The organism is Nocardioides silvaticus (genome assembly GCF_003160695.1).
GTDB lineage: Bacteria > Actinomycetota > Actinomycetes > Propionibacteriales > Nocardioidaceae > Nocardioides > Nocardioides silvaticus.
In genome coordinates this window covers 169,546-263,029 of the sequence record NZ_QGDD01000008.1, presented here as the reverse complement: position 1 = coordinate 263,029, position 93,484 = coordinate 169,546, and the positions used below count along the sequence as shown (strand labels likewise).

Annotated in this window: 87 protein-coding genes, 2 tRNA genes and 2 pseudogenes (1 of these 91 cut by a window edge); 67 read left to right on the top strand and 24 right to left on the bottom strand. The window is 71.4% G+C overall.

The window, feature by feature from the left end; all coding sequences use genetic code 11:
• Window positions 1-964: HNH endonuclease signature motif containing protein (locus DJ010_RS17545; protein WP_146207383.1), on the top strand; the 964-nt coding region annotated here is incomplete at its 5' end.
• A gap of 3 nt (window positions 965-967) precedes the next feature.
• Here DJ010_RS17545 and DJ010_RS17540 read toward each other — a convergent pair.
• Complete coding sequence (locus tag DJ010_RS17540) at window positions 968-2,470, bottom strand: flavin-containing monooxygenase (RefSeq protein WP_109696131.1); 1,503 nt, start codon at window positions 2,468-2,470, stop codon at window positions 968-970.
• A gap of 149 nt (window positions 2,471-2,619) precedes the next feature.
• On the opposite strand from DJ010_RS17540, the gene DJ010_RS17535 reads away from it, so the two are divergent.
• The 5 genes from DJ010_RS17535 to DJ010_RS17515 are packed head-to-tail and all read left to right on the top strand — an operon-like array spanning window position 2,620 to window position 7,218.
• Complete coding sequence (locus DJ010_RS17535; RefSeq protein WP_109696129.1) at window positions 2,620-3,639, top strand: methionine ABC transporter ATP-binding protein; 1,020 nt, start codon at window positions 2,620-2,622, stop codon at window positions 3,637-3,639.
• The gene (locus tag DJ010_RS17530; protein ID WP_109696127.1) at window positions 3,636-4,307 is read left to right on the top strand and encodes a methionine ABC transporter permease; all 672 of its coding nucleotides are present in this window, start codon (window positions 3,636-3,638) and stop codon (window positions 4,305-4,307) included. The genes DJ010_RS17535 and DJ010_RS17530 overlap by 4 nt, the downstream gene beginning before the upstream one ends.
• A gap of 50 nt (window positions 4,308-4,357) precedes the next feature.
• Window positions 4,358-5,299 carry a MetQ/NlpA family ABC transporter substrate-binding protein gene (locus DJ010_RS17525; protein WP_109696125.1) on the top strand — a complete coding sequence of 314 codons (942 nt, stop codon included), beginning with the start codon at window positions 4,358-4,360 and terminating at the stop codon, window positions 5,297-5,299.
• A gap of 43 nt (window positions 5,300-5,342) precedes the next feature.
• Window positions 5,343-6,569, top strand: a complete 1,227-nt coding sequence (locus tag DJ010_RS17520) for an acyl-CoA dehydrogenase family protein (RefSeq protein ID WP_109696123.1) — start codon at window positions 5,343-5,345, stop codon at window positions 6,567-6,569.
• Window positions 6,570-6,579: 10 nt separating this feature from the next.
• On the top strand, window positions 6,580-7,218 hold the full coding sequence (locus DJ010_RS17515; protein ID WP_109696121.1) for an AmiS/UreI family transporter: 639 nt from the start codon (window positions 6,580-6,582) through the stop codon (window positions 7,216-7,218).
• Between the two features lie 36 nt (window positions 7,219-7,254).
• Here the strand turns inward: DJ010_RS17515 and DJ010_RS17510 are convergent, their stop codons facing one another.
• Entirely contained in the window at window positions 7,255-8,151 is an 897-nt protein-coding gene (locus DJ010_RS17510; protein WP_109696119.1) for a 3-methyladenine DNA glycosylase, read from the bottom strand.
• Window positions 8,152-8,365: 214 nt separating this feature from the next.
• Here DJ010_RS17510 and DJ010_RS17505 point away from each other — a divergent pair, with 214 nt between their 5' ends.
• The 6 genes from DJ010_RS17505 (at window position 8,366) to DJ010_RS17480 (ending at window position 14,295) form a co-directional block, all read left to right on the top strand.
• Window positions 8,366-10,732, top strand: a complete 2,367-nt coding sequence (locus tag DJ010_RS17505) for a CARDB domain-containing protein (protein WP_158283050.1) — start codon at window positions 8,366-8,368, stop codon at window positions 10,730-10,732.
• A gap of 50 nt (window positions 10,733-10,782) precedes the next feature.
• Window positions 10,783-11,601 (top strand): fumarylacetoacetate hydrolase family protein, encoded by an 819-nt coding sequence (locus DJ010_RS17500; RefSeq protein WP_109696115.1) that lies wholly within the window; start codon window positions 10,783-10,785, stop codon window positions 11,599-11,601.
• A complete protein-coding gene (gene gltX, locus DJ010_RS17495; protein ID WP_109696113.1) occupies window positions 11,598-13,070 on the top strand; it encodes a glutamate--tRNA ligase in 1,473 nt (490 codons plus the stop codon). Before DJ010_RS17500 ends, gltX begins: the two co-directional genes overlap by 4 nt.
• A complete protein-coding gene (locus tag DJ010_RS17490; RefSeq protein ID WP_109696111.1) occupies window positions 13,057-13,989 on the top strand; it encodes a CPBP family intramembrane glutamic endopeptidase in 933 nt (310 codons plus the stop codon). Before gltX ends, DJ010_RS17490 begins: the two co-directional genes overlap by 14 nt.
• Window positions 13,990-14,046: 57 nt before the next feature.
• Window positions 14,047-14,118: transfer RNA gene (locus tag DJ010_RS17485), tRNA-Gln, on the top strand.
• 104 nt (window positions 14,119-14,222) lie between these two features.
• Window positions 14,223-14,295: transfer RNA gene (locus DJ010_RS17480), tRNA-Glu, on the top strand.
• Between the two features lie 67 nt (window positions 14,296-14,362).
• Here DJ010_RS17480 and DJ010_RS17475 read toward each other — a convergent pair.
• Window positions 14,363-16,012: a matrixin family metalloprotease gene (locus DJ010_RS17475; RefSeq protein WP_146207382.1), complete on the bottom strand. Its 1,650-nt coding sequence runs from the start codon at window positions 16,010-16,012 to the stop codon at window positions 14,363-14,365.
• Window positions 16,013-16,135: 123 nt separating this feature from the next.
• Here DJ010_RS17475 and DJ010_RS17470 point away from each other — a divergent pair, with 123 nt between their 5' ends.
• From DJ010_RS17470 to DJ010_RS17455, 4 genes are read left to right on the top strand one after another with little or no spacing between them, the layout of a single operon-like run.
• The gene (locus DJ010_RS17470) at window positions 16,136-16,624 is read left to right on the top strand and encodes an FBP domain-containing protein (protein ID WP_109696107.1); all 489 of its coding nucleotides are present in this window, start codon (window positions 16,136-16,138) and stop codon (window positions 16,622-16,624) included.
• Window positions 16,621-17,226: a TetR/AcrR family transcriptional regulator gene (locus DJ010_RS17465; protein ID WP_211318854.1), complete on the top strand. Its 606-nt coding sequence runs from the start codon at window positions 16,621-16,623 to the stop codon at window positions 17,224-17,226. The genes DJ010_RS17470 and DJ010_RS17465 overlap by 4 nt, the downstream gene beginning before the upstream one ends.
• 60 nt (window positions 17,227-17,286) lie before the next feature.
• Window positions 17,287-18,768: an AlkA N-terminal domain-containing protein gene (locus tag DJ010_RS17460; protein WP_109696105.1), complete on the top strand. Its 1,482-nt coding sequence runs from the start codon at window positions 17,287-17,289 to the stop codon at window positions 18,766-18,768.
• A complete protein-coding gene (locus tag DJ010_RS17455; protein ID WP_109696103.1) occupies window positions 18,765-19,253 on the top strand; it encodes a methylated-DNA--[protein]-cysteine S-methyltransferase in 489 nt (162 codons plus the stop codon). The genes DJ010_RS17460 and DJ010_RS17455 overlap by 4 nt, the downstream gene beginning before the upstream one ends.
• Before the next feature lie 151 nt (window positions 19,254-19,404).
• Here the strand turns inward: DJ010_RS17455 and DJ010_RS17450 are convergent, their stop codons facing one another.
• Window positions 19,405-20,127, bottom strand: a complete 723-nt coding sequence (locus tag DJ010_RS17450; RefSeq protein ID WP_109696101.1) for an IclR family transcriptional regulator — start codon at window positions 20,125-20,127, stop codon at window positions 19,405-19,407.
• Window positions 20,128-20,254: 127 nt separating this feature from the next.
• Here DJ010_RS17450 and leuC point away from each other — a divergent pair, with 127 nt between their 5' ends.
• Together leuC and leuD are read left to right on the top strand one after the other, a co-directional pair.
• Complete coding sequence (leuC, locus tag DJ010_RS17445; protein WP_109696099.1) at window positions 20,255-21,673, top strand: 3-isopropylmalate dehydratase large subunit; 1,419 nt, start codon at window positions 20,255-20,257, stop codon at window positions 21,671-21,673.
• Window positions 21,674-21,708: 35 nt separating this feature from the next.
• Complete coding sequence (gene leuD, locus DJ010_RS17440) at window positions 21,709-22,308, top strand: 3-isopropylmalate dehydratase small subunit (protein WP_109696096.1); 600 nt, start codon at window positions 21,709-21,711, stop codon at window positions 22,306-22,308.
• 12 nt (window positions 22,309-22,320) lie between these two features.
• Here the strand turns inward: leuD and DJ010_RS17435 are convergent, their stop codons facing one another.
• Genes DJ010_RS17435 through sfnG form a run of 5 tightly spaced genes read right to left on the bottom strand, consistent with a single transcriptional unit; the run spans window position 22,321 to window position 26,914 of the window.
• Window positions 22,321-22,848: a flavin reductase family protein gene (locus DJ010_RS17435; protein WP_211318853.1), complete on the bottom strand. Its 528-nt coding sequence runs from the start codon at window positions 22,846-22,848 to the stop codon at window positions 22,321-22,323.
• Window positions 22,845-23,378 carry an NADPH-dependent FMN reductase gene (locus tag DJ010_RS17430; protein WP_109696094.1) on the bottom strand — a complete coding sequence of 178 codons (534 nt, stop codon included), beginning with the start codon at window positions 23,376-23,378 and terminating at the stop codon, window positions 22,845-22,847. Before DJ010_RS17430 ends, DJ010_RS17435 begins: the two co-directional genes overlap by 4 nt.
• On the bottom strand, window positions 23,375-24,538 hold the full coding sequence (locus DJ010_RS17425) for an LLM class flavin-dependent oxidoreductase (protein ID WP_109696092.1): 1,164 nt from the start codon (window positions 24,536-24,538) through the stop codon (window positions 23,375-23,377). Before DJ010_RS17425 ends, DJ010_RS17430 begins: the two co-directional genes overlap by 4 nt.
• 7 nt (window positions 24,539-24,545) lie before the next feature.
• Entirely contained in the window at window positions 24,546-25,784 is a 1,239-nt protein-coding gene (locus DJ010_RS17420; protein ID WP_109696090.1) for an SfnB family sulfur acquisition oxidoreductase, read from the bottom strand.
• Window positions 25,784-26,914 (bottom strand): dimethylsulfone monooxygenase SfnG, encoded by a 1,131-nt coding sequence (sfnG, locus tag DJ010_RS17415; RefSeq protein WP_109696088.1) that lies wholly within the window; start codon window positions 26,912-26,914, stop codon window positions 25,784-25,786. Before sfnG ends, DJ010_RS17420 begins: the two co-directional genes overlap by 1 nt.
• A 152-nt stretch (window positions 26,915-27,066) precedes the next feature.
• On the opposite strand from sfnG, the gene DJ010_RS17410 reads away from it, so the two are divergent.
• Window positions 27,067-27,981, top strand: a complete 915-nt coding sequence (locus DJ010_RS17410) for a LysR family transcriptional regulator (protein ID WP_109696086.1) — start codon at window positions 27,067-27,069, stop codon at window positions 27,979-27,981.
• A gap of 12 nt (window positions 27,982-27,993) precedes the next feature.
• Here DJ010_RS17410 and DJ010_RS17405 read toward each other — a convergent pair whose 3' ends face one another.
• Window positions 27,994-29,418, bottom strand: coding sequence for a TolB-like translocation protein (locus DJ010_RS17405; protein ID WP_146207381.1), 1,425 nt, complete (start codon window positions 29,416-29,418; stop codon window positions 27,994-27,996).
• A 310-nt stretch (window positions 29,419-29,728) separates the two neighbouring features.
• Between DJ010_RS17405 and DJ010_RS17400 the strand changes: the two genes are divergently transcribed.
• Window positions 29,729-31,714, top strand: a complete 1,986-nt coding sequence (locus tag DJ010_RS17400) for an LTA synthase family protein (RefSeq protein ID WP_109696082.1) — start codon at window positions 29,729-29,731, stop codon at window positions 31,712-31,714.
• A gap of 207 nt (window positions 31,715-31,921) precedes the next feature.
• A complete protein-coding gene (locus DJ010_RS17395; protein WP_109696080.1) occupies window positions 31,922-32,548 on the top strand; it encodes an HU family DNA-binding protein in 627 nt (208 codons plus the stop codon).
• A gap of 31 nt (window positions 32,549-32,579) precedes the next feature.
• Here the strand turns inward: DJ010_RS17395 and cofC are convergent, their stop codons facing one another.
• Complete coding sequence (gene cofC / locus DJ010_RS17390) at window positions 32,580-33,233, bottom strand: 2-phospho-L-lactate guanylyltransferase (protein ID WP_109696078.1); 654 nt, start codon at window positions 33,231-33,233, stop codon at window positions 32,580-32,582.
• Between the two features lie 85 nt (window positions 33,234-33,318).
• Here cofC and DJ010_RS17385 point away from each other — a divergent pair, with 85 nt between their 5' ends.
• Genes DJ010_RS17385 through DJ010_RS17375 form a run of 3 tightly spaced genes read left to right on the top strand, consistent with a single transcriptional unit; the run spans window position 33,319 to window position 36,412 of the window.
• A complete protein-coding gene (locus DJ010_RS17385) occupies window positions 33,319-34,071 on the top strand; it encodes a lysophospholipid acyltransferase family protein (protein WP_109696076.1) in 753 nt (250 codons plus the stop codon).
• Entirely contained in the window at window positions 34,068-35,069 is a 1,002-nt protein-coding gene (locus tag DJ010_RS17380; protein ID WP_109696075.1) for an NAD(P)H-dependent glycerol-3-phosphate dehydrogenase, read from the top strand. Before DJ010_RS17385 ends, DJ010_RS17380 begins: the two co-directional genes overlap by 4 nt.
• 2 nt (window positions 35,070-35,071) lie before the next feature.
• The gene (locus DJ010_RS17375; protein WP_109696073.1) at window positions 35,072-36,412 is read left to right on the top strand and encodes an adenylate/guanylate cyclase domain-containing protein; all 1,341 of its coding nucleotides are present in this window, start codon (window positions 35,072-35,074) and stop codon (window positions 36,410-36,412) included.
• Here DJ010_RS17375 and DJ010_RS17370 read toward each other — a convergent pair.
• On the bottom strand, window positions 36,409-37,524 hold the full coding sequence (locus DJ010_RS17370) for a trans-sulfuration enzyme family protein (RefSeq protein WP_109696071.1): 1,116 nt from the start codon (window positions 37,522-37,524) through the stop codon (window positions 36,409-36,411). The genes DJ010_RS17375 and DJ010_RS17370 overlap by 4 nt on opposite strands.
• A 24-nt stretch (window positions 37,525-37,548) precedes the next feature.
• Between DJ010_RS17370 and DJ010_RS17365 the strand changes: the two genes are divergently transcribed.
• On the top strand, window positions 37,549-38,619 hold the full coding sequence (locus DJ010_RS17365; RefSeq protein WP_109696069.1) for a D-alanine--D-alanine ligase family protein: 1,071 nt from the start codon (window positions 37,549-37,551) through the stop codon (window positions 38,617-38,619).
• A 4-nt stretch (window positions 38,620-38,623) separates the two neighbouring features.
• On the opposite strand, the gene DJ010_RS17360 is transcribed toward DJ010_RS17365, so the two are convergent.
• Both DJ010_RS17360 and DJ010_RS17355 read right to left on the bottom strand, forming a co-directional pair.
• A complete protein-coding gene (locus tag DJ010_RS17360; RefSeq protein ID WP_158283049.1) occupies window positions 38,624-39,058 on the bottom strand; it encodes a DUF3515 family protein in 435 nt (144 codons plus the stop codon).
• A gap of 38 nt (window positions 39,059-39,096) precedes the next feature.
• Window positions 39,097-39,333 (bottom strand): Lrp/AsnC family transcriptional regulator, encoded by a 237-nt coding sequence (locus DJ010_RS17355; RefSeq protein WP_109696065.1) that lies wholly within the window; start codon window positions 39,331-39,333, stop codon window positions 39,097-39,099.
• A gap of 127 nt (window positions 39,334-39,460) precedes the next feature.
• On the opposite strand from DJ010_RS17355, the gene DJ010_RS17350 reads away from it, so the two are divergent.
• A complete protein-coding gene (locus DJ010_RS17350) occupies window positions 39,461-40,441 on the top strand; it encodes a thiamine-phosphate kinase (protein WP_211318852.1) in 981 nt (326 codons plus the stop codon).
• Window positions 40,442-40,581: 140 nt separating this feature from the next.
• Here the strand turns inward: DJ010_RS17350 and rpmB are convergent, their stop codons facing one another.
• Window positions 40,582-40,767: a 50S ribosomal protein L28 gene (gene rpmB / locus DJ010_RS17345; protein WP_109696063.1), complete on the bottom strand. Its 186-nt coding sequence runs from the start codon at window positions 40,765-40,767 to the stop codon at window positions 40,582-40,584.
• Window positions 40,768-40,893: 126 nt separating this feature from the next.
• On the opposite strand from rpmB, the gene DJ010_RS17340 reads away from it, so the two are divergent.
• From DJ010_RS17340 to DJ010_RS17285, 12 genes are all read left to right on the top strand, one after another.
• On the top strand, window positions 40,894-42,555 hold the full coding sequence (locus DJ010_RS17340; RefSeq protein ID WP_109696061.1) for a DAK2 domain-containing protein: 1,662 nt from the start codon (window positions 40,894-40,896) through the stop codon (window positions 42,553-42,555).
• Between the two features lie 10 nt (window positions 42,556-42,565).
• Window positions 42,566-44,794, top strand: a complete 2,229-nt coding sequence (locus DJ010_RS17335) for an ATP-dependent DNA helicase RecG (RefSeq protein ID WP_109696059.1) — start codon at window positions 42,566-42,568, stop codon at window positions 44,792-44,794.
• A 7-nt stretch (window positions 44,795-44,801) separates the two neighbouring features.
• Complete coding sequence (gene rsmD, locus DJ010_RS17330; RefSeq protein WP_109696057.1) at window positions 44,802-45,392, top strand: 16S rRNA (guanine(966)-N(2))-methyltransferase RsmD; 591 nt, start codon at window positions 44,802-44,804, stop codon at window positions 45,390-45,392.
• 18 nt (window positions 45,393-45,410) lie between these two features.
• On the top strand, window positions 45,411-45,914 hold the full coding sequence (gene coaD, locus DJ010_RS17325) for a pantetheine-phosphate adenylyltransferase (RefSeq protein ID WP_109696055.1): 504 nt from the start codon (window positions 45,411-45,413) through the stop codon (window positions 45,912-45,914).
• A 95-nt stretch (window positions 45,915-46,009) separates the two neighbouring features.
• On the top strand, window positions 46,010-46,573 hold the full coding sequence (locus DJ010_RS17320) for a YceD family protein (protein ID WP_109696053.1): 564 nt from the start codon (window positions 46,010-46,012) through the stop codon (window positions 46,571-46,573).
• A gap of 74 nt (window positions 46,574-46,647) precedes the next feature.
• Window positions 46,648-46,833, top strand: coding sequence for a 50S ribosomal protein L32 (gene rpmF, locus DJ010_RS17315; protein WP_056924925.1), 186 nt, complete (start codon window positions 46,648-46,650; stop codon window positions 46,831-46,833).
• A 23-nt stretch (window positions 46,834-46,856) separates the two neighbouring features.
• Entirely contained in the window at window positions 46,857-47,618 is a 762-nt protein-coding gene (gene rnc / locus DJ010_RS17310) for a ribonuclease III (protein WP_109696051.1), read from the top strand.
• A 13-nt stretch (window positions 47,619-47,631) separates the two neighbouring features.
• Window positions 47,632-48,486 (top strand): bifunctional DNA-formamidopyrimidine glycosylase/DNA-(apurinic or apyrimidinic site) lyase, encoded by an 855-nt coding sequence (gene mutM, locus DJ010_RS17305; RefSeq protein WP_109696049.1) that lies wholly within the window; start codon window positions 47,632-47,634, stop codon window positions 48,484-48,486.
• An 80-nt stretch (window positions 48,487-48,566) separates the two neighbouring features.
• The gene (locus DJ010_RS17300) at window positions 48,567-48,764 is read left to right on the top strand and encodes a hypothetical protein (RefSeq protein WP_109696047.1); all 198 of its coding nucleotides are present in this window, start codon (window positions 48,567-48,569) and stop codon (window positions 48,762-48,764) included.
• Between the two features lie 77 nt (window positions 48,765-48,841).
• Window positions 48,842-50,101 (top strand): MFS transporter, encoded by a 1,260-nt coding sequence (locus DJ010_RS17295; protein ID WP_109696045.1) that lies wholly within the window; start codon window positions 48,842-48,844, stop codon window positions 50,099-50,101.
• 102 nt (window positions 50,102-50,203) lie between these two features.
• On the top strand, window positions 50,204-53,800 hold the full coding sequence (gene smc / locus DJ010_RS17290; RefSeq protein WP_109696043.1) for a chromosome segregation protein SMC: 3,597 nt from the start codon (window positions 50,204-50,206) through the stop codon (window positions 53,798-53,800).
• Window positions 53,801-53,805: 5 nt separating this feature from the next.
• On the top strand, window positions 53,806-54,261 hold the full coding sequence (locus tag DJ010_RS17285; protein ID WP_245927651.1) for an acyl-CoA thioesterase: 456 nt from the start codon (window positions 53,806-53,808) through the stop codon (window positions 54,259-54,261).
• Here DJ010_RS17285 and DJ010_RS17280 read toward each other — a convergent pair.
• From DJ010_RS17280 to DJ010_RS22510, 3 genes are read right to left on the bottom strand one after another with little or no spacing between them, the layout of a single operon-like run.
• Window positions 54,255-54,956, bottom strand: coding sequence for a sulfotransferase family protein (locus tag DJ010_RS17280; protein WP_109696042.1), 702 nt, complete (start codon window positions 54,954-54,956; stop codon window positions 54,255-54,257). The two genes, DJ010_RS17285 and DJ010_RS17280, sit on opposite strands and share 7 nt — an antisense overlap.
• A 31-nt stretch (window positions 54,957-54,987) precedes the next feature.
• Window positions 54,988-56,037: a hypothetical protein gene (locus tag DJ010_RS17275; protein ID WP_109696040.1), complete on the bottom strand. Its 1,050-nt coding sequence runs from the start codon at window positions 56,035-56,037 to the stop codon at window positions 54,988-54,990.
• On the bottom strand, window positions 56,037-58,013 hold the full coding sequence (locus DJ010_RS22510; RefSeq protein WP_109696039.1) for a phosphoadenylyl-sulfate reductase: 1,977 nt from the start codon (window positions 58,011-58,013) through the stop codon (window positions 56,037-56,039). The genes DJ010_RS17275 and DJ010_RS22510 overlap by 1 nt, the downstream gene beginning before the upstream one ends.
• Before the next feature lie 57 nt (window positions 58,014-58,070).
• Between DJ010_RS22510 and DJ010_RS17265 the strand changes: the two genes are divergently transcribed.
• The 7 genes from DJ010_RS17265 to DJ010_RS17235 all read left to right on the top strand — a co-directional run bounded on the left by DJ010_RS17265 (window position 58,071) and on the right by DJ010_RS17235 (window position 65,501).
• Window positions 58,071-59,375, top strand: a complete 1,305-nt coding sequence (locus tag DJ010_RS17265; RefSeq protein ID WP_109696037.1) for a hypothetical protein — start codon at window positions 58,071-58,073, stop codon at window positions 59,373-59,375.
• Entirely contained in the window at window positions 59,363-60,085 is a 723-nt protein-coding gene (locus tag DJ010_RS17260; RefSeq protein ID WP_109696035.1) for a glycosyltransferase family A protein, read from the top strand. The genes DJ010_RS17265 and DJ010_RS17260 overlap by 13 nt, the downstream gene beginning before the upstream one ends.
• Before the next feature lie 45 nt (window positions 60,086-60,130).
• Entirely contained in the window at window positions 60,131-60,319 is a 189-nt protein-coding gene (locus DJ010_RS17255) for a hypothetical protein (protein ID WP_109696033.1), read from the top strand.
• Between the two features lie 10 nt (window positions 60,320-60,329).
• Window positions 60,330-61,472 carry a signal recognition particle-docking protein FtsY gene (ftsY, locus tag DJ010_RS17250; protein WP_211318851.1) on the top strand — a complete coding sequence of 381 codons (1,143 nt, stop codon included), beginning with the start codon at window positions 60,330-60,332 and terminating at the stop codon, window positions 61,470-61,472.
• A gap of 88 nt (window positions 61,473-61,560) precedes the next feature.
• Window positions 61,561-62,907 carry an ammonium transporter gene (locus DJ010_RS17245; protein WP_211318850.1) on the top strand — a complete coding sequence of 449 codons (1,347 nt, stop codon included), beginning with the start codon at window positions 61,561-61,563 and terminating at the stop codon, window positions 62,905-62,907.
• Window positions 62,904-63,242, top strand: a complete 339-nt coding sequence (locus DJ010_RS17240) for a P-II family nitrogen regulator (protein ID WP_109696029.1) — start codon at window positions 62,904-62,906, stop codon at window positions 63,240-63,242. Before DJ010_RS17245 ends, DJ010_RS17240 begins: the two co-directional genes overlap by 4 nt.
• A gap of 21 nt (window positions 63,243-63,263) precedes the next feature.
• Window positions 63,264-65,501, top strand: coding sequence for a [protein-PII] uridylyltransferase (locus DJ010_RS17235; RefSeq protein ID WP_109696027.1), 2,238 nt, complete (start codon window positions 63,264-63,266; stop codon window positions 65,499-65,501).
• Here the strand turns inward: DJ010_RS17235 and DJ010_RS17230 are convergent.
• On the bottom strand, window positions 65,473-65,766 hold the full coding sequence (locus DJ010_RS17230) for a hypothetical protein (protein WP_109696025.1): 294 nt from the start codon (window positions 65,764-65,766) through the stop codon (window positions 65,473-65,475). The genes DJ010_RS17235 and DJ010_RS17230 overlap by 29 nt on opposite strands.
• Window positions 65,767-65,859: 93 nt before the next feature.
• Here DJ010_RS17230 and ffh point away from each other — a divergent pair, with 93 nt between their 5' ends.
• Window positions 65,860-67,467: a signal recognition particle protein gene (gene ffh, locus DJ010_RS17225; RefSeq protein WP_109696023.1), complete on the top strand. Its 1,608-nt coding sequence runs from the start codon at window positions 65,860-65,862 to the stop codon at window positions 67,465-67,467.
• A complete protein-coding gene (locus DJ010_RS17220) occupies window positions 67,467-67,835 on the top strand; it encodes an NYN domain-containing protein (protein WP_109696021.1) in 369 nt (122 codons plus the stop codon). The genes ffh and DJ010_RS17220 overlap by 1 nt, the downstream gene beginning before the upstream one ends.
• Before the next feature lie 6 nt (window positions 67,836-67,841).
• Here DJ010_RS17220 and DJ010_RS17215 read toward each other — a convergent pair whose 3' ends face one another.
• Window positions 67,842-69,011 (bottom strand): ROK family transcriptional regulator, encoded by a 1,170-nt coding sequence (locus DJ010_RS17215; RefSeq protein ID WP_109696019.1) that lies wholly within the window; start codon window positions 69,009-69,011, stop codon window positions 67,842-67,844.
• A 163-nt stretch (window positions 69,012-69,174) separates the two neighbouring features.
• On the opposite strand from DJ010_RS17215, the gene DJ010_RS17210 reads away from it, so the two are divergent.
• A complete protein-coding gene (locus tag DJ010_RS17210) occupies window positions 69,175-71,235 on the top strand; it encodes a glycoside hydrolase family 3 protein (RefSeq protein WP_109696017.1) in 2,061 nt (686 codons plus the stop codon).
• Between the two features lie 651 nt (window positions 71,236-71,886).
• Window positions 71,887-73,125: an HNH endonuclease signature motif containing protein gene (locus DJ010_RS17205; protein WP_109696014.1), complete on the top strand. Its 1,239-nt coding sequence runs from the start codon at window positions 71,887-71,889 to the stop codon at window positions 73,123-73,125.
• Between the two features lie 12 nt (window positions 73,126-73,137).
• Here the strand turns inward: DJ010_RS17205 and DJ010_RS22775 are convergent.
• Window positions 73,138-74,505 (bottom strand): annotated as a pseudogene (locus tag DJ010_RS22775) (GntP family permease).
• A 102-nt stretch (window positions 74,506-74,607) separates the two neighbouring features.
• Between DJ010_RS22775 and DJ010_RS17195 the strand changes: the two are divergent.
• Entirely contained in the window at window positions 74,608-75,684 is a 1,077-nt protein-coding gene (locus DJ010_RS17195) for an amidohydrolase family protein (RefSeq protein WP_109696012.1), read from the top strand.
• 27 nt (window positions 75,685-75,711) lie between these two features.
• Here the strand turns inward: DJ010_RS17195 and DJ010_RS17190 are convergent, their stop codons facing one another.
• Window positions 75,712-75,996: a hypothetical protein gene (locus tag DJ010_RS17190; protein WP_109696010.1), complete on the bottom strand. Its 285-nt coding sequence runs from the start codon at window positions 75,994-75,996 to the stop codon at window positions 75,712-75,714.
• Between the two features lie 126 nt (window positions 75,997-76,122).
• Window positions 76,123-76,995, bottom strand: coding sequence for a VanW family protein (locus DJ010_RS17185; protein WP_109696173.1), 873 nt, complete (start codon window positions 76,993-76,995; stop codon window positions 76,123-76,125).
• Window positions 76,996-77,237: 242 nt separating this feature from the next.
• Here DJ010_RS17185 and rpsP point away from each other — a divergent pair, with 242 nt between their 5' ends.
• From rpsP to DJ010_RS17160, 6 genes and pseudogenes are all read left to right on the top strand, one after another.
• Window positions 77,238-77,759, top strand: a complete 522-nt coding sequence (gene rpsP / locus DJ010_RS17180) for a 30S ribosomal protein S16 (protein ID WP_109696008.1) — start codon at window positions 77,238-77,240, stop codon at window positions 77,757-77,759.
• Between the two features lie 4 nt (window positions 77,760-77,763).
• A complete protein-coding gene (locus tag DJ010_RS17175) occupies window positions 77,764-78,012 on the top strand; it encodes an RNA-binding protein (RefSeq protein WP_109696006.1) in 249 nt (82 codons plus the stop codon).
• Between the two features lie 4 nt (window positions 78,013-78,016).
• The gene (rimM, locus tag DJ010_RS17170) at window positions 78,017-78,592 is read left to right on the top strand and encodes a ribosome maturation factor RimM (RefSeq protein WP_211318847.1); all 576 of its coding nucleotides are present in this window, start codon (window positions 78,017-78,019) and stop codon (window positions 78,590-78,592) included.
• Window positions 78,589-79,281 (top strand): annotated as a pseudogene (gene trmD / locus DJ010_RS22770) (tRNA (guanosine(37)-N1)-methyltransferase TrmD); the annotation flags it as partial. The gene rimM and the pseudogene trmD, both read left to right, overlap by 4 nt.
• Before the next feature lie 120 nt (window positions 79,282-79,401).
• Complete coding sequence (locus tag DJ010_RS22765; RefSeq protein WP_245927653.1) at window positions 79,402-79,779, top strand: GNAT family N-acetyltransferase; 378 nt, start codon at window positions 79,402-79,404, stop codon at window positions 79,777-79,779.
• 140 nt (window positions 79,780-79,919) lie between these two features.
• Complete coding sequence (locus DJ010_RS17160) at window positions 79,920-81,134, top strand: ammonium transporter (protein WP_109696002.1); 1,215 nt, start codon at window positions 79,920-79,922, stop codon at window positions 81,132-81,134.
• A 76-nt stretch (window positions 81,135-81,210) separates the two neighbouring features.
• Here the strand turns inward: DJ010_RS17160 and DJ010_RS17155 are convergent, their stop codons facing one another.
• Window positions 81,211-82,437: a Fic family protein gene (locus DJ010_RS17155; RefSeq protein WP_109695999.1), complete on the bottom strand. Its 1,227-nt coding sequence runs from the start codon at window positions 82,435-82,437 to the stop codon at window positions 81,211-81,213.
• Between the two features lie 185 nt (window positions 82,438-82,622).
• Here DJ010_RS17155 and rplS point away from each other — a divergent pair, with 185 nt between their 5' ends.
• From rplS to dprA, 11 genes are all read left to right on the top strand, one after another.
• Entirely contained in the window at window positions 82,623-82,985 is a 363-nt protein-coding gene (rplS, locus tag DJ010_RS17150) for a 50S ribosomal protein L19 (RefSeq protein WP_109695997.1), read from the top strand.
• Window positions 82,986-83,012: 27 nt separating this feature from the next.
• A complete protein-coding gene (gene lepB, locus DJ010_RS17145; RefSeq protein WP_245927649.1) occupies window positions 83,013-83,840 on the top strand; it encodes a signal peptidase I in 828 nt (275 codons plus the stop codon).
• Between the two features lie 18 nt (window positions 83,841-83,858).
• On the top strand, window positions 83,859-84,572 hold the full coding sequence (locus DJ010_RS17140; protein WP_109695994.1) for a ribonuclease HII: 714 nt from the start codon (window positions 83,859-83,861) through the stop codon (window positions 84,570-84,572).
• Between the two features lie 48 nt (window positions 84,573-84,620).
• On the top strand, window positions 84,621-86,771 hold the full coding sequence (locus tag DJ010_RS17135; RefSeq protein ID WP_109695991.1) for a glycoside hydrolase family 15 protein: 2,151 nt from the start codon (window positions 84,621-84,623) through the stop codon (window positions 86,769-86,771).
• Window positions 86,772-86,801: 30 nt separating this feature from the next.
• Window positions 86,802-87,110, top strand: a complete 309-nt coding sequence (locus DJ010_RS17130; protein ID WP_109695990.1) for a DUF2469 domain-containing protein — start codon at window positions 86,802-86,804, stop codon at window positions 87,108-87,110.
• A 234-nt stretch (window positions 87,111-87,344) separates the two neighbouring features.
• The gene (locus DJ010_RS17125; RefSeq protein WP_158283048.1) at window positions 87,345-89,039 is read left to right on the top strand and encodes a pilus assembly protein TadG-related protein; all 1,695 of its coding nucleotides are present in this window, start codon (window positions 87,345-87,347) and stop codon (window positions 89,037-89,039) included.
• A 179-nt stretch (window positions 89,040-89,218) separates the two neighbouring features.
• The gene (locus DJ010_RS17120) at window positions 89,219-89,641 is read left to right on the top strand and encodes a TadE/TadG family type IV pilus assembly protein (RefSeq protein WP_109695986.1); all 423 of its coding nucleotides are present in this window, start codon (window positions 89,219-89,221) and stop codon (window positions 89,639-89,641) included.
• A gap of 1 nt (window position 89,642) precedes the next feature.
• A complete protein-coding gene (locus tag DJ010_RS17115; RefSeq protein WP_109695985.1) occupies window positions 89,643-91,370 on the top strand; it encodes a pilus assembly protein TadG-related protein in 1,728 nt (575 codons plus the stop codon).
• Between the two features lie 99 nt (window positions 91,371-91,469).
• The gene (locus tag DJ010_RS17110; protein ID WP_109695983.1) at window positions 91,470-91,874 is read left to right on the top strand and encodes a YraN family protein; all 405 of its coding nucleotides are present in this window, start codon (window positions 91,470-91,472) and stop codon (window positions 91,872-91,874) included.
• Window positions 91,874-93,481 carry a YifB family Mg chelatase-like AAA ATPase gene (locus DJ010_RS17105; RefSeq protein WP_109695981.1) on the top strand — a complete coding sequence of 536 codons (1,608 nt, stop codon included), beginning with the start codon at window positions 91,874-91,876 and terminating at the stop codon, window positions 93,479-93,481. The genes DJ010_RS17110 and DJ010_RS17105 overlap by 1 nt, the downstream gene beginning before the upstream one ends.
• Window positions 93,478-93,484, top strand: partial view of a DNA-processing protein DprA gene (gene dprA, locus DJ010_RS17100; RefSeq protein ID WP_109695979.1) — the start only. Its footprint extends 1,190 nt past the window's final position; only the first 7 of its 1,197 coding nucleotides appear in the window; its start codon is at window positions 93,478-93,480; its stop codon lies beyond the right edge, outside the window. Before DJ010_RS17105 ends, dprA begins: the two co-directional genes overlap by 4 nt.

Below are 93,484 nucleotides of genomic sequence, written 5' to 3'. Positions count from 1 at the left end.
CTACGACGCCACCGACCTCGACCACGCCTTCCCCACCGTGGTCCGCGAGCTCGACCCCGACGGCACCCTGCTGGCAGCCGACCTGGACAAGGACCGTGCCGAACGCGGCGCCCACCACGCCCGGTTCTTGTCCTTCACCCCCGACACCCTCGGTGGGGTCCGGGTCAAGGGCTACTCCACCATCGAGGAAGCCGAGCTCGTGAAGTCAGTGCTCATGCCGCTCTCAGCACCCGTGGTCACCGAACCCGGTGCCTGCGGCGGGGAACCCCGCCGCCCCGGGCAGGGCTTCGAGCTCGACGACAACGGTCACCTGGTCGGGAAACGCTGCCCCGACCCCGAATGCGCGCACACCGGTGCCGACCCCAGGGAGCACGGCACCCGGATGTGGGACGCCCTCATCGAGGCCTGCCGCCGCCTCCAGACCACCGATGTCCTCCCGCATGCGCACGGCACCACCGCCCGGATCACCATCACCATCCCCCTCGCCAACCTGCTCGAGCAGACCGACGGGCACCTGGCCGACGGCGGTCTCCTCCCCACCGGCGATCGCTTGTCGGCCGCTGCCGTGCGCCGGCTGGCGTGTGATGCCGAGATCATCCCCGCGGTCCTCGGTAGTCAGGGTCAGGTCCTCGACGTGGGCCGCACCCAACGCCTGGTCACCACCGGCATCTGGAACGCCCTGGTCCTGCGCGACCACCACTGCGCCTTCCCCGGCTGCACCCGCCTCCCCCTCGCCTGCGACGCCCACCACATCACCCACTGGGCCGACGGCGGCACCACCTCCCTGGACAACCTCATCCTGCTCTGCCGCAAGCACCACACCCTCACCCACGGAACACCCTGGCAAGTGCGGATCAACCCCCACACCCGCCGACCCGAATGGACCCCACCCCCACCCGTCGACGTGCGCGACCGCATCAGCTACTACATCCCCCCACGACCACGACCACCCCTCGTGGCGTAGGCCCTACGCCACGGGCACCTTCGACGTGCGGAACTCGTAGTCGTCGATCGGGAAGCGCACCGCCTCGCGGTGGGCGCTGATCGTCGAGGTCGGGCGCAGCAGCACGGCCTCGCCGTGCTGGTTGAAGTAGTAGCTCCGGGCGGTCGCGCAGCTGCCGGCGTTGAAGACGGAGTTGCCGAGCAGGTCGGTCATCCGGTCGAGGAAGGCGTCGTTGGCCTCCTCCCGCACCTCGAACACGTCCGCGTCCCGGTCCCGCATCGCGCCGAGCAGGCGCTCCATGTGGGCCATCTGGGTCTCGATCGTCGTGAAGTAGGAGAGGCCGGAGTACGAGTAGGGGCTGTTGAGCGAGAGGAAGTTCGGGAGCTTCGGCACCGTGATGCCCTCGTAGGCGCAGAACCGGTTGTCGCGCCACCAACGGCCGAGGTCGCGTCCGTCGCGGCCGACGATGCGGAACGCCGGGAAGTTCTCGTCCCACAGGTTGAAGCCGGTCGCCAGCACGAGCACGTCGAGGTCGGCGCGGCGACCGTCGGTGGTGACGATGCCGGCCTCGTCGACGTGGTCGATCGTGGTCGTCTCGAGGTCGACGTGCGGCCGGGTGAGGGTGGGGTAGTAGGTGTTGGAGAAGGTGGGGCGCTTGCAGCCGAAGTCGTAGTCGGGCGTCAGCTTCGCCCGCAGCTCGGGGTCCTTGACCTGGCGCTTGAGGTGGCGCTCGCACGCGGCCTTTCCGATCGCGTTGGCCCACGGCAGGTTCCGGAAGTGCAGCACCCCGGCGACCATCATCACCTCGAGGATCGCCGTGCCGGTCAGGCGGGCGGCCCGCTGCGTCAGCGGGACCTTCGCGAAGGCGCCGCGCACCGCGCCCGGGACCTTCCCGTCGATCTTCGGGGAGACGTAGATCGGCGTGCGCTGGTAGACGGTCAGGTGGCGCGCCACCCGGCCCAGCTCGGGGATCAGCTGGACGGCCGTCGCGCCGGTGCCGATGATGCCGATCCGCCGTCCCTCGAGCTCGACGTCGTCGTCCCACCGGGTGGTGTGCACGACGTCGCCGGCGAAGTCCTCGATGCCGGGGATGTCGGGCATCCGCGGCTGTGACAGGAACCCGGTCGCGGTCACCAGGAACCGACCGCGCTCGACCGAGCCGTCGGCGAGGCGGACCTCCCAGCAGGAGCGCGCCTCGTCCCACTCCGCGCCCTCGACCACGGCGCCGAACCGCATGTGGTGGCGCAGGTCGTACTTCTCCGCGACGTGGGTGGCATAGGCCTTCAGCTCCGCGCCCGGTGCGAACAGCCGCGACCAGTGGGGGTTGGGCTCGAAGGAGTAGGAGTACGTCGCCGAAGGGATGTCGACGGCGAGGCCGGGGTAGCGGTTGACGTGCCAGGTGCCGCCGAGGTCGTCCTCGCGCTCGAGGACCAGCAGGTCGTCGTACCCCATCCGGCGCAGCTGGATCGCCGCCCCCATCCCGCCGAAGCCGGCGCCGACGATCACCGCGTCGTGGATCTGGCTCATGGGGTGACTCTAGAGCGGGCGGACCGATGGCGTGATCGGCCGAACCTTTCGCGGATGTGACGTGTAGCTCTGGCTTCGGTGGTCAAAGTCTATAAAGTCAGTCGAGTTAAGCGACCAGGCTTGCCTGGCTGACCCGAGGACACACCTGCATGATCGAGATCTCCGGCCTTACCAAGACCTACGGCCCCACGCCGGTCCTGGACGGCATCGACCTCACGGTGGGCGACGCGCAGATCGCCGCCGTCGTCGGCCCCAGCGGCGCCGGCAAGAGCACGCTGGCCCGCTGCATCAACCTGCTCGAGCGGCCGACCAGCGGCAGCATCACGGTGGCCGGGCAGGACCTCGCCGGGCTGTCCGGCGGCTCGCTGCGCCGGGCGCGCCGCCAGATCGGCACCGTCTTCCAGTCCGCCAACCTGCTGCGCCGGCTGACGGCCGCGCAGAACATCGCGTTGCCGATGCGTCACCAGGGCCTCCGCGACGCCGAGGTGAGGAGTCGGGTGGCCGACCTGCTGGAGCGGGTGGGGATGCTCCATCGGGCCAACCACTACCCCTCCCAGCTCTCGGGCGGGCAGCGGCAGCGGATCGGGATCGCCCGGAGCCTGGCGTTGCAGCCGTCGGTGCTGCTCTCGGACGAGGCCACCTCCGGCCTCGACCCCGACGCCACCCGGGCGATCCTCGACCTGCTGACCGGCCTCCGCGACGATCTCGGAGTCACGATCCTGGTCATCACGCACGAGATGGACGTCGTCCGCGGGATCGCCGACGTCGTCGCCCAGCTCGACCACGGCCGCATCGTCGAGCAGGGCTCCGTCGCCGACGTCGTACGACGCTCCGACTCCCCGCTCTCGCGGGCGCTGCTGCCCATGCCGGCCGCACCCGTGGCCGGCGACCTGCGGACCTGGGAGCTGCGCTACACCGAGGACGAGGTCTCCCCGGCCTGGCTGAGCCGGGTGAGCCGGGAGCTCGGTGACGTGGCCGTCCTCGCTGCGCTGGTGGAGGAGTCGGGAGGAGTGCCCGTCGGTCGGCTCACCGTCGGCCTCGATCCGCTGCTCGACGAGCGTCGGGTGACGCAGGTGCTCGCGGCGGTCGGTCTCGCCGCCGAGCCGGGTCCGGCGCGGGTCGACGACGCGCGCCCCGCCACCGCCGGGCGAACCGAGTCGGCGGCATGACCTCCCTCCTGGCCACGCCCTGGGCCGACGTCGACGACCTGCTGGTGCCCGCCCTCGGCGAGACGGTGCGGATGGTCGGCATCGTGATGGCGATCGTGGTGCTCCTCGGCGGCCCGCTCGGCCTGCTGATCTTCAACACCTCGCCGCTCGGACTCACGCCCCACCGGGCGGTGCACGTCTCCATCAGCTGGGTCGCCAACCTGGGACGCTCGCTGCCGTTCCTCGTCCTGATGGCCGCGATCATCCCGGTGACCAAGCTCGTGTTCGGCACGACGATCGGGTTCAAGGCGGCGATCATCCCGATGTCGGTGGCCGGCATCGCGTTCTTCGCGCGGCTCACCGAGAACGCCGTGCGCGAGGTGCCGCGGGAGCTGGTCGACGTGGGCCTGGCGACCGGCGCGACGCGCTGGCAGATCATGCGGGGAATTCAGTTGCGCGAGGCCCTCCCCGGCCTGGTCGCCGGCTTCACCCTCAACCTCGTCGCGATGATCGAGTACTCCGCCATCGCCGGCGCGATCGGGTCCGGTGGCGTCGGCTACCTCGCCGTCAACTACGGCTACCGGCGCTTCGACGACCACATCATGATCGCCTGCATCGTGGTGCTGATCGCGATGGTCCAGGCGATCCAGTTCAGCGGTGACCGCGCGGTCCGCGCCCTCACCCACTGAGCCCTCCTTCTCCCTCCCTCTCTGCTCCATCCCTCGAAAGGTCCACCACCATGTCCACCACCCACCAGCCCGACCAGCAGACCGGCGGACCGAACGACGCCCGCGACACCATCGTCCTCGGCGGCGGCAGCCGCGGCTGGCTGATCCCCTTGATCGTCGGCGCGGTCGTCATCGCCGTCGCGGCCGGGCTCTTCCTGAAGCTCGGCGGCGGTGACGACGAGAAGGCCGTCCAGGGCAGCCACTTCAGCAACAACTTCCAGATCGCCTACCAGGCGAGCAGCGCCAGCGAGCTGGCCTTCCTCGAGTACCTCGACCGCGAGATCGCCCCCGACCACGGCATCACGATCGAGCCGGTCGGCATCGAGGACGGCAACCAGCTCGACCAGGCGACCGCCGACGGCGAGTACATCGCGAACATCTACCAGCACAAGCACTGGCTGAAGCAGGTCATCGACGCCACCGGCATGGAGCTCACCGCTCTCGGCCCGGTGTTCCAGTGGTCCTACTCGATGTACTCCTCGAAGCACGACTCGATCGACGACCTCCCCGAGGGCGCCGAGATCGCCCTGCTGAACGACCCCGCCAACACCGCGCAGGCGCTCTGGATCCTCGAGCGCGCCGGGAAGATCACGTTCCAGGACGGTGTCGACCCGTGGGCCGCGACGGAGAACGACATCGAGGACAACATCGGTGGCTACGAGTTCACCTACATGGAGTACGGCGCGGGCCCGCGCACGCTCGACTCGGTCGACGCGGTCATCGACTACAACATGTCGTTCGTCGACGCCGGCACCCCCGACGAGTACCGCATCTACGAGCCCGACGCCCCGCGCGAGTTCGCCGGCCAGCTCGTGATCGGCACCGAGTACGTCGACGACCCGCAGGTCGAGAAGCTCGAGGAGATCTTCTTCGACGTCCGCGTCCAGGAGTACCTCGCGACCAACGACGACCCCAACCTGTCCGGCCAGCTCGCGCCGGTCTCGGCCGAGTAGCGGCCACCACCACCCCGACCCTCGACGAGGAGAACCGAAAGACATGAGCATCAACACCGAGGCCACCACCGACGTCGTCCGGCCGGGCACGCCGGCCTGGACGGCGCTGCTCGAGCGCATCGCCGCCGGCGCCAACGAGCGCGAGCGCGACAAGGTCGCGCCGCACGAGGTGATCGGCTGGATCAAGGAGGCCGGGCTCGGCCGGCTGCGGCTCCCGGTCGAGGAGGGTGGCGCCGGACTGACCCTGCCGGAGTTCTTCGCTGCCCTGATCGACCTCGCGGAGGCCGACTCCAACGCCGCGCACATCCTCCGCACCCACTACTGGTTCGTCGAGCAGCACCTCCAGAGCAGCAACGACCCGGCCTTCCGTGCCCGGCTCGCGCTCGCCCGCGACAACAAGCTGGTCGGCAACGGCTTCAGCGAGCAGAGCAAGCTGCCCGTCGGCCTCTACTTCGAGACCGCGTTCACGCCCGACCCCAGCGGTGACGGCGGCTACCGCCTCAACGGCACGAAGTACTACTCGACCGGCAGCATCTACTCCGACTACACCCAGATCTGGGCGTCAGCACCCGACGGCCGGATCGCCGGTGCGGTCATCCCGGTCGACCGGCCGGGCGTCTCGATCCTCGACGACTGGGACGGGTTCGGGCAGCGCCTCACCGGCACCGGCACCACCCAGCTCGACGACGTGCGGGTGGAGGCCGAGGAGTTCTTCGACCTCGGCGAGCCCGACGGCGAGCCGGTGCCCGGCTACCAGGGCGCGTTCCTCCAGCTCTACCTGCAGGCCGTCACGGCGGGGGTGCTGAGGAGCGCTCGCAACGATGCCATCGCGCTGGTGAAGCGGCGGGCGCGCAACTACAGCCACGCCAACGCCCCGAAGAGCCCGGCGGAGGACCCGCAGGTGCTGCAGGTGGTCGGCGAGATCTCGGCCGACGTGTTCGCCGCCGAGGCGCTGGTGCTGCGGGCGGCCGAGGCGCTCCAGGCCGCAGCCGACTCCGTCGTCGACGGCGTCCCGACCGCCGAGGCGGCCGAGGCGGCACAGCTCGCCGCGGCCCAGGCGAAGGTCGCCGTCGACCGGTTCTCCTACGCCACGGCGGCCAAGCTGTTCGACGTGGGCGGCACGTCCGCCACCCAGGCAGCGTTCAACCACGACCGGCACTGGCGCAACGTGCGGACGATCTCGACCCACAACCCGACCTTCCTCAAGGCGACGGCGATCGGAGCGAACGTCGTCCACGGCACCGCGTTCCCCGCGAACGCCTACTTCTGAGGGGGCTGACATGTCGACTGTCGGACTGCTCTTCGTCGGGGCCGTGCTGTTCGTCAACGGCCTCCTGTTCCTCGGCAAGGTCGACCCCAAGAGCGCCGGGGTCTTCAACCTCTTCGTCGGCGGCCTCCAGACGGCGATCCCGTTCTGGCTGATCAGCCACGCCGAGACACCGGACGAGATCCTCGGCGCGGCCGGGATCTTCCTGTTCGGGTTCACCTACCTCTACGTCGGCATCGGCAACCTCAAGGGGTACGCCGCCGACGGGCTGGGCTGGTACTCCCTCTGGGTCGCGGTCGTCGCGGCCGGCTTCGGTGTCACCAACATCGTCCGCTTCGACGACACCACGACCGGGCTGCTGTGGCTGCAGTGGACGGGGCTGTGGACCGTCTTCTGGCTCGTGCTCGCCCTGGGCGTCACCCGGCTCACCGCCGCCGCCGGCTGGCTCACCCTCATCCAGGCGTTCACCACCTGCACGGTTCCGGGGTTCGTCATCCTGCTCGGAGAGTGGGACCGGGTGACCCCCGGCCACGTCTACGCGACCATCGCCGCGTCGGTCGTGGTGTTCGCGGCGGTCGCGCTCCGCACGCCGACGCCCGAGCCCGCGGTGTCCGCACCGGCGCCGGACGTGCGGGTGCCGGTCTCGGCCTGACGGACTGGTCGCACGGCCGGCTGGCTGCGCGGCGGCTCATCCGAGGAGGCGTTCGCACTCCTCGATGAGCCGCCGCCGCAGCGGCGCGCCGCGGTCGGCGAAGGCGCGCTGGGCGGCGACGTACTCCGCCTTGCCCTCAGCGGTCTCGATCCGGACCGGGGCGAAGCCGAGCTCGGCGAGGTCGTAGGGCGCCGCACGCATGTCCATCACCCGGACGTCCCAGGCCAGCTCGAAGCAGTCGGCGACGAGGTCCGAGGAGACCATCGGCGAGAGCCGGAACGCGTGCTTGTAGAGGTCCATGCCGGCGTGCAGGCAGGCCGGCTGCTCGTACGCCGGACGGTCGTCGCGGCCGGGGGAGAGGGTGTTGAGCCGACGGGCCGGGTCGGTGAAGAACCGGTAGGCGTCGAAGTGGGAGCAGGCGATCCGGTGCTGCTCGACCACCTCGTCGGTGCCGGCCGGGCCGAGGCGCAGCGGCCAGTCCGCGTGCCGGGTCTCGTCCTCCGCCAGCCGGTAGACCATCGCCCACTCGTGCAGGCCGAAGCAGCCGAAGCTCCCCGGCCGCCGCGCGGTCGCCGACAACAGCCGGTGCAGTGCCTCGACCAGCGGGCGCTGGGACTCGACGTAGCTCCCGGTCGTCGAGCAGGCCGAGCCGCTGGGCGAGGCCGTATCGAGACGCCCATAACCCTTGAGCCCCGCGTACTCCTCCGCCTCGGCCAGCGCCACGCCGTACCCCGGGTGCCAGCGGCGCAGCTGGGCCGGCCGGTAGGAGTAGTAGGTGAAGAGGAAGTCGAAGACCGGGTGCTTGACCCGCGCATCGCGGCGCTCGAGGTGCGGCGCGAGGTAGCGGTCGACGCGCGCAGCATGGGCCGCGGCGCGTTCCCGCCAATCCTCGGCGGGCAGCACCTCGGGTGCCGGTACTGCTACGACCTCCACGGCGGTCCAGCCTAGGCAACGCGGGATCAAGTCGGCCTCAAGCGGGGCTCAAGCGGCGACTGCGAGGGTCATCCCCAGGAACGAAAACCACTGGCCACCACCGCTCAGGACCCCGGGTTCCCGGGTGCGAGCGGGGGTCCGGAACTGGTTCCCTCACTCCTCGTGCCCGACTCGGCGGCGGGCACGCGATTCCACCACCACCCCTGGAGAGATGATGAATCCCCGCCCCGGACGACCGCGCCACCGCGCGGCCCTCGCCGCCGGCCTGGTCACCGCCGTCGCCGGCTCCCTGCTCGCCCTCACCCCGCCCCCGGCCGCCGCGGTCGCACCGAAGGCCGACCTCCGTGTCACCAAGGCGACCGTCAGCACCACCTCGGTCGTCGAGGGCGACGAGGTCACTGTCACCCACACGGTCGCGAACGTCGGCCGCCGCAACGCTCCGGCGACCTCGACCCGCGTCTACCTGACCACCGACGTCGCCGCCAGCCTGGCCGAGCGGCGAACCAGCCGCACCAACCCGAGATCGGCACTCTTCGACCTGCGTCTCGACGGTGAGGCCGCGGTCAAGGCCCTCAAGGCCGGCGCGAAGCAGAACGTGCGCGCAGTGAAGTTCCTGGTGCCGGCGGGCATCCCGGCCGGGGACTACCGCGTGCTCGTCTGCGCGGACGACCTCGGCAAGGTCGGCGAGGCGGAGGAGGCGGACAACTGCCGTGCCGCGACGAAGACCGTCCAGGTCGAGGAGCAGGTCGGCACCGAGGGCGACCTGACGGTCCAGACGTTCAGCGACACCTACCGCTGGCCTGACGACGAGGCCGACGCCCTGCAGTTCGTGAAGATCTTCTGCACGAGCACGTACCCGGTGAAGAAGTACACCCTCGGCTCCGCGCTGACGAGCGTGCGCGACTACCTCGACGAGAAGGCCCCGGGAGGCATCGCCGAGCTGAAGGCGACCGGCGAGGTCAGCACTCCCGACGCCGCTCAGAAGACCGCTGCGGCGGCCCTGGCCGCCGGCTCGCCCGGCATCGCGCTGGCGGCGCTGCTCGAGGCCCACCGCCTCCAGCCCCAGCGCGGTTCCCACCTCGTCAACGCGGCGGCACTCGCTACCTCGGTCGGTCTACCGAACCAGGCGATCGCGTTGCTCGACGCCGCGGTCGGCCGGGAGTTCCTGCGGACGCCGCTCGGCATCCCGCCGCAGGCGACTGCCGCGGTGATCCGCGGCCAGGCCTTGGTGATGACCGGTCGGTCCGACGCGGCGGAGCGCCTGTTCGCCAGCGCGAAGCAGCTCGCCCCGCTGCTCTCCGAGGCCGACGCGGGGCTCGCGACCGTCGCGGCCTGCAAGGGCCAGGACGCGCTCGCCATGCGCTACATCCGGCGCAGCCGGATCCGTTCCGACGAGGAGGTGCCGAAAACTCCGCCGACGGAGGAGCCCGAGCAGCCCACGCCTGACCTCGACATCACCCGCGGGGAGGCGGTGCCGCTGCGGCAGCTGCCGATCGCTCAAACTCCCTCGCAGGCGGTGACGATGCGGCCGGTCTACAAGGAGATCTCGGACGGCTTCCAGGCCGAGATCCAGGCCAACATCGACGAGGCCAACCGCATCGAGCAGCACCTGCGCGACACCGACGAGGCCCGCACCCGGGCCGAGATCGACCGCCGCGACTCGATCTTCGTGCTGGTCTACCGCACCCACCTCGACGCCGAGGTCGAGGCGGCGCAGGACGCCTTCTACGAGGAGATCGACAAGCTGACCGAGATCAAGGAGGAGTTCTGGGGCGGGGGAACCGGCGAGGTGCAGTCGACCTACGGCCGGCTCAACGACGAGGCCTGGGCGGCCTGCGCCGGCTCGAACATCCCGAACTGCTTCGAGAAGGAGATCAACAGCACCTGCCGGCCTGCCCTGGTGACCGCGCACGGCGAGTGGCGTTCGACCATCCAGGACGCCCAGACCCGCGCCAACCACTACTTCTCGGTGTGGTCGAAGCTGATGACCGGTCTGGCCGCCAACCTCGTCGACGAGGAGGCGCACCAGCTCATGCTCAACCACATCGACGGGCTGGAGCGGGACGTCTACGCCCATCTCGTCCAGCAGGCGGGCTTCTGGACCCACCTGGTGAACCTCTACCGCGACCACTGCGTCGACCCGCTGCCGGCGGAGGTGCTGGACCCGCCGGCGAACGAGGACGTCGCGTCCCCGGGCAACTGCGAGAAGGGGCTGAAGAACCTGTCCCTGAGGGCGTCGCTGGGTCCCACCTCGCTGAAGGTCAGCTGCGAGCGCATCGAGCAGTCGTTCTCCGCCGAGATCATTCCGCTGCTGCACGTGTTTGTCGACGTGAAGTTCGACTTCCGCACGGGCAACGTCTCCTTCTGGGCAGGCGCCAAGGGCGGCGGCAAGGTCGGGAACGTCGTCGACGCCGGCTTCAAGTCGGGCATCTACGTGAAGGTCGACCAGCAGGGCGAGCTCGTCGACACCGGGTGGCGGGTCGGTCCGAGCGCCAAGGTGGTCGGCGGCAACGCCGAGTTCACGGCCTACAAGGACGAGATCGACCTGTCGTTCACGTCCAGCCTGACCCCCGGGTACTGATCCGCAGAGCCAGGACGCGCACCCGTCGAGCCGAACGTTAGGCTCGGCGGGTGCGCATCGCTCGATTCACGACAGGGGACGAACCGTCGTACGGCGTGGTGACCGGTGACCTCGACCAGTTCGGCCAACCGGCCGAGGACGCGATGGTGGTGGAGCTGGCCGGTGACCCGATGTACGTCGGCCTGCGGCTGCTCGAGAAGGAGCACCGGCTCAGGGACGTGAAGCTGCTCGCGCCGGTGCTGCCGCGCAGCAAGGTGGTCGGTGTCGGCAAGAACTACGCCAAGCACGCGGCCGAGATGGGCGGCGACCAGCCGGCCGAGCCGCTGCTTTTCCTCAAGCCCAACACCAGCGTGATCGGGCCGGACGACGCGATCCTCTACCCGTCCCAGACCTCGCACCTCAGCTACGAGGGCGAGGTCGCGGTCGTGATCGGACGGATCTGCCGCGACGTGCCGCCCGAGCAGGCGACCGACGTCATCTTCGGCTACACGATCGCCAACGACGTGACCGCGCGGGACCTGCAGAAGACCGACAACCAGTGGGCGCGCGCCAAGGGCATGGACACCTTCTGCCCGCTCGGGCCGTGGATCGAGAACGACCTCGACCCGCAGGCCTTCATCGACGGTCGCCGGGTGCAGACGTTCCTCAACGGCGACGTCGTGCAGGACGGCACCACGAGCGACATGAGCTGGAACATTCCCGACCTGGTCGCCTACATCTCCTCGGCGATGACCCTCCTGCCCGGCGACGTCATCCTCACCGGCACCCCCGAAGGCGTCGGCCCGATGGAGCCCGGCGACGAGGTCGAGGTGTTCGTGGAGGGTCTGGGAGCACTGACGAACACCGTGGCGAGGAGGGAGCGAGCATGAGCGACAACAACGGGGTCCGGGTGCGGATGGCGCCGTCGCCGACCGGAAGCCCGCACGTGGGCCTGGTGCGTACGGCGCTCTACAACTGGGCGTTCGCGCGCCACCACGGCGGCACCTTCGTCTTCCGCATCGAGGACACCGACGCCGCGCGCAACACCGAGGAGTCCTACAACTCGATCATCGAGCTGATGCGCTGGCTCGGGCTCGACTGGGACGAGGGGCCGGAGGTCGGCGGGCCGCACGCGCCGTACCGGCAGAGCGAGCGGGCCGACCTCTACGCCGACGCCCTCGCCCGGCTGCGCGCGTCGTCCCACACCTACGAGTGCTACTGCACGACCGCGGAGGTCGACGCGCGGCGCAAGGCGTCCGGCTCCAAGGTGATGGGGTACGACGGCTTCTGCCGTGAGCTCACCAGCGAGCAGGTCGCGGCGTTCGAGGCTGAGGGCCGGCGGCCGATCGTGCGGTTCCGGATGCCGGAGGGCACGATCACCTGGGACGACCTGGTGCGAGGTGAGATCAGCTTCGAGACCCAGTTCGTGCCCGACTACGCGTTGTGCCGGGCGAACGGTGAGCCCCTCTACACGCTGGTGAACCCGGTCGACGACGCCCTGATGGAGATCACCCACGTGCTGCGCGGGGAGGACCTGCTGTCCTCGACGCCCCGCCAGATCGCCCTGTACGACGCCCTCATCGAGATCGGGCTCACCGACTCCACCCCGCGGTTCGGGCACCTGCCCTACGTCATGGGCGAGGGCAACAAGAAGCTCTCGAAGCGCGATCCCGAGGCGCACGCACTGGCCTACCGCGACAACGGCTTCCTGCCGGAGGGTCTGCTCAACTACCTGGCGCTGCTCGGCTGGGCGATCGCGGCCGACCGCGACATCTTCACGCTCGAGGAGATGGTCGAGGCGTTCGACATCGGCGACGTCAACCCCAACCCGGCCCGGTTCGACATGAAGAAGGCGGAGGCGATCAACGCTGCCCACATGCGGCTGCTGTCGGTCGAGGACATCACCCACCGCGCGCTGCCGTTCCTCAAGGCCGACGGTGTGGTCGGTGACCCGGTCCACGACTCCGACGCCCAGCTGCTGGAGCTGGCGATGCCGCTGGTCGCGGAGCGGATCAACAAGCTCACCGAGGCCTCGGCGATGCTCGGGTTCCTGTTCGTCGCGGAAGAGGCGTTCGAGGTCGACGCGGCCGACGCCGAGAAGCTGCTGGACGAGAAGGGGCTGGACGTCGTCAAGGCGGCCCACGACGCGCTCGTGGACCTGCACCCGTGGTCGACCGACGCGATCCAGACGGCGCTCCAGGGTGCCCTGGTCGACGGGCTTGGGCTGAAGCCACGGGTCGCGTTCGGCGCGGTGCGGGTGGCCGTGACCGGTCGCCGGGTCTCGCCACCGCTCTTCGAGTCGATGGAGCTGCTCGGCCGCGACCGCAGCCTCGGCCGGCTGCAGCGTGCCCTCGGCTGAGACCGGCGCGGCGGGGCTGCGCTACCACCAGCTGCACCGGCTCGGCCGGACCGGCTGGACGCGGACGGTCCTCGGCTCTGCGGGCCTGGCGTTGGGGCTGCTGGTCACCGCCCAGGTGGTCGGCGGCATCTACCTGGGGGTCGGCGAGCCGTTCGGCGAGATCAGCACCGACCCGCTCACGCCGGTGGGCCTGGCGTTCGTGACCGGCACCCTCGCGCTGGCGGTGCCGCTCACGGTCGTCACCTCCCGGCTCGTGCACGAGCTGCCGCGCGGCTGGGTCTCCTCGGTCGTGGGGCGGATCCGGTGGCGGTGGCTGCTCGTCTGCTCCGGGCTCGCTGCCGTCGCCCTCGGCGCCTCGATCGGGCTCTCGCTGCTCCTGCCGGAGACCGGAGGCGCCTCCCTCGAGGGCACCGCCGGCGAGGTCACCGACCGGACGATCGCGTTCGCGCTGATCATCGTGCTCGCCATCCCGCTCCAGGCCGCGGGGGAGGAGTACGGCTTCCGCGGCTACCTCACCCAGGCCGTCGGCGGCATCGCCCCCGGTCGGGTCGGTGCCGCGGTCGCCGTCGTCGTGCCGGCGCTCCTGTTCGCCCTCGCCCACGGCGTCCAGGACCCGCCGGTCTTCGTCGACCGGTTCGCGTTCGGACTGGTCGCGGGCCTGCTCGTCATCGCGACCGGCGGGCTCGAGGCCGGCATCGCGATGCACGTCCTCAACAACTGGGTCTTCTTCGGCCTGGCGCTGGTCTTCGGCGACATCAGCGAAGCGCTCGCGCCCGTCGCCGGCACCTGGTGGCTGCTGCCGGTGACCTTCGTGCAGTCGCTCGGCTACCTCGCTCTGGTCCTCTGGGTCGGTCGCCTCCGCGGCGTCGAGACCGCGACGGAGCAGGTCGTTTTGGAGGCGAAACGACCCCGCGTGTAAGGTTTCTCGTCGGCTCCTGAACCGCGAGGGACGGGTGCCGAGCAGCAGTGCGAACTGTGGTCTATGGTGTAATTGGCAGCACGACTGGTTCTGGTCCAGTTAGTCTAGGTTCGAGTCCTAGTAGACCAGCGGGAACAGGCGGGACCGCCGTCAGGAAGGCCGATTTGGCCCTGGAAGCGGACGCTCGCTAGAGTTCTCACTCGTTGAAAGGCCGCAAGGCCGGACAACATGTTGCCCCCGTCGTCTAGCGGCCTAGGACGTCGCCCTCTCACGGCGGTAACGCCGGTTCAAATCCGGTCGGGGGTACAGACAGAGGCCCGGATCTCACAGAGATCCGGGCCTCTCTCGTTCGCAGGGGTCCCGGGTCGCCCGGTCAGGGTCGCACGGTTGCGCCCGCGCTGTAGACGTCGTCGGCGTTCCGGACGAACAGCGACAGGCAGGGGTCGCTGACGTCGTAGCTGTCGTACCAGGCGCGCCACCAGCCCGACTCCTCGTCGTACCACGGCACGTCCGAGTCCCAGCGCAGATCCTCGTCCCAGGTCGGGTGGCAGGTCTCCGCGACGACCGCCACCAGCTCGAACCGGCTGGGGTCGGGCGCGGTCGTGTGGAAGCGGATCTCCTCGTCGTCGGGACGCAGCTGGACGTCGCGAAGGTCGGGCTTCGACGGGGTCGGCGCGGCGGCTGCCTGGAGCTGGACGCCCGGGCTGATCCGGCCCCTGCCGTCGATCGCGTAGACGGTCACGCACGCCTGGTCGACGTCCTCGTCCCAGATCTCGTAGGCGTCGTCGAAGAAGGAGGCGTAGTGGTCGTCGGGATCCTCCTCCGTCGGCCAGGTGAGCGGTGCGCACTGGCCGGTGGGGCGCACCAGCGCGAGCAGGTCCTGCCCCTCCGGCAGGGTGGCGCCCAGCGTGAGCCGGTAGTAGCCCTCGACGGTGTGCAGCACGCTGGTCGCGTCTGGTTCGCTCGGCGGAAGCGCCTGCAGCGTGAGCGCCTTCTTCACCGGGCCCGCACCGGCACCAGAGGTGTTGACCGTGCGGACGCCGAAGCAGAAGTCGCCGTCGCCGGGGAAGGTGTACGGACTGCTGTCGAGCGGAAGCCGGGTCACGTTGACAGCAGCGGGGAAGCGGCCCGGTGCGGTGCCGTTGCCGACACCGACGAATTCGCAGGACGTGCCGGCACGTCGCAGCACCTGCACCTCGGTGCCGGGGGACGCGCCTGCCGGCGGTACCCACGAGATCCGCGCCGGTCCGCCCGTGGGTCCGCTGCCCTCGATGGTCACGTCCGAGAGGGGCGGAGGCAGCTTGTCGAGCGGGCACGACTCGGGAGCGAGGGTGCGCCGTCCGCCGTACAGGCGCACCGCCCGGCCGAGGTCGGTGGCGTCGACGACCTGGCAGTGGAAGTAGCCCGGTTCGGCCGTCCACGCCTTGCAGTCGCCGATCCAGAGGATCGGGCCCATCAGTCCGCACTGCACCGACCGGTGGTCGAGCCCCAGCGTGTGACCGAGCTCGTGGGCGGCGATGTGCATCGTGTAGACGCGGCGCTCGTCGAGCGACATGCCGCCGCCGAAGCCGCCGGGCCCCATCATCCCGGGCGACAGCTTGACCCAGCGGTAGCGGCGCGGGGCGTAGCCGAGGGTCGCCAGGCCGCCCTCGAAGCCGATGTTGTCGACCTCGATGGTGAGGTCCGACCTCGCCCTGCTCGACGGCTTGAACGTCATGTCGAGGCCGGTGCGGTTCCACGCCGCCGCTGCCTCCTTCACCGCCCACCGGTAGGACTTCGGCACGTTCGCCCAGTAGCGGATCACCTTGCCGGGGTACTTGCGGATCCGGACTCGGGCCTTCCCCGGCGGCGCCGGCGGCAGCACGGCGTCGCGACCGAGGTCGACGTCGTGCGGTCCCGGGTCGGCCGTCGCGACGGGAGGACTGGTGGGTGTCGGCTCCGCCGACCGGGCGGTCGGCTGGACGGCGGCGAGCACACCGCCGAGAAGAAGTGCCGCGACGAAAATGCGCGAGGTAGGCCGCATCGTCCCCCCTGGGTGGTGCTGGTAGAGGCAGGTTAGGAGCGCAGGTCGACGACGTGGGCCCGATTGCAGATTCTGACCCTTTAGGATTTTGCCTAAAGATGTTAGGGAATCTACGGTGGCGTCATGCACCAGTTGACCGAGCGCGAGATCCGCAGCTCCTTCGTCAACTGCAGCCGGGGTGAGGCGGAGCGGGCGAACCTCCCCGACGGCCTCGAGACGTTGCCGTGGGAGAGTCTCGACTTCCTGGGCTGGGTCGACCCGAAGTCGCCGCAGCTGGCCTACGTCGTCGTGGCGCGGGACGACGGGGTGCTGGGGATCCGGCTGCGCCGCAACGCCAGCGGCAGCGGCCGCGCTCGGATGTGCTCGCTGTGCTGCACCGTGCACCCGGCCAACGGCGTGTCGCTGATGGTCGCGAACCGGGCCGGCAGGGCAGGACGCGACGGCAACACCGTCGGGGTCGACGTGTGCAGCGACCTGCGGTGCTCCGGCTACGCGCGGGGCTGGGCGCCGACGCCGGTCGTGAGCCTGCTGGAGGAGACGACGACGCCGGAGCAGCGGGTCGACCGGCTGCTGGTCAACCTGGAGACGTTCCTGCGGCGGGTCCAGCGGTGACGGGCTCCACCCCACGCGCCGAGGAGCGGCCCCGGCTGAACCGGGACGCGATCGTCGCCACTGCTGCGGAGCTGGCGGACGGTCACGGCCTGCGGCAGGTGAGCCTCAGCGCGGTCGCCCGCGCGGTGGGCGTCCGGGTGCCGAGCCTCTACTCGCACCTGCAAGGCACGACCGACCTGATGGCCGGGCTCACCGCCCTGGCCCTGACCGAGCTCGCCGACCGCGGCGACCGGGCGCTCGCCGGGCGCTCGGGCCGCGACGCTCTCGTCGCGCTGGCCGACGTCCACCGCAACTACGCCCGGGAGCACCCCGGTCGCTTCGAGGCCGCCGGAGCGCTCGACGTACCGGTCACCGACGTGCTGCAGGCCGCGGGTGCGCGGGTCGCCGAGCAGACCGCTGCGGTGCTGCGGGGCTACCCGGTGTCCGAGGAGGAGCAGGTCCACGCGGTCCGCCTGGTCGCGAGCGTGCTGCGGGGATTCGTCGAGCTGGAGGCCGGTGGTGCCTTCGGGCACCGGCGACCGTCCAGTGGCGAGTCGTGGACGCGGGTGATCGACGCGCTCGACGGAACCCTGCGAAGCTGGAGCAGCATCGGTCCCACGTAGTCCGACGGCCATGTCCGATTCCCGCGAGAAGTTGTCGGTGGCGTCGTACAGGATGGACGCATGACGACCACCACTGCGACGATCCCGGGCCTGGACACCGAGTCCTGCTACTCCGCGGTGAAGTCGCGGGACCGCCGCTTCGACGGGGTGTTCTACATCGCGGTGCGGACCACCGGCATCTACTGCCGGCCCTCGTGCCCGGCCCGAACACCAGCGCTGCACAACGTGACCTTCCACCGCAGCGCCGCGGCCGCCCAAGCCGCGGGCTACCGCGCGTGCAAGCGCTGCCTGCCGGACGCGACCCCGGGCAGCCCGGACTGGGACGCCGCAGCCACGGTCGCGGGCCGCGCCATGCGGCTGATCGCCGACGGCGTCGTCGACCGCGAGGGTGTCGACGGGCTCGCGCACCGGCTCGGTTACACCGCGCGGCACCTGTCCCGCGTCCTCACCGCCGAGCTGGGGGCAGGGCCGCTCGCGCTCGCCCGCGCCCAGCGCGCGCAGACCGCGCGGGTCCTCGTCGAGACGACCGACCTGTCGTTCGCGGACATCGCGTTCGCATCCGGGTTCGCGAGCGTCCGTCAGTTCAACGACACGGTGCGCGAGGTCTACGCCGCCACGCCGACCCAGCTGCGCGGGCGGCGGGGCGGCGCACGGACCCCGGGCGCGATCGAGCTCCGGCTCGCGGTCCGCACGCCGTTCGCGGGGTCCGCGCTGTTGCGCTTCCTGGCGGTGCGCGCGGTCGACGGCGTCGAGGTGGCGGGGGACGGGTGGTACGCCCGGACCCTGGACCTCCCGCACGGACCGGGCACCGTCCGTCTCGAGCTCACCGACGTCCTGGACCCCGGCCAGACCGCGCTGGTCCCGGCCAGGTTCGTGCTGCACGACCTGCGCGACACCACCGCTGCCGTCGCCCGGGTGCGCCGGCTGCTCGACGGCGACTGCGACCCGATCGCGGTCGCCGACCACTTCACCGGCGACCCGGTGATCGGGCCGCTGGTGCGGCGCCGGCCCGGTCTGCGGGTTCCCGGGCACGTCGCCGGCGACGAGATCGCCGTCCGAGCCGTCCTCGGCCAGCAGGTCAGCGTCGCCGGCGCGCGGACCGTCGCCGGACGGCTCGTCGCCCAGCACGGGCGACCGGTCACCACCGACGTCCCCGGCCTCACCCACCTCTTCCCCGACGCTGCGGCGATCGCCGCGCTCGATCCCGGGCAGCTGCCGATGCCACGAGCCCGCGGCCGCGCCCTGGTCGGGCTCGCCGCGGCCCTGGCCACCGGCGACGTCGCGCTGGACCGGGGGCCCGACCGCGACGACGTACGACGCGCGCTGCTCGCCCTCCCCGGCATCGGTCCGTGGACCGCCGACTACATCGCCCTGCGTGCCCTCGGGCACCCCGACATCCACCTGCCGACCGACGTCGGCGTGCGCAACGCGCTCAGCGCGCTCGGGCGGCCCGACGCCGACCCGGACATCGCGCACACCTGGGCGCCGTGGCGCTCCTATGCCCTGCTACACCTGTGGACCTCATTGGAGGAGAGCTCATGACCTGGACCGTGATCGACTCACCCGTCGGCGAGCTGCGGATCGTGGCGCGCGACGGCGCCCTGACCCAGATCGAGTTCTCGCCGTTCCGCGACTCCGACGGTCGCCCACGGGGCGACCGCGACGACACCGACCCGGTGCTCGTCGAGGCGGTCCGGCAGCTGCGCGACTACTTCGCCGGGGACCTCAAGGACTTCGACCTCCCGCTCGCCCCCACCGGCAGCGCCTGGCAACAGGCCGTCTGGGAGCAGCTCACGCTGATCGGGTACGGAGAGACCGCGTCGTACGGCCAGATCGCGGCGCGCCTCGGCAAGTCCAACGCCGCCTCCCGTGCCGTGGGCCTGGCCAACGGCTCCAACCCGATCCCGATCGTCATCCCGTGCCACCGCGTCATCGGCGCCAACGGCACCCTCACCGGCTACGCCGGCGGCCTCGACCGGAAGCAGGCCCTGCTCTCCCTCGAGCAGCAGGAGACCGCCCTGTTCTGAGCTGATCGGTCGTCGAGTGCCCGAGGGCGTATCGAGACGGCGCTACTCCCGGGTCTCGATACGCGCGTCCCGGCTTCGCAAGCTCAGCCGAGGCGCTACTCGACCTTCGTAACTGGTCGAGGACCGTCCTCGTTCCTCGGACAGTCCTCGGTCACTCCGCCGCAGCCCGCCGTAGCGACTCGGACAGCCGCTCGGCGGCGGCGAGGACGGCGGGGGCGTGCATCCGGCCGGGCTGGCGGGAGAGCCGCTCGAGCGGGCCCGAGACCGAGACGGCGGCGATGACCTTGCCGCCAGGGGAGCGGACGGGGGCGGAGACCGAGGCGACGCCCTGCTCGCGCTCGCCGACGGACTGGGCCCAGCCGCGGCGGCGGATGGCGGAGAGCTCGGCGGCGGAGAAGGCGGCGTTCTGGAGGCCGCGGTGGATGCGGTCCGGGTCGTCCCACGCGAGCAGCACCTGGGCGGCAGAGCCGGCGCGCATCGTCAGCTGCGAGCCGACCGGGATGGTGTCGCGGAGGCCCGAGGGGCGCTCGGCGGCGGCGACGCAGACGCGGTGGTCGCCTTGGCGGCGCCACAGCTGGGCGGACTCGCCGGTGATGTCGCGCAGTCGCGCGAGCACCGGGCCGGCGGTCGCGAGCAGCCGGTCCTCGCCGGCCGCGGCCGAGAGCTCGGCGAGCCGGGGGCCGAGGACGAACCGGCCCTGCATGTCGCGGGCGACGAGCCGGTGGTGCTCGAGGGCGACGGCGAGCCGGTGCGCGGTCGGGCGGGCCAGGCCGGTGCCGGCGACCAGGCCGGCCAGCGTGGCGGGTCCGGACTCCAGCGCCGTCAGCACCAGAGCCGCCTTGTCGAGAACGCCGACACCACTCGAGTTGTCCATATGGCAAGACTACCGTCTCAGATCATGGGATGCAAGGGGTAGGATCCGACCGTAGGTCAGGCCCGGTTGCGACGCGATCCGTCGCGCGGGCCGTCAGCACAGTCGAGACGAGCGACGAGGAGCAGTCATGGGCAAGACCCTGGCGGAGAAGGTGTGGGACGAGCACGTCGTCCGGTCGACCCCGGGGGAGCCGGACCTCCTCTACATCGACCTCCACCTCATTCACGAGGTGACCAGCCCGCAGGCGTTCGACGGGCTCCGCCTCGCCGGCCGGAAGGTACGACGCCCCGACCTCACCCTCGCGACCGAGGACCACAACGTCCCGACCGTCGACTGGGACAAGCCGATCGCCGACCCGGTGAGCAAGACCCAGGTCGACACGCTGCGCAAGAACGCGGCCGACTTCGGCGTCCGTCTGCACCCGCTCGGCGACGTCGAGCAGGGCATCGTGCACGTGGTCGGCCCGCAGCTGGGGCTGACCCAGCCGGGCATGACCATCGTCTGCGGCGACAGCCACACCAGCACCCACGGTGCGTTCGGCGCGATCGCGTTCGGCATCGGCACGTCCGAGGTCGAGCACGTGCTCGCGACCCAGACGCTGCCCCAGGCGAAGCCGAGGACGATGGCGGTCACCGTCAACGGCAGCCTTCCCGAGGGCGTCACCGCGAAGGACCTCGTCCTCACCCTGATCGCCCACACCGGCACCGGCGGCGGGCAGGGCTACATCGTCGAGTACCGCGGCCAGGCCATCGAGGAGCTCTCGATGGAGGGCCGGATGACGGTCTGCAACATGTCGATCGAGTGGGGCGCGAAGGCCGGCCTGATCGCTCCCGACCAGACCACGTTCGACTACATCGAGGGCAAGCCCGAGGCGCCGCAGGGCGCCGACTGGGACGCCGCGGTGGCCCACTGGAAGACCCTCGTGACCGACGAGGACGCCGAGTTCGACGAGGAGATCGTGCTCGACGCCTCGACGATGACGCCGTTCGTCACCTGGGGCACCAACCCGGGCCAGGGCGTGCCGCTCGGCGCGACCGTCCCGAGCCCCGACGACTTCGAGGACGCGACCGACAAGGTCGCCACCGAGAAGGCGCTGGAGTACATGGGCCTCGAGGCCGGCACCCCGATGCGCGAGATCAAGGTGGACACCGTCTTCGTCGGCTCCTGCACCAACGGCCGGATCGAGGACCTGCGCCTCGCGGCCGAGATCATCGAGGGCCACCAGGTCGCCGAGGGCACCCGGCTGCTCGTCGTGCCCGGCTCGGTGCGGGTGCGCAACCAGGCGATGGAGGAGGGCCTCGACAAGGTCTTCATCGACGCCGGCGCCGAGTGGCGCGGCGCGGGCTGCTCGATGTGCCTCGGCATGAACCCCGACCAGCTCGCTCCCCAGGAGCGCAGCGCATCGACGTCCAACCGCAACTTCGAGGGCCGGCAGGGCAAGGGGGGACGCACTCACCTGGTGTCCGTCCCCGTCGCCGCGGCCACCGCGATCCGCGGCACGCTGTCGTCCCCCGCCGACCTGGATCTCGATACGTCCTCGCGCTAGCGCGCTCGGACCACTCGATCACCGAAAGGTTCCTCATGGAGAAGTTCACCAGCCACACCGGCGTCGGCGTCCCGCTCAAGCGCAGCAACGTCGACACCGACCAGATCATCCCCGCCGTCTACCTCAAGCGGGTCACGCGCACCGGCTTCGAGGACGGTCTGTTCGCCGCCTGGCGCAACGACCCGGACTTCGTGCTCAACCAGCCGGCCTACGCCGCCGGTTCGGTGCTCGTCGCCGGACCCGACTTCGGCACCGGCTCGTCCCGCGAGCACGCGGTGTGGGCGCTGCAGAACTACGGGTTCAAGGTCGTCCTCTCGGCGCGGTTCGCCGACATCTTCCGCGGCAACTCCGGCAAGGCCGGCCTGGTCGCCGGGCAGGTCGACGAGAAGGTCGTGCAGGCGCTCTGGGACTACCTCGAGGACAACCCGGGCGGCCAGATCACCGTCGACCTCGAGGCGAAGACCGTCAGCACGCCGGACGGCGAGGTCCAGGACTCCTTCGACATCGACGACTACACGCGGTGGCGGCTGCTCGAGGGCCTCGACGACATCGGCATCACCCTCGGCCACGAGGACCAGATCGCCGCCTACGAGGCCACCCGCCCGAGCTGGAAGCCCGCGACGCAGCACGCGTAGGCGGCGACCTGGTCAGACGGCCATCCGGCCGAAGGCGCTCCGGTGGAAGACCAGGGGCGAGCCGAGGTCGGAGTCGACGCCGTGCTCGACCGCGTGCAGCAGGAGCAGCACGATCGTGTGGTCGCCGGCCTCCACCTCGCGGTAGATCGAGCAGTCGAACCGCGCCACGCCCTCGTCGAGGGTGACGGCACCCGCGTCGGTCACCGTGACCGGCACGCCGTCGAACCGCTGGTCGACGGGTCCGGCGAGCTGGCGGCAGACCTCGCCGTGGTGCTCGGCGAGCACCGTCAGGCCGAGCCGGCCGGCGCGCCGCAGGTCGGGCCACGTCTTCGACGAGTTGGCCAGCGACACCGACACGAGCGGCGGGTCGAGGCTGACCGAGGTGAACGAGCTCGCGGCGAGCCCGACCAGGTCGCCGTCGACCTCGGCCGCCACCGCGACCACCCCGCTCGGGAAGCTGCCGAACGCCGCCCGCAGGCGGGTCGGGTCGAGATCCTGGTTGGTGGTGATGCCGGTCAGCGTGTTCTGCGGGGTGATCATGCCGAGACTCCTCGGGGTCGACTGAGCAGGGCGGAGATGGCGGGTCGGGCGCCGGCCAGCCAGTCGGCGTAGGCGGCGGGATCGTCGTACTCCTTGTCGAGCACGTAGAGCCCCGTCGTGGGCACCAGGGCGCCGAGGTGGGAGAGCAGGGGCCGCAGGCCGATCTCGGGCGCGAGCGCGTGGGCCGGACCCGCGCCGAGCATCAGGGGTACGGCGACGCCGGCCAGCTGCCCGACCGAGAACCGGTCGAGGAACAGCTTGAGCAGGCCGGTGTAGGTCGCCTTGTAGGTCGGACAGGCGACGACGACGAGGTCCGCCCTGCCGACCTGGGTCGCGAGGTCGTTGACGCTCGCGGCCTGCCAGTCGACGAGCTCGGCGCCGATCGTGGCGAGGTCGACGACCAGGTCGGGTTCGGTGCCGGTGAGCTCGCGGGCCAGGAAGGTCGCCGCGTCGAGCGTGCGACTGGCCGGCTTCGGGTTGCCGACGACGACCGCGGTCCGGGGAGGAGGGGAAGCGGGGTCTGCGGTCACGAGGCGGCCCGCCCCACGGTCGCGAACGGCACCGCTGCGTTGTGGTGCCGCGGGGGCCGGGGGTCCTGCCAGAGCCCGCGCTGCCCCAGGATCGGCAACACACCCTCGCCGAACCAGTACGCACCCTCGAGGTGCGGGTAGGCCGAGAGGATGAACTCCTCGATGCCGAGCGCGGCGTACTCCTCGATCCGGTCCGCGACCTCCTCGTGGCTGCCGACGAGCGCCGTGCCGGCGCCGCCGCGCACGAGCCCGATGCCGGCCCACACGTTGGGATAGACCTCGAGCTCGTCCGAGCTGCCGCCGTGCAGCGCCAGCATCCGGCGCTGGCCCTCGGACTCGCTGCGGGCCAGGCCGTCCTGGACCCGGCGGATCGCGTCCTCGGGGATCTGCGCGAGCAGCCGGTCGGCCTCGGCCCACGCGGCCGCGGAGGTGTCGCGGGTGATGGTGTGCATCCGGATGCCGAACCGGATCGGCCGGTCGTCGCGGCCCTCGGCCGCCGCGAGGTCGCGGATCCAGTCGATCTTCTCCTTGACCGCAGCGGGCGGCTCGCCCCACGTCAGGTAGACGTCGGCGTGGCGCGCCGCCACCCGACCGGCGGCGGGGGAGGACCCACCGAAGTAGATCTCCGGCACCGGGTCGGGGATCTGGTCGAGCGACGCGGCGGCGACCTTCACGTGCTCGCCGTCGAGGTCGACGGTCTCGCCTGCCCACAGCCGGCGGACCACCGCGAGGAACTCGTCGCACCGCGCGTAGCGGCCGTCCTTGTCGAGGAAGTCGCCGTACATCTGCTGCTCGTGCTGCTCACCCCCGGTGACCACGTTGAGGAGCAGCCGGCCGCCGGTGAGGTTCTGGAACGTCCCTGCCATCTGCGCGGCGAGGAACGGCGAGACCAGCCCGGGGCGGAAGGCGACCAGGAAGCGGAGGCGCTCCGAGGTCTGGCTGAGCATCGCGGTCGACAGCCAGGCGTCCTCGCACCAGGCGCCGGTCGGGGTGAGGGCGGCGTCGAACCCGTTGTCCTCGGCCGCGCGGGCGACCTGGGTCAGGTAGGCGACGTCGCCGGGGCGGCCGGGGTGACCGGGGTTGACGCCGTGGCCGCCGCCGACGACGTGGCGACCGTCGCCGCCGTTGGTGGGCAGGAACCAGTGGAAGTTGAGTGTCATGAGGTCCTCAAAGCTGTCCGTGTCGGGGTGGGAGGGTGCCGTCGATCGCGTAGCGGCCGAGGTGCTGGACCTTCCACGCGGCGGGATCGTGCAGGGTGTGGGTGCGGGCGTTGCGCCAGTGCCGGTCGAGCACGAGCGACGCCAGCGCCGAGCGGGTGCCGCAGACCTCGAAGAGCCGGCTGCCCACCTCGACGGCGGCGGCCGAGGTCGCTGCTCGCGCAGCGGCGACGGCCATGCTCGACCGGGCCGCCGTGCCCTCGCGAAGGTCGGCGTTGGCCCGGTCGACCGCGCGCCCGGCCTCGGCCAGCAGCGCCTCGGCGCCCCGGACCTGCAGCTCGAGCTCCCCGAAGGCGTGCACCACCAGCGGGTCCTCGGCAGCCCGCTCGACGCCGGCGTCCGGGTAGGGCCGGCTCTTGGTCGTCACGAACTCCGCGGCGTCGGCGAGTGCCGCCCGCGCGATGCCGGCGTCGATCGCCGCGTGGAGCACCTGGGCGAAGGCGCCGAACGTCTGCGGCCGCTCGAAGGTCAGGTGGTACGGCGTGATCCGGTCGCCCGGCACGCGAACCTCGTCGAGCCTCACGGTCCCGCTCGCGGTGGTGCGCTGCCCGACGCCGTCCCAGTCGTCGATGACCGTGACGCCGGGTGCGTGCCGCTCGACCCAGGCCACGTGGAGCGGACCGTCGTCGTCGAGGTGCGCCAGCACCGGGATCCAGTGCGCGAAGAGGGCTCCGGTGCAGTAGCCCTTGGTGCCGTCGAGCACCCACTCCTCCGCCCGGGCCGCGCCCGCGCCGACCCGGGGACCGAGCGGACGCAACGTGGTGGCGTGGTCGCGCACGTGCTTCGACCGGATCTCCGACTGCGCGTTGCCGAACCGCGCACCGCGCAGCACGTCGCCGAGGAGGGCGCGCTTCTGCTCGTCGGTCCCGACCTCCCGCAGCACGTTGACGTAGGCGAAGTGGCTGTGCGGGATCTGCGCGACGTTCGGGTCACCGGCGGCGATCAGTCGCATCACCTCGGTGACCGTCGCGACCGGCAGGTCGGCACCGCCGTACTCCTCCGGCACGGTGATCGCGAGCAGGCCCGACGCCGACAGCTGCTCGAGCTGCTCGACCGGCAGGATCCGGCGCCGGTCACGCTCGGCGGCGCCGGCGGCGAACCGGGCGCCCAGATCGCGTGCGGCCTCGACGGCCTGCTCCGAGGTCAGCACCGGCACGCCGGTGCCGACCGGGGACTGGAGGGCAGTCATCAGACGCGCTCCAGCTCCGCGGCCTCGAGCTCGCGGACGATCGGGAGCACCTCGCGACCGAAGTACTGGACGTCCTCCTGGAAGTGCAGGAAGCCGAGGAGGAAGAGGTTCACGCCCTCACGCTTGTAGGCGAGCATGCGGTGGGCGATCTGCTCCGGGGTGCCGACCAGCCCGGTCCGGAAGCCGTCGTTGTACTGGACGAGGTCGGCGAACTCCGAGTCCTGCCACATGCCCTTCTTGTCGCCCGTCGACTGCCCGGCCTGCTTGACCGCCGAGCCGAAGCCCTCGACGGCCTCGTGGTCGGCCTTGTCGATGATCTCGCGGAGCACGTCGCGCGCCTCCGCCTCGGTGTCCCGGCCGATCAGGAAGCCGTTGACGCCGAAGCGCACGTGCCCGGGGCGGCCGTGCACGGCGGCCACGTCGCTGACGTCGCGCACCTGCTCGGCGATGCCTTCGGGCGTGTTGCCGTTCATGAAGTACCAGTCGGTGACCCGGCCGCCCATGCCGCGGGCGTCGGTGGAGTTGCCGCCCATGAAGATCTCGGGGTGCGGGCGCCCGGGGACGTCGTACGGCTTGGGCTTCAGGTCGAAGTCGTGCAGCCGGTAGAAGTCGCCGTTGAGCTCGGCGTGGTCGCTGGTCCAGATCTCGCGCAGGTAGCGGATGAACTCCTCGGACCGGCGGTAGCGCTCGCCGTGCTCGAGCCACGGCTCGCCGAGCTTGGTGAACTCGTCCTTGAACCAGCCGCTCACCACGTTCACGCAGAAGCGGCCCTTGGTGTACTGGTCCGAGCTGGCGACCAGCTTGGCGAGGACGCCGGGCTGCCACAGGCCGGGGTGGACCGCCGCGATGACCTTGAGGCGCTCGGTCGCCAGCGCGATCGCCAGGCTGATCGAGGTGGACTCGTGTTGGTAGGCGGCGCCGTAGCCCGCCATGTAGCGCACCTGCGAGAGCGCGTAGTCGAACCCGTTGTTCTCGGCGAGGCGGCCGAGCTCGATGTTGTAGTCGAGGTTCCAGTCGGTGCGCTGCTCGATCTTGCTGACCACGAGGCCACCGCTGACGTTGGGGACCCAGTAGGCGAACTGGAGCGGCTTCGCGAGGTTCTCTGGGTCGAGGGGCGGGGTGCTGGACATGGGCTCTCCTGCGGTTTCTGCGCATGCGTGCGGCGTGGCGTTTGCTGTTTGTCTACCAAGTTACTAGAGTTTGGATCCGGCACAAGCCGGTGGATGGCAGGTGTCCGGGATCGCTCCATCGGGCGGGCCTCTCACGGAACAAGGCGGACAACATGCGGATCGAACAACTCGAGTACCTCGCGGCGGTGACCCGGCACGGATCGCTCAGGCGGGCCAGCGAGAAGCTGCACCTCTCCCAACCCGCGCTCAGCGAGTCGGTGACCAAGCTCGAGCGCGAGCTCAAGGTCACGCTGCTCGACCGGCGGCGTACGGGCGCCCGGATCAGCAGGGAGGGGCGCGAGCTGCTGCCCTACATGGAGGAGGTGCTCGCTGCCGTCGACCGGCTCCGCGCCGCGGCCGGCGACCAGCGCGCCGATGCCCGCCTGATCCGGCTCGGCACCGTGCACGCGGCGACGGCCACGCTGCTGGTGCCGGCCGTCCGGGCGTTCCAGTCCAACCGGCCGGCGGCGACCGTCGAGGTGCTGACCCTGCAGCAGTCGCAGATCGACGAGGGGCTCGCCGAGGGCACCCTCGACCTCGGGCTCGTCAACGTGCTCGACGGCGACGACGCGCCCACGGGCCTGGTCGGCACCGACCTGCTGCACGGTCGGCCGGTCGCGGTGCTGCCGGCGGACCACCCGCTCACGGCGCAGACGCAGGTGACGATCGAGGACCTGCGCCGCCAGCGATTCGTGATGATGCGGGCCGGCTACCTCATGCACCGCTACGTGCACCGGGTCTTCGGTGCCGACCTGCCGCACGCCACGCACAGCACCGACGGCGCGGAGATGGGCAAAGCGCTCGTCGCCGAGGGCCTCGGTGTCACCGTGCTGCCGGACTACAGCGTGCTCGGCGACCCGCTCCACCGCGCCGGCCTCATCGCCACCCGCCCGATCGCGGGAGACCCGACGCTGGTCACGCTGGTCGTCCGGCAGCGGACCACCCTGCCGGTCTCGCTGCAGGTGCGCGAGCTGCACGCTGCGCTGCTGGCGCGGGCCGAGCAGTACCGGGCGGCGCAGGCGTCCTGAGCCGACCGCCGATCAATCAGCGGGTGGCGCGTCCCAGGCGAACAGGTCCACCACCCGATTGATGTCTCCTGGGACGTACTCCTTCTGCAGAGCGTCGATGGTGAAGACGATCGTGGATCCGTCGCCGCTGATGCGCGGAGCAGAGAAGAAGGGATCCGACCCATCCGGCGGGCCGACAGGTGGGTCGGGCACCACGACGTCGACGATGCCTGTCACCCGATCGGCCCGGAGGACCTGCTCGTCGATCACGTCGATGCTCAGGTAGGCGACGTACCGACCGTCGGACGAGATGTCTGCAACGGCCGGCCCTGCGCTGGGGTCGGGGTAGGGACGCGGCGGCTGCGCGACGACCTCGACATCACCCGTCTGGCGATCCCACACGACTGCCGCGCGGGCGGAGCGGGATGGCTCGGACGGCACGATCCGGGCCACATAGGCCACGAACCGTCCATCCCCGGACATTGCGGTATGTGTGACATCGACATCCTCGACGGGTCCGCGTAGGCCGAACGGGTCGACGGGGATCTCCTGAGTGGTGCCGAGACGTCTGTCGGTGAGCCTCAGCTCACGGTTGTTGGGATACATGCTGGGGGACAGGTCAGGAACGTCGACCGCGTACGCGATGAACCGTCCGTCATCGCTCATCGATACCGCGAACATGTCTTCGATGCCGTATCCGCGCGGCGTGTCCGGCGTCGGAACCTGATCGGCCTCGCCAGTCTCCCGGTCGAGCACGTAGAGGTCCATCGCCTCGTCAACGGGCGACGGCGAGATATCGGGGGCGCTCGTCGCGAATGCCAGGAAGCGACCGTCGCGGGAGAGCGCCAACGGGCGGACCACGTACGCCCCGCGCGGCACGCCGACCACGACCGAGTTGCGCCCACTACGACGGTCCCACCAGTACAAGTCACCACTCCGGGTGGGATCGTGGGCCACCAGCTTTCGAGCTTTCGACCAGTAGACGACCCATCGCCCGTCGCCGCTGATGAGCGGGGTGAACGAATAGTTCGTCGGTCGCCCATCGAGTCCGCGAGTGATGAGCGTGGTCCGGCCTCGCTCCCGGTCGCGGAGGAAGATCTGCAGGCCGGGCCGTCTCTGGGACGGGTCGGCCCAGGTCGCAGCGGAGGCGAAGACTGCGAACCGGCCGTCATCGCTGAGGTCGAAGCCGTTGTCGCCGGACCGCTCGTCGCCCAGGCGCTCGTCGGAGTCGACGGACGCGATCGTCAACGGTCCGGTCATGTCCGGTCGTGGATAGACCGAGCGCACGACCTTTCGTGGTGTCGCGACGGCCGGTCGGCTGCCTGCTCGAGGGGCGAACGCCCGAACGGTCAGGATCGGTGCCGGGTTGGCGGGCGGTCTGACCAGGACCTTCGCGAACCGGAAGTCGCCGGCTCTCGTCGATCGCGTGCGGGCGACGCGCTTCCAGACGTCGTACATCGTGTCGAGCACCTGGAGGTGGACGGGGCGGGTTCCGGGACGTCCGAGAGAGCCGGTCAGGACCACGTTCGCGTTGATCTCGACGACCCGTGGGGCGCGCAGGACCGCCGCCGGACGTTGGCGCGTGACCTCGCGGTCCTCAGGGCTCACGGCTTCGCCCGGCGTCGGGAGGAGCCCACTGGCGGCGACGAGACACGCAGCAGCGGCCGCGACTCTCCGAGACTGGTGCACTGGACAAGTCTGCGGCAGGCGGTTCCGCACCGCCGCCCAATTGAAGGGATTCGCCTGCCCGCAACCTACGATTGGCCGCGTGTCCACCTCGTCCGTCGCCGATCCGCCGCTGCCGGCAGACGGGGATGACGGGGACGAATCGCCAACCCCCGGAGCGGTCGGGACGCCCGACGCCGGGGCGACGCCGAAGGCGCCGTACGGCGTCGCGGTGGTCCTGCGCCGCGGCGCTCTGCTCTCGCTCCTGGTCGCCGTCGTCCTGACGCTGGCTCTCGAGGTCTCCACGCTCTGGCGCGGCGACCCGCGCTGGATCAGCGACCAGTTCGTCCACTACGTCGGGTTCTACGTCGACACGATCGTGATCTGGCTGTGCCTGCTCTTCCTCTGGTCGCTGATCGGGCGGCTGTGGTGGGCGATCGGGCTGTTGTCGGCGATCGTCATCCCGCTCGCTGTCGCCAACCGGGTCAAGATCGACTTCCGTGAGGAGCCGGTCTACCCCAGCGACGTCGACTTCCTGAGCGAGCCCGGGTTCCTCAGCGCGTTCGTGTCGCCGACCCTGGCGGTCCTGCTCGCCGTCGGGCTGGCGCTGCTCGTCGCCGGGTGCGTGTGGATCGGTCGGCGCCTCGCCCTCCGCTACCCGCGGCCGTCGCTACGAGCGCTGCCGCGCCGCGAGGCCGTCAGGCTCGGGCTGCTCCGTGCCGGCGTGCTCGTGCTGACGGCGACGCTGCTCTTCCAGACGACGAAGTTCAACGAGCCCGGCAACATCTGGCGCAAGGCCTACGAGGTGCGCGGTGAGCACTGGCGGTACTGGAACCAGAAGACGAACTACCGCAGCAACGGCTTCGTCGGCGGGTTCCTCTACAACATGCCGATCTCTGCGATGGCCTGGCCCCTGCTCTACAGCGAGCAGCAGATGGACCAGGTCTCCGACCGCTACGCCCGGGCCGCCGACCGCATCAACCGTGGGCGCACCGGCACCCTGGACGACGTCAACGTGATCCTCGTCCTGAGCGAGTCGTTCACCGACCCCACCAACCTCGAGGGCTTCGAGCTCGAGCGCGACCCGATCCCGCAGACCCGCGCAGTGATGGGGGAGACGACCAGCGGCACGATGCTCGCGCAGCTGTACGGAGGCGGCACGGCCAACATGGAGTTCGAGACGCTGACCGGCCAGTCGATCGCGTTGTTCCGGCCGCAGATGGTCTCGCCGTACCAGATGCTCGTCCCCAACTACGAGGACTACCCCTCGGCCGTCGGCTGGTTCAAGTCGCAGGGACACCGCGCGATCGCGATCCACCCCTACATGATCGGCCTCTACAAGCGCGAGCAGGTCTACGAGACGTTCGGCTTCGAGGACTTCATCCACGACACGACCATGCGGTCGACTGAGACGATCGACGACAACCCCTACATCGACGACCACGCCGCGTTCGACGAGGTCCTTCTCCAGATGGAGGAGAGCGACGACCCACTGATGGTCAACCTCGTCACGATGCAGAACCACATCCCGGTCGACGACCATTACGACGACCCGATCGGCGTCAGCGGCATCGGCGACGACCAGGCCGACCGGATCGGCCAGTACGCACGAGGTTTGGAGCACACCGATGTGGCATTGGCGGACTTCCTCTCCGACCTCGAGGCGAGTGACGAGAAGTCGGTCGTGCTCTTCTACGGCGACCACCTGCCCGGCATCTACGACGCCGAGGTGAAGAACGCGAACGACGACGGGCTCGGTCTCTACGAGACGCCGTTCTTCGTGTGGAGCAGCGAGGGCAACCGCCGTCGACCGATGCCGCTGACCAGTCCGTCGTTCTTCCTGCCGCTGCTCTACCAGGTCGCCGATGCGCCGGTGCCGCCGTACCTCGCGCTCCTCGACCGGCTGCACGGCCGCGTCAGCGCTCTGCAGCAAGGACGGATCGTCACCAGCGATGGCGCCGAAACCCCCGAGAATTCGTTGGATCCGAGGTCGGAACAATTGCTCGACGACCTGCGCCTGGTGCAGTACGACTTCTCGATCGGGGAGCGATACTCGGTCGATCGCATGTGGCCGGGCGCGGACGACTGAGAACGTCCCGAAACACGCTCCTGTGGCGAAAGGGGCGTGAATTGGCCGAATTCGGCGCTCTTTCGCGAAAAAACCCGTCGGAATCGCGGCGTGGTGATTGTGAGGCCGCCGCCGAATGCCTAGCGTGCCGAACAAGGAAGCCGGGCGGGGGCCCGGACCAAACGGCCCAGGAACCGGCTAGAGGCGGTTCCGGCGGAAGGACAAGTAGTGAACAAGTCTCAGCTCATCGACGAGCTCGCCACTCGATTCGACGGCAACCGCAAGGCTGCCGCCCATGCACTCGACTCCGTGCTCGACACGATCACCCGCCAGGTCGCGAAGGGCGAGAAGGTCGCCATCACCGGCTTCGGGTCCTTCGAGAAGGCAGTGCGCAACGCGCGCTGGGTCCGCAACCCGCAGACCGGTGCGCGCGTGAAGACCAAGAAGAAGGCGGTTCCGAAGTTCAGCGCCGGCGCCGACCTCAAGAACGTCGTCTCCGGTGCGAAGAAGCTGCCGGCCGTGAAGGCGGCCGCTGCTCCGGCGAAGGCCGCCGCGAAGAAGGCAGCGGCTCCGGCCAAGAAGGCGGCGGCGACCGCCAAGAAGGCCGCCGCTCCGGCGAAGAAGGCTCCGGCCAAGAAGGCGCCCGCGAAGAAGGCTCCGGCCAAGAAGGCGCCCGCGAAGAAGGCTCCGGCCAAGAAGGCACCGGCGAAGAAGGCTCCGGCCAAGAAGGCGCCCGCGAAGAAGGCTCCGGCCAAGAAGGCACCCGCCAAGAAGGCACCGGCCAAGAAGGCACCGGCGAAGAAGGCCCCGGCCAAGAAGAGCACGGCGAAGAAGAGCACCGCGAAGAAGAAGTAGTCGCCGCCGATCAACCTGCGACGGGCCGTCCTCAGTGCGAGGGCGGCCCGTCGTCGTTGTCGAGGACCGAAGGCAACGCCGAGGGCAGCGTCGACCGCGTCGCCGGCCCGACACCGAGCGCGACGGCGACGCGCAGGCTGACCAGGTCGTCGACGTCCTGTCGCAGCCCGGCGAGCTCTCCGGCCAGCGGTTCCGCACCGTCGGCGGCGTGCGCCGCGGCCGAGCCCGGTCCGAACCGAGGCGCGAAGTCGTCGTACGTCGCGGCGTAGAGGGTGGTTCCGGTGCCCGCGGCGTCGGCGACGTACGCCGTCGGGCCGGTGATCGACGTCAAGGCGGTCCGCAGCTCGGCCGGCCGCAGCGCGGGCAGGTCCGCGAGGAGCGCGACGGGACGCAGGTCCGGCCACCGGCGGGCGGCTTCGGCGACCGCCTGCACCAGCGCCGGGTTGAGGCCGTTGCTCCCGTCGGGCAGTGCGTCCGCGCCCATCGCGACCACGGTCGATGCGAAGTAGGCGTCGTCGGTGGTGACCAGCACCCGAGCGACTCCAGGCGTCTCCAGGCACGCCGCCACCGTGTCGACGGCGAACGCCGTCGCGAGGGCCGCCCGCTGGTCGGCGGGCACCCCGACCAGTCGCGACTTCCCGATCCCCGGGGGCTTCACGGGGATCACGACGACGTGCTGGCTCACTCGTCGATCCTGTCAGGTGCCCGAGCCGGGATGCTGCCGGGGCGCTGTCGGGTCGACGGGGTCGCGGGCCGGTAACGTGCCCCTCGTGAGGGTCCGCAAGGTGCAGGAGAAGCGCAACTGGGCGATCGGCCTGGCGGTGGTGATCATCAAGCCGACGCTGCTGGCGACGACCGAGCGCGAGTGGATCGGCGGGGAGGAGAACTTCCCGGCGAAGGGCGGCTGCGTGGTGGCGCTCAACCACCTGTCGCACATCGACCCGCTGACCGCGGCCCTGCTCTTCTACGACCACGGCCGGATCCCGCGCTACCTCGCCAAGGACGGGCTGTTCCGCAACAAGGCGCTCGGGTTCTTCCTGCGGTCGGCGGGCCAGATCCCGGTCTACCGCGACACCGCCGGCGCCGTGGACGCCTACTCCGCCGCGGTCGCGGCGGTCGGTCGCGGCGAGGCCGTGATCATCTATCCCGAGGCGACGATCACCCGTGACCCCGACCTGTGGCCGATGCGGGGCAAGTCCGGCGCGGCGCGGATCGCGCTCGAGACAGGGTGCCCGGTGATCCCCGTCGGCCAGTGGGGCGCACAGGACATCCTGCCGCCCTACACGAAGAGGCCGTTCCTCTTCCCGCGCAAGAAGCTCGTCGCGCGCATCGGCGAGCCGGTCGAGCTGTCCGACCTCGCGGCCAAGGAGCCCCGCACCCCCGAGGTGATCAACGAGGCGACCGACCGGATCATGGCCGCGATCACCCACCAGCTCGAGCTGATCCGCGGCGAGCGGGCGCCGGCCGAGCGCTACGACATGCGGGTCCACGGCGACCGCTTCAAGAAGAAGAAGGCGTCATGAGCAAGGTAGCGGTCCTCGGCGCGGGATCCTGGGGCACCGCCTTCGCGATGGTGCTCGCCGATGCCGGCAACGACGTGATGATCTGGGCCCGTCGGGAGGAGGTCGCCGCCTCCATCAACGACCGTCGCGAGAACGTCGACTACCTGCCCGGCATCGAGCTGCCCCGCACGATCTCGGGGACCGCCGATCCCGAGCAGGCGCTGTCGGGCGCGGACGTGGTGATCCTGGCGGTGCCGTCGCAGTCGTTGCGCGCGAACCTCCCGGCCTTCGTGCCCTACCTCGAGCCCGACTCCGTGCTGGTGTCGCTGATGAAGGGCATCGAGCTCGGCACGCTCGAGCGGATGAGCGAGGTGATCCAGGAGGTCGCCGACGTCGACGCCGGGCGCATCGCCGTCGTGAGCGGGCCCAACCTGGCCAAGGAGATCGCCCGGCGTGAGCCGGCGGCATCCGTCGTCGCCTGTGCGGACGAGGACGTCGTCACGATGCTGCAGAAGCGCTGCCACTCCCCGGCGTTCCGGCCCTACACCAGCGTCGACGTCCTGGGCTGCGAGCTCGGGGGGGCCTACAAGAACGTGGTGGCGCTGTGCGTCGGCATGGCCGTCGGGCTCGGCTTCGGCGACAACACGACCGCCTCGCTGATCACCCGCGGGCTCGCCGAGACGGCCCGGCTCGCGATGCGGCTCGGCGCCAACCCGCTGACGCTGATGGGCCTCGCCGGTCTCGGCGACCTCGTCGCCACCTGCTCGTCGCCGCTCTCGCGCAACCGCACGTTCGGCGAGAAGCTCGGTCTCGGCATGACCGTCGACGAGATCTACGCCTCGACCCGTCAGGTCGCGGAGGGCGCCAAGTCCTGTTCCTCGATCCGCGCGCTCGCCGAGAAGACCGGCGTCGAGGCCCCCATCGCCGAGCACGTCGACGAGGTCGTCGCCGGTCGGATGACCACGTCGGAGATGATGGAGGCGTTCATCAGCCGCGACCCGAAGGCCGAGATGTACTGAGGATGTCCGTCGAGCACGTGGTCCGGTACGTCGATTCCGGTGGGCTGCAGATCGCCTTCCAGACCATCGGCCGCGGCACTCCGGACCTGGTGTTCGTCGCCGACGCCGGCACCAGCCTCGACACGCTCTGGGAGCACCCCGAGATGCGCGCGTTCTACGCGCAGTTGGCTGCCATCGGTCGGCTGATCGTCATCGACCCGCGCGGCGTCGGGCTGTCCGACCCGATGGAGCACCTGCCGCCCCTGGAGGACTGGGTCGACGACGTGCGCGTTGTCCTGGATGCGGTGGGTGTCGATCGCGCGACCCTGATCGGGCACGGGTACGGCGGCCAGCTCTGCCTGCTCTTCGCCGCGGTGCACCCAGACCGTACGACTGCCGTCGTGAGCGTCAACGGCTACGCACGCCTCCGACGGGCGCCCGACTATCCGGCGGGATTCCCTCCCGAAGCGGAGGCGGCGGTGTTGGAGCAGATCCAGGCTTCCTGGGGATCGGGTTCGCGATTGGCCTGGACAAGTCCGGACACCGTCAGGAACTCGCAGGACCTCGAGTGGTGGGCGCGCTGCGAACGCGCCTCGGCTACCCCGCGCCGCGCACAGGTGCGTCAAGCCTTCGCCTTCGACGTCGACATCACCGATGTCCTGCCAGCGATCGCGGTGCCGACGCTCGTGATCTTCTCGAGCGACGACCCCTACATCCGCCGTGGCCACGCCGAATACCTCGCCGCCCGAGTGAACGGCGCTCGACTGGTCGAGATCCCGGGCTGTCATTCGCCGATGTTGAACGATGCGCGGGAGGCCCTGGTCGGGGCCGTGTCCGAGATGCTGACGGGCACGTCCTACCGCCCGCCGCCGGACCGAGCCCTGATGACGGTGGCGTTCACCGACATCGTCGACTCGACCCGGCGAGCGGTCGAGCTGGGCGACCGGCGCTGGCGGGAGCTGCTGCAGCTGCACGACGAGGTCAGCGCGCGCGAGGTACATCTCGCGCGCGGACGTGTCGTCAAGTTCACGGGTGACGGGATGATGGCGACCTTCGACGGGCCAGCGCGGGCGGTCCACTGCGTGCGATCTATCGCGCAGATCCTTGAGAAGGTCGGAGTGCCGGTGCGGGCGGGGGTTCACACCGGTGAGGTCGAGATCCGCGACGACGACATAGGAGGCATCGCCGTCCACATCGCGGCTCGGATCTCAGCACTTGCGCGCGGGGGCGAGACCCTGGTGTCGTCGACGGTGCGCGACCTGGTGGCCGGTTCAGGACTCGTCTTCGACGATCACGGCGAACGGGTGCTCAAGGGCATACCCGACCCGTGGCGGGTGTTCGCCGTCGCGCACCACGCCCCCTAGCGGCCCGTCTGCCTCGCGAGTGCGGCGCCATCGAGCGCCTGCTCCAGGTCGGCCCACAGGTCCTCGACGTCCTCGATGCCGACGGAGAGGCGCACCAGGCCCTCGGGGATGGTCTGCGCCTCCGCCTTCCAGCGCCGGCGCCGCTCGAGCGTCGACTCCACGCCGCCGAGCGAGGTGGCGTGCACCCAGAGCCGCACGCCGCGCCCCAACCGGTCGGCGGGCTCGGCCCCGCCGGCGAGGACCGCGGCGACGATCCCGCCCCAGCCGGGATAGCGGACCTCCTCGACCGCCGGGTGCTCGCCCAGCCGGCGGGCCAGCTCGGCGGCGTTCGCCTGCGCGCGGTCGAGCCGGACGTGCAGGGTGCGCAGGCCGCGGAGCGCCAGCCAGGTCTCGAACGGCCCGGGCACCGCACCGACCAGGTCGCGGCGGCTCTTCAGGGCGTCGAGCACCTCGTCGTCGGAGGTGACGAGGGCGCCGAGCTGCACGTCGCTGTGGCCGGCGAGGTACTTGGTCGCCGAGTGCACGACGATGTCGGCGCCCAGCGAGAGCGGCTGCTGGAGCAGGGGAGTGGCGAACGTGTTGTCGACGACGACCCGGATGCCGAGCTCGTGCGCGGCGTCGGCGAGCGCCGGGATGTCCGCGAGCTCGAGCGCCGGGTTGGTGGGCGACTCGATCCAGAGCAGTGCGCAGTCCTCGTCGTCCTTCATCGCAGCGACCACCGCCTCGGTGTCGGCGATGTCGACCAGCCGGCTGCGGAGCCGGCCGCGCGCCTCGAGGTCGGCGAGCACCATCACCGTGCCGCTGTAGGAGTGACGGGGAGCGACGACGCTGCCGCCCTGGCCGACCAGGTCGAGGACGGTGGTCACCGCGGCCATCCCCGAGGCGTAGGCGAGCGCGCGGCCGCCCTCCAGCGAGCCGAGCACCTCCTCGAACGCCGCCCAGGTCGGGTTGCCGTAGCGGCCGTACTCGAGGTCTCCGGTCGCGACGTACGTCGACGCCATCGTGATCGGGTGGTTCAACGGGGCGTCGGGCTCGTGGGCAGGGCGGCCGCCCGTCACCGTGATCGTCGCCGGTCGCAGGTCCGGTGTCGGCCGGTTCGTCGAGGAGGGCATGGGGCAACGGTAGGGTCCGAGGCGATGACCGCGCCTGCTGGGTCCTCCGGACGCCGTACCCGCGTGGCCGTCGTCTTCGGCGGTCGCTCCTCCGAGCACGCGATCTCCTGCGTCACCGCGGGCAGCGTGCTGCGGGCGCTCGACCCGGAGCGGTACGAAATCGTCCCCATCGGCATCGCGACCGACGGTCGTTGGGTGCTCGAGAGCGGCGACCCGGACCGGCTCGCGATCGCAGGTCCCGACCGGCTGCCCGCCGTCGACGGCGACCGGACGCCGGCGACCATCGGCGACGTCGACGTGGTGTTCCCGCTGCTGCACGGGCCGTGGGGGGAGGACGGCACCATCCAGGGGATGCTCGAGATGGCCGGGGTGCGGTACGTCGGCTCCGGCGTCCTCGCCTCCGCGGTCGGGATGGACAAGGCCTACCTCAAGGTCGTGCTCCAAGCCGCCGGGCTGCCCGTGCTGCCGTCGATCACGGTGACCGTGCGTGAGTGGGTCGCGGACCCGGCCGCCGTGCGGCAGCGGGTGGCCGACCTCGGCTACCCGGCCTTCGTGAAGCCGGCCCGCGGCGGGTCGAGCATCGGCATCGGCAAGGCGCACTCCGCCGACGAGATCGACGCGGCGGTCGAGGGCGCGCTGCGGCACGACCCGAAGGTGCTGGTCGAGGTGTCGGCCGAGGGTGCGCGCGAGGTCGAGGTGGGGGTGCTGGAGGCCCTCGACGGTGGCGTCGAGACGACGATGCCGGCCGAGATCCGGATCACCGGTGACCACGAGTTCTACGACTTCGAGGCGAAGTACCTCCCCGAGGAGGCCACCGAGCTCGACGTCCCGGCCGACGTGCCGGACGCCACGGCTCAGGAGGCGCGAGAGCTGGCCGAGCGGGCGTTCCGCGCCGTCGGCTGCGAGGGCCTGGCCCGGGTCGACTTCTTCCTGATGACCGACGGCTCGCTCATCGTCAACGAGCTCAACACGATGCCGGGCTTCACGCCGCTCTCGATGTTCCCGCGGATGTGGGCCGCGAGCGGCCTCGACTACCCCGCGCTCGTCGACCGGCTGCTCAGCCTCGCGCTGCAGCGCGACACCGGCCTGCGCTGAGACGTCAGAGGTCGCAGGTCCCGGTCTCGCGGAGGTGCTCCTCGACGAGCGGTGACAGCCGGGCCATCGCGCCCGACTCCAGTCCTCGGGCGTCGGCCGGCACGAGGATCTGCACGCGGGGCGCGTGCCACGCCGACGTGACCACCAGGTCGGCGTCGAGGTCGTCGTACTGCTCGGAGGGGATGTACCACGGCACGCCGCTCACCAGCTCGCACTGGGCGCCGGGGCCGAAGCCCTCGGGCTCACCGACCCCGCAGGTCACGACGATCGCCGGGTCGCCGTACGCCGCCGCCGGGGCGTCCGACGGCTCGATCTCCACCCGCTCCTCGTCGGCGAGGGTGTCGGGAAGTGCGTCGGCGAACGCCGCGCAGGCTGCGGCGTCCTCGCCGTCGACGTCGGGGACGTCGACCTCGACCGGACCGCCGCAGGCGGTCGACACGAACAGCAGGCCTACGAGGAGGCCCGCGCGCACGACGTTCAGATGTGGACCACGGGGCAGGTGAGGGTGCGGGTGATGCCCTCGAGGTTCTGCACCTTGGAGACGACCAGCTTGCCCAGCTCGTCGACGTTGCGGGCCTCGGCGCGCACGATCACGTCGTACGGGCCGGTGACGTCCTCGGCGAGCGTGACGCCCTTGACCTCCGCGATCGCCTTGGCGACCTCAGCAGCCTTGCCGACGTCGGTCTGGATCAGGATGTAGGCCTGCACCACCATTGGTCGCACTCCCAGGAGACTCGAGGTCAAACGGACGGGGACCATCCGGGGACGGTCACGACGGCAACTTACCGCGCACCCGGCCCTCCTGCCTCTTCGGCGGTGACCGATCTGGTGGGATGGCACCGTGCCCGACGCGCTTCCCGCTCCCGACGCCACGCTGGCCGACCTCGGCGAGTTCGGCCTCATCGACCGCGTCGCCGCGATCGTCCGCGAGGTCGCGCCCGGGGAGGACGTGCTGGTCGGCCCCGGCGACGACGCGGCGGTGCTGCGCGTGCGGAAGGGCCACGTGGTGGTCTCCACCGACCTCGTGGTCGAGGGACGGCACTTCCGCACCGACTGGGCCGACGCGGTCGACGTCGGCCACCGCGCCGCCGCGCAGAACATCTCCGACATCAACGCCATGGGCGGCCGGGCGCTGTGGCTGACCGTCGGCTTCGCAGCCCCGCCGACGCTGCCCGCCCGCTGGGCGCTCGACCTCGTGCGCGGGTTCGCCGAGGAGTGCGCCTCCGTGGGGGCCGGCGTGGTCGGGGGAGACGTCACCAGCGCGGACAAGATCACGATCGCGGTCACCGTGCTCGGCGTCTGCACGGTCTCGCCGGTCCTGCGCTCCGGCGCTCAGGCCGGGGACGTGGTCGCTCTCTGCGGCCGCCAGGGCTGGGCGGCCGGCGGCCTGGGCGTGCTGGGACGCGGGTTCCGCTCGCCACGGGTGCTGGTCGACGCCTACCGCCGCCCGGAGCCGCCGTACGACGCCGGCGGGGTGGCTGCCGAGGCCGGCGCCACCGCCATGATCGACGTCTCCGACGGCCTGCTCGCCGACGCCGCGCACGTCGCGCGCGCCAGCGGGGTCTCGATCGACCTCCGCTCGGCGTCCTTCGAGATCCCCGAGCCGCTCCTCGCGGTCGCCGGCGCGACCGGCGCCGACCCGCTCGGCTTCGTGCTCGGCGGCGGCGAGGACCACTCCCTGCTCGCGACCTTCCCCGCCGGGACCGCCCTGCCCGAGGCCTGGACGGAGGTCGGAGTCGTCGCCGCGCCCGGCCCCGACGGCCCCGCCGTCACCGTCGACGGCGCGCCCTACGAGGGCAGCACGGGCTGGACCCACTTCTGAGAGTTGAATCCTCCCTCGTGGCGCGTTGAGTCCTGGGTCGTGGCGTCAACGCGTCCGAAAAATGAACGACGGGACCGAGCCGAGCTCGATCCCGTTCGCCACGCGGCACGATTCAACGCGCCACGAGAGACGATTCGACGTCAGCGGCTGACCTTGCCGGCCTTGAGGCAGCCGGTGCAGACGTTCATGCGCTTCGGGGTGCCGTTGACCACAGCGCGGACGCGCTGGATGTTCGGGTTGAAGCGACGCTTGGTGATCTTGCGCGACCACGGCCGGTTGTTGCCGAAGGCCGGCTTCTTCGCGCAGATGTCGCAGACGGCAGCCACGGGTTGACTCCTACGGATCGATTACTGACTCAAGTTCATGGGTGCCCCGGTGAGAGGGCAACCGGATCAGGTTAGCCGACGGTGGGCCGCAGCCAGAAATCGTGACGTCCCACTAGATTGACCGCCATGGGAGGCGGCATCGAGCTCGACACCGTGCTGCGGTTCGTCGACATCGCCGTGGACGCCCTGTCGGAGGCGCGGGAGGAGATCGACGCCCTCAACGTCTACCCGGTGCCGGACGGCGACACCGGCACCAACATGTACCTGACGATCGCCGCGGCCCGCGACGCCATGCGCGAGGTCCCGGGCGCTCCGAGGCGGGCCGCGCTGGCCGCGTTCTCCCGCGGCGCGCTGCTCGGCGCGCGGGGCAACTCGGGTGTGATCCTCAGCGAGATGCTCGGCGCGATCGCGCGTCGGATCTCCGCCGCGACCGACGAGGACCGCAACGCCGAGGTGATGGCGCAGGCGTTCCAGCAGGCGACCGAGGCCAGCTACGCGGCCGTGGGGGAGCCGGTCGAGGGCACCATGCTCACCGTGGCCCGGGCGGCCTCCGAGGCAGCGGTCACGGCCGCCAAGGACCCGGCCTCGCGCAGTGGCGACGTGCTCCGCGCCGCGGGGGCGGCGGCCCGGGAGGCTCTCGGCCACACCCCGGAGCAGCTCGAGGTGCTGGCCCGGGCCGGGGTGGTCGACGCCGGCGGCCGCGGGATCTGCGTGCTCCTCGACGCCGCCGAGACGGTGCTGACCGGCAAGCGACCGGTGCCGGTGACCCAGCCGCTCGGCCAGCACCAGATCCCGGTGCCGCAGCTGACCCCCGCCGGCGCGGGGGACCTGAGCAGCGAGGGGCCGTCGTACGAGGTCATGTACCTGCTCGACACCCAGGACGGCGAGATCCCACCGTTGCGGGCGCGCCTGGGCGAGCTGGGCGACTCGGTCGTCGTCGTCGGCGGCGACGGGCTCTGGAACGTGCACGTCCACGTCGACGACGTCGGCGCCGCGATCGAGGCCGGCCTCGCCGTCGGCCGGCCGCACCGGATCCGCGTCACCCACTTCGCCGAGCAGGTCGCGGCCGCCGCCGACGGCACCGCCGAGGCGGGCAGCGCGCGGGTCGGCCGCACCGTGATCGCGGTCGCCGCCGGGCCCGGCCTGGCCGAGCTGTTCGCGGGTGCCGGTGCGGTGGTCGTCGAGGGTGGTCCCGGTCGGCGACCGTCGGCGGGACAGCTCCTCGAGGCGATCACGGAGTGCGGTGCGCGGGAGATCGTGATCCTGCCGAACGACCACGACTCGGTCCGCGCCGCCCGGGTCGCGGCGAGCACGGCGGAGACCGACGGTCACGGCCACGGTCACGGTCACGGGCTGCGGATCTCGGTGATCCCGACCGAGGCCCAGGTGCAGGGGCTGGCCGCGATCGCCGTCCACGAGCCCGGGCGCGCCTTCGACCACGACGTCACCGAGATGACCGCCACCGCCCGCCACGTGAAGCACGGAGCGGTCACCATCGCGGTCAAGGAGGCGATGACGTCGGCCGGGCCGTGCCAGGAGGGTGACGTGCTCGGGGTGATCGCCGGCGACTTCGTCGTCATCGGCGACGAGCTCGGCCAGGTCGCGCTGGACGTGCTGACCCGGCTGCTGGCCTCCGGTGGAGAGCTGGTCACCCTCGTGAAGGGCGCGGACGCCGGCGACATCGCCGAGCGGGCCGCCGCCTGGGTCGAGGAGCAGCACCCCCATGTCGACGTCGTGGTGTACGACGGTGGCCAGGAGCGCTACCCGCTCCTTTTGTCCGTGGAGTGAAGGGGACTCGTTGACCACCCTCGAGGCACCGATCGCAGCGGTGCTCGGCAAGGCGACGCCGGCCAAGCGCAAGAAGTTCGAGGACGGCCTGGGCCTGCGCACGGTCGGGGACCTCCTGCGCCACTTCCCGCGGCGCTACCTCGAGACCGGAAGCCTGACCAAGGTCCGCGACCTCCGGGTCGGCCAGTTCCTGTGCGTCGTCGGCGAGATCGTCGAGTGCCGTCAGCACACCTACAAGGACCGGCGCACCGGTCGGCCGGCCTATCGGGTCGAGGCAGTCCTGAGCACCGACGGACCTCGCCTGAAGATGACGTTCTTCGCCAAGAACCAGCACATGTCGGACTGGCACCAGAGCCGGGTGGCCAAGGGCCGCCGCGGCGTCTTCCTCGGCCAGGCGGGCCGGTTCCGCGACGAGTGGCAGCTCACGAACCCGGCGATGACGCTCTTCGGCGTCGCCGACGACGAGGAGAGCATCGTCGACGAGATCGGTGACCTCTACCCGATCTACCCGCTCACCAAGGGCCTCCAGACCTGGGACGTCGCGCGCGCCGTCCGTGCCGCGCGGGGGCAGCTCGACCACCTCCCCGAGCTGCTGCCCGACCACGTCCGCGAGCAGTACGACGTGCTCGACGTCGCTCGCGCCTACGAGTGGGTCCACGCCCCGGAGGACCGCTCGCAGGTGGCGCGGGCCCACCACCGGTTCCGGTTCGAGGAGGCACTGGTCACCCAGCTCGTGCTCGCGCGCCGGAGGCGGGCCGTCCGCGAGCTCGGCGCGACCGTCCGCACCGGCGGCGACGGCGCGCTGCAGACCGCGTTCGACGAGCGGCTGCCCTTCGAGCTCACCACCGGCCAGCGCGAGATCGGCGAGCAGATCGCGCGCGACCTCGCCCAGCCGCACCCGATGAACCGGCTGCTGCAGGGCGAGGTGGGCTCCGGCAAGACCCTGGTCGCGCTCCGCGCGATGCTCCGCGTGGTCGACTCCGGTGGCCAGGCGGCCCTGCTGGCCCCCACCGAGGTGCTGGCCCAGCAGCACCACCGCTCGATCGTCGCGATGCTCGGCGAGCTCGCGGACGGCGGCACGATCTTCGGGCCCGGCGAGGGCACCCGCGTCGAGCTGCTCACCGGGTCCATGACCAAGACCCAGCGCACCGAACCGCTCCTGCGGCTCGCCAGCGGCGAGGCGGGGATCGTCATCGGCACCCACGCGCTGCTCGAGGAGACGGTCCAGTTCGCCGACCTCGGTCTGGTCGTCGTCGACGAGCAGCACCGGTTCGGCGTCGAGCAGCGCGCGGCGCTCACCGACAAGGCCGCGATCCCGCCCCACATCCTGGTGATGACGGCGACCCCCATCCCGCGCACGGTGGCGATGACGGTCTTCGGCGACCTCGAGGTCTCGACGCTTCGTGAGCTCCCGGCCGGGCGCGCGCCGATCCAGACCAACGTGGTGCCGCTGGCCGAGCAGCCGACCTGGCTCGACCGGGCGTGGGCGCGCGTGCGCGAGGAGGTCGAGCAGGGCCACCAGGTCTACGTCGTGTGCCCGCGCATCTCCGGCGACGTCGCGGAGGCCGACCAGGACGAGGTCGTCGACGTCGACGAGGACGGCAACCCCGTCGCCGCGCCGCGGTCGTTCGCCGCGGTCGAGGAGGTGGTCGACCAGCTGGCGTCCGGGCCGCTGGCGGGCCTGCGGCTGGCCCGGCTCCACGGCAAGCTGCCCGCCGAGGAGAAGGACGCGACGATGCGCGCCTTCGCCCGGCACGAGATCGACGTCCTCGTCTCCACGACGGTCATCGAGGTCGGGGTCGACGTGGCCAACGCGACCACGATGGTGATCCTCGACGCCGACCGGTTCGGCGTCTCCCAGCTCCACCAGCTGCGCGGGCGGGTCGGCCGGGGCGGCCTGCCGGGACTGTGCCTCCTCGTCACCCAGGTGGAGGACCCGACCTCGCCGGCGCGCGAGCGGCTCGCCGCGGTCGGCGACACCAGCGACGGCTTCCTGCTCAGCCGGATCGACCTCGAGCAGCGGCGTGAGGGCGACGTGCTCGGCGCCTCGCAGGCGGGACGGCGCTCCAGCCTGGAGAACCTCCGCGTGCTCCGTGACGAGGACACGATCGTGGCCGCCCGCGAGGCCGCCGAGGCACTGCTCGAGGAGGATCCGGCGCTCCTCGAGGCCCCGCTGCTCGCCGACGCCGTCACCGACCTCGAGCGCTCCCAGCAGGGCGACTTCGTGGACAAGTCATGAGCGAGCGATGACCCGCATCATCGGCGGCACCGCCGGCGGCCGCCGGATCGAGACCCCGAAGGGGGAGGGGACCCGCCCGACCAGCGACCGGGTCCGCGAGGCGCTGTTCTCGACGCTCGAGGCGCACTTCGGCGTGCTCGACCGGCTCGCGGTCCTCGACCTGTACGCCGGGTCCGGCGCGATCGCGCTCGAGGCGGCATCGCGCGGGGCGTCGTACGTCGTCGCCGTGGAGGCCGACCGCGCCACCGCGAAGGTCGTCGAGCGCAACGCGAAGGCGCTCGGCACGGTCGGGTCGGTGGTGGAGACGGTCGCCCTGCCCGTCGCGCGGTTCCTCGCGCACCCGTCGCGGACGAAGATCGACCTGGTCTTCCTCGACCCGCCCTACCCGTTGGCCGAGACCGACCTCGCTCGCGTCCTGGCGCTGCTCGTCGAGCACGACTGGCTGGCCGACGACGCGCTCGTGGTCGTCGAGCGCGGCTCGCGGAGTCCCGAGCCCGCCTGGCCGGCCGGGCTGACCCCGCTGCGGGGCAAGCGCGGCATGAAGAAGTACGGCGAGACGCGCCTCTGGTTCGCGACCGCTGACGGTGACGCGGCGTAGAGCCACTACGGTGACGGCATGCGACGCGCTGTCTGCCCCGGCTCGTTCGACCCGGTGACCAACGGTCACCTCGACATCTTCGGCCGCGCCGCCGCCCTCTTCGACGAGGTCGTGGTCGCGGTGGGCGTCAACAAGTCGAAGTCGGCGTCCTCCGGCCGGCTGTTCACCTCCGACGAGCGGCTGGCGATGATCGCCGAGGCGGTCACGCCGTGGCCGAACGTGCGGGTGCAGGGCTTCACCGGCCTGGTGACCGACTTCTGCCGCGAGATCGGCGCCCAGGCGATCGTGAAGGGGCTGCGCGGGTCGGGCGACTACGACTACGAGCAGCAGATGGCGCAGATGAACTCCCACCTCACCGAGGTCGACACGGTCTTCCTGATGACCGACCCGAGCATGTCGTTCGTGTCGTCGAGCCTGGTCAAGGAGGTCGCGTCCTTCGGGGGCGACGTCTCCGGCCTGGTGCCGGCCTCGGTCCTGGAGCGCCTCACCGCCCGCCTGGCCGAGCGACGCGCGGGTGCCTGAGCGGGGCTCTCGGTGACCCGGTCAGATTTGGTCGCCAAACCCGCCGACCGTTACGATTCTCGCTGATCTGTTGTGTCCGGACCGGGAGTGATCACATGACCAGCCTGGACCCGAGGGCGCCGCTCGTGCTCGACACTCGCGAGCTCGGCCGCCGCCCGGGGTCCCAGCGGGAAGTGACACGCTCGGCCCCGGCCCCGGCAGATCTGGGCATCGAAGTCCTCAGTGTCCCCGAGGGATCGCCGGTCGAGCTCGACCTGCGGCTCGAGGCGGTCATGGAGGGAGTTCTGGTCACCGGCACGGCGCGAGCCGTGGTCGAGGGCGAGTGCACGCGGTGCCTGGAGCCGATCCGCGACGAGATCGAGGTGACGTTCCAGGAGCTGTTCGTGTACGACGACACTCGGCACGGTGCCCGGGACGACTCCGACGAGGACGACGAGACCAGCAGACTCGAGGACGACCTGCTCGACCTCGAGCCGCTCCTGCGGGATGCGGTGGTGCTCGCACTGCCGTTCCAGCCGTTGTGCCAGCCGGACTGTCCCGGGCTGTGCCCCGAGTGTGGGGCGCGACTCGCGGACGACCCGGACCACGGGCACCAAGCAGCGGTGGATCCCCGGTGGGCAGCGCTGGCCGAGCTCAAGGAAGACCTGGGCCCGAGCTAGGGCCCGAAGGACCAAGACGGCGAACCGTCCGGACACCCGCAAGGGGCCGGCCGGACGAACACGAGGAGAAGACAGTGGCTGTTCCGAAGCGGAAGATGTCGCGCAGCAACACGCGGCACCGTCGCTCGCAGTGGAAGGCCGTCGCCCCCACGCTGGTGACCTGTGCCAACCCGGCCTGCGGTGCGAAGCACCTGCCGCACCGCGCGTGCGGCACCTGCGGCCAGTACGGCGCGCGCGCCGACCGTCGCCAGGTCCTCTGACCCGGACCGCCTGACCCAGGCACCTGGCCATCAGCGCCTACGAGGAGCTGCGACGAGCGCTCGGGGATCCTGAGCTCGACCCCGAGCTGCTCGAGCGCGCCCTCACCCACCGCTCGTACGCCTACGAGCACGGTGGCCTGCCCACCAACGAGCGCCTCGAGTTCCTCGGCGACTCGGTGCTCGGTGTGGTGGTCACCGAGACCCTCTACCGGGCGCACCCGGACCTCTCCGAGGGCCGGCTGGCCAAGCTCCGCGCCGCTGTCGTCAACGCCCGCGCGCTGGCGGACGTCGCCCGCCGGATCGGTCTCGGGCAGTACATCAAGCTCGGTCGCGGCGAGGAGGCCACCGGCGGTCGTGACAAGGCGTCGATCCTGTCCGACACCGTCGAGGCCGTGATCGGCGCCGTCCACCTCAGCGCCGGCATCGAGACGTCGGCCGACGTCGTGCACCTGCTCTTCGACCCGCTCATCGAAGCCGCCTCGGCCATGGGCGCCGGGCTCGACTGGAAGACCTCGCTCCAGGAGCTCGCCGCCGAGCACAGCCTCGGCGTGCCCGAGTACGTCATCCAGGACGAGGGCCCCGACCACGCCAAGACCTTCACCGCGCAGGTCCGCGTCGCCGAGCGGCTCTACGGCAACGGCCACGGCCGGTCGAAGAAGGAGGCCGAGCAGGGCGCGGCCGAGACGGCGTACGGCGAGATCGTCGCCGCTCAGGCGGCTGCGTCGGCCGAATCCGGTCCCGCGGAGTCCGCCGCCCCGATCGAGCCCGCCCCGGCCGACGACTGACCGGGCCCCGACCGTGCCCGAGCTCCCCGAGGTCGAGGTCGTCCGCGCCGGCCTCGAGCGCCACGTGGTTGGCGCCCGCCTGACCACGGTCGACGTCCTCCACCCGCGCCCGGTGCGCCGTGACCCGCGCGGCCCCGCCGGCTTCGCCGCCGCCCTGACCGGCCGCCGGGTCGAGGCCGCCCGCCGCCGCGGCAAGTACTTCTGGCTCCCGCTCGACAGCGGCGATGCCCTGCTCGGCCACCTCGGCATGAGCGGGCAGATGCTCGTCCAACCCGTCGGCGCGGCCGACGAGCGCAACCTCCGGGTCCGCTTCGGGCTCGACCGCGGCGGCGAGCTGCGGTTCGTGGACCAGCGGATGTTCGGGGGCCTCCTGGTGTCGGCCGGGGGAGCGGAGCTGCCGCCGGAGATCGCGCACATCGCGCGCGACCCGATCGACCCCGAGTTCGACGACGAGCTGTTCGTGGCCCGGGTACGCCGTCGTACGGCGGGCGTGAAGCGGCTGCTGCTCGACCAGGGCCTGATCTCCGGCGTCGGCAACATCTACGCCGACGAGGCGCTGTGGCGCGCCCAGATCCACGGCGACCGGCCCGGTGACCGGCTGCGGCGCGGTCAGGTCGTGGAGCTGCTCGGCCACGTCCGTGCCGTGCTCGGGGAGGCGTTGGTCCAGGGCGGGACGTCGTTCGACGCGCTCTACGTCAACGTCAACGGTGAGTCCGGGTACTTCGACCGGTCGCTGGCCGCCTACGGCCAGGAGGGCGAGCCCTGCCCGCGGTGCGGCACCCCGATCCGGCGGGTCGCGTTCATGAACCGCTCGTCGTTCTTCTGCCCGCGGTGCCAGCCGGCCCCGCGCATACCCCGCCGGGTTTGACCCATACGCCCGGAAGTGGGACTCTTGGAGACGGCCCGGGACCCGGGTCCACGCGTTTCTTCACCGGAAGGCTTCACTTCATGGCCAAGGCGCTGATCGGGCACCTGAACAGCGACCTCCGCGACCCCCGCCTCGCCGTCGAGAATGCTCGACTGCGCAACCGGGTGGCCGAGCTGGAGACTCTCGTCCTCCGTCTCAGCGAGGAGAACGATAAGCTGATGTCGGCTCGTGCGGCCGAGATCCTGACCGGCGACGCGCAGGAGATGCAGCCGGCCTGAGCCGGCGCACCATCCTTCCGCCCGTCGGCGGAAATCGGTGGCGCCCGCGCGCGGGCCCTGGTTAGCGTCCCGCGCTTGTGAGCCGCATCCTCGACGCCGTCGCGCCGCCCCGCCTCGGCCGCGGCTTCCGCTGGCTCCTCGCCTCCTCGTGGACGTCCAACCTGGGTGACGGGATCGCACTCGCGGCCGGTCCGCTGCTCGTGGCCTCCGAGACCCGGTCGCCGATCCTCGTCTCGTCCGCGGTGCTGCTCCAGCAGCTGCCCTGGTTGCTCTTCGCCCTGTACGCCGGGGCCGTGGCCGACCGCCTCGACCGCAAGCAGCTGGTCGTCGTCGGCAGCGTGCTGCGGGCGCTCGTCCTCGTCGCGCTGACCGTCACCATCGCGACCGGCCACGTCAACATCGCGGTGGTCCTGGGGGCGATGTTCCTGCTGGGCACCGCCGAGGTCTTCGTCGACACCGCGGCGGGCACGCTGATGCCGATGCTGGTCGAGAAACCCGACTACGGGATCGCACAGGCCCGGCTGCAGACCGGCTTCATCACGCTCAACCAGCTGGCCGGCGCGCCGATCGGGGCCGCGCTGTTCGCGGTGGGGCGCGCCGTGCCGTTCGGGGTCCAGGTCGTGACGCTCCTGCTGGCGATCGTCCTCGTCCTGCGCGTGGCGCTCCCTCCCGGGCCGGTCCGCGAGGCCGCCGACACCCACGTGCTGCGCGACATCGCCGAGGGCGTCCGGTGGCTGCTGCGGCACCCACCGGTCCGCACGCTCACGCTCGTCATCCTCGCCTTCAACGTCACCTGGGGCGCTGCCTGGTCCGTGCTGGTGCTCTACTCGCTCGACGTGCTCGACATGGGGCCGGTCGGCTACGGCCTGCTCACGACCGCCGCGGCGCTCGGCGGCCTCCTGTCCACCACCTGCTTCGGCTGGTTGGAGCGGAAGGTGGCGCTGGCGACGCTGATGCGCGCCTGCCTGCTCCTCGAGGTGCTCATGCACCTCGCCCTGGCGGTCACCCGGGAGGGTTGGATCGCGATGGTCATCCTGTTCATCTTCGGGATGTACGCCTTCGTCTGGGGCGCGTTGTCCTCGGCCGTGCGGCAGCGGGCGGTGCCGACGGAGTTCCAGGGCCGGGTCGGCTCGGTCTACGCCGTCGGCGTCTTCGGCGGAGCGGTGGTCGGCGCCGCGCTCGGTGGCGTGCTCGCGGAGCACGGGGGGTTGCTGGCGCCGTTCTGGTTCGCGTTCGTGGGCTCCGGGTTGACCCTGGCCCTGGTCTGGCGCCAGCTCGGGCACATCGCCCACGCGGACGAGGAGAGCCTCCGCACCACCGAGGCCACCGGCCGGTAGGGTGGGCGGTGCCGAGCTTCCCCCGCGTCGGCACCCGCCGGGTCATCCGAGGAGGACCCGGCGCCGTACGCGACGCAACAGCGATCTGACTAGGGAGCCTGGGTGTACCTGAAGAGCCTGACCCTCAAGGGGTTCAAGTCCTTCGCGTCGGCGACCACGCTGCAGCTGGAGCCGGGCATCACCTGCATCGTCGGGCCCAATGGCTCCGGCAAGTCGAACGTCGTCGACGCGCTCGCCTGGGTGATGGGCGAGGCCAGCGCCAAGAGCCTGCGCGGCGGCAAGATGGACGACGTCATCTTCGCCGGTACGTCGGGCCGCCCGCCGCTCGGCCGGGCCGAGGTGACGCTGACCATCGACAACACCGACGGCGCGCTGCCGATCGACTACTCCGAGGTCACGATCAGCCGGACCATGTTCCGGACCGGCGGCTCGGAGTACGCCATCAACGGCACGCCGTGCCGGTTGCTCGACGTCCAGGAGCTGCTGAGCGACTCCGGCATCGGCCGCGAGATGCACGTCATCGTGGGCCAGGGTCAGCTCGACACGATCCTGCACGCGACGCCGGAGGACCGCCGCGGGTTCATCGAGGAGGCCGCAGGCGTCCTCAAGCACCGCAAGCGCAAGGAGAAGGCGCTGCGCAAGCTGGACTCCACCGAGGGCAACCTGGTGCGCCTCAACGACCTGCTGAGCGAGATCCGTCGCCAGCTCAAGCCGCTCGGGCGGCAGGCCGAGGTCGCGCGCCGGGCAGCCACCGTGCAGGCCGACGTGCGCGACGCGAAGGCGCGGCTCCTTGCCGACGACCTGGTGACCGCCCGCACCTCGCTCGAGCAGGAGCTCGCCGACGAGAGCGTGCTCGTCGCCCGCCGCGAGGAGGTCGAGCAGGCGATCGCCGCCGGTCGCGAGCGCGAGGCGGCGCTGGAGGCGGCGCTGCGCGAGGACCTGCCGGCGCTCTCGGCCGCCCAGGAGACGCTGTCGTCGCTCGGCGCGCTGCGCGAACGGCTGCGCGGCACCCAGAGCCTCGCTGCCGAGCGGGTCCGCAACGCCGCCGGCGTGCAGGAGGCCGAGGGAGACCAGGCCGGCGCTGGCCGGGACCCCGACGAGCTCGACGCCGAGGCCGACCGGCTGGCCGAGCAGGAGGCCGAGATCCTCGCGCTCGTCACCGAGCAGCAGGCCGCCCTGGAGGAGGCCGTCGCCGCCCGCAAGGCCGCCGAGGACGCTGCCGCCCACGAGGAGCGCCGGGTCGCCGGGCTGCTCCGTGCGGCCGCCGACCGGCGCGAGGGCCTGGCCCGGCTGCACGGCCAGGTCAACGCCCTGCGCACCCGGGCCACCGCAGCCGAGGAGGAGAAGGGCCGGCTGGAGGCCGCCCGCGCCGACGCTCTCGCCCGTGCCGAGCGCGCCCACCACGACTTCACCGCCCTGGAGACCCGGGTCGCCGGCCTCGACGCCGGCGAGGAGGGCCTCGACGCCGAGCACGAGGCCGCGGTCGCCGCGCTCGAGGACATCGAGGAGCGGCTGACCAAGACCCGCGAGGAGGTCCAGCAGGCCGACCGCGACCGGTCCGCCCTGACCGCGCGCAAGGAGGCGCTCGAGATCGGTCTGGCGCGCAAGGACGGCGCCGGCGCGCTGCTCGCCGCGTCCGGCACGCTCAGCGGCCTGCTCGGCTCGGTCGCGGCGCTGGTCAGCGTGCGCTCGGGCTACGAGGCCGCGATCGCCAGCGCCCTCGGCGCGGCGGCCGACGCGGTCGCCGTCACCGACGCCGACGCCGCCGTCGCGGCGATCGGCCACCTCAAGGCCGACGACCTCGGCCGGGCCGGGATGCTGCTCGGCGGGGGCGAGGTCGACCGGAGCGGCTGGCCGGACCTGCCCGGGACCGCGTCGTACGCCGTGGACGTCGTCGACTGTCCCGCAGAGGTCCGGCCCGCGCTGACCCGGCTGCTGCACAAGACGGTCGTCGTCGACGACCTCGCGGCCGCCCGCAGCCTGGTGGCCGACTACCCCGACGTGGTCGCCGCGACCCGCGACGGTGACCTGCTCGGCGCGCACTTTGCCGCCGGCGGCTCCAACGCCCAGCAGAGCCTCATCGAGATCCAGGCCGCGGTCGACGACGCCACGGCAGCCCTGACCGACGCGGTCGCCGCCAGCGAGCGGCTGGCCTTCGACCTCGCCCGGCTCGAGGCCGAGCGTGACGAGGCCAAGCGTCGCGCCGACGTCGCCCTCGCCAAGCTGCACGAGTCCGACGCGACCCTCGCGGCAGTTGCCGAGGAGCTGGGGCAGCACGGCTCGCTGGCGCGGTCGGCACGCGCCGAGGCGGAGCGGCTGAGCCAGGCGATCACCCAGGCGGAGGAGGCCCGCGCCCAGGCCGCGGCCGGCATCGCCGAGCTCGAGGAGCGGCTCGCGTCGGCCGAGCAGACCGACGACGAGGAGCCCGACACCGAGGAGCAGGAGCGCCTGACCCAGGCCTCGCGGACGGCGCGGCAGACCGAGATGGAGGCGCGGCTCGCGCTGCGCACCTCCGAGGAGCGAGGTCGCGCCCTGCACGGCCGGGTCGACCAGATCCGCAGGGCCGCCGAGGGGGAGCGCCAGGCGCGCGCCCGCGCCGCCGAACGGCGGGCCCGGCTGCTGCGCGAGGGCCGGGCCGGGCAGGCCGTCGCCACTGCCGTCTCCTACGTGCTGGGCCGGCTCGAGGTGTCGATCGACCGGGCCCTGCGAGCGCGCCGCGAGGTCGAGGAGTCCCGCAGCGGCCGCGAGCAGGAGCTGGTCGCGGTGCGCGGCCGGCTCCGCGAGCTCGGCCGCGAGCACGACGAGTTGGTGAACTCCGTCCACCGCGACGAGATGGCCCGCGCCCAGCAGCGGATGCGCATCGAGCAGATCGAGGCCAAGGCGATCGAGGAGCTCGGCATCGAGGCCGAGGCGCTGGTTGCCGAGTACGGCCCCGACCAGCCGGTGCCGGTCTGGGCGGTGCCGACCGAGGAGGAGGCGGCCCAGGCGGGCCCCGCCGAGGAGACCGACCAGCCGCTCGAGCCCGAGACCGTGCCCTACGTGCGCGAGGAGCAGGCCAAGCGGCTGCGCACCGCCGAGCGGGCGCTCAGCATGCTGGGCAAGGTCAACCCGCTCGCCCTCGAGGAGTTCACGGCGATGGAGGAACGGCACAAGTTCCTCACCGAGCAGCTCGAGGACCTCAAGGCCACCCGCAAGGACCTGCTCGACATCGTCAAGGACGTCGACGACCGCGTGGAGCAGGTCTTCACCGAGGCCTACGCCGACGTCAGCAGGGCGTTCGACCAGACCTTCGCGCGGCTGTTCCCCGGCGGCGAGGGCCGCCTGGTGCTGACCGACCCGTCGAGCATGCTGACCACCGGCGTCGAGGTCGAGGCCAGGCCGCCGGGCAAGAAGGTCAAGCGGCTGTCGCTGCTCTCCGGTGGTGAGCGGTCCCTGGTCGCCGTCGCGTTCCTGGTCGCCCTCTTCAAGGCGCGGCCGTCGCCGTTCTACATCCTCGACGAGGTCGAGGCGGCGCTCGACGACGTCAACCTCGGCCGGCTGCTGGAGATCTACGAGGAGCTGCGCGAGAACTCCCAGCTGCTCGTCATCACCCACCAGAAGCGCACGATGGAGGTCGGCGACGCGCTCTACGGCGTCACCATGCGCGGCGACGGCGTCTCGACCGTCATCAGCCAGCGGCTGCGCCAGGAAAGTGCGTAGCCGAGGTGCCCGCTGACCGACCACCGCGGTCGTCGTACGTCGCCTGGGACACCGCCACCCTGCGGTGGGCCGACATCGACGTCTACGGCCACATGAACAACGCGCGGTACTTCGAGCTCATCGACACCGTCGTCAACGACCACCTCGCCGCTGCGGTCGGCACCGACATCCGGGCGCTGCCGGCGATCGGCGTCGTGGCCGAGGTGTCCTGCCGCTACTTCGCCGAGGTCACCTACCCCGGCGCGCTCGACCTCGGCATCCTCGTCGAGCGGCTCGGCACGTCCTCGATCGTCTACCGGGTCGGGATCTTCCAGGGCGAGCCCGAGGGCGACGGAGCGCTGGCCGCGGCCGAGGGCCGGTTCGTCCACGTGTACGTCGACAACACCGACCCGGCGCGGCCGGTGACCCCGCTGCCGGCCGAGGTCCGGGCAGCGGTCGAGCCGCTGGTGAACGGTCAGTAGCCGAAGATCTCGTAGTCCTTCGCGTAGATCGCGCGCACCCGCTCCGCGAGGTCCGGGCGGTCGGCGAACAGGTCGACCCGGCCGCCGGTCCTCGCGACGTTGCGGGCCTTGACCGGCACCTCGGGCAGGCCGGCGTCCCGGCGGATGACCTCGAGGTCGTCGGCGAACGTCTCGATCCGGCCGATGTGGTCGTAGTCGATGAGCGACGTCATCACGTTGACGTGCTGCGGACGCCAGTGCGGGTCCATCTCGGAGACCGGGTCCTGCCGCTCGACCGCGGTGACAAAGTCGTCGAGGCTGACCTCGCGCTGCTGGTCGGGCTCCTGACCGAGGGCGACCTGGACCTGCGACCGCCAGTTGCCGTCCGGGTTGGCGACCTTGTCGAGGTAGCCGGACTGGAACCGCCGCAGCGGCTCACGGACGAAGGTGAAGCGGTAGGCCTTCCCCGAGAGCATCCGGGCGACGCGCTTGCGCCCGATCTGCCCGACGCGGGGGAGGCGGTGCTCGGTGTGCACGTCGTCGGGGTCGAAGTCGTGCTCGCCCGTGTGCAGCCGGTCCAGCCACAGCAGGATCGTCGAGCAGGCCGCCTTCGGGTTCTTCACGTAGACGATGCCGTGCTCCGGGAGCGGGTGGAGGTGGTAGGCCAGCGAGCGGGTGGGGAAGTGCGACGTCTTCATCTCGACCCAGGTCACCACGCGTGGAACCTTAGTCGCTGGCTCCGCTCCGTCAGTGGGCCGCCTCGCGGACGGCGATCCGCCGGATGGCGTCGTGACGGTCCTCCGGGACCTCGAGCAGCGTCAGGTAGTGGTCGAGGCGGGCCGGGTCGAGCCGCTGCTCGGTCGTCGTCCCCGACTCCTTCCGTCCCGAGCCGAACAGGTCGCCGGTCTCGCCGAGGTGCTCCCGCGCGACCCTGCGGTTGGAGTCCTCCCACGCGGCCATGAACCGGTCGAGCTCGGGCCCCGGGAGCGTCAGCACGGGCCCGGTGTCCACCTCCCGCAGGCGTACGACGTGCTCGTGGTTGCCGAACAGCCCGGGCTCCGCGCCCTCGTGCTCGACGCGGTGGAGGTTGAGGATCCGCAGCACCTCGATCGCCTCGGCCCCGAGGCTCTCGTTGCGCGCCTCGGTGTGGGTGAGCTGCTCCTCGCGCAGTGGGATGCCTGCGGCGTCGAGGAAGTCGCCGACCAGCGAGCCGCCGACCATCCGCTCGCCCTCGAAGCGTCGTACGGCGAACGCGTCGGGCTCGATCTCGCCCCACGCGGCCAGGCGTCGGTGGTAGTCGTAGGTGCGCGCCAGGTCCTGACCGGCCAGCCACGTGGTCAGCCTCGCGACCTCGCCGAGCTTCACGACCTGCTGGTAGCGGCTGACCAGGTGGTCGTCCTGGCGTCGGAGGTAGACGACCAGCCGCACCTGCCCCCCGAGCCGGCTCAGGAACCGCGCCGTACGGGCGATGGCCCGCTCGCCGGCGGTGAACAGGCCTTCGTCGGAGAACACCACGCCCTCGGCGCCGGAGCGGGCGATCTCGCGGTCGAGCCGCCGGCGGAACGTCCTGCGGAACTCCTCGGGGTCGCCGTAGTCGCCGATCAGCCAGTCGCGGTGCCCGACCCGCTCGTCGTCGGGGCGCACGAACAGGCCGAGCTGGGTGTGCCGCGCCCGGCCGGGGGTGCGCGGGTAGAGCAGGCCGACCTCGCGCAGGGCGTCGCCGTTGCGGCGCAGGACCCGCTGGATGGTGCTGGTGCCGGTCTTGCCCGACCCGATGTGGAGGACGACGTCGACCATCAGGGGGCTGGGGCGGCGGCCGCCTTCGCGGCCGCGGCCTCCGCGCTCCAGACCGACACGCAGGGGATCTTGTCGCGGTCGCAGCGGTCGGCGTACTTCCTGGCGATCTCCACCACCTCCTCCATCAGCCCCTCACTGAGGGTGATGGGGGTCAGGCCCAGGTGCAGGAACCGGTCGCGCGCGACGTGCAGGTCGTTCTCGTCGGCCTCGTTGCGCGGGTTCGGCAGCAGCGCGAGCTCGGCCCCGGTGCGGTCGGAGATCATCTTCGCCAGGTCACGGACCCGGTGCGTCTCGGTCATCTGGTTGAAGACCGACACCCGGTCACCGCGCTCCGGCGGGTTCTCGATCGCCAGCTGGATGCACTTCACGGTGTCCTGGAGGTGGATGAACGCCCGGGTCTGGCCGCCGGTGCCGTGGACCGTCAGCGGGTAGCCGATGGCCGCCTGCATGAGGAACCGGTTGAGCACGGTGCCGTAGTCGCCGTCGTAGTCGAAGCGGTTGACGAGCCGCTCGTCGAGCTTGGTCTCCGCGGTCTGGGTGCCCCAGACGATGCCCTGGTGCAGGTCGGTCGCGCGGACGTGGTCGTTCTTCGCGTAGTAGGCGAAGAGCAGCTGGTCCTGGGTCTTCGTCATGTGGTAGATCGACCCCGGGTTGGCGGGGTAGAGGATCTCCTGCTCGACCATGCCGTTCTCGCCGGCGTCGACCTGGACCTTGAGGTAGCCCTCCGGGATCTGCATGCCGGCGGTGCCGTAGCCGTAGACGCCCATGGTGCCGAGGTGCACGACGTGGATGTCGCGACCGGACTCCACGACGGCGGCCAGCAGGTTGTTGGTCGCGTTGAGGTTGTTGCTGACCGTGTAGCGCTTGTGGCGGCTCGACTTCATCGAGTACGGCGCCGCTCGCTGCTCGGCGAAGTGCACGACCGCGTCGGGCTGCCAGTCCTCGAGCAGGTTGAGCAGCCGCTGGTAGTTGACCGCGACGTCGATGTCGTGGAAAGCGATGTCCTTGCCGGACACCTCCTTCCACGCGCGGAGGCGCTCACCCATCGGCCGGATCGGCGTGAGCGAGGAGACCTCGAGCTCGATGTCGATCTTGCGGCGCGACAGGTTGTCGACGATGGCGACCTCGAAGCCCTGCGCCGACAGGTGCAGGGCTGTCGGCCAGCCGCAGAACCCGTCCCCGCCAAGGATCAGTACCCGCATTGATTCTCCTCCGTCGTTCGTCGTTCGTCGCGTGTCCGACACCTGATTGTCCGACATGGGTGCTCGGTTCACCGGTTCGAAGCGCCCGGAGAGGGGATCGAGGTGGATGCCGCACTCCTTGACGGAGTCCTCGCCCTCCCACCACCAGCGGCCGGCGCGCTGCTCCTCGCCGGCGCTCGTGGCCCGGGTGCAGGGGGCACACCCGATGCTCGTGTAGCCGCGGTCGTAGAGCTCGTTGTAGGGCACCGCGTGGTCGTGGATGTAGGCCCAGACCTGCTCGGCCCTCCAGTCCAGCATGGGGTTGAACTTCTGCAGCCCGTTGACCTCGTCCCGCGCTGAGACCTCGAGGTCCCGACGGGTCTCGCCGTGCTCGCGTCGCAGCCCGGCGATCCAGGCCCGCTTGCCTGCGAGGACCCGCCGCAACGGAGCGAGCTTGCGCACCCCGCAGCAGCCCTCCCGGAGCTCGACGCTCTCGTAGAAGCCGTTCTGCCCGTGCCGCAGCGTCCACGCCAGCACCTCGTCGGGGTCCGGCGTGACCAGCTTGATGATCCCGCCGTACCTGCGGTGCACGCTGTGGGCCAGCGCGTGGGTCTCCTCCGGCAGCCGGCCGGTGTCGATGCTGACGATCTCGATGTCGAGGCCGTGCCGGGCGATGAGGTCGGTCATGACCATCGCTTCCGGGCCGAACGCGTTGGCGAGGACTGCCGGCGACCAGTCGCGCTCGATGGTCCTCAGGAGAGCGAGCGTCTCGTCGAGCGCTTCGCGGTAGTCCATCGGTCGGCGATGCTAGCATCGCGGCGCCGTCGAGAACCTCAGAGGGAGGACGCGCCGATGAGGTCGATCCGGCCCCGCCGCGATCGTCGCGACGAGGAGCCCGCACCTCCCGCGAAGGCCCGCCGGCTGAGGCTCGCGGCGCACCCCCGGTTCTACGCCGCGCAGGTCGGGGAGCCGTCGTTGGCCGGCGACCTCGACGCCGCGGTCGCGCACTTCGAGCAATCGGGACGGCGCGACGGCGCGCGCATCAGCGGGCTGTTCAACCCCGACGTCTACCGCGAGCGACTCGCCGCCCGCGGGCTGCGCGCCGAGCCGGGCGTCGACCCGTTCGAGCACTGGCTCACGGTCGGCTGGGACGAGCGGATCGTGCCGACCGTGCTGTTCGACGCCGCGTTCTACGAGGCCCGTCACCCCGACCTGGCTGCCGCCGCCGACTGGTCGTTCGCGCAGTACCTCCGCGCCGGGTGCTACGCCGCCGGACGGATGCCGACACCGTTCGGCCCGAACCACGGGGCCGGCCCGGCCGGACCCGGGGCGCGGGAGCGGCAGGACCCGCCGCTCGTGGTGGGGCTGCTGCACCGCGCCGCCGACTACGACCTCACCCGGACCAGCTGGCTCGAGGAAGGCGTCGCCCGCGGTGTCGCCAAGCTGGCGGGCCTGGAGAACGAGCGGGTGCGCGCCCTGGTGGCCAAGGCCGCCGCCATCGAACCGGCGATCGACGAGGGTCCGCGCGAGCGGTGGGTGAGCTGGCCGCCGCACACCCACCCGATGGTGGTGCCGGCCGCCCGGGCGGAGGAGGTACGACGCGGGCTCGGCCTGGTGCGCGCGGACACCGTCGTCGTCGTCCCCGGCGGGCGGGCGGCCGGTCCCGGCCTCAGCGCGGTCGCCCGGGCTCTTGCCGCGGCGGGCTCCGACGGCACGGTCGTGGTGGCGACTACCGAGGGACCCGTCCCGCCCGAGCTGCCCGTGGGTGAGTCGGGTGAGTCGGTCCGCGCCGTCGACCTGTCGGGTCCCTGGGCCGGTCTCAGCGACACCCGCCGCGTGCAGGGGCTGCTCGACGTCGTGCGCGGGGTGCGACCCCGGCGCCTGGTGGTCGCCGGGAGCGAGGTGGGCTGGCAGCTGCTGGCGTCGTACGGCACGACGCTGAGCAACGAGCTGCAGCTCGGCGCCGTGCTGGTCGCGCCGACGAGCGCGGCCGCCGATGCCGACTTCCAGGCCTGCTTCGACCGGCTGGCGTGGGTGGTCACCGACACCGAGGAGCAGCGGGACGAGCTCGTGGCGCGCTACCTGCTGCCCGAGGGAGCTCGTAGCCGGGTGCTGGCGCCCGAGGACTGCGTGGCGGGGGCGACATGGCTGACGTGACCGCGATCCTCACCGCCCACGGCGAGGGCGTGATGGCCGGGCTGTCGTTCCGCAGCCTGCTCGACGCCGTCGGCGTCGCGCGCGCCGACGGGATCGACGTCGAGGTGCTCGTCGTGCTCGACAACCCGACCGCCGCCACCGCCGCGGTCCTCGCCGAGGCCGACCGGCACGGCGCGGCCGTCGCCACGGTGTCGTACGCCGACCAGGGCAAGGTCCGCAACCACGCCGTCGGCCTGGCGGCCGGCGGCCACGTCGCGTTCCTCGACGGCGACGACCTCTGGAGCGAGAACTGGCTGGTCGACGCCTACCGCCTGTGCGCGGAGAGCGTGCGGACCATCGCACACCCGGAGCTCAACTGGTTCTTCGGCGACCAGCAGAACCTCTACTTCCTGCCCGACCAGACCGACCCGGCGTTCGACCCGGCCTTCCTGCGGGTCGCGAACCCCTGGGACGCCCTGTGCCTGGCGCCCCGGGCCGCCTACGTCGAGCACCCGTTCGCCGACCGCGCAGTGGCTGACGGCTACGCCTACGAGGACTGGCACTGGATGCTGGAGACCTACCGCGGCGGCTACGTGCACCGCGTCGTCCCGGAGACCATCCACTTCAAGCGCCGGCGCGAGGGGTCCCAGTTCGTCCAGGCCCGGTCCCGCCGGGTGCTGACACGCCCGAGCGAGGTCCTCGACTTCGCGTGGTGGCAGGAGCACCGGTAGTTTCGGGGGACAGTGGTCCGTCACCTACTCGGAGGAACGAACGACGTGCTCTTCATCGTGATCGCGATGCTCTCCAGCCTGGCGGTCGCCGGCCTCGTCATCCTGTACGTCGCCTTCCCGCACCGCGGCGAGAAGGTCCCGGCACTGCCGTGGCTCGGCGACGTGCTCGGCAGGGCCGCCGACGCCGCGCCGGTGCTCGACGAGGACGAGGCCGAACTCCTGCGCCTGAGGTAGCCCTGCGAGGATGAGCGCCATGGAGTGGCTCTACCTCGTCATCGGTCTCGCGATCCTGGCGCTCGTCGTCGTCGTGGGCGGCGCGGCCCTGCTGGCCCGCGGTCGCAAGGGTGCCCCGGTCGAGGCGCCGCCGTCGTCGACGACGGCCACCGACGTCCTCGCCCCGCCGGTCGAGGACGACGCCGCCGGCACCGCGGTCGCCGAGCCGGAGGTCGTGGTCCCGACCCTCGAGCGGCCCGAGCGGCCGGCCTCGCGGCTGGTCCGGCTCCGCCAGCGGCTGGCCGGTTCCGGCACACTCGGCAAGGGCCTGCTGGGCCTGCTGAGCCGCGAGAAGCTCGACGAGGACACCTGGGAGGCGATCGAGGACCTGCTCCTCGGGGCCGACATCGGTGTGCAGCCCACCCAGGAGCTCGTCGAGCGGCTGCGCACGCGCCTGCGGGTCGAGGGCGGCGAGGCCACCGACGTGCGCGCCGTGCTCCGTGAGGAGCTGATCACCCTGGTCGACCCGACGATGGACCGCTCGCTCCACGTGAGCGGCGCCCAGGGCGGCCCCGGCGTGGTCCTCGTGGTCGGTGTCAACGGCACCGGCAAGACCACCACCGTGGGCAAGCTGGCCCGCATCCTCGTCGCCGAGGAGCGTTCCGTGCTGCTCGCCGCCGCCGACACCTTCCGCGCCGCCGCCGCCGACCAGCTCGGCACCTGGGGCGAGCGCGTCGGCGTCGAGGTCGTCCGCGGCCCCGAGGGCGGCGACCCGGCGAGCGTGGCGTTCGAGGCCGTCAAGGACGGCGTGGAGCGCGGTGTCGACACCGTCGTGGTCGACACCGCCGGCCGGCTGCAGAACAAGCAGGGCCTGATGGACGAGCTCGGCAAGGTCAAGCGGGTCATCGAGAAGCAGGCGCCGGTCTCCGAGGTGCTGCTCGTCCTCGACGCCACCACCGGCCAGAACGGCCTGATCCAGGCCAAGGTCTTCTCCGAGGTCGTCGACGTCACCGGCATCGCCCTGACCAAGCTCGACGGCTCCGCGAAGGGCGGGATCGTCGTCGCCGTCCAGCGTCAGCTCGGGGTGCCGGTCAAGCTGGTCGGCCTCGGCGAGGGGCCCGACGACCTGGCCCCGTTCGACGCCGCGGCCTTCGTGGACGCTCTGCTCGGGTAACACTCCCGTAACACGAGGACGGAACTCGTTTCACGGCTGAAACAAGTCCCGGACGGTCGCGAAACCTCGCGCCACCAAGGTGAGGGCCATGGACGGCTACTACACCTGGATGCTGGTCTCGGCATCGCTCGTGCTGTTGATGACGGCTCCCGGACTGGCTCTGTTCTACGGCGGCATGAGCCGGAGCAAGTCGGTGCTGAACATGATGATGATGTCGTTCAGCGCGATCGGCGTCGTCGGCATCGTCTACGCACTGTGGGGGTGGTCGATGTCCTACAGCACGACGTTCGCCACGGCCGACGGCGAGACCGGCAAGGAGATCGGCAAGCTCTTCTCCGACCCGTTCAAGCAGTTCGGGCTCGAGACGACCGACCCGGCCAACTACGTGTTCGTCGCCTTCCAGCTGACCTTCGCGGTCATCACCGCCGCGCTCATCAGCGGAGCGGTCGCCGACCGGCTCAAGTTCTCGGCCTGGCTGGTCTTCCTGCCGTTGTGGGTGACGCTGTCCTACTTCCCGCTGGCGCACATGGTGTGGGGCGGCGGGTTCCTCAGCGGGGTCCAGGACGGCCTCGCCGACCTGCTGTTCTCCGGTGACGGCGCCGCCGAGGTCGCGCCGATCGACTACGCCGGCGGCACGGTCGTGCACATCAACGCCGGTGTCGCGGGCCTGGTCCTGGCGATCCTGCTCGGCAAGCGCCTCGGCTTCGGCAAGGAGCCGATGAAGCCGCACAACCTGACGCTCACGATGATCGGCGCCGGCCTGCTGTGGTTCGGCTGGTTCGGCTTCAACGTCGGCTCGATCGTCAACCTCGACGCCTACGAGACCGAGACCGGCCTGGTCTGGCTCAACACCACGCTCGCCACCTGCGCGGCGATGATGGGGTGGCTCCTCGTCGAGAAGGTCCGCGACGGCAAGGGGACCTCGCTCGGCGCGGCCTCCGGTGTGGTCGCCGGCCTGGTCGCGATCACGCCGGCGTGCGGCAACCTCGTGCCGTGGAGCGCGATCGTGCTCGGCCTCTTCGCCGGCGGTCTCTGCGCGCTGGCGGTCGGCCTCAAGTACCGCTTCGGCTACGACGACTCGCTCGACGTCGTCGGCGTCCACCTCGTCGGTGGCCTCGTCGGCACGGTCGGCGTCGGCTTCCTCGCCTCGGACGACCTCGGCCTGCTCACCGGTGGCGACGCCAAGCAGCTGGTCGTCCAGGTCGTCGTCGCGCTCTTCGCGATGGCCTGGTCCGCGATCGCCACCCTGCTCGTCGGCCTCGCCATCAAGGTCACCATGGGCCTGCGTCTGGACCCCGAGGACGAGGTCGAAGGGATCGACTTCGTCGAGCACGGCGAGTCGGCCTACGATCTCGGCACGGGCGGCGGCGCCCGTCGTACGTCGGTCCTCACCTCGACCGCCACCACCACCCCGGCAGAAGGAGCACGTGCATGAAGCTCGTCACGGCGGTCATCAAGCCGCACAAGTGGGAAGACGTACGCGAGGCCCTCGAGTCCTTCGGCGTGACCGGCATGACGGTCAGCGAGGTCAGCGGCTACGGCCGCCAGAAGGGCCACACCGAGGTCTACCGCGGTGCGGAGTACGACATCGCGCTGGTCCCCAAGATCCGCATCGAGATCGTCATCGACGACGCCGACACCGAGGACATCGTCGGGATCATCACCAAGACCGCCCAGACCGGGCGCATCGGTGACGGCAAGGTCTGGGTCAGCCCGATCGAGACCGTCGTCCGTGTCCGCACCGGCGACAAGGACAGTGCTGCACTCTGAGGTGGCCAGGGTCATCGCCCGATGACCGCGACTGAGAGAGCCGAGCGCACCGGGGCGGCGGACGCGCTGTGCACGCGGGCGTACGACGTCGCGGGGGGACCGGACACGGGCGTCGCCCTGGTGGCGGTCGGTGGCTACGGCAGGGGCGAGCTGGCGCCGTACTCCGACCTCGACGTGGTGCTGGTCGCCGACGGCGGGGTCGACCTCGGGGAGCTGGGTCAGCAGCTGTGGTACCCGCTGTGGGACTCGGGGGAGAAGCTCGACCACTCGGTGCGGTCGCTGCCGGAGATGCTCGAGGCCGCGCGGGCCGACGTGCGGGTGGCGTCGGGGCTGCTCGACGTCCGGCACGTGGCCGGTGACCCGAACCTGACGATCCGGCTCCGGACCGCAGCCCTGGCGGAGTGGCGGCGCGGGGCCAAGCAGCGGCTCCCGGAGCTGCACGAGATGGTGCTCGCCCGGCACCGGCTGGTCGGGGAGCTGGCCCACCTTGCGGTGCCGGACCTCAAGGAGGCCGAGGGCGGGCTGCGGGACGCGACCGCCCTCAAGAGCCTGATGGCGACCTGGCTGGTCGACGTGCCGGCCTCGGACCTCGAACGGTCCCGGCACCAGCTGCTCGATCTCCGCGACCACCTGCATGCGGCTGCCGGCCGCGCGACCGACCGGATCGCGCCCGAGCACTGGCCGGCGCTGGCCGGGGCGCTCGACCTCCCCGACGACCGCGCCGCCCAGCGGCAGGTGCGCGAGCTCGGGCGCCGGCTGACCCACCTGTCGCGGCTCGTGTGGCGCCGTGCCGAGGACGCCGTACGACGGACGCCCGCCGGCCGGCCGCGGCGCCCCGAGCTCGAGCGGCTCGCTCCCGGCGTCGCGCTGTCGAAGGGCGAGGTGGTGCTGGACCGCGGGGCAAGGCCCGCGACCGACCCGGTCCTGCTGCTCCGCGCGGCGGCCGAGGCGGCGCGGCGCAACGTGCCGCTGGCACCGCCGACGGCCGCCCGGCTGGTGCGCGAGTGCCCGCCCCTGCCCGACCCGTGGCCCGAGGAGGCCCGCCAGGAGCTGGTGCGCCTGCTCGCGGCCGGCCCGGGCCTGCTGGCGGTGTGGGAGACGCTCGAGGAGACCGGGGCCCTGTCGGCCGTGCTGCCTGAGTGGGAGCGGATCCGGCTGCTGCCGCACGCCTCGGAGATTCACCGGTTCACCGTCGACCGGCACGTCGTCGAGACCTGCATCGAGGCGGCCGCCCTGATCCGTGAGGTCGCGCGGCCCGACGTGCTTGTCGTCGCGGCGCTGCTGCACGACATCGGCAAGGGGGGCGAGGTCGAGCACAGCGTGGCGGGGGAGCCGGTCGCCCGCGCCATCGCGACCCGGATGGGCTTCGACCAGCAGGCCGTCGACCTTGTCGCGCGGCTGGTGCGCTGGCACCTGCTGCTCGTCACGACGGCCACCACCCGCGACCCCGACGACCCGGCCACCATCGAGCTGCTCACCGAGCACGTCCGCACGCCCGAGGCGCTCGCGCTGCTGGCCGCGCTCACCGAGGCCGATGCTCGAGCGACCTCTCCGAAGGCCTGGACGACGTGGCGGGCGGGCCTGGTCCGCGACCTCGCGCGCCGCACCCGCGCGGCGCTGGAGCAGGGGAGCGTGCCTGCCGCCGACGCCGTCGAGGAGATCGACATCCCTGCCGCCGCGCGGTCCGGGTCGATCGCCATCACCGTCCGCGCCGTCGAGGACGGCTCCCGGGTCACGATGGTCTCGCTCGACCGGGTGGGACTGCTCGCCGACGTCGCCGCCACGTTCGCGCTGCAGCGGCTGCAGGTGCGGGCGGCGCGGATCTGGGCCCAGGGGGAGCACGGCGTCTGCGTGTGGGACGTCGCGGACGACCGGCTCGACGAGGGGCGGCTGCGCAACGTGTTCGACTCGGTGGCCGCCGGGCGCGTCGACCCGGCCGCGCGACTGGCCCCCCGGGCCGACGGCTCGGGACCCGACCTCGCCCCGACGGTCGTCGTCCGGCCGGAGGCGAGCGAGCAGGCGACGGTGGTCGAGGTGCGCACCGCCGACCGGCTCGGCGTCGTCTACCTGGTCAGCGCGGTGCTCGCGGAGCTCGGCATGTCGGTGCGCTCGGCGCACATCTCGACGCTCGGCCCGCAGGCCGTCGACGTGTTCTACGTGCAGGAGCCCGGCGGCGAACCGCTGTCCGGGCCACGGGCGGCGGAGGCGGCCACCGCCGTCCGGGAGCGGCTCAAGCCTGCGGAGGCTTCGGGCGCTTGATGTGGGCCCGCATCGTGACGTGGTCGATGCGGAACGGATGGTCGTCCTCGTCCTCGGGGCGGGGCACGATCTCGCGCTGGTTGTCCCTGGACTTGAGGTCCTGGTCGGCCCGGGCCCGGCCCGGGTCGAAGACCTCGTTGAAGCTGCCCAGCCCGTCGGCGATGCCGCCGGCGTTGGGCGCTGGGTTGCGGACCATGCGGTGCCCGGCCCAGACGACGAGGCACAGGACGAGCACCCCGGCGACACCGAACACGATGTAGGTCACGTCGCCAGGGTATGCCGGGCACCGGCGTACGACCGCTTCGCCGTTAGGATGGACCGCTGATCGACCCGCGCACCCCGTCCTTGAGGAACCCCTTTGTTCGCCACCCTGTCCGACCGCCTTGCCGACACGTTCAAGAACCTGCGCGGCAAGGGCCGGCTCTCCGAGGCCGACATCGACGCGACCGCGCGCGAGATCCGGATCGCGCTGCTCGAGGCCGACGTCGCGCTGCCGGTGGTCAAGGACTTCGTTGCGGCAGTCAAGGAGCGAGCCCGGGGCGAGGAGGTCAGCCAGGCGCTGAACCCCGCCCAGCAGGTCATCAAGATCGTCGACGAGGAGCTCGTCACGATCCTCGGCGGCGAGACGCGGCGGCTGCGCTACGCCAAGACCGGCCCGACCGTCGTCATGCTCGCCGGCCTCCAGGGCGCCGGCAAGACGACCCTCGCGGCCAAGCTCGCGCTGTGGCTGAAGGACCAGGGCAAGTCGCCGCTGCTGGTCGCCTGCGACCTCCAGCGCCCCAACGCCGTCCAGCAGCTGCAGGTCAACGGCGACAAGGTCGGCGTGCCCGTCTTCGCTCCCGAGGCCGGCAACGGCGTCGGCGACCCCGTCGGCGTGGCGAAGGCGTCGGTCGAGGAGGCCAAGCGCAAGCTCCACGACGTCGTGATCGTCGACACCGCGGGTCGCCTCGGTGTCGACGCGGAGATGATGAGCCAGGCCGCCGCGATCCGCGACGCGGTGCAGCCCGACGAGGTGCTGTTCGTCGTCGACGCGATGATCGGCCAGGACGCGCTGACCACGGCCCAGGCCTTCCTCGACGGCGTCGGGTACGACGGCGTCGTGCTGACCAAGCTCGACGGCGACGCCCGCGGTGGTGCCGCGCTGTCGATCCGTCAGGTCACCGGCAAGCCGGTCATGTTCGCCTCCTCCGGCGAGAAGATGACCGACTTCGACGTCTTCCACCCAGACCGGATGGCGTCGCGGATCCTCGACATGGGCGACGTGATGACCCTGATCGAGCAGGCCGAGAAGGCCTTCGACCAGGAGCAGGCGCTCAAGGCCGCGCAGAAGCTGTCGGGCCAGGGTGGCGAGTTCACTCTCGACGACTTCCTCGAGCAGATGCAGCAGGTCAAGAAGCTCGGCTCGATGACCAAGATCCTCAAGATGCTGCCGGGCGCGGGCCAGATCCGCGAGCAGCTCGAGAACTTCGACGAGCGGGAGATCGACCGCATCGAGGCGATCATCCGGTCGATGACGCCCGCCGAGCGGCACAACCCGAAGATCATCGACGGCTCGCGCCGGGCGCGGATCGCGAAGGGCTCCGGCCGCACCGTGTCCGACGTGAACGGGCTCGTCGACCGGTTCTTCGAGGCGCGCAAGATGATGATGCAGATGGCCAAGGGCGGCGGCATGCCCGGGATGCCCGGGATGCCCGGAATGCCGGGGATGCCCGTGATGCCCGGGATGGGCGGTCCCGGCGGCGGCAAGCGCGCCAAGGCCAAGCAGGCGCAGAAGGCCAAGGGCAAGGGCGGCAAGCGCCGGTCCGGCAACCCGGCCAAGGCCGCCGAGGAGGCCGCCGCCGCGAAGGAGAAGGCGGCACAGCAGAAGGCCAACCCGTTCGGCTTCGCCGCCGACGAGGACGTCGACTACGAGGCAGCCGCCGCGAACCTCGATCTTCCCAAGGACTTCTCCAAGTTCCTCAAGTGATGGCCACGGTCCTCATCGTCGACGGCGCCAACGTCGTCGGCACCCGCCCCGACGGCTGGTGGAAGGACCGTGCCGGAGCGGCACGCAAGCTGCACGAGCAGCTGCTCGTCGCCGGCGTGCCGCAGGACCAGGTGGTGCTCGTCCTCGAGGGCGGGGCGAAGGGTGGGGTCCGGCCCGGCAAGGACGCCCACGTCCGGACGGTGCACGCGCCCAAGGACGGCGACGCGACGATCCTCGCCGAGGCGAAGCGGGCCGCCGAGCGCGGCGACCGGGTCACGGTCGTGACCGCGGACCGGGCTCTCGACGCGCGGGTGGCGGGCGTCGGCGCGACCACGGTCCGCCCGAGCTGGTTGCTCGACCTGCTGTGATCTGAGTCAGGAGGGCTCGCGAGAACGGGCGACGGCCAGCGCGACAGCGCCGACCAGCTCGGCGCGGTCGCCCAGCTGCGCGGCAACCACCCGGACCGCGTCGGCGGTGTCCGGCTGGGCATAGCGGTCGACGGCCGCCCGGATGCCCTCGCGCAGCGACGCCGAGGCGCCGAGCGAGCCGCCGAGCACGATCACCTCGGGGTTGAGGCTGTTGCAGAGGTCGGCGAGCGCACGTCCGATCGTGCGGCCGGCGTCGGAGAGCACGCGCCGCACGCCGGCGTCGCCCTCGGCGTCGAGCTCGCGCACGCGGGTGGCGGTGAGCGGCTCGTCGTAGGCCGGCTGCAGGACGGCCAGCAGCCGCGGCGCCGCCGCGACGGTCTCGAGGCAGCCGCGGTTGCCGCAGCGGCAGATCGCTCCGTCCTCGCCGACCTGCACGTGGCCGATCTCGCCGGCCTGTCCGGTCGCGCCGCGGTGCAGGCGGCCGCCGAGCACGATGCCGGCCCCGATGCCGCTGGCGATCTTGACGTAGATCGCGTGCGCGGAGCCGTGGGACGCGCCGCGGGTGTGCTCGGCGAGGGCACCGAGGTTGGCGTCGTTGTCGACGTGCACGGGTACGCCGAGCCGCCGCGCGAGCTCCTCGCCGGGGGAGAGGTCCCGCCAGCCGCGGAGGATCCCGGTCCGGATCCGTGCCGAGCGGCGGTCGAACGGCGCCGGTACGCACATGCCGACCATGTGCACGCGGGCCGCGTCCTTCCCGGCCGCGTGGGCGATGCGACGGGCCGCCGCCGCCGCGCGGTCGAGGGCTGCGGTGCCGTCCTCGTCGACGTCGATGGTCTCGGTCTCCTCGGCCAGCACGGTGCCGGTGCGGTCGGCGAGGGCCACCCGGAGGTGGCGGTGGCCGAGGTCGACGCCGACCACCGTGCCGGAGCCGGGGCTCAGCGCGATCAGCATCGGCGGTCGGCCGCTGCCGCCCTTGTGGGGCCGCCCCTTGTCGGTCGTCTCGACCACCTGACCGGCAGCGACGAGGTCGGTCACCAGTCCGGAGATCGTCGTGCGGGACAGGCCGGTGCCGCGGGCGAGGTCGGCCCGGCTGAGCGGTCCCTCGGTGTCGAGCAGCGCGAGGAGCGCGCGCCGGTTCGCAGCGCGCAGCCGCTCGAGGGAGGAGCCGCTGGGCATGCCGGTGACCCTACGTCCCTTCTGTCGGGAAGTGAACAAAAAACTGTGGTCTACGCGTTCTTTCGGCATTGACGCGGACAAAAGCCGATTCCTACGTTGACGACGGCGAACCCGCCGGCGGCGCAATCACCGCCGCACTCTCCGCTCGGGCAAGGAGACGACGATGTCCCTCGGTACCTTCGATCCCGCCACCACCCGGTGGCCCGGCCGACGGGGCGTCCGGCCCCGTCCTCTCCGGATCCGTCTTCTCCGGCTCCGGCCACTCGGGCTCGCCGTGGCCCTGACCCTGGTCGCGAGCCTGGTGACGGCACCCACCTCCTCCGGCACCCCGGTCGCCACCGCGCGTCCCACGCCGGCGTACAAGGACGCCTCGCTGCCCGTCGAGGAGCGGGTCGCCGACCTGCTGGCCCGGATGACGCTGGCCGAGAAGGTCGGGCAGATGGCGCAGGCCGAGCGTGGGGACGTCGCCGGTGACCCGACCCAGGTCGCCGACCTGTTCCTCGGCAGCGTGCTGTCGGGCGGCGGCTCGGTCCCGGAGGACAACTCGCCGGCGGGTTGGGCCGACATGGTCGACAGCCTGCAGGAGCAGGCGCTGTCCACGCGCCTCGGCATCCCGCTGCTGTACGGCGTCGACTCGGTCCACGGTCACGCCAACCTCAACGGCGCAACGGTCTTCCCGCACAACATCGGTCTCGGTGCGACGCGCAACGTGCGTCTGGTGAAGGAGATCGGGCACATCACGGCCGAGGAGACCCGCGCGACCGGCCCGCAGTGGAACTTCGCACCCTGCGTCTGCGTGGCGCGCGACGACCGCTGGGGCCGCACCTACGAGTCCTTCGGCGAGGACCCGGAGCTGGCCGCGAGGATGTCCGCGATCATCGTCGGCATGCAGGGCCGTCCCGACGGCCGCGACCTCGCCGAGCCCGACCGGGTGCTGGCGACGGCCAAGCACTACGCGGGCGACGGGCTCACCAGCTTCGGCACCGGCGAGGGCGACTACACGATCGACCAGGGCATCACCGAGGTGTCGCGTCGCGACTTCCGGCGGCTGGCCCTGTCGCCGTACGTCCCTGCCGTCGAGAAGCACGACGTCGGCACGGTCATGCCGTCCTTCTCGAGCGTCGACTGGACCACCGACGGCCTCGGCAACCCGCTGAAGATGCACGCCCACGACTACCTGATCAATGGCGTGCTCAAGGACGAGCTCGGCTTCGAGGGGTTCGTGATCTCGGACTGGCGGGCGATCCACCAGATCCCGGGCGACTACGCCACCCAGGTCGCCGCCTCCGTCAACGCCGGCGTCGACATGTTCATGGAGCCGTTCTCCGGCGACGCCGTCGGCTACCCGCAGCTCATCGAGACGCTCATCCAGCTCGTCGAGGACGAGGTCGTGCCGATGAGCCGGATCGACGACGCCGTCTCGCGGATCCTCACGGCCAAGTTCGAGCTCGGCCTGTTCGAGAACCCCTACACCGACCGCACCCATCTCGACGAGGTCGGCAGCAAGCAGCACCGCAAGGTCGCACGCCAGGCGGTGGCCGAGTCGCAGGTGCTGCTCCGCAACAAGCACCGCACACTGCCGCTGTCCCCGAGGGCGAGGGTCTACGTGGCCGGCAGCAACGCCGACAGCATGGGCAACCAGGCCGGCGGCTGGACGCTGACCTGGCAGGGCGGCTCCACCAACGTCTTCCCCGGCTCCACCATCCTCGACGGCATCGAGGACGCCACGAAGGGGCAGGTCGTCTTCTCCGAGGACGCGTCCGCGCCGGTGCCGCGCAAGGCGGACGGCATCGTCGTGGTGGGCGAGACGCCGTACGCCGAGGGCTTCGGCGACGTCGGCGGCCCGCAGTGGGCCTGGGACCCCGGTGACAACGGCGTACCGCGCCCGCCGAAGACCATGCAGCTCTCCGACGCCGACCGCGCCGCCGTGGAGACGGTCTGCGCCCAGGCCCGTTCCTGCACGGTCCTCGTCGTCTCCGGCCGCCCGATGGAGATCCCCGCCGACCTGCTCAGCCAGATCGACAGCCTGGTCGCCTCCTGGCTCCCCGGCAGCGAGGGCGACGGCGTCGCCGACGTGCTGTTCGGGCGCAAGCAGTTCACCGGGAAGCTCCCCGTCACCTGGCCCCGCTCCGTCGACCAGCAGCCCATCAACATCGGCGACGAGGACTACGACCCGCTCTACCCCTACGGCTTCGGGCTCACCCCGAAGAAGCGAGGGCGCTAGCCCTCCGCACCCCTGCTTGTCGGTCGTCGAGCAGGCCGAGCCTTCCGGTCGTCGAGTAGGCCGAGCGCTCTGGCGCCCTTCGGTCGTCGAGTAGGCCGAGCGCTCTGGCGCCCCTCGGTCGTCGAGTAGGACGAGCGCTCTGGCGCGAGGCCGTATCGAGACGCCGTGCGATGCCCGCGGCCTTGCGGCTGTGGCTGGTGGTGACCGAAAGGGCTTTGGACGGAGGGGAGGGGGCGAGTGGTTGCGCGCCGCCGCCGACTGACGGGCCGCGGCCCTTGGTCGTCGAGTAGGCCGAGCGCTTTGGCGCGAGGCCGTATCGAGACGCGGCGCGATGCCCGCGGCCTTGCGGCTGCGGGTGGTGGCGACCGAAAGGGCTTTGGACGGAGGGGAGGGGCGGGTGGTTGCGCGCCGCCGCCGGGCTGCCGGTCGGTGGTCGAGTAGTCCGAGCGCTCTGCGCGAGGACGTATCGAGACCCCGCAAGCCAAGAAACCGCCGTACTTTCGGGCAATTCCCCGCGTTCGACCCTTCCATCTTGAGTCGAACTGGTGTACGATCGACGTACGTCGAACCCCTCGACCAGCCGTCCACGAGACTCAGATCTAGGACACCCCGGCACCAGGCCACCGGACCCGTAGCAGCCTGGGAGTCCGGATGAGCGAGCACACCGCCCTTCACCCGATCCGTGCTGCCGCCGCGACCGCGAAGGCCGCGTTCAAGGACGTCCGCGACGTCCAGCCGGTGTTCATGTCCCCGGCCGACCAGGAAGCAGCGGTCCGCGAGCTCGCCGAGCTCGAAGCGATCGTGGCCGAGGCACGGCTACGGGTGGTGGCAGCAGCCCAGGACACCGCGTCGCGGTCCGGTGCCCGCGACCTCGGCGCCTGGCTCTCCACCCTGACCCTGACCGACTTCAACCACGGTCGTGCCGACGCCCGCCTTGCTGAGGCACTGGACCGCAGGTGGGCGAAGGTCGCCGCCGGCATGGCCGACGGATCCGTGTCCACAGACCAAGCACAAGTCGTCGTGCACGCGCTCGATGCGTTGCCCAAGGACCTCGACCCCGAGCTCGTCGCGAAGGCAGAGCAGCAGCTGGTCGACTACTGCAAGGACTTCCGTCCCCGCGACCTCCGCAGGCTCGGTCGGCGGATCCTGGAAATCGTGGCCCCCGACATCGCCGAGGCCGAGGAAGCCAAACGCCTCGAGGACGAAGAGCGCCGGGCACGGGAGAAGTGCCGCCTGGTGCTCAAACCGATCGGGGACGGCACCACCCGACTCACCGGCCTGCTGCCCGACCTCGACGCCCACCGTCTGCGCACCTACCTCGACGCCTTCACCTCACCCCGCAAAGCAGAACACGCTGCGGGTGGGGAGGAGGACCGCATCCCCTACCCCCGCCGCCTCGGCCACGCCTTCTGCGCCCTCCTGGAGCACCTCGACCCCAACAACCTCCCGGCCCACGGCGGTGACACCACCACCCTGCTGGTCACCATCCCGTTGGAGTCCCTGCGCGACGAGCTGGGCACCGGCACCGTGGTCGCCGGCGAACCCCTCTCCGCCGCTGCGGTCCGCCGGTTGGCGTGCACCGCGAACATCATCCCCGTCGTCCTCGGCGGCAAGAGCGAGGTCCTCGACCTCGGCCGCACCCGCCGACTGTTCTCACCCGCCCAACGCAAAGCCATGCGCTGGCGCGACCAGCACTGCCGAGCCGAGGGCTGCACCATCCCCGCCGGCTGGTGCGAAGCCCACCACCTCAACCCCTGGTCGCGAGGCGGCAACACCGACCTCCACCACGGCGCCCTCCTCTGCTCCTGGCACCACCACCGCGCCCACGACCCCACCCACACCACCGAACACCTCCCCAACGGCGACATCCGCTTCCACCGACGACCCTGACGGCGCCGCGGGCTACAACGCGGCCGCGACCAGGCTGGCGACGAGCACCAAGGGGAGGGAGACGACCGCGCCGAGCGACGTGGCCAACGTCAGCGTCTTCAGGCTGCCCTTGGTGGAGAGGTCGAGCAGGGTGCTGAACATCCAGAAGAAGTTGCTGTTGACGTGGAGGGCGAACATCGCGCCCGAGGCGATGGCGAGGGCGATGACGACCGGGTCGACGCTCAGTGAGCCGGCGATGGGCGCGATGATCCCGGCGGCCGTGATGGCTCCCACCGACACCGAGCCGATCGCGAAGTGCAGCACCGCGGCGATGCACCAGGCGAGCAGGATGCTGACGATCACCGGGGCACTGTCGTCCGCCGAGAACAGGTCGGCGAGCGTGGCGTCCATGCCGCTGGCGGCGATGACGGCGCCGAGGGAACCACCCACGCCGGTGACCAGCAGGATCTCTCCGGTGGTGTGGAACCCGGACCGGAGGACACTGCCCACCCCGTCGCCGCCCAACGACGACCGGACCATGCCGAAGGCGATCAGCAGGCCCAGGAAGAGCGCGATGTTGGCGTCGCCGAGGAAGGTCGACGCGTCGTTGGAGGCCTCCGCCACGTCGAGGATCGCGCCGGTGGCGATGAGGACGAGCGGCACGAGGATCGGGAGCAGACGTACGACGAGGGGCAGCTGCGCCGCGCGCTCGGCGGTGGGGACGTCCTCGGTCTCGTCGTGGACGCGTCCCTACTCCACGACGACGTCGGGGTCGAGGTCCGTCTCGTCGTCCCAGAACCCCCGGCCGAGCAGCAGGCGGAACAAGAACGTGGTCACCAACGCGGTGACCAGGCCGATCGGCAGCCCGTAGAGCAGGTAGGTGCCCAACGGCACGTCCATCAGGCCGGCGATCGCCACCGCAGCCAGGCCGGGCACCACGAAGACGTAGCCGGAGAAGATGCCGATGGCCATCGCTCCTGCCAGCCACGGCAGGCCGTGCCGACGGTCGACCGCGGGTGCGGACTCCTTCGCCATCGGCGCGGCCAGGACGACCTGGACGTCGACGTAGATGGAGGGGAAGATCGTCGAGAGCGTCCCCGCCATCGCGTAGGGCAGGCGCCGCCCGACGCGGCGGGCGAGAATGTCGACGAGGTCCCGGAACGTCCCCATCGAGTGCAGCAGCGCTCCGATCAGCACGCCGAAACCGATCAGCAGGCCGACCTCGGCCATGATCTCGCCGAACCCTCCGGTGATCTCCCCGACCGTCCCCTCGGCGCCGAGCCCGGTGGCCAGACCGAGGTAGACGCAGGCGATCAGCAGCGAGATCACCGGGTCGACCTTGAACCTGATGATGAGGACGATGGCGGCCAGGATGGCGATGGCCGAGTGCAGAATCTCCACGAGCGACTCCGATGTCGGGCCGGTCACGGTCACCGGCGGCTGCACTCACCGTAGGGGACCGGCGCGGTCCAGCGGCAGACCGCGGATCGGTAGGTTCGGGACGTGACCTCAGTGCTGCGCTTCTCCGGTCCGGTCCTTCCCGATGGCGACGTGCGTGACCTGTACGTGGTGGACGGCAAGGTGACCTACGAGCCCCAGGCCGGGGCGGACACCGCGGCGGAGGGCTGGATCGTGCCGGGGCTCGTCGACGCCCACAACCACCTCGGCCTCGAGGACGGGGGAGCGGTCGACGACGAGGAGACCGAGCGGCAGGCGGTGGCCGACCGCGACAACGGGGTCCTGCTGCTGCGCGACTGTGGGTCGCCCGCCGACACCCGCTGGGTCCACGACCGCGACGACCTGCCCCGGCTGATCCGCGCCGGACGGCACGTCGCGCGGACCCGCCGCTACATCAGGAACTACGGCGTCGAGGTGGAGCCGGAGGCGCTCGTCGGCACCGTCGCCGAGCAGGCCCGCGCTGGCGACGGGTGGGTGAAGCTGGTCGGCGACTGGATCTCCAGGGACGAGGGCGACCTCGCACCGTCCTTCCCCGCCGACGCGGTGGCGGGAGCGATCGGCACGGCGCACGCGCTCGGGGCGCGGGTGACGGCGCACTGCTTCGGCCCCGAGTCGCTGTCACCGCTGCTCGACGCGGGCATCGACTGCATCGAGCACGGCACCGGGCTCCAGGAGCACCACATCGAGCAGATGGTCGCGAGCGGCGTCGCCCTGGTTCCGACGGTGCTGCAGACCGACAAGTTCCCCGAGTACGTCGCCGCGGCGGCCGACAAGTTCCCGGCGTACGCCACGCGGATGGATGCCCTCCACAGGAGCCGGCGCGACGTGCTCATGGCGGCCTACGAGGCCGGGGTCGACCTCTACGTCGGCAGCGACGGCGGCGGCAGCACCCGCCACGGGGTCCTGCACGAGGAGATCATCGCGATGGCCGACATGGGGATCCCGGCCGAGCACGTGCTGGGCGCCGCCTCGTGGCGGGCCCGCGCCTGGCTGGGCTGGAACGCGGGGCTGGACGAGGGCGATCCGGCGGACTTCGTGGTCTACCCGGGGAACCCGGTCGAGGACCTCAGCGTCCTCGCGCGCCCGTCGTACGTCGTGCTGCGCGGCCGGTCGTTCGTCTAGGCAGCGATCAGGTGCGGCCAGGCCGGCTCAGCCCAGGCCGTAGCCGCGGGCGTCGAGGATGTCCTTGGCGTCGTCGAGGTGCTGGCGGGCGATCCGGACCACTGCCCAGGTGCTTCCCGGCGTGACCGAGAGCGCGATCGCGAACGCGGCCTCGATGTGCGCGACGGCGTCGGGACAGTTCTCCGCGTTGGCGAGCAGCGTCTCGGCCCGGTGCACGATCCGGGTCGCGAGGACGTAGTTGTCGAACGCCTGCGTCTCCTCGTAGCGAACCGGGGAGGACGCGGCCGGGACGTGCTGCGGAAGAGTCATCATCGCCTCCGCTCCTTTCGATCTGCCCGAGGTGAGGCCTGCGATCCTGCCTCTCGGAGCGTGGGTCCTGGGACCCGCTGCCGGACAGCCCTGCATGGCCCGAGATGACTATCTCCCCGCGCGGATCGGTCAGTCGGACACGTCGACGACCTGCGTGCCCTCGGGCTGGTACTTCACCAACGCGCAGTTGCGCTTGAGGAGCTCCTCGCCGAGCTGTCGGCCGGTCCTGCGGTCGATGACGGTCCGCCAGATCTCGTTGCGGCGGAAGATCCTGCCCTCGTGCTGGAGGAACTGCTCGTCGCGGGCGTGCACCGAGTAGGAGTGCGGCAGCTCGCTGTCGGCCCGCAGCTCACCCTCCAGGTACCGGTCGCCGACCTCGACGAGCAGCTGGAAGGTGGTGGCGGTGTCGTTGCGCACGACCAGGTCGACGTAGTTGTAGGCGATCGAGCACCCGACGCCCCACGGCAGCACCCGGTCCTTGTCGGGGAACGGGTCGAAGCTGTGCTCGGACCGCTCCACGACCGTCAGCGGCGAGTGGAGGAACATCCAGTGCAGCAGGTTCGCGAGCTGGCAGACGCCGCCACCCACGCCGGGCACGGCCTCGCCGTTGGACAGCCGCATGCCCGGCACGTAGCCCTTCCGCCGGGTGCAGCTGCCCACGACCTTGTTGAAGGAGAACATCTCGCCGGGGCGGACGAGGAGCCCGTCGACGCGCCGGCTCGCCAGCCGCAGGTTGATCACCTTGTTGTGCTGCAGCCACATCTCGCTCTCACCGAGCTGGCGCAGGAGCAACGACCGGTGCTTCTCGACCCGCACGGCCAGCGGGTCACGCTCGCGGGTGCGGGCCCACTCCTGGTCGCCGGTGATCCACTGCCAGCGGCGTCGTGCCCGGTGGACCCGCACGGCGACGGGGAACAGGGCGGGGAAACGCTCGGTCAGGCGCGGCGGGGCCGTCACCCGGGCGGGAGGGACGAAGGGGGCGGTGACGGGCGGTTCGGTCATCGTGGTCATGCTGGGTGGACGCACGGTGCGGGCACTTTGTTGTCGGGTGGAGTTGTCGGCGGGCCGGCCGGTCCACCGAGATTCGGTCGCGCGCAGGTGTTCTGGCAGAATGCGACGCTGAGTTCTGCATCGGTCGGACCCTCTCTCCGGCCGTCGCGGCGCCCTCGATCCACCGCGCCGGTGTTCCCCACCTGGTCGGGAGTGGATCACCCACCACAAGTTCTCAAGGAGACACCACAAACGTGGCCGTCAAGATCCGTCTGAAGCGCCTGGGCAAGGTCCGGGTCCCGCAGTACCGCATCGTCATCGTCGACTCGCGCAAGAAGCGCGACGGCAAGGTGATCGAGGAGATCGGCAAGTACCACCCCAAGGAGGACCCGTCCTACATCGACGTCGTCTCCGAGCGGGCGCAGTACTGGCTCAGCGTCGGCGCCCAGCCGACCGAGGCCGTCGCCGCGATCCTCAAGGTCACCGGTGACTGGCAGAAGTTCAAGGGTGAGCCCGGCGCCGAGGGCACCCTGAAGGTCAAGGAGCCGAAGCGCGACAAGCTCGAGATCTTCAACGAGGCCCTCAAGGAGGCCGCCAACGAGCCCAAGGGCGCCGCGGTGACCACCAAGAAGAAGGCCGAGCCGAAGGCCGAGGAGACCCCCGCCGAGGAGACCCCCGCCGAGGCGCCCGCCGCCGAGGAGGCTCCGGCCGAGGCCCCCGCCGAGGAGACCACGACCGACGAGCCGGCCGCCGAGGCCGAGTCGACCGAGGCCTGAGTCGATGCTCGCCGACGCGTTGGAGCACCTCGTCCGCGGTGTGGTCGACAACCCCGACGACGTCGTGGTGCGCGACAAGCAGCTGCGGCGCGGGTCGGTGCTCGAGGTGCGGGTACACCCCGACGACCTCGGCAAGGTGATCGGTCGCGGCGGTCGCACGGCGACCGCCTTCCGCACGGTGATCTCGGCGCTCGCCGGCAACAGCGGCGCCCGGATCGACTTCGTCGACGTCGACCGTCCCGGACGCCGCTGAGTCGTTGGACTCGATCGAGGTCGTCGTCGGCCGCATCGGGAAGCCCCACGGCATCCGCGGTGAGGTGACCGTCGACGTCCGCACGGACGAGCCGGAGAAGCGTTACGTCCCCGGGGTCCGGCTGCTTGCGCAGCCGCCCCGGGGTTCGGCTTTTTCCCACCCGTCGTTGCAGGTACGGCGTGCGCGCTGGCACGCCTCGACGCTGCTGGTCGCTTTCGCCGAGATCCCCGACCGCAACGCCGCCGAGGCGGCGCGCGGCGTGGTCCTGCGCGCGACGCTGCCGGTGGACGCCTCACCTGACGATCCCGAGGAGTTCTACGACCACCAGCTCGAGGGGCTGGCGGCGTACGACCTCGACGGCACCCGCCTCGGCGAGATCGCCGGACTGGTCCACGGTGCCCAGGACCTGCTCCGCGTGACCACCCTCGACGGCCGCGAGGCGCTGGTGCCGTTCGTCGCCGCGCTGGTGCCTGAGGTCGACGTGCCCGGCGGGCGGGTCGTGATCGCCGACCGCCCCGGCCTGGTCGCGCCGTTCCCGGACGACGCGGACGACACGGAGGACGGGGACGGCGAGCGGTGAGGCTCGACTACCTCACGATCTTTCCCGACTACCTCGCGCCGCTCCGGCTCTCGCTGCCCGGCAAGGCCGTCGAGAGCGGCCTGCTCGAGGTGCACGTCCACGACCTCCGCGACTGGACGCACGACCGCCACCGCACCGTCGACGACACGCCCTACGGCGGCGGCGCGGGCATGGTCATGAAGCCCGAGCCCTTCGGCGAGGCGTTCGCCGAGCTGCTGGGCCCGGCCGCCGGGCCGGCCGACGCCACGATCATCTTCACCACGCCGTCGGGGGAGCGGTTCGACCAGCGCGTCGCCGAGGAGCTCTCGACCCGCGACCGCCTGGTGTTCGCGTGCGGGCGCTACGAGGGCATCGACCAGCGGGTCGTCGACCACGCGCGGGACCTCGCCGAGGTGCGCGAGCTCAGCCTCGGCGACTACGTGCTCAACGGCGGCGAGGTCGCGGCGCTGGCGATCACCGAGGCCGTGGTCCGGCTGCTGCCCGGTTTCATGGGCAATGCGGAGTCGCTGACGGAGGAGTCGCACACGGCGGGGTCCGGCGGGTTGCTGGAGTACCCCGTCTACACCAAGCCGCCGGTATGGGAGGGCCGCGAGGTCCCCGAGGTGCTGCGTTCCGGTGACCACGGCGCGATCGCCCGCTGGCGGCGGGACCAGGCCCGGCGTCGTACGGCGGAGCGCCGGCCCGACCTGCTCGCCCCGTCGGCCCTCGACGACGGCACGCCCATCACGAAGGCCACGCCGGGTGACGCGGGCGAGCTGCTGACGCTGCAGCGGGCCTGCTGGACCCAGGAGGCGCAGGTCAACCCCGGCGTGGCGATCCCCGCGCTGGAGGAGTCGCTCGACGACGTGCGCGCGTGGTTGGCGGAGTGGGACACCTACGTCGTGCGCCGGGCGGGCCGGATGGTCGGCGCCGTGCGCGGCCGGCTCGACCCCGAGCACCCCACCGCCTGGGACATCGGCCGGGTCATGGTCGCGCCCGACCTGCAGGGCTCCGGTCTCGGCCGGGCGCTGCTCGAGCACATCCAGGCGGCGGCACCGGCCGCGGCGACGTCGTACGTCCTGTTCACCGGTGCCGGCAGCGAGCGCAACCTGCGGATGTACAAGAAGGCCGGCTTCCGGCTGCGGTCGGACATCCCTGCTCCGCCGGGTGCCGTGGTGCTGACGAAGCCGCGCCGTACTCACGGCTGAAACACGACGAGCCAACCTGTAACGCCGGGGAAACACGGGCGGTCGGGATGTGAAACGCCACCTCGACAGGATCTCGGACGAAGTGGGAACAGCAGAGCGGCTGACCCGCGCACCACTCCCGAGACACAAAGAGGTTGGCAATGGATCTCGATCTCGCATGGCTGTTGCTGTGCACGGCCCTGGTGATCTTCATGACGCCAGGACTGGCGTTCTTCTACGGCGGCCTGGTGAAGTCCAAGTCCGTCGTCTCCATGATGATGCTGAGCTTCGGGTCGCTCGGCCTGACCACGCTCCTGTGGGTCCTGTACGGCGCCACCGGCATCGGCGCGCTGGGCGACAGCGGGATCAGCCAGTTCTTCGGCAACCCGTTCCAGGACTTCGCGCTGACCGACTCGGTGAAGCTCGGTGACGCCACGCTCGGTGGCGTCGCGTTTGGCGCCTCGTTCGCCATCATCACCGTCGCGCTCATCTCGGGAGCGATCGCCGACCGTGCCCGCTTCTTCCCCTGGCTGCTGTTCGCCGCCATCTGGGCGACGCTGGTCTACTTCCCCGGCCAGGCCTGGGTGTGGGCCGGCTGGATCCTCAACGGTGACTTCTTCCTCAACGGCACCGGCGCCCTCGACTGGGCCGGCGGCACGATCGTCCACCAGGCCTCCGGCGCGGCCGCGCTCGCGCTCGCCCTGGTCCTCGGCCGTCGCAAGGTCGGCTTCTCCAAGGAGGAGGCGCAGCCGCACAACGTGCCGCTGGTGCTCATCGGCGCCGCGATCCTGTGGTTCGGATGGTTCGGCTTCAACACCGGTGTCTACGGCGCCGACCTCGGCCAGACCAGTCTGATCTTCCTCAACACCCTCATCTGCCCGGCCGCCGGCATGCTCGGCTGGCTCGTGGTGGAGCAGCTCAAGGAGGGCAAGGCCACCGCCGTCGGCGCCGCCTCCGGTGTCGTCGCCGGTCTGGTCGCCATCACCCCGGCCTGCGCCCACATCGACCCCTGGGCCGCGATCGTCCTCGGCCTGGTGGCCGGTGCCATCTGCGCCTTCGCGGTGGAGCTGAAGTACAAGCTGGGCTTCGACGACACGCTCGACGTGGTCGGCATCCACCTGGTCGGCGGCTTCATCGGCTGCATCTCGCTGGGCTTCCTGGCGACCTACGACGGCGAGGGTCTCTTCTACGGCGGCGGCGGCGCCCAGCTCTGGTCGCAGCTCGCCTCCTCGGTGACCGTCATCGCCTGGGCGTTCGCCGTGGCCTGGGTCGCCGGGACGCTGATCGACAAGACGATCGGGTTCCGTGCCAAGGAGGACGACGAGGTCGCCGGTCTGGACCTCGCCCTGCACGGCGGGGGCTACGCGATCGACTGATCGTCGTCAGCGTCCGGCATCGACCCGCAGGTCCGCCCTCGCTCCAGGGGCGGGCCTGCGGTGCATCTCCGCCCGGTCAGGCCCGGTCGCGCAGCCGACGGCTGGATGCCTGGATCCGGCTGCTGAGGTCCTGGACCTCGGCGAGCACCGACGTCGCCAGCCAGACCGGTGCCCGTCGCGACCGCGGGGCCTTGGCGAGCACGCCGGCTCCGACCAGGGTCGCGACCGCCTCGGCAGCGGCCTGGTCGGTGGCGCCGGTGCGCTCCACGACGAGCTCGACGTTGACGATCGGCTCCTCGGTGAGGAGGTCGAGCACCCGGTGCAGCGGCGTGCCCGGCCGGGTGCCGCCGACGTCGTCGGCCCAGCCCTTGCGGAGGTCGCGCAGGTTGCCCGCCGTTCGCCACGACTCGGCGGTGGCGATGCTGGTCGCGGAGGCGAGCATCGCCACGAGTGGAGCCGCCGAGCCACGGCGGTACTCGTCGAGTGCGCCGAAGTACCGATCGCGGTGAGCCACGAGCGCCGACGCGATCGGCACGGTCAGGTGCCGGGTCGCACGTCGCCGGCGGAGGACGGCGTGGATGAGCGCCCGGCCGATCCTGCCGTTGCCGTCGATGAACGGGTGGATCGACTCGAACTGGGCGTGCACGATCGCGGCCTGCACCAGGGCCGGCACGTCGTCGCGGTTGGCGTAGGCGACGAGGTCCTCGAGGTAGTCGGGCACGGTCTCGGGTGGTGGCGGCACGTGGGTCGCGCTGACGGGGGAGTAGTCGCTGCCGCCGACCCAGTTCTGGGTCGTGCGCAGCCGGCCGGCCCGGTGCGCCTCCTCCGGGTGCCGGTGGAACAGCTCGTGGTGGGCGGTGAGGATCGCTTCCAAGCGGATCTTCCGCGTGGTCGCCGCGTCCCGGATCATCCGGGAGAGCGCGGCGGTGGCCGAGGCCATCGACACGGCCGAGGCGTTGGCGCCCACCCCCAGCAGCGCTCGACCGTAGTCGGCCAGGCTGGCGTCGACGTTCTCGATCTTGGAGGAGTCGACCGCCTCGGTGCGCAGCTGCAGGTGGTTCAGCGCCTGCAACGTGCGACCGTGGACGAGGTCGAGGTGACCGAGGTCGCCGGCGCTCGCCGTCGTCATCGCGGCGAGCGGACGCTCGATCGGGAAGTCCCGGTCGCGGATCCGGGGCGGGAGCGAGACCGTGATCTCGCGGAGCTGCCGGTCCGCGCGTGGACCGCGCGCCACCCGCTGCCGGTAGGGACGCCGCTCGAAGGTGTGGGGTGCCCAGTCGAGAGGACGGCTGGCGTCGGTCACAGGTCCATCCTCCCAGTGCCTCTGACGATTACCGACCGTCCTCACGCTTGTGCGAGGATTGTCCGTCGGCGCCACGGACGCATCACGGTATTGCCTGCCACAGGGGGAACCGTCGGACGTGCAGCGCCGAGTGGATCACGACCCAACCAACCGCGGATGACCTGTGGCACTCGCGAGGAGCCGACATGAACAACATCTCCCCGTCCGTCGTCGCCGAGCTCGGCAACGCCAGCAAGCGTGACGACATCCCCGACTTCCGCGCCGGTGACACCGTCAAGGTGCACGTGAAGGTCGTCGAGGGCAACCGGTCCCGGGTCCAGATCTTCCAGGGTGTCGTGATCCGCATCCACGGCAGCGGCGTCGGCCGCACGTTCACCGTCCGGAAGGTCTCCTTCGGCGTCGGTGTCGAGCGGACGTTCCCGCTCCACTCGCCGATCTTCGAGCAGATCGAGGTCGTCACCCGCGGTGACGTCCGCCGAGCGAAGCTCTACTACCTGCGCAACCTCCGCGGCAAGGCCGCCAAGATCAAGGAGCGCCGCGAGGCCTGACCGGGTCACTGGCTAGAGTCAGTACCCGTGACGACCGACGCCCCCAGGGACCCCCACGCGATGGACCAGTCCCCGGAGGCAGACGCTCCGGAGACGGCCCCGGCCGACGCTGCACCGTCCGGGAAGAAGCGCGGCGACGGCGGAGAGCGCAAGCACCTCCCGGTGTGGCAGGAGAGCATCCTGCTGCTCGGCATCGCGTTGGTGCTCGCCGTCGTCATCAAGACCTTCTTCGTCCAGGCGTTCTACATCCCGTCGCCGTCGATGGAGCCGGGCCTGATCCGCAACGACCGGATCCTCGTCCAGAAGGTCTCCTACTGGTTCGGCGGCGACCCCTCCCGCGGCGACGTCGTGGTCTTCGAGGACCCCGGCGGCTGGCTGACCGGTGAGGAGCCGAAGCCGACCGGTCTCGCGAGCCTGCTGTCGAAGATCGGGCTCTACCCGACCGGCGGGCACCTGGTGAAGCGCGTCATCGGCATCGAGGGCGACGTCATCGAGTGCTGCGACGAGGAGGGCCGGATCCTCGTCAACGGGGAGCCGGTCGACGAGTCGACCTACATCGCCGACCGCAAGACCTGCGCCGGCGCCGGCACCGGCTTCGGGTGCTCCTGGTCCGTCGGACCGGTCCCGGACGGCAAGCTGTTCGTCCTCGGCGACAACCGCGGCGCCTCGGCGGACTCCCGCGCACACATGTGCCAGCCGGACTCCGAGGAGGACTGCACCCAGAGCCCCTGGGTCGACACCGACCTGGTGGTCGGCAAGGTCTTCTCGCTGGTGTGGCCGCGCGACCGGTGGGACTGGATCAGCAACCCCGGCGTCTTCGACGACGTGCCGGACGGGCCGCCGGCCGACGACTGAGGGCGGACGAGGCGAGCGATGTCGACGCTGCCACGAGGATCGACCGTACGGCGGGACGCCGGCCTCTACGGCTACGAGCGCGCCCTGCGCCGGCACGGCATCGAGCCGATCGCCGGGGTGGACGAGGCCGGCCGCGGGGCCTGTGCCGGCCCGCTGGTCGCCGGTGCGGCGATCCTGCCGTCGGGCAAGGCCGGGATCGTCCCCGGCCTCGCCGACTCCAAGCTGCTCACCGCCAAGGCGCGCGAGCGCTGCTACGAGCAGGTCGTGCGCCGCGCGGTCGCCTGGTCGGTCGTGGTGATGTCGCACGAGGAGTGCGACCGGCTCGGGATGCACGTCGCCAACGTCGAGGCGCTCCGCCGGGCGGTCGCGAAGCTCGACGTCGCGCCGTCGTACGTCCTGACCGACGGGTTCCCCGTCGACGGGCTCGGCGCCCCCGGCCTCGCGGTCTGGAAGGGCGACCGGGTCGCCGCCTGCGTGGCGGCTGCCTCGGTGATCGCCAAGGTCACCCGCGACCGGCTGATGGACGAGCTGGACCAGGAGTGGCCCGTCTACGACTTCAAGACCCACAAGGGCTACATCACGCCCACCCACTCCGCAGCGCTGACCGAGCACGGGCCGTGCCCGGTGCACCGCCGGCGCTTCGTGAACGTCCGCCGCGCGGCCGGGCTCGAGGACGTCGCGGGCATGGAGGAGGCGGCCGTCGAGCCGGTCGCGGAGTCCGCGGGTTTGTAGCCGCGGACCTCGGGTAACGCCACGCGGAGTCGTGCGGAGGAGACCCCCATGTCACCGAGATCGCTCGTCGCGGCCGTCACCCTGACCGTTGCCGCCGCCGGGACCCTGACCGCTCCGGGCAGCACCGCCACCGTCGCCGCGCCCGACCGGGACGACCGGGGGCGCAAGCACACCTGGACCGAGGCCGACAAGACCGGCTTCGGCACCGCCCGAGCGCGCCGGAGCAACGTGTGGTTCACCCTGCAGGACGGGCGGACCAGCGAGGTCTTCTATCCCGACCTCTCCACGCCGAGCGTGCGCACGCTGGAGCTGTCGGTCAGCGACGCCGAGGGGACGTTCGTCGACCGCGCGTCGCGCGACATGGTGACGACCGTCAGCCGGGCGGACCCGCGCAGCCTCCGGTTCACCCAGGTGCACGAGGACGAGGAGGGGCGCTACCGGCTCACCGAGACGCACCTGACCGACCCGGCCCGCGACTCCTACCTGGTGCGGATCGAGCTGGAGGCGCTGGACGACGGCCGCTACCGGTTGCTGACCGAGCTCGACCCGGCACTGGCCAACAGCGGGATGGACGACCGGGCGTCGGTCCGCGGCCGGGCGCTGGTGGCGCGCGACGCCGAGGTGAGCAGCGCGCTGGTGGCCACCCCGGCGCTGACCCGCCTCCGCAACAGGTACGCCGGTCGTCCGGTCGACAGCCGGGGGCCGGTCGGGCCCGGCAACGTCGTGCAACGGGCGGTGGTCTCGGGGGTGACCGGCCGGCCCGGGGAGACGTCGGCGACGTTGGTCCTGGGCTTCGGACGCACTGCGGACCGGGCACTGTCGGTGGCGCGGGAGACCCGCCGCTCGCCGTTCCCGGCGCTGGAGGCGGCCTACGACCGCGGCTGGCGGCGCTACCTCGCGGGCCTCGAGCCGGTGCCGGGGAGCGCGGCCGCGGTCGAGGACGAGTACCACGCCTCCGTGCTGGTGGTCGCCGCCGCGGAGGACAAGCTGAACCCCGGTGCGATCGTGGCCTCGCCGTCAGCACCCTGGGTGTGGGGCAACGAGATCCCCGACCTGAGCTCCCCCTCCGGGGCCTACCACCTGGTGTGGTCGCGCGACTCCTACGAGTTCGCGACTGCGCTGTGGGCGGCGGGGGACGAGGCCGCCGCCCGGCGGATCCTCGACTGGCTGTTCGCCGTCCAGCAGAAGAACAACGGCTCTTTCCCGCAGAACTCCGACGTGCGCGGCACACCGGTCTGGGGCGAGCTCCAGCTGGACGAGGTGGCACTGCCGATCGCGCTGGCCTGCCTGGTCGGGCGCACCGGACGTGCCACGTGGCCGGGCGTGCGGAAGGCGGCGAGGTTCCTCGTCGGGTTCGTCGACGAGGAGAGCGGCCTGCGGGCGCCGTACTCGCCCCAGGAGCGGTGGGAGAACCAGTCGGGCTACTCGCCCAACTCGATCGCGGCGCAGGTGGCGGGCCTGGTCTGCGCGGCCCACATCGCCCGGAAGCACGACCGGCGCGACCTGGCGCGAGACTGGCTGGACCGGGCCGACCGTTGGCAGCGCAAGGCCGACGACTGGACGGTGACCAGCAACGGGCCGCTGAGCGACGACCCCTACTTCCTGCGGGTGACCAAGGACGGCCGCCCGAACCGCGGCACGACCTACCCGATGGGCGACGGCGGCCCGCGCAAGATCGACCAGCGGCGGGTGGTGGACCCCAGCTTCCTCAGCCTGGTGCGGCTCGGCCTGCTCCCCGCCGACGACGCCACCGTGGCCAACACGCTCGACGTCGTCGACGAGCGGCTGCGGGTGGACACGCCGAACGGTCCGTTCTGGCGGCGGTTCAACCGCGACGGGTACGGCGAGACGCGCACCGGCGGCGAGTGGCGGATCACTGAGTCCGGCACGTTCACGACGCTCGGTCGCGGCTGGCCGCTCCTGACTGCCGAGCGCGGCGAGCACGCGGTCGCGGCGGGGGAGGACGCGACGCCGTACCTGACCACCGTGGCGGCGGCCGCCGGGCCGTCCGGGATGATCTCCGAGCAGGTCTGGGACGGCCGCGCGCCGACGGGCGACGCGTGCTGCCCGGCGGGGGAGGGCACCCGCGCCGCCACTCCGCTGGTGTGGTCGCACGCCGCCCTGGTCCGCCTCGCGTGGACGATCGAGCGCGGCGGCCCGGTCGACCAGCAGCCGATGGTGGCGAGGCGCTACGACTGAGATGTGCGGCACCGGACTAGAGTCGGCGTCGTGAGTGCCGAGGAGCTCGAGAAGTACGAGACCGAGCAGGAGCTGACGCTCTACCGCGAGTACCGCGACGTCGTGAAGATCTTCAAGTACGTCGTGGAGACCGACCGCCGGTTCTACCTCTGCAACTCCGTCGACGTGAAGGCCCGCTCCGAGTCGGGCGAGGTCTTCTTCGAGGTCACGATCAGCGACGCCTGGGTCTGGGACATGTACCGGCCCGCGCGGTTCGCGAAAAACGTGAAGGTGCTGACCTTCAAGGACGTCAACGTCGAGGAGCTCGCGACCTCCGACATCGAGCCTCCGAAGGACTGAGGTCCCAACCGGCGTCGGACGTTGGTCCCGACCCGCCTAGTCATCTCGGACCGGCTGCCTCCGGCCGATCGGACGGAATAGGTCCTGACCTGCCCGGGCGATGGTAAAGCCGCTCGGATTATCACTTACGGTCATGAGACGAAGCCGCTTGAGGGAGCGGTGGACGTGCGTCTTGGGGAGGGCCGTGTCGTGCGATTTCCGACGTGTCGTCGTGATGAGCGAGGAGCAGTCGCAGTGCTAACCGCCTGCCTGCTTCCCATCGTGGTCGGTGTCGCTGCGATCGTGGTCGACATCGGGATGCAGCGTGTGACCCGCACCGATCTCCAGGCGTTGGCCGACGTCGTCGCGTTGGATCTCGCACGCGAGATCACGGGCGGTCGGACCCAGGCGCAGCTCGCGGCCGAGGGAGACCTGTCCGACCCCGGGAGTGCCGTCAGCCAGAGCGTCGCACGCAACCCCGACGTCGTCGGCATCGACCTCGAGATCGATGTCGACTGGGGCGCCTGGGACGGGGAACATTGGGACACCGCCGTCGACCCGCCGACTGCGGTGCGGGTGACTGCCCACGCCGACACTGATTACGCCATTGCCAGCGGCACAGGGGAGGCGACCCGCCGGGCGTACGCCGTCGCCTCAAGTTCGGCCTGCTATCGGCTTGGGACCTTCGTGACGGCCGTCAAGACCGGCGACAGTTCGGTCCTCGGGCCGCTCAACCATCTCTTCGGCGTCAACCTCACGCTGGTGGGATATCGGGCACTGGCGGACGCTCGCGTGAACCTCGCTGACCTCGCCGCCACCTCCGCCATCGGCAGTCCGACGGCACTCCTCACCGGCACGGTGTCGTACACATCCCTCCTCAACGCGGTGATCGAGGTGCTGTCGAACCAGACAGGCGCGTCGGCGGCGATCAGCGCACTGCGGGCGATTGTCGCCGTGTCCGCGCCGGTGGGCTCGATCGCGCTGGGTGACGTCTTGCACGTCTCACCCGACGACACGGCCGCGCTCGGGATCGACCTGAATGTGCTCGATATCGTCGGGTCGGCTCGCCTGGCAAACGGCCAGCACTTCATCGAGGTCCCGAACATCCAGGCGCAGGTCCCAGGGGTGGGGTTTCAGTTCGTCGGCAGCATCGCCTTGATCTCGGCCGCGCAACTTGCCTGCGGTCAACCCAACTCGGCCCAGAGCGTCGCGCGCAACGCCCAACTTCAAGGCGACCTGGCCATTACCTTCGCTAATCTGCCCAGCCTCAGTGTCCCGGGCCTCGCCACTTTGCAGACCAGCAGAGCGACCGGCAACTTCCACGTAAGCCTCGCTGACGGGCAGGGTCAGCTGATCTCGCCGCCGGAGGTCCACTGCGGTGACGGCACCTCGGCGGACCCGCACGGGATGTCGGTCGCGGTGCGGACCCAGCCGGCATCGTTGATGTTGAGCACTGAGCTCGAGGTCGGCGGCGAGATCAGGGTCTCGATTCTGGAGGACCTCGGACTCCGCGGACTGTTGAGTGGTTTGTTGGGCATCCTGCTCCCCAACAAGGTCGACGTCTCGGTGAAGGTGCGCCTCGACGTCGGGAGCAATCACCCAGGTGGAACCTCTGTCGCGGATCTCAGAGTGCCGCCGAACGATGTCACGCCCTTCGAGACTGGCAGCACTCCGTATCTCGATCCGCGCTACATCGTCCCGACGGTCACCGAGGTCAAGATCGGCGGGAAGTCGGCTGCGCTCGGCGCGGCGACCGCACTCACCAACGCGATCGTGAACGAGATCGTCGGCCTGGAGAAGGGCTTCGCGCAAAAGACCCTGCTGCCGCTGATCGACAACTTCAACAACAACTTGATCGGTCCCCTAGCGCGCATGGTGGGCCTCCGATTCGGGGGCGCCGACGTGTACGCCGTCGGGGCGGTCTGCGGGCAACCGGCGCTGCGTGGATGACTACTTCGGGATTGCAGGTAGTTCGAACGGACTAGGACCGGCATCGCCGAGCGTGCCGATTACGCCGGTAACCGATGACGGGTCCCGACGAGCGGCACTAGATTGCCGGACGAGACAGAGATTTGTCTGTCCAACCGGTGCTTGAGGGAGCACAGGGGAGCGGAAGGTGGGGAGGGCCCATGCGTCGAGCGCTGCCATGGGGAGGCGTACGTCGTACCGACGAGGAGCGGGGTGCGGCAGCGGTCGAGTTCGCGCTCGTCGTACCGATCCTTTTGATCCTTGTCTTCGGAATCGTCAACTTCGGTCAGTTCCTGAGCCAACGACAGGCAGCGACGCAAGCCGCGGCCGAGGGCGCGCGCGCCGCCGCCGTCACACCGCTCGGGGGTGACCCGACGGCCCAGGGGATCGAGGCAATGAACGCGGCCCTCGACGGCATCGGGGGCTGCGGCGGCGATATCGACTGCGACGTCACGATCTCCACGTGCGGCGACGCGCAGTGCGCCCGGGCGACCGTGACCATCGACTTCCAGCCGCTGATTAACGCGTTCCCGGACATCGTGTTCCCCGACATCAGCTACTCGGCAACTGCCGAGGTGAACTGACGTGACGCGGGTCAGGCCCGAGGAGCGAGGCGCCACCGCGATCCTGACCGCGGTCGTGGTGTCCTTGGTTCTGTTCGCCGTCGGCGCGATCGTCATCGACATTGGTACTCAGCGCTCAGCCCGCCGCGACATGCAGGCTGTTGCGGATGTCGTCGCGCTCGACCTCGCCCGTCAGCTGGACGGCCGCACGGCGGCCGAGATCCAGGGCGGCGACCCGAGTCTGCAGGCACTGGCCAACCAGAGCGCAGCTCGCAACGACGATGCCATCGGTGACGAGGTGGAAGTGAACCCGATCCTGGGCGAGATCTCCAGCGACGGCTCGTTCGTGACGGTCGGTGGGGGCGAGGTCCCCACCGCGGTCAAGGTCGAGGCGCACGCGGACGTCGGCTTCGGCATCGGCAGCTCACTCGGCCTCGCCAGCGGGGCGGCCAACCGGGCAGCGGTCGCCACCGCGGACGAGAGCGCATGCTTCAGCATCGGCTCGTACGCGGCGCGGCTGGACTCCAGCTCCTCAGCGCTGCTCAACGCAATCCTCGGAGGCATCCTCGGTGGTGGCGTCAACCTCGACGTCCTGAGCTACTCCGGCATCGCGAACGCGAACCTGAGCCTGCTCGACCTCGCGGTCCAGCTCGGGCTGGGGTCGGTCGACGAGCTGGTCGCCAGCAACATCACCGCCGGTGACCTGCTCGTCGCCGCCGCTCAGGTGCTCGCCGCTGATGGCGTGGCCGATGCAAACGTCTTGAGTCTCGTCGGGGCGTCGATCGGCGGCCTGTCGATCGCGATCAGCGACCTGATCAGCCTCGAGTCCGGCGCCGGCGCCGCGGCGACGGCGACCATCAACGCACTCGACCTGCTCGCGGGCACCGTGCTCATCGCCAACGGCACGAATGCGATCGCCATCCCGGCGTTGACCACGTCCCTGCCGTTTGCAGGAACTAACCTCACGTCCACCGTGACGCTCATCGAGAAGGCGCGGACCCGATGCGGCAAACGCGGTGGTTCTGCCGATACAGCCCAGGTCGCTCTCGGCATCTCCGGCTCACTCGTCTCGATTCCCGGCATCCTCGGCCTCAACCCGACCAACGTGACCACGGACATCGGGCTCACCGTGGCGTCTGCGCGTGGGGTCCTCACCGACATCATTTGCGGGAGCGAAACGGAGGGGGACCCCAGCGGTTTAGATATCCGCGTCACCAGCGGCGCGGTTGGTGCCAAGGTCTCTTTGACACTGGATTTCAACGGCACGGCCTCCGGCGCCGGACCGATCAATGGTCTGATCAGCGGGCTTACACGCCTCATAACTGGGCTTCTGCGCCCGATCCTCTCGATCGAGATCCGTGGCAGGCTCACGGTCGAGGCTACGACGGGCGATCCATCAGAGGTTCGCCCCGCGCAGATCCGGGTGCCACCGCACGAGTGGGGGCAGGGCGTATCGACCGGATCCGGCGAGCTCGGCCTCACTTCGACCAACCCGACGGTGACCAGCAGCCCGCCGCTGTCGATCACCGCCCGAAGCCTGCTAGGCACGGTGAACCTCAGCCTGCAGGAGGAGACCGGCATCATCGACAACCTGGTCAAACAGGTGGCCAACACGGTCCTGAACCCGTTGGTGACTGCGATCAACAACAGTTTGCTGCACCCGCTCTACGACATCCTCGGGTTGTCGGTCGGTGGAGCCGACGTCTTCGGTCAGCGACCGTCCTGCAGCAATCCGCGATTGGTCGGGTGAGCCACCAACCGTCCACATACCCGCCCGGCGTCGATGTCTCTCCACAGCGCCGGCCCGGACCGAGACCAGACGACCGCCCGGAGGGCGACGCTGGCCCGCATGACAGAGACGACGGCAGGTTCGGCGGGCACCACGGCGGGCAGCACGGCAGCGGCGCGGCAGGCGCTGGGGCACTACGGCGAGGACGTCGCTGCGCGGCACCTGGTCGAGAAGGGCCTGGTGCTGCTCGAGCGCAACTGGCGGTGCGACGAGGGCGAGATCGACCTGGTGCTGCGGGACGGCACCACCCTCGTCGTGTGCGAGGTGAAGACGCGCACCAGCCTGGAGGCCGGCACCCCGCACGAGGCCATCACCGACGCGAAGCTGGACCGGCTCAAGCGGCTGGGGGAGCGGTGGGCCACCGACCGCGGGGTCCGCCCCGAGGGCACCCGTGTCGACCTGGTCGCGGTGCTCAGGCCGCGCCGCGGCCCAGCGGTCGTCGACCACGTGGCGGGGCTCTGCTGATGCCGTTCGCCACCACCCACACCGTCGCCCTCAACGGCGCGCTCGGCCACCTCATCGACGTCCAGGCCGACGTGTCGCCGGGCCAGGTCAACGTGACGATGGTGGGCCGCGCCGACGCCGCCCTGCGCGAGGGGCAGGAGCGGATCCGGATGGCGATCGTCAACAGCGACCTGCGCTGGCCCGCGACCAAGCGGATCACGCTGCTGCTCTCACCGGCCGACCTGCCCAAGTCCGGCACCCACTTCGACCTGGCGATGGCCGTCGCCGTGCTGGCGGCGGACGGTCAGCTGGAGCACGAGCACGTCGATCCCAGGCCCGCGGTCTTCGTCGGCGAGCTCACCCTCTCCGGCGGGCTCCGCCCGGCCATGGGCGTGCTGCCGATGGTGCTCGCGGCGGCCGAGCGCGGCATCGACGTCGTCTACGTCCCGGAGCCGCAGCAGGAGGAGGCGCGGCTGGTGCCCGGGATGGAGGTCTACGGCGTCCGCTCGCTCGCCCAGGTCGTCGCCCTGCTGCGACACGAGCTGCCGCCGAACGCGCCGCCGGTCGCGCCGACGTCCGGCAGCCAGCTGCTGACCTGGCGCGGCGAGGAGCGCCTCGACGAGCTCGACCTCGCCGACCTGCACGGGCTCGTCGACACGAAGTACGCACTCGAGGTGGCCGCGGCCGGTGGCCATCCGTTGCTGCTCTCGGGGCCCAAGGGAGCCGGCAAGACCAGCATCGCCGAGCGTCTGCCCACGATCCTCCCGGACCTCACGCCCGAGGAGTCGCTCGAGCTGACCGCGGTCCATTCGCTGGCCGGGACCCTCGACCCGGCAGCGGGGCTGCTGGTCCGCCCTCCGTTCGCGGCGCCCCACCACGACGCGAGCAAGGCCAGCATCGTGGGAGGTGGGCAGGGACAGGTGCGGCCCGGTGAGATCAGTCGTGCCCATTGCGGGGTCCTCTTCATGGACGAGTTCCCGCTGTTCCGGTCCGACGTGATCGAGGCGTTGCGGCAGCCGCTCGAGAGCGGGGACATCACGATCGCGCGACGGGAGGAGTCGGTACGGCTCCCTGCGCGCGGCCTGCTGGTCCTCGCCGCGAACCCGTGCCCCTGTGGCAACTTCGCGCTCGACCCGAAGGCCAACCGGTGCAACTGCGCCGACCCGGTGCGGCGTGCCTACCAGGCGAAGGTGTCCGGGCCGATCGCCGACCGGATCGACATCACCCGGCACGTCCGTGGTGCGCGAGGTGCGCAGCGCGACAAGTTCCGGCCGCCGGAGTCCTCCGCCGTCGTGCGCGAGCGCGTGGCTGCCGCCCGAGAACGGCAGCGCGAGCGGTTCGCCGACTGCAGCTGGCGTCTCAACAGCCAGATCCCGAGCCCGCGGCTCAAGGACGCCTGGCCGATCGTCGGCGCCGCCGGTCAGCTGATCGACAACGAGACCTACCGGGGCCGGCTGAGCGCCCGGGGAGCAGTGCGGGTCGCCCGGTTGGCCTGGACGATCGCCGATCTCGACTCCGTCCGGTCGGGGCGCGACGTCCTCCCGGGCGCGTCGCACGTCGACACCGCGCTCCGGCTCCGTGCGGGTGAGCCGCTGGAGATGCGGGTGGTCGAGGACCGCGCGGGATGAGCG

Excerpts from the sequence above, each read along its gene's own strand:
- DJ010_RS17540 (WP_109696131.1), bottom strand. The coding sequence starts at position 2,470 with ATGAGCCAGATCCACGACGCGGTGATCGTCGGCGCCGGCTTCGGCGGG.
- DJ010_RS17535 (WP_109696129.1), top strand. The coding sequence starts at position 2,620 with ATGATCGAGATCTCCGGCCTTACCAAGACCTACGGCCCCACGCCGGTC.
- DJ010_RS17530 (WP_109696127.1), top strand. The coding sequence starts at position 3,636 with ATGACCTCCCTCCTGGCCACGCCCTGGGCCGACGTCGACGACCTGCTG.
- DJ010_RS17525 (WP_109696125.1), top strand. The coding sequence starts at position 4,358 with ATGTCCACCACCCACCAGCCCGACCAGCAGACCGGCGGACCGAACGAC.
- DJ010_RS17520 (WP_109696123.1), top strand. The coding sequence starts at position 5,343 with ATGAGCATCAACACCGAGGCCACCACCGACGTCGTCCGGCCGGGCACG.
- DJ010_RS17515 (WP_109696121.1), top strand. The coding sequence starts at position 6,580 with ATGTCGACTGTCGGACTGCTCTTCGTCGGGGCCGTGCTGTTCGTCAAC.
- DJ010_RS17505 (WP_158283050.1), top strand. The coding sequence starts at position 8,366 with ATGAATCCCCGCCCCGGACGACCGCGCCACCGCGCGGCCCTCGCCGCC.
- gltX (WP_109696113.1), top strand. The coding sequence starts at position 11,598 with ATGAGCGACAACAACGGGGTCCGGGTGCGGATGGCGCCGTCGCCGACC.
- DJ010_RS17475 (WP_146207382.1), bottom strand. The coding sequence starts at position 16,012 with ATGCGGCCTACCTCGCGCATTTTCGTCGCGGCACTTCTTCTCGGCGGT.
- DJ010_RS17470 (WP_109696107.1), top strand. The coding sequence starts at position 16,136 with ATGCACCAGTTGACCGAGCGCGAGATCCGCAGCTCCTTCGTCAACTGC.
- DJ010_RS17460 (WP_109696105.1), top strand. The coding sequence starts at position 17,287 with ATGACGACCACCACTGCGACGATCCCGGGCCTGGACACCGAGTCCTGC.
- DJ010_RS17455 (WP_109696103.1), top strand. The coding sequence starts at position 18,765 with ATGACCTGGACCGTGATCGACTCACCCGTCGGCGAGCTGCGGATCGTG.
- DJ010_RS17450 (WP_109696101.1), bottom strand. The coding sequence starts at position 20,127 with ATGGACAACTCGAGTGGTGTCGGCGTTCTCGACAAGGCGGCTCTGGTG.
- leuC (WP_109696099.1), top strand. The coding sequence starts at position 20,255 with ATGGGCAAGACCCTGGCGGAGAAGGTGTGGGACGAGCACGTCGTCCGG.
- leuD (WP_109696096.1), top strand. The coding sequence starts at position 21,709 with ATGGAGAAGTTCACCAGCCACACCGGCGTCGGCGTCCCGCTCAAGCGC.
- DJ010_RS17435 (WP_211318853.1), bottom strand. The coding sequence starts at position 22,848 with ATGATCACCCCGCAGAACACGCTGACCGGCATCACCACCAACCAGGAT.
- DJ010_RS17425 (WP_109696092.1), bottom strand. The coding sequence starts at position 24,538 with ATGACACTCAACTTCCACTGGTTCCTGCCCACCAACGGCGGCGACGGT.
- DJ010_RS17420 (WP_109696090.1), bottom strand. The coding sequence starts at position 25,784 with ATGACTGCCCTCCAGTCCCCGGTCGGCACCGGCGTGCCGGTGCTGACC.
- sfnG (WP_109696088.1), bottom strand. The coding sequence starts at position 26,914 with ATGTCCAGCACCCCGCCCCTCGACCCAGAGAACCTCGCGAAGCCGCTC.
- DJ010_RS17410 (WP_109696086.1), top strand. The coding sequence starts at position 27,067 with ATGCGGATCGAACAACTCGAGTACCTCGCGGCGGTGACCCGGCACGGA.
- DJ010_RS17405 (WP_146207381.1), bottom strand. The coding sequence starts at position 29,418 with ATGTACGACGTCTGGAAGCGCGTCGCCCGCACGCGATCGACGAGAGCC.
- DJ010_RS17380 (WP_109696075.1), top strand. The coding sequence starts at position 34,068 with ATGAGCAAGGTAGCGGTCCTCGGCGCGGGATCCTGGGGCACCGCCTTC.
- DJ010_RS17375 (WP_109696073.1), top strand. The coding sequence starts at position 35,072 with ATGTCCGTCGAGCACGTGGTCCGGTACGTCGATTCCGGTGGGCTGCAG.
- DJ010_RS17370 (WP_109696071.1), bottom strand. The coding sequence starts at position 37,524 with ATGCCCTCCTCGACGAACCGGCCGACACCGGACCTGCGACCGGCGACG.
- DJ010_RS17365 (WP_109696069.1), top strand. The coding sequence starts at position 37,549 with ATGACCGCGCCTGCTGGGTCCTCCGGACGCCGTACCCGCGTGGCCGTC.
- DJ010_RS17355 (WP_109696065.1), bottom strand. The coding sequence starts at position 39,333 with ATGGTGGTGCAGGCCTACATCCTGATCCAGACCGACGTCGGCAAGGCT.
- DJ010_RS17340 (WP_109696061.1), top strand. The coding sequence starts at position 40,894 with ATGGGAGGCGGCATCGAGCTCGACACCGTGCTGCGGTTCGTCGACATC.
- rsmD (WP_109696057.1), top strand. The coding sequence starts at position 44,802 with ATGACCCGCATCATCGGCGGCACCGCCGGCGGCCGCCGGATCGAGACC.
- coaD (WP_109696055.1), top strand. The coding sequence starts at position 45,411 with ATGCGACGCGCTGTCTGCCCCGGCTCGTTCGACCCGGTGACCAACGGT.
- DJ010_RS17320 (WP_109696053.1), top strand. The coding sequence starts at position 46,010 with ATGACCAGCCTGGACCCGAGGGCGCCGCTCGTGCTCGACACTCGCGAG.
- DJ010_RS17300 (WP_109696047.1), top strand. The coding sequence starts at position 48,567 with ATGGCCAAGGCGCTGATCGGGCACCTGAACAGCGACCTCCGCGACCCC.
- DJ010_RS17275 (WP_109696040.1), bottom strand. The coding sequence starts at position 56,037 with ATGGTCGACGTCGTCCTCCACATCGGGTCGGGCAAGACCGGCACCAGC.
- DJ010_RS22510 (WP_109696039.1), bottom strand. The coding sequence starts at position 58,013 with ATGGACTACCGCGAAGCGCTCGACGAGACGCTCGCTCTCCTGAGGACC.
- DJ010_RS17265 (WP_109696037.1), top strand. The coding sequence starts at position 58,071 with ATGAGGTCGATCCGGCCCCGCCGCGATCGTCGCGACGAGGAGCCCGCA.
- DJ010_RS17260 (WP_109696035.1), top strand. The coding sequence starts at position 59,363 with ATGGCTGACGTGACCGCGATCCTCACCGCCCACGGCGAGGGCGTGATG.
- ftsY (WP_211318851.1), top strand. The coding sequence starts at position 60,330 with ATGAGCGCCATGGAGTGGCTCTACCTCGTCATCGGTCTCGCGATCCTG.
- DJ010_RS17245 (WP_211318850.1), top strand. The coding sequence starts at position 61,561 with ATGGACGGCTACTACACCTGGATGCTGGTCTCGGCATCGCTCGTGCTG.
- DJ010_RS17240 (WP_109696029.1), top strand. The coding sequence starts at position 62,904 with ATGAAGCTCGTCACGGCGGTCATCAAGCCGCACAAGTGGGAAGACGTA.
- DJ010_RS17235 (WP_109696027.1), top strand. The coding sequence starts at position 63,264 with ATGACCGCGACTGAGAGAGCCGAGCGCACCGGGGCGGCGGACGCGCTG.
- DJ010_RS17220 (WP_109696021.1), top strand. The coding sequence starts at position 67,467 with ATGGCCACGGTCCTCATCGTCGACGGCGCCAACGTCGTCGGCACCCGC.
- DJ010_RS17215 (WP_109696019.1), bottom strand. The coding sequence starts at position 69,011 with ATGCCCAGCGGCTCCTCCCTCGAGCGGCTGCGCGCTGCGAACCGGCGC.
- DJ010_RS17210 (WP_109696017.1), top strand. The coding sequence starts at position 69,175 with ATGTCCCTCGGTACCTTCGATCCCGCCACCACCCGGTGGCCCGGCCGA.
- DJ010_RS17205 (WP_109696014.1), top strand. The coding sequence starts at position 71,887 with ATGAGCGAGCACACCGCCCTTCACCCGATCCGTGCTGCCGCCGCGACC.
- DJ010_RS17190 (WP_109696010.1), bottom strand. The coding sequence starts at position 75,996 with ATGATGACTCTTCCGCAGCACGTCCCGGCCGCGTCCTCCCCGGTTCGC.
- DJ010_RS17185 (WP_109696173.1), bottom strand. The coding sequence starts at position 76,995 with ATGACCGAACCGCCCGTCACCGCCCCCTTCGTCCCTCCCGCCCGGGTG.
- DJ010_RS17175 (WP_109696006.1), top strand. The coding sequence starts at position 77,764 with ATGCTCGCCGACGCGTTGGAGCACCTCGTCCGCGGTGTGGTCGACAAC.
- DJ010_RS17160 (WP_109696002.1), top strand. The coding sequence starts at position 79,920 with ATGGATCTCGATCTCGCATGGCTGTTGCTGTGCACGGCCCTGGTGATC.
- rplS (WP_109695997.1), top strand. The coding sequence starts at position 82,623 with ATGAACAACATCTCCCCGTCCGTCGTCGCCGAGCTCGGCAACGCCAGC.
- DJ010_RS17140 (WP_109695994.1), top strand. The coding sequence starts at position 83,859 with ATGTCGACGCTGCCACGAGGATCGACCGTACGGCGGGACGCCGGCCTC.
- DJ010_RS17135 (WP_109695991.1), top strand. The coding sequence starts at position 84,621 with ATGTCACCGAGATCGCTCGTCGCGGCCGTCACCCTGACCGTTGCCGCC.
- DJ010_RS17120 (WP_109695986.1), top strand. The coding sequence starts at position 89,219 with ATGCGTCGAGCGCTGCCATGGGGAGGCGTACGTCGTACCGACGAGGAG.
- DJ010_RS17110 (WP_109695983.1), top strand. The coding sequence starts at position 91,470 with ATGACAGAGACGACGGCAGGTTCGGCGGGCACCACGGCGGGCAGCACG.
- DJ010_RS17105 (WP_109695981.1), top strand. The coding sequence starts at position 91,874 with ATGCCGTTCGCCACCACCCACACCGTCGCCCTCAACGGCGCGCTCGGC.